The following is a 113722-nucleotide window of genomic DNA, read 5'->3' on the forward strand; positions in this document are numbered from 1 at the left end:
TCGGACAGCTCGTACACCTGGTGCTCGATGCCGTACTCGGCGAGCGCCGCCAGGTTCGCCCCGAAGGTGTTGGTCTCGACGCAGTCCACACCCACCGAGAAGTAGGCGTCGTGGACGGAGGCGACGATGTCGGGGCGCGTCAGGTTGAGGATCTCGTTGCAGCCCTCCAGGTTCCGGAAGTCGTCCATCGACGGGTCGGCCGCCTGGAGCATCGTGCCCATCGCTCCGTCGGCCACCACGACCCGTTTCGTGAACTCCTCCCGCAGGGACGGCCGGGCTGTACTCACGTGAGCCCCCTCAGATGCGTGACGAGCGTGGCCGTGCAGACCGTCCCGTACGTCGTCCGGATCCGGTCGAGGAGCGAGTCCCGGTGCAGCCGGTACTCCTGCGTCCCCACGTAGTCGAGGACGGTCGCGGCGACCGCGCAGCCCAGCTGCGCCGCGCACCGCTCCGGCACGCCCCACAGCCAGCCCGCGAGGAACCCGGCCCTGAAGGCGTCCCCGACGCCCGTCGGGTCGATGACGGCCGCGACCTGCACCGCCGGCACCGCGAGCGGCTCGCGGTCCTCACCCCGGATGCGGACGCCCGCCTCGCCGTGGGTGGTGACCCAGGTGCCGACCCTGCGCAGCACCTCGGCCTCCGACCAGCCGGACTTCTCCAGGAGCAGCGCCGTCTCGTACTCGTTGGTGAACAGGAACCGTGCCCCGTCCACCAGCTCCCGCACCTGCTCGCCGTCGAGCCGCGCCAACTGCTGCGACGGATCGGCGGCGAAGGGAATCCCGAGGTCACGGCAGGTGCGGGTGTGCCGCAGCATGGCCTCGGGGTCGTCCGGGGAGACCAGGACGAGTTCCAGCCGGCCGGTGCGCGCGACGACCTCCCGGAGGTCGATCTCGCGCGCCTCGGCCATCGCCCCCGCGTAGAAGGTGGCGATCTGGTTCTGGGCCCGGTCGGTCGTACAGACGAACCGGGCGGTGTGGAGCGACTCGCTGACGCGCACCGAGTCGGTGTCCACACCGTGGTCCTTCAGCCAGACCCGGTACGGCTCGAAGTCGGCGCCGACCGCGCCCACGAGGGCGGGACGCAGGCCGAGGACACCGAGTCCGAAGGCGATGTTCGCTGCCACTCCGCCACGCCTGACCTCCAGGTTGTCGGCGAGGAACGACAGGGAGACCTTGTCGAGCCGGTCGGCGAGCAGCTGCTCGCTGAACCAGCCGGGGAAGGTCATCAGATGGTCGGTCGCGATGGATCCCGTGACAGCGATACGCATGCCCTACGCCTCCACTGCCTTCTTCAGGGCCTCCACGCGGTCCGTGCGCTCCCAGGTGAACTCGGGGAGCTCGCGGCCGAAGTGGCCGTAGGCCGCCGTCTTCGCGTAGATGGGTCGCTTGAGGTCCAGGTCGCGGATGATCGCCGCGGGGCGCAGGTCGAAGACGCTCGACACGGCCTCCTGGATCCTCTCGTCCGGCAGGGTGCCCGTGCCGAAGGTCTCCACGAAGAGACCGACCGGCTCGGCCTTGCCGATCGCGTACGCCACCTGCACCTCACAGCGCTTGGCCAGGCCGGCCGCGACGACGTTCTTGGCGACCCAGCGCATCGCGTACGCCGCCGAGCGGTCCACCTTCGACGGGTCCTTGCCGGAGAAGGCACCGCCGCCGTGGCGGGCCATCCCGCCGTACGTGTCGATGATGATCTTCCGGCCGGTGAGTCCGGCGTCGCCCATGGGGCCGCCGACCTCGAAGCGCCCGGTGGGGTTCACCAGGAGCCGGTAGCCGTCGGACTCCAGGCTGACGCCCTCCTCGACGAGCTCCTTGAGGACGTGCTCGACGACGTACTCGCGCACGTCGGGGGTGAGCAGGCCCTCGACGGAGATGTCGGCGGCGTGCTGCGAGGAGACGACCACCGTGTCGAGGCGGACCGGGCGGTCCCCGTCGTACTCGATGGTGACCTGGGTCTTGCCGTCGGGCCGCAGGTACGGCACGGTGCCGTTCTTGCGGACCTCGGTCAGCCGGCGCGAGAGCCGGTGCGCCAGGGCGATCGGCAGCGGCATCAGCTCGGCCGTGTCGTCACAGGCGTAGCCGAACATCAGGCCCTGGTCGCCGGCGCCCTGGGCGGCGAGCTCGTCGCCCTCGCCCTCGACCCGGGACTCGTACGCCGTGTCGACGCCCTGCGCGATGTCCGGCGACTGGGCGCCGATGGACACCGAGACGCCGCAGGAGGCGCCGTCGAAGCCCTTCGCGGAGGAGTCGTAGCCGATGTCGAGGACGGCCTCGCGCACCAGCTTCGCTATCGGCGCGTACGCCGTGGTGGTGACCTCGCCGGCGATGTGCACGAGACCCGTGGTGATCAGGGTCTCCACCGCCACCCGCGAGGACGGGTCCTCCGTGAGCAGCGCGTCGAGGATGGTGTCGCTGATCCGGTCCGCGATCTTGTCGGGGTGTCCCTCGGTCACGGACTCCGAGGTGAAGAGGCGGCGGCTCATGCCTGGACCTCCGCCGGGGCCTTGAAGAAGTGCTGCTCGATGGCGCCGAGGGTACGGATGGACTCGACCTCGAGGGTCTCCATCTGGATGGCGGTTCCGCTCTCCTGCTCCAGGAGGAAGACGAACTCGACGAAGGACAGCGAGTCGATGAGCCGGTTCTCGATCAGGTCGAGGTCGGGCGCGATGTCGTCGCGCTCCGGGTGACGGTCGAGGATCCAGTTCTTCACCGTCTGCAGGCCGTCGGCCATGGTTGCTCTCCTTTAGCTGCTGCTAGCTACTGCTTCTGGACTGGGTACGTAAGGGGTGGGGGCGATGATCGGTGCGGCCACCGCCACCGCGTAGTCCACGTCATGACTGATGGACACGGTGATCTCGGTGATGCCGGACTCCGCAGCCATCTCGGCGGCCGAACCGTGCAGCTCGACGAGCGGCCAGCCGCCCTCCGAACGCCGCACGACGATCTCCGGCCACGGGAGGAACCTGCCCCTGACCCGTAAGGTCTTGAAGGCCGCCTCCTTGGCCGCGATCCGCCCGCACAGGCTCAGTACGTCGAGCCCCGAGGAGGTGCGGCAGTCGGCGAGCTCGCCGGAAGTGAGCATCCGCTCGAAGAACCGCTCCCCGTACTGGGCGAGGAGCCTGCGGACACGGTTGACGGACACGATGTCCATGCCGAGGTTCGCCCACCCCAGGCCGCCCGCCGGCGGGGCGGCGGGACGGGCCGGCACGTCAGATCACCGGCCCGGCCGCGCCACTCGCATCGGCCCGCAGGCGGGCGTTCGCGTCGAGCACCGCCCGGGTGGCGGACTCCCAGCTGCCGTGGCGCCGGGTCAGCGCCGACAGCCACCGTTCGAGGCCGAAGGCGACACAGCTGGTGAAGGCCGGTCCGCCGGACGACTCCAGGCTGATGTCGCAGCGGTCGCCGAAGAAGTTCCGGTGCGTGTTGACCGAGGCGATGGCCAGGTCCTCGTACAGGAACTCGTACTTCACCGGGGTGAGGCGCTGGAGGAGTGCCTTCGAGCCGCCCTTGTCGAAGAACGGGTCGCAGGCGGCCTCCTTGCGCAGCGGCAGGTCGAGAGCCGCGGCGAACCGCTGGATCCTGGCCTGGAAGTCCGCGAGATGCGTCTCGGCGTGCTCCCGCGTGCCGATGGCGACGACCTCCCGCATGCGGAAGCCGAGCTGGCGCCGCATCCCCTCGTAGTGGGTCTCCTTGCGGAAGCACCAGGAGCAGATCGTGACGAGGGTGTCGTCGGCGACCTGGGTGCCCTGGTGGTCGAGGTAGACGGCGTAGCAGGACGCCGAGGGCAGTCCGAGCGCGGCGGGTTCGAGTGCCTCGCTCGGGAAGCGGCCCGTGTCGGCGGAGAAGGGCGCGGTCTCCCGGCGCTCCAGGTCGAGCGGGGTGGCGACGACGGCCTGGTGCGGGAAGTTGTCGTAGTAGTCGAGCTTCGCCAGGTCAGCGGCCGGAAGCAGCGGGGGCATGGTCATCGGGCGTGCGCCGGCCGTCACCCCCCAGCTCTCGAAGGTGTCGTCGAGGAGCCGCAGCAGGCGGGTCCCCTCCGGGCCGAGCGAGGGCAGGCCCCTCGTCTCGCCCTGGGATTCCCCGCCGGTCGCGGGGGCCCCGGCTTGCGCGGGGGTCGTCACGGTCATGTCTCTTCACCTCTCGGGTGGGAGGTCTCGCGGGCGCGCTCAGACGACGGGCAGGGTGTCGTCGGCGAAGATCCCGGTCTTCAGGAAGAAGGCGAGCGGCTTGCGGATCGCCTTGCGCTCGTGGGGGCGGCGGCTCTCGTCGGCGACCAGCGCGTTGCGCAGGGCCAGCGGGTCGGGGATGCCGGCGTCGCGGTACACGTGGGGGTTGTAGAGCGAGTTGATGCTGTAGACGACGTACCGCTTGAGGTACGCCTCCACCTCACGGACCCGCTCGGCGCTCACGGCCTGGCACATCCGGCTGTACAGGAGGGAGACCAGCTCACGGCCGAAGGCGATGTGGCGGGACTCGTCCTGGTGGTGGATGCGGTTGACCTCGCGGATGGTGTGGCAGAGCGAGGTGTCCTTCGCCATCCGGGCGTTGTAGTGGTCGACGAGCTCCTCGAAGAAGAGGATGCGGGTGAAGACGAGGAAGTTCTCGACCTCGGGCTCCCAGGCCGCGTCGGCGCGCATCGCGGTGGAGCCGTAGATCTTGTTGCCGTAGCGGCGGCAGAACTCGGAGAAGAACCACATGTGTTCGTTCTCCTCACCGATGAAGTGGTGGAAGAAGTCCGAGGGAACCTCGAAGCCGGGCATGTGGATGCGGCCGACGACCTCGATGAGCAGCTCGCGGATGCCGTGCACATTGAGGCTGTAGAAGTTGACGGACTCCCACTTCGAGAGGCGCTGAAGCGTTTCCTCGCCGAGGGCGTCGTAGTGCTCGGTGCCGTAGACGGTGAGCAGCTCCGGCGTCATCCAGAAACGGTTCTCCTCCAGCGTCTCGGGCCACTGGAAGGTCTGGTACGGGTTGTAGTAGTCCTCGACGGAACGCTCGCTGAGCCGCTCCAGGACCTCCATGAACCGGTCGGTGACGGGCAGGGGGGCGGTCACGCCCATGATCAGGCTCCTCTTGGTCGGTTACGGGCGGACTTCGTAGACCGCGTTGACCGGGGTCTCCGTCGCGCGCCGCCAGCGGGTGAAGCCGGCCTCCTCCGCGATGGCCCGGAAGGCCTTCTCGCCGGAGTGGTTGCCGAGGGCGTGCGGGCCGCGCTGGGCGACGGCGACGGGCAGGCACATCACGGCGGACAGGGCCATGAACATGCGGGCGGCGGGCGTCTGGACGTCGATGTCCTGCGGGGACACGTTCGACTCGACGAGCATCCAGGTGCCGTCCGCGTCCAGGGACTTGTGGACGTGCTGCGCGGCGGCGACCGGGTCGCCCATGTCGTGCAGGGCGTTGAAGAAGCACACCAGGTCGTAGCCGGAGCCCGGGTAGTCGTCGGCCGAGGCCACCTCGAAGACGACCCGGTCGGAGAGACCGGCCTCCTCGGCGAGCTCCCGAGCGATCGAGATGGCCTCCTCCGAGTAGTCGAAGCCGTGGACGGTGGCCTGCGGGAAGGCCTTCGCGATGAGGAGCGTGGTGTGGCCCACACCGCAGCCGACGTCGGCGACCGTGCCGCCGTTCGCCAGCTTGTCGGTGACCTGGTGGAGGGAGGGCAGCCAGTCCGGGACGAGCTTGTGCTCGTACGTCGGCTGGAAGAAGGAGCCCATGCCGGTGTCGAGGGCAGCGTCGTGCTCGGCCCAGCCGACGCCGTCACCGGTGCGGTACGCCTCGACGAGCAGGTCCTCGGTGGCGTACAGCGCCTTGAGGGCGGTGAAGAACCCGGCGGCGTACGTGACGGCCTTCGGGTCGGCGAGCACCTCGACGTGGTCGGCGGGGAGCGTGTACGTACGGGAGCTGGGGTGCCGCTCGACGTACCCGGCGGAGAGCTGGGCGTGCAGCCACTCCTCGATGTACCGCTCGTTCGTGCCGGTCTCCGCCGCGAGCTGCCCCGCGGTGAGCGGGCCCTTCTCGGCCAGCGCCCTGTACAGGCCGAGGCGCTCGCCGAGGGCGACGGTCAGACCGCGGACGGCCGCGCCGGCGTCGGTGATGACCCTCTGGTGGAAGTCGTGGGCGCTCATGCCGCCGCCTCCTCGTGGTGGGTGGGGAGATCGCACGTGAACAGGAAGGAGCGGGGGACGCGCGGGACGGTCCTGGCCGGCACCGGGTAGGGCCAGCGGTCGAAGTCGGCGCCCGGCTCACCGGGCTGCTTCACCTCGCGTACGGCCCAGCCGCAATCGTCGAGCAGCGCCTCGGGCTCCTCGGTGCCGAAGAGCCACGGGTTGCCGTCCTCCTTGAGCGCGCTCATGAAGGTGCGGGCGAGCGGGTTGTCCAGGGCGGACTTCGAGATGACGTCGCCGAGCAGCACGGAGCCGGGAGCGGCGTGCGCGGAGAGCGTCGAGATGAGGGTCCGTACGGCCTGCTCGGGCAGGAAGAACAGCAGGCCCTCCACCACCCACAGGACGGGCTCCTCGCTCTTCCAGCCCGCCTCCTTGAGGGGGCCCGTCCAGTCCTGGGTCAGGTCGACGGGGACGGTGACCCGGGTCCGGCCGGCGGGCCGCGGCTCGTTCGCGAGCATCTCGGCCTTGGCCTCCAGGAGGGCCGGGCGGTCGAGCTCGTAGACGGTGACGCCGTCCGGCCAGGGCAGCCGGAAGAAGCGCGTGTCCATGCCGGCGGCGAGGAAGACGACCTGGCGGATGCCCCGCTCCTCCACGGCCTTGACGATGGCGCGGTCGAGGTAGGTGGTCCGGATGGCGAGGAACGGCACGATGCCGCCGCCGTCGTAGCGGTCGAGCAGCTCGAAGCCGATCGCGTCGGCGACGGTGCGCGCGTAGGGATCGGCGAACAGCCGGTCCTCGCGCTCGGTCTCCAGGGCGCGCGCGGCGGCGGTCCACTGGGCGGTGCGGGATACGGCCTCCACAGGAGGTCCCCCTTCAGTTGGTTTTTTTCCGTTGATACGGACGGCCGTGCTCAGGGGCCTGACGAAGGACGGCTCGTCAGGCGCTCATGGCCGGGACACAGGTCTTGGCCGGTCGCGCACACGCGACGGGGTCCTCGGCCGCGGGCATCGACGACAGATGGTCGGCCTCGGAGTCGGCGGGGCGCCGGCGGAAGATGCTGTGCAGGATCATGCTGAACACGGCCGTCCCGTCGGCGGCCACCAGGGTGCACCGCGGTTTGACGGTGCCGGTGGCGGGATTGAACGGCGACGGGGTGGAGCCGAGGATCTCGACGCGTGCGGTGAGGACGTCACCCGGGCGGACGGGCCGCAGGTAGCGGACCTCGTCGATGCCGGGCGAGCCCATACAGGCGCTGTAGGCGAGCAGTCCGTCGACGTAGCGGCGCATGAACATCGCCTGGGTGTGGAACCCGCTCGCGATCAGGCCGCGGAACTGCGACTGCTCCGCGAGCTCGGGGTCCGTGTGGAAGGGCTGCGGGTCGAAGCGCCTGCCGAACTCCAGCACCTCCTCCGTCGTGACGGTGACGGTGCCCAGCTCGTGGACGTCGCCGGGCCGGAAGTCCTCGAAGTAGCGCATCGCGCGCCCCCCTTGACCTAGGAGTGGTCTTTCCCTGGCGACATCCAATCTACGAATTGACCATTTATTTTGTCAACCCAAAAGAAGCCCCGACTACCGTGGAGGGAGGGCCTGTTCGACGTCGCACCAGAGGTCCTCGGCGTCCTCGATGCCCACGGACATCCGCACCAGGCCCGGCGCTATCCCGGCGGCGGCGAGCGCGGCCCCGTCCAGCTCGCGGTGCGAGGTCGACGCGGGGTGCGTCACGAGCGTCTCCACACCGCCGAGGGAGAGCGCGAGCCGGGCGAGCCGTACGCGCTCGACGAAGGCCCGGCCGGCCTCCCGGCCGCCCGTGAGCTCGAAGGAGAGCAGCCCGCCGCCGCCCGCCAGCACCTTCCGCGCGACGGCGTACGAGGGGTGGCCGGCGAGCCAGGGGTAGTGGACGGCCGTGACGCCCGGGTGGCCCGCGAGCCGCTCGGCGAGGACGGCGGCGTTGGCGCAGTGCTCCCGCATCCGCAGCGGCAGGGTGGTGATCCCGCGCAGGGTCAGCCAGGCCGCGAACGGGTCGGCGCAGGCGCCGAGTTCGACCGTGCGGGGCCACACCCGCCGGCGCAGGGCGTCGTCCGCGAAGACGGCGGCGCCGCCGAGGACGTCCGAGTGCCCGGAGAGGTACTTGGTGGTCGAGTGGACGACGATGTCGGCGCCGTGCTCCAGGGGGCGGCACAGGACGGGCGAGGCGAGCGAGTTGTCGACGACGCTCGTCACCCCGAGCGCGCGGGCGGCGGCGAGGAGCCCCGGCAGGTCCGGGACCTGCCCGGTGGGGTTGGCGATGGTCTCCAGGACGAGGAGCCGGGTGGCGGGGTGCACGGCGGCGGCCTCGAACTCGGCGGGGTCGTCGCCCGATATCCGTACGACCTCGATCCCGTACCGCTCGGCCAGGTCCCCCAGGACGGCGTGCGTACCCCCGTACAGACAGCGCTGGGCCACCACCCGGTCGCCGGGCCGCAGGAGCGCGAGCAGCACCCCGCTGATGGCCCCCATGCCCGAGGCGAAGGCGATGGCACCCACGCCTTGTTCGAGCCCGGCGAGGGTCTGCTCCAGGGCCCGTACGGTCGGATTGCCGCGGCGGCTGTAGACGTACCGCCCGTCGGGCCCCGCCATCGCGTCGGCGAGCTCGTCGGCGGAGTCGAAGGCGAAGGCGGAGGACTGCACGAGAGGAACGGAGAGCGGCCAACTGCCTGCCTCGAAGGGCTCGTTGACGACATGGACGGCGCGGGTGTTCAGCTCCATGATCTTCCTTTCCGGATACGGGAAAGGGGCCGCCCGAAGTCCGGTGACGGACATCGGGCGGCCCCTTCGGGGCGGTTCAGGCAGAGACCTTCGCGGCCTCGGGGGCGGGGGCGGCCGCTCCGGCCACCGCCTTGTCGCTCTTCATGACGAGCAGGGTGATCACACCGCCGAGGGCGGCGACGATCGCGGCGCCGATGAAGGCGGCCGAGAAGCCGTCCGTCAGCTTCGGCAGGTTGCCGAGCTGGTCGGCGCCCTGGGACATGGCGACGGCGGTCAGCGCGGCGAGACCGAGCGCGGAGCCCACGTTGTAGGTGGTGTTGACGATGCCGGAGGCGAGACCGGCCTGCTCCTGCGGGGCGCCGGACATGGCCGCGATCATCGCCGGGATGTAGGCGAGGGACATGCCGAGCGCGGCGACGAGCGAGGCCGGCAGGACGTCGACCAGGAAGGAACCGGTCGGCGGGACGGCCGCCAGCCAGACCAGACCGGCCGCGAGGACCAGCAGACCGCCGGCGATGAGCGGCTTGGCCCCGACCTTCATCATGAGCCGGGCGGTGATGGCCGTCATGAAGATCATGAGGAGCACGGTCATCGGGAGCAGCGCGGCACCGGACTCGAAGGCACCGAAGCCGAGGACCTGCTGCAGGTACAGGTTGAGGAAGTACCACATCGGGATCCACGCGGCACCGAGCAGCGTCATCGCCAGGTTCGCCGAGCCGAGGCGCGGGACCCGCCAGACGCTGAGCGGCATGAGCGGCTCGCTGATGCTCTTCTGGATGACGATGAAGAGGCCGAGGAGGACGGCGGCGCCGATCAGCTGGAGGATCGTGCCGGTGGAGCCCCAGCCGACCTCGGGGGCACGGACCACGGCGAAGACGGCGAGGGCGAGGCCGGCGGTGACGGCGGCGGCGCCGAGGACGTCGACCGAGCCGCGGCGGGACTCGACGTTCGGGAGCAGCTTGGTGGCGGCGAGGGTGGCGAGGCCGATCGGGATGTAGATGATGAAGACCCACTGCCAGCTCATCCACTCGGTGAAGACACCACCGAGGAAGACGCCCGCGGTACCACCGGCGGGGGCGGCGGCGCCGTAGAGCGCCATCGCCTTGCCGAGCTCCTTCGGGTCGTGCATGAAGAGCATCATCAGCAGGGTCATCGCGGAGGGCGCGATGAGCGCACCGCCGACGCCCTGGACGGCGCGGCCGACGATCTCGACCCAGGCGGTCTGCGCGGCGGCGGCCACGACGGAGCCGGCGATCATCACGGCCCAGCCGGTGACGAAGATCTTGCGGGCTCCGACGAGGTCGGAGAGGCGTCCGCCGAGGAGCAGCAGACCACCGAAGACGATCACGTAGGCGTTGAAGATCCACGAGAGCTCGCTCTGCGTGAAGCCCAGGTCCTTCTGCATCTCGGGGAGTGCGACCCCGATGATCGAGGTGTCCATGATGACCATGAACTGTGCGGCGGCGAGCACGACAAGTGCCCACCAGCGCCGGGGATTGACGGTTGACATTGCCCTGACCCTTCGCTCGCGATGAACCCCGAGGCGGACCCGGGGGATACCCCTGGGGGGTACCTTCGCGGAGCACCGTAGCATACCCTTGGGGGGTATGTAAGGGAGAGATGAGTGCGGATGGGAAGCGGGGCTTCCGCCGGGCTCGGGGCGGGGCTGCGACCGGCTTGAGCGCGGGCCCGGGGCGGGGCTGCGACCGGCTTCTGCGCGGGCCGAGCCCGGGGCCGGAGCCCCCTCCGCCCCGCCCGGGAGCCGCCTGAGCCCCGCCCTCGCCCGGACCGGCGGGCAGAATGCCCCCATGACCGCCGAGGAAGAGCGCGAGCACGAGCCCACCGTCAGGGACGAGCACGACCGGGACCTGCTCAAGCGCTGGAACGCCACCCTGCTCGCCGCCCGCGCCGGCCGCGAGGGACCCGACCCCGCCCCGTACGGCCGGAACCTGCTGTCCCGCTGGTCCGAGCCGCAGCGCCGCTACCACACGGTCGACCACCTCCGGGCGGTCCTCGACCGCATCGACGAACTGGCCGACCAGGGCGGCGAGGGCGGGGAGTTGGAGCTCGTACGACTGGCGGCCTGGTTCCACGACGCGGTCTACCGACCGGACCGCTCGGAGAACGAGGAGCGGTCGGCGCTCCTCGCCGAGAAGGCCCTCACCGAAGCCGGACTCACCCCCCACGAGGTCGCCGAGGTGGCCCGCCTGGTCCGCCTCACGACCACCCACGACCCCGACCCCGGCGACCTGAACGGCGAGACGCTCTGCGACGCCGACCTCGCCATCCTCGCAACCCGGCCCGATACCTACAGGGGGTATGCGGAGGCGGTCCGCGAGGAGTACGCCTTCGTCCCCGACCCCGCCTTCCGCGAGGGCCGCGCCGCGGTCCTCCGCCAGCTCCTCGGCCTCCCCCGACTCTTCCGCACGCCGTACGGGGCGGCGGCCTGGGAGGAGGAGGCGCGGGAGAACCTGGAACGGGAACTCAAGGAATTGACGGACATGTCCGGCACCGGACGACCCGACGCCGACGCCAAACCGTGACGAGAAATAACCCCCTCCGCCGGTAAGATCATTTCGTTTATCCATATCGACGCGAGAGACGCCAGGAAAGCACATGAAACTGCGAAAGGCCCTTCCGATCGCCGCCGTTCTGCCGGCGCTCCTCGCGATATCCGCGTGCAGCGGCGAATCGGGGGATTCCGGCGACAAGAAGCCGAAGGCGAGCGCGAAGAGCACCCCCGGCTCGACGGACGCGGACGCCAAGGCGGCCGCCGAAGCCGAGCGCATCGGCGCGATGGCCCCGCAGAACCTCGAAAAGGCCACGCTCACCGGGACGAAGAACGGCTTCGAGGCCAAGAAGGTCGCCACGGCGGACGTCGAGGCCGGCCGCGACCTGAAGGCCGACAAGGCCGAATGCCAGCCGATCGCGAGCCTCGCCGGCGGCTTCACCCACATTCCCGCGGTGAGCGTGCAGCACCGCTCGCTCGACCCCGTCGAGGCGAAGAACGCCACCGTCGGATCGATGTGGCTGGCCTCCCACTCGGAGAGCAACGCCAAGAAGGTCATGACCGACCTGCGGAACTCCCTCAAGGAATGCCCCGGCGGCTTCAAGACCCTCGGCCTCACCTACAAGGCGGTCGAGCCGGTCACGGCACCCGCCCTGGGAGACGAGTCCCTCGGCTACCGCATCACGAACGTCGTCGGCAAGCAGAGCGTCACCATGACGTACACGGTGGTCCGCGAGAACGGCGTGGTGGCCGCCTTCTACGGCGTGAACATGCTGACCCCGCAGAAGAGCGCGATCCCGGAGACGATCGTGAAGGCGCAGCTGGAACTCCTGGGCTGACCGCTCACGCTTTTTCTTACCTTCATGTGCGCGAAACGCTCGTACGCAAAACGCCCGGCCGGGAAATTCCCGGCCGGGCGTTTTCTGTGTGACGAACGGTCAGCCGATCGTCCCCGATTCCGCCGGGAAGTCCGGCGGCCAGGGCTCACGCGGGTCGTACAGCGACTGCCGCCCGCCCATCAGCTCGTACTCCGCCTCCCGCCAGCTCGGGTTGCCGCCGACGACGAAGCTGTCGCCGTCGCGCTCCAGCATCCAGGTGAAGGCGGCGTCCTCTGCCGGAATGCCGTGCCGTTCGTGGAGCACGGCGAACTCGTCGGCGGTCGCCCGCCGGATGTGGACCCCGTTCTCGTAGTGGGGCTTGAGGAACATCAGTTCCACATGCCCGATATAGACCTCGACCATCGTCGTGGTCCGGTCCGCGAGCGTGGGCTCACTGGTCAGAAAGAGCTGGCGGTGCGAGGGGTTGAACCCGCTCACTCTGAAGAACCGGCCCTCTCGGACGAAATCTGTCATGCCTTCCATCTTCTCAGAATTCCTCGGGCACGAGCGATCCGTCGGGGTAGGTGAAGCGCTTCGGGTAGACACGCTCGTACGCCCCCTTCTCGGGGTTGTACATGTGCCACTCGATGGACTTCCAGGTGCGCTGCTCCCGCCGGACGGCCGTACGGAGTTTGATCATCTCCCATGCGGTTCCGTGGCCCGAGGACTGGATCACGGACCAGGAGCTGTTCTGGATCGTCTCCCCTCGCGCCAGGAGCATGCTCAGTGCCTCGTCGGCGTTCTTGGCACCGACGACACCGTCCAGGGACACCGAGAGCCGCACGTTGGGGTTGCCCACCGCTCGCTCCACGCCCACCGTCCACAGGGCGCGAACCCCCATTCCCATGCTCTCCGGCATTTCGATGGCGTACACCTTGTGGTTGAAGGTGTTCCCGCCGATGGAGTTGGCCAGGTTGTTCGAGCCGGGCTTGGTGGCACCGCCGTTGACACCGAGGACGATGTGATCGCCGTCCTTGACGAGGTCCTTGAGGACCGCCGTGCACTGCTTGACGACATCGTCGTTGGCCGCCGCGACGGAGAACGACGCGACCTTGAAGGTCGCGGTGTCCGCCGCCTCGCACGCCGTGCCGATCTTGCGGAAGATGCGGCTGATGATGCCCTGGACGACGGCCTCGGACAGACCGATGGTGCGGAGCGCCCTGAAGGCGTCCATGAACCCGATGCCCGTCTTGACGGCGGCGTCCATCGCCATCACGCCGGCCTTCGCCGACCGGAAGATCACGCCCCCCACGAACCAGCTGGCCGCCCAGGCACAGTCGCCCCAGCTGCCACCGGAGACGCCCGGTGTGATCAGCTTCGCGCAGCCGATGAAGTCGCCGAGCAGGACGTCGATCGGGTCGATGCCCGAGTTGAACTGGGTCATCGTCAGCGTGACGGTGAGCGTCTTCGTCTCGGGCTTCTCGGACACCTCGCGGCCGAGGAAGACCGTCTCCGCGGTCGGGCAGCTGCCCGAGCTCGTGTACGACTCCGACGGCACCATGCACATGAACACGTCGACGTGCGACTTGTACGTGACGTCGGACGTGATCGTGCAGTCGCCGACGTGGTAGATCGGGTTGCAGTTGTCCTTCTTGACGTTCTGCGGTTCGCCGATGTACTCGATGTGGTCGAGAACCGCCCACACGTCACTGATCCCGGTGGTGACACCCTGCGAGATCTGTTCGCTGCTGCCGCCCTTCTCCGTGCGGTCAGCGGCGTCCTGGGCCTCGTTCGCCGCGTCCCACGCACCGGCGGCGGCCTTCTCCGCCGCCGTCGCGTCGGTCTCCGCCTGGGTGGCGGTGGCACGGGCGCTCGCGGCGTCCTTCTCGGCCTGGGTGGCCACGGCACGGGCGTTGGCGGCGTCCTTCTCCGCCTCGGTCGCCGCCGCGTCCGCCGCGTTGGCGTCCGCCTGCGCGTCCATCGCCGCGAACGACGCCGCCATCGCGTCGTTGCCGGCCGACTGCGCGTAGCCGTCGGCACGGTTCGCCGACGCCTGCGCCTCCTTGGCGTCCTTCGCGGCCTGGGTGGCCGACGCCTGGGCCCGCTCGTACGCCTTGGCGGCGCGGAGCGCGTCGTTCGCCGCGGCCGACGCCGCCTGCGCCGCGAGCTTCATGTCCGCTGCGGCCTGCGCCGCGAGGGCCTGGGCCTCCGCGGAGAACGCCTGGGCCATGTTCGCGGTGGCGGCTGCCGCCGCCGCCTGCTGCTGCGAGATCGTCAGGGACTGCTGTCCCGTCAGGACCGCGAAGGCGGCCGAGCTGTCGAGCTCCTGGAACGGCCCGCCGAGCGAGATCGCCTCGTTGGCCGGCTTGATCACCGCCGCTGCGGAGTCACGGGCCGCGAGCGAGGACCGTACGGCCGCGAGGGCCTTGCCTGCCGTGGTCGCCGCCCAGGCGGCGGTCTGCAGCGCCTCGGAACGGGCGGCAGCCGCCTCCGTCTTGGCGACCTTGGCCGCCGCGGTGGCCTTCTCGGACTGCTCCTTGGCGCCCTTGGCGTCGGCCGCCGCCGCCACGGAGGCGTCGATGGCCTCGGCCGCCGCGGCGTGCGCCGCCGCCGCTGAACCGGCCGCCACCAGGTACGAGGACCAGGCGCTGTCCGCCGCCGCCTTGGCGCGGGACGCGGAGCCCTGCGCCTTGGTGGCCGCGTCACGGGCGTTGACGGCGGCGGCCGTGGCCGCGTTCGCCGACGCGCGCGCGTTGGTCGCCGCCGTGGTCGCCGTGTTCGCGGCGGCACGGGCGTCGGTGGCCGCGGCACGGGATGCCTCGGCCGCGTCGGTACCCTCGTCGGCGGCGGCGTTGGCCTCCAGGGCCTCCGCCTTCGCGTTCAGCGAATCCCGCCGCTGTTCGGCCTCCAGGGCCCTGTCGCGGGCGGCGACCGCGTCGCGTTCCGCCTGCTCGGCGTCGCCCCTGCGGGCCGACGCCGTGGCGCCCGCCGCCTCGGCCGACGTACGGGACTCACTGGCGATCCGGCCCTGGGCGACGGCATCGGCCTCGTGGCCCTTTGCCTTGTCGCGCTCCCTCTCGGCGGTGGCCCGGTGGGCCGCCGCGTTGGCGCGCTCCAGCTCCGCGATGGCGCGCTGCTCCTGCGCGTTCGCCGCGGCCTGACGGGCCTGCTCCTCCTCCGCGAGAGCGGTTTCCTTGGCCTTCTTCGCGATGGCGGCGTTGTTCGCGGCCGAGACCGCGTAGGCCTCCGCGCTGTCCGCCGCGGCCTTCGCCTGCGCGGCGGCCTCCTGGGCGGCGATGCGGCGGAACTCGGTGTTCACCGCGTGCGCCTCGGTCTTCGCGAGGGCGAGCAGCGCCTCCGACGTCGACACCGTGGCGTTCGCCGCGTGCAGCGCCGTCTCGGTCGCCTTCGAGGCGGCCGTGGCGGCCGCGCCCGAGGCACGGGCGACCTGCACCGACTGCTGGGCGTACATCAGACCACGGCCGCGCGGCACCTCGGCGGCGTCCGCGATCGTCCACGCCTGCTGCTGGGCGGTCACCGCGCGCTGGGACGCGGCGGTGGCCAGGGCGGCCTGCTCCTTGGACTTGGTGAGGAGTGCCTGGACCTTGCCCCGGGCGTTCGCGAGGTCCGTCTTCGCCTTGTCGAAGAGGGCCTGCTTCGGCTTGAGGATGTGGTCCGGGTCCCGCTCCAGCTCGTCGTGCCAGTACTTCTGCCAGCGCAGGACCTGGTCCGCGCGCCACGCCTGGCCGATGGCCTCGATCATGGCGGCGGTGGCGGTCCGGGTCGCCGCGGCCGCGTCGGCCTCGGCCTGCATGATGACGGCGCGCGGGGCGGCCTGACCGGCGTACTCCGTCTCCCATTCGGCCGAGGCCTGCGAGACGGCTTCACTCAGGGCGTTGCGCGGGTCGACCGGGTCGGCGTGGTTGCACGTGGCCCAGGCCTGCTTGAGGTTCTCGACCTCGACGCGGAACTCGGCGGTGCCTTCCGTGACCTTCCTCGCGGGGAAGCCGCCGTGCCGCAGATAGGTGGAGATGTCCGCGGAGGTGGTGCCGCCCCAGTAACGGGTGTTGTTGACGTTGGAGTCCCGCAGCATGAAGTCCGCGGCCCAGTCGTGCCAGTCGTCCTTGCCGCGGTTCTGCTCGGTGATCTGGCGGGCCTTGCTGATCGCCCCGGGGCTCGCGTTGGTGTGCGCGTCCCAGCCGATGCGGTCGGCCATCTTCGCCTGCGTGGCGTAGGTGTACGCGCTGATGTCGGCGCTGAACTGCGGCGCGTGCAGCGTGATCCCGTCGTCGAACGAGCTCATCGCGTACGGCTTGTTGGCGTCCTCCAGGATCGCCTTCTGGGCCGCGAACGCGTCCAGGTAGGCGTAACCCGCCTCGCGGTCCTGGTCGCTCGCCTGCCCGAGCGGCATGAAGCCGATCCAGCCGCGGTCGCCGATGACGGCGTCCAGGCCGGCGTTTCCGCCGGTCAGGCCCTGGATGGCGACGGCCTTCGTCTTGGCGCCGCCCGCGTGCAGGGCGACTCCGGCGAGGCACCGGTTGAGGCGCGGGGTGGAGCGGACGTCACTGATGACGGCGGCCAGCTCGTTGAGCCTGCGCAGGGCGTTGTCGGCGTCGATGAAGATCGTCCGCATGCCGTCGGCGACCTTCTCGATCGCCGTGGCGAGCGCGGGCATGCGGCCCACGATCACGGAGGACGAGGGGACGTCGACGAGCGTCCAGAGGCAGTCCTCGACGTCGTAACCGGCGAGGCACTCCTTGACCCCGGCGGGGTCGAGCTGCTCGAAGAGGATCTTCCCGCCGTTGGCGGTGGCCCACTCGACGACGTTCACGGAGACGGCCGCGAGGCCCTTCCGGTAGTCGTCGACACAGGTCTGACCACAGGCGTCGAGGAGGATCTGCTCCTCGCGCTGTCCGAGCGCGGGCCAGTTGTTAGCGCCGCCCTTGATGGGCGTGGTGCCCTCGGCGAGCGCCTCCTGGTGCGCGGCCTCGTTCTTCTCGCGCTGCTCCTGCTCGGCCCTCTTCGCGGCCTCCTCGGCGGCGGAGCTGTTCCCCTCCGCGTCGCCGGCCTTGGTCTCGGCGTCCTTGGCCTCCTGCTCCGCCTCGGCCGCCTTGCGGGCGGCCTCCGCGGCGGCCCCGGCGGACCGGCCGGCCTTCTCGTTCGCCTCGGCGGCGTGCCGCTCGGCGTCGGTCGCCTCGCGGTCGGCCTCGACGGCCGTGCTGCTCGTCTCGTCGGCGGTGAGACGGGCGCTCGCGGCGTCGTTCCCGGCCTGCTGGGCATGGCCGGAGGCGGCGTCGGACGCCGCCTTCGCGCCCTTCTGGGCTTCGGTGGCCTCGGTCGAGGACGCCTGGGCGCGGGTCACGGCCTCGACGGCGCGCACCGAGTCGGCTGCCGCGCGTGCGGCGGCCTCGGCGGCGAGCTTGGCGTCACCGGTGGCCTGCGCGGCGGTCTGCTGCGCGGACTCCGCGGCGGCGGCGGCCTCGGCGGCCTTCGCCTCGGCGGCGGCCGCCTGCTGTTCGGCGAGCGTCTTCGACGACTGGCCGACGAGCACGGCGAACGCGGCCGCGCTGTCCTTCTCCTGGAACGGCGTACCGATGGAGATGGCGTCTCCGGCGGCGGCGACGGCGGCCGTGGCGCTGTCACGGGCGGCGAGCGCGGCCTGACCGGCGGCGTAGGCACGGCCCACGACGACCCCGGCCGACTTCACGGCCTCGGCTGCGCTGATGCCCGCGGCGATCGACTCCTGCTCGGCCTTCTTGGCGAGCGTGGTGGCGTTCGCCGACGCCGTGGCGGCGTTGTCCGCGCGGATCGCCGCGTCCTGGGACGCGTCGAGCGCGGTGGCCGCTGCGGCGTGCGCGGTGGAGGCCGCACCGAGGGAGGTGCGGTACGCCGACCAGGCGCTGCTCGCGCTCGCCTGGGCGCGCTCCGCGGCGCCCTCCGCCGTGGTGGCGGCGGACCGCGCCGAGACGGCGGCGGTGGTCGCCTGGTCCGCGGCGGCCTGAGCGGCGGTCGCGGCCTGCGCGGCCTCGGTCGCGGCAGTACGGGCGTTGGTGGCGGCCGTACGCGTCTCGGCGGCGGCCTCCATGCCATCGGCGGCGACGGCCGCGGCTTCGAGGGCGGCGGCGCGGGCCGCGGTGGCCTGCTTCGCCCGGAGGGCGGCGACGGCCTTCTCGCGCGCGGTCTGCGCGGCCTTCGCCTTCTCGTCGGCGACCTTGCGCTTCGCGGTGGCGTCGGCCGTCGACGTCGACGCGGCCGTGTCGGCGGCCTGCGCGGCCGTCTGCTGGGTGGTCGCCCGCTCCTCGGCCTCCTTGGCCTTGGCGCGCTCGGTGGCGGCCTTGGCCCGGGAGGCGACGGCGGTGGCCTGCTCCGCCTCGGCCTTGGCGCGCTCGGCGGCGGCGGTCGCGGCGGCGGTCTTCGCCTTGTCGCGCTTCTGCTCCGCCGTCGTCTGCGCGGTCTTGGCCGTGGCGGCGCTCTCGGCGGCGGCCGTGGCATTGGCCTCGGCGCTGTCGGCGGCGGCCTTCGCCTGGGCGGCGGCCTCCTCGGCGGCGACCCGGCGGAACTCCGTGTTGATCGCGTGCGACTCGGTCTGCGCCTTGGCGAGCAGCGCGTCACTGGTGGCGATCGTCGCGTTGGCGGCGGCGAGCGCGGTCTCCGTGGCCTTCGCGGCGGCCTCGGCTGCGGCGGCGGAGGCGCGGGCGACCTGCACGGACTGCTGCGCGTACATCAGACCCCGGCCGCGCGGCACGTGGGTCGCGTCGGCGACGGCCCAGGCCTCCTGCTGCGCGGTCGCCGCGGTCTGGGCGGCGGCGGCGGCCTTGGCCGCCTGTCCCTTGGCCGAGGCGACGAGTGACGTGGCGTTGGTACGGGCCTGGGCCAGGTCGGCCGTGGCCTTGTCGTAGAACGCCTGGTCCGGCTTCTCGAAGATCGTGTCCGGGTCGTTGGCGAGGTGGTCCTGCCAGTACTTGCGCCAGGTCAGGATCTGGTCGGCGAACCACGCCTGGGCGATGGCCTGGACCATCTGGTCGGTGGCCGTACGGGCCGCCGTGGAGGCCTCGGCCTCCGCCTTGATGATCGTGGCGCGCTGGACGGCCTGTCCGGCGTACTCCTGCTCCCACTCGAGCATCGCGCTCATGACGGGCTCGTTGAGCGTGCGGCGCGGGTCGACCGGGTTCTGCCAGTCGCACGCGGCCCAGGCCTGCTTGAGGTCCTCGACCTCGACGCGGTATCCGGCGGAGTCCTTGGCGGGCGCCTCCTTCGCGAAGCCGCCGCGCCGCAGATAGCTCGCGACGTCGCTGGAGGTCGTACCGCCGAAGTAGTCCCAGCCGACCTCGCCGTCCTTGAGCATGCCGTCGGCGGCCCAGTCGTGCCAGTCGTCCTGGCCGCGGTTCTCCTCGGTGACGGCCTTGGCACGGGCGACGGCCTCGGGGCTGGCCTTGCTGTGCTCGTCCTTGCCGAGGCGCCAGGCGAGCTCGGTCTGGGTGACGAGGGCGAAGCGGGTGACGTCCTCGCCGAAGCTCGGCGCGTGCCACTCCATGTCGTCGCTGGCCCACGCCGATTCGCGGTAGGGCTTGTTGGCGTCGTCGAGGGCGGTGGTACGTGCCGTCGCCACGTCGGCGTAGGCGCCGGCCGCCTCCTTGTCGGCGTCGGCGGCCTGGCCGAGGGGGCCGTAGCCGATCCAGCCTCGGTGCCCGACGGTGTCGCGGAGCTGCTGTTCGGTGCCGGTCAGGCCCTCGATGGCCTTGGCCTTCATCAGGGGGCCGCCGACGTGCAGCGCCACACCGGTCAGACAGCGGTCGAGCCGCCGGTCCTGGCCGATGCTGTTGCGGTCGTAGCCGGTGTCCTCTTCGGGCACGGTGTCGGCGGCGGCCGGCACGGCCTGGATGAGTCCGGTCAGTACGGCGGAGGCGGTGACGAGTGCCGTGACGCTGATGGCTCTGGCCACGGCGAACCGCAGGCGACGCCGGCGTCTGCCGACGTCTCTGGGCAATGACATGTGTCTGCCTTGCAATCTCTCGATCGTCTCGGCAGCACCCTGCATGGGCATGACAGGCGACGGCTCGCCGTCCGTGGTGTCGTTCCCCTCGGCGCGGCAACTGCCGGAGCGCTCATCTCACACCACGAGCCGACGCTGCCGCTTACGCCGTGAGGATGTCACGCGGGACTCCGCACGTGAAGATCAAATAATCTTCACCAAGGCCCCACGGAAGACCAGCGCGGGGCAAAGCGATCTCCGGGTTGATCATCTTGTTACCCGGCGTAAGAGCCCGCGGTGCGAGCCCCCGCCCCAAGAGCCCCCGCCGTACGAGCCCCCGGCGCAAGAGCGCCCCGCCGTAAGAGCCCCCGGCGGCCACAGACGCGGAACGCCCGGCCGGAAGGCTCCCGGCCGGGCGTTCTCGTGCGACGGATCAGTCACCGAGGAACTGCAGGTATCCGCTTCGCCGGTGGACCCAGTCCACGGCCGTCCTCAAGCGTTGCAGGACGGGCGTCATCTGCTCCTGGGGAATGCCTTCCATCTCGTTCAGCAGCTGATACGCCTGCTTGGAGTTGAAGATCGTCTCCCGGTACTCGCTGACTCCCCAGCGCACGGCGGTCTCCGGCGCCTCGCAGCAGAACCTGAACAGGCTCCGCTCCTCGTCGTCGTCGATCACCGTCTGGATTTCCTTGCCGCCGTCGAGTACGCGTACCGCGATGCCCATCGTTCACGAGCTCCTGTCAGGGTTTGGCTACGGGGTACATGGTGATCGCGTCTCCTTCGACGGACACGACGAGCTCCACCCACGCGGTGGGCGTGTCGGTCCTGTCGCGGTTCGACCTGCCGACGGTTCCGAGTCCGGGGTTGAAGACACACTTGCGGTACAGCGGCTGCGAAGCCGGCAGCCAGGGATCGCACTTGTGCTCCGCCAGGTCGAAGATCTTCTGCAGCATGTTGTCGGTGGTGTTGGCCTTCCAGATCCCCTTGTCCTTCTCGGTCTTCTTGCCACCGTCGAAGTGGTAGTCCCTGATCTCGTCGAAGAACCACTTGCCGGCCATCACCTTCCGGCACATCTTCCCCGGGTTGACCTTCTCCCAGCCGCCCGGGTCCTCCTCCTGCTGGTGCGGAGGCATCCAGTCGTCCCAGTCCGTGGGGTCGACGGCCGGCGGCTGCGGGGACTCGTCGTACTCGTCCCAGCCGTGGTAGCTGCCCGAGGAGGAGGACGAAGAGGCGCTGAACGACGCCGTCGTGAACGACGTCCCGCTGGACGAGGCCGTGGTGAACGACGCCGTGCTGACGAACGAGGCACCCGAGGACCCGCTCTTGGGCTGCGGAACCAGGCAGGAAGGAAGGCTCTTGGCCTTCTTCATGAGGGCGTTGTACTTGGCGAGCAGCTTCTGGGCGCGCTTGGACTGCTCGAAGAAGCCGTAGAGCGCGTTGCCGATCCGGTAGAGGGCCTTCGCCACCGCGGGGATCTTCAGGACGGGGACGAGATGCGCCGCCACGTCGAGGATGGCCCACATGCAGGCCTCGAAGTCCCAGGTGGACAGGCACTCCTTGATGTTGGCCAGGCCGAACAGCTCAAGCAGGATCGCTCCGCCGTTGGCCTTGACCCACTCGATGATGTCGCCGGACGCCAGGTCCCTGGCCGCCTTGTAGTCGTCGACGCAGGTCTGACCGCACAGCTGCCTCAGCAGCTCCTCGTCGTCGACGCCAAGCTGTGGCCCGTCGTACAGGGAACCCGCTTCGACGTGGGCGGCCTGCTGCTCCAGGACCCGCTGGCGATACGCCTCCTCCGCCCGCGTGGCGGCGTCGTCGGCCTCCTTCGCGAGCGCCTGCGCGTTCGCCGCGGAGGTCTCGGACGCGTCGGCGTCGCTCTCGGCCCGGGTGGCCGTGGTGCGCGCCCTCGCGGCATCGTTCTCCGCCGTGGTCGCCGCCGCACGAGCACTGGCGGCATCCTTCTCCGCTTCCGTGGCCGCGCTGTCGGCCGCGTTCGCCTCACCCATCGCCGCGTTGGCGGCGGTCGTCGCGGCGAGGGCGTCGGACCCCGCCTGCAGGGCGTAGCCGTCGGCCCGCTTGGCGGCGGCCAGAGCGGCCTTGGCCGCCTTCTCCGCCTCCACCGCGGCGGCCTGGGCGCGCTTCACGGCGTTCGCCGCGCGCTCGGCGTCCTTGGCCGCCGCCGCTGCCGCCTGGGCGGCCAGCTTGTCGTCGGCCGCCGCCTGATCGGCGAGGCGCTGAGCCTCCGCCGCGTACACGGCCGCCTGGGTCGCCTTGGCCTCGGCGGCCTTCGCCTGCTGCTCCGAGAGAGTCAGCGCGCTCTGGCCGGTGAGTACCGCGAAGCCCGCCGACGCGTCGGTCTCCTGGTAAGGAGAACCCATCGCGATGGCCTCCTTCGCCGGCTTGACCGCCTGCGTCGCGGTGTCCCGCGCAGCGCTCGCCGCCTGGGCGACGGCGTAGGCGTACCCAGCCGTCTTCGCCGCCCACTGAGCGGTCAGGAGCGCCTCGCTGTGCGCGACTGCCGCCTCCTGCTTGGCGACGACCGCCGCGGCCGACGCCTTCCTCGACTCGGCCTCGGCGTTCCGCGCGTTCTGCGCGGCCGCCTCTGAGGCGTCGATCGCCGTCGCGGCGGCCGCGTGGGCCGCCGCCGCCGAACCGAGCGCGGTCGAGTACGCCGCCCAGGCGCCGTCGGCGGCGGCCTCGGAGCGATGGGCGGCCGCCTTGGACTTCGTCGCGGCAGCCCGGGAGTTGACGGCTGCCGTGCCCGCCTCGTCGGCCGCGGCGCGCGCGTTGGTGGCCGCGGTGGTCGCCGTGTTCGCGGCCGCGCGGGCCTCATTCGCCGCCGCCCGGGTCTCGGTGGCGGCTTCGGTGCCCTCGGCCGCCCTGGCGGCCGTCTCGGTGGCCGCGGCCCTCGACTCCGCCGCCCGCTGCTCGCGCTCGGCGACGACGGCCCGGTTCCGCGCGAGCCTCGCCTCCTCCTCCGCTTCCGCCGCCTCGTCCCGCTTGGACCCGGCCGTCTCGCCCGCGGCGTCCGCCGTGGCACCGGCGGAACTCGCCTTGCCCTGCTCCTCCACCGCACGGGCCTCGGCCGCTGAGGCCTTGTCCCGCTCGCGCTCCGCGGTCGCCCGGTGCGCGGCCGCGTTGGCACGCTCCAGCTCCGCCTCGGCACGCTTGGCCTGCGCCGTGGCGGCCGCGGCCTTGGCCTCCTGCTCCTCCCTCTCCGCGGTGGCCCGGGCCTCCTGGGCGATCTTGAGGTTCGCCTCGGCCTCGGCCGCCTGCCTGTCCGCGCTGTCCGCTGCGGCCTTCGCCTGGGCGGCGGCCTCCTGGGCGGCGATGCGGCGGAACTCGGTGTTCACCGCGTGCGCCTGGGTCTGCGCCAGGGCCAGCAGCGTCTGGGACGTCGAGACCGTGGCGTTCGCCGCGTTCAGAGCCGTCTCGGTCGCCTTCGCGGCGGCCGTGGCGGCCGCGCCGGAGGCGCGGGCGACCTGGACCGACTGCTGGGCGTACATCAGACCCCGGCCGCGCGGCACCTCGGAGGCGTCCGCGATCGTCCAGGCGTCCTGCTGGGCGGTCACCGCGCGCTGGGACGCGGCGGAGGCGAGGGCGGCCTGCTCCTTCGCCTTGGTGACCAGCGCCTCGACCTTGCCCCGGGCCTTGGTGAGGTCCGTCTTCGCCTGGTCGAACAGGGCCTGCTTCGGCTTGAAGAGGTGGTTCGGATCGCGTGCGAGCTGGTCGTGCCAGTACTTCTGCCAGAGCAGGATCTGCTCCGCGAGCCACGCCTGACCGATGGCCTCGATCATGTGGTCGGTGGCGGCCTTCGTCGCCGCTGCGGCGTCGGCCTCGGCCCGCATGATGAGGCCGCGCTGCGTGTTCTGGCCCGCGTACTCCGACTCCCACTCGGCCGAGGCCCGGGAGACGACGTCACTCAGGGCGTTGCGCGGATCGACCGGGTCACCGTGGTTGCACGTCGCCCACGCCTGCTTGAGGTTCTCGACCTCGACGCGGAACGCGGCCGTACCTTCGGTGACCTTCTTGGCGGGGAAACCGCCGTGCCGCAGGTACGTCGCGATGTCCGCCGACGTGGTGCCGCCCCAGAACATGCTGTTGGTCGTACTGGCGTCGCGCAGCATGGAGTCCGCCGCGGAGTCGTGCCAGTCGTCCTTGCCACGGTTCTGGTCGGTGACGGCCTTCGCCCGGGCGAGCGCCTCCGCGCTGGGGTTGGTGTGCCCGTCCCAGCCGAGACGCGCGGACAGCTTCGGCTGCGTGGCGTGCGTGAACGCCATGATCTCCGCGCCGAACTCCGGCGCGTGCAGCGTGATCTGCTCGCTGAACGAGCTCATCGCGTACGGCTCGTTGGCGTCCTCCAGGACGGCCTTGCGGGCCGCGATGGCGTCCACGTACTCGTAGGCGGCGTTCTTGTCCTGGGAGTTGGCCTGCCCCAGGGGCATCAGCTGGATCCACGTGAGGTCGCCGATGACCGCGTGCAGCTGCGCGTCGGTCCCGGTCAGGCCCTCGATGGCCTTGGCCTTCGTCCTGGCACCGCCCGCGTGCAGGGCGACACCGGTGATGCAGCGCTCCAGGCGCGGGGTGGAGCGGACGCCGCTGATGACGGCCGCGAGCTCGTTGAGCCTGCGCAGCGCGTTGTCGGCAGCGTCGAAGATCGTCCGCATGCCGTCGGAGACCTTCTCGATCGCCACGGCGAGCGCGGGGACACGTCCCACGATCACAGCGGACGACGGGATGTCGACGAGGGCCCAGAGGCAGTCGTCCACGTCGGACGACGCCAGGCATCCCTTGACCTTGGCGGGGTCGAGCTGCTCGAAGAGGATCTGCCCGCCGTTGGCGGTCGCCCACTCGACGACGTTCACGGAGACGGCCGCGAGGCCCTTCCGGTAGTCGTCGACACAGGTCTGACCACACGCGCCGAGCAGGATCTGCTCCTCGCGGTCACCGAGCGCGGGCCAGTTGGAGGCGCCACCCTTGATGGGCACGTTGTCTTCCAGCAGGGCTTCCTGGTGCGCGGCCTCGTTCTTCTCGCGCTGCTCCTGCTCGATCTTCTTGGCGGCCTCCTCGGCGGCCGAGCTGTCGCCCTCCGCGTCGGACGCCTTGTCCTCCGCGTTCTTGGCGTCCTTCTCCGAGTCGGCCGCCTTGCGAGCGGCCTCCTCGGCGGCTTCGGCGGACCGGCCGGCCTTCTCGTTCGCCTCGGCGGCGTGCCGCTCGGCGGCCGTGGCCTCACGCTCGGCCTCGGCGGCGATGCCGCTCACCGCACCGGCGGTGGTACGAGCGCTGAGGGCGTCGTTCCCGGCCTGCTCGGCGTGGCCGGCGGCGGCGTCGGACGCGTCCTTCGCGCCCTTCCTCGCGGCGGCCGCGTCGGTCGCGGCCCCCCGGGCGCGGCTCAGGGCCTCGACGGCGCGCACCGAATCGGTGGCGGCGCGTGCGGCCGCCTCGGCGGCGAGCTTCGCGTCGCCGGTGGCCTGCGCGGCGGTCTGCTGCGCCGACTCGGCGGCCCGGTCGGCCTCGGCCGCCTTGGCCTCGGCCGCGGCGGCCTGCTGCTCGGCGGCGGTCTTCGACGACTGGCCGACGAGGACGGCGAACGCGGCCGCGCTGTCCTTCTCCTGGTACGGCGTACCGATGGCGACAGCCTCGGCCGCGGCGGTGATCGCCGCCGTGGAGGCGTCCCGGGCCGCGAGTGCGGCCTGGGCGGCGGCGTGGGCGCGGCCGACGACGGTCGCGGCCGACTTCACGGCCTCGTCCGCACCGGTTCCGGCGGCGACCGACTCCTGCTGGGCCTTCTTGGCGAGCTCGGTGGCGTTCTCGGAGGCCGTCGCCGCGTTGTCGGCACGGATCGCCGCGTCCTGCGACGCGTCCAGGGCGGTGGCCGCGGCGGCGTGCGCCGTGGAAGCCGCGCCCTGGGAGGCGTAGAAAGCGGCCCAGGCCGTGTCGGCGTTGGCCTCGGCGCGCTCGGCGGCACCCTCCGCCGTGGTCGCGGCAGTGCGTGCCGAGACTGCGGCGGCGGTGGCCTGGTCGGCGGCGGTCTGGGCGGCGGTGGCGGCCTGGACGGCCTGGTTCGCGGCCGTACGGGCCGTGGTGGCCGCCGCCCGCGTCTCGGCGGCGGCGGCGCTGCCCTCGGCGGCGGTGGCCGCGGCTTCGAGCGCGGCGGCGCGGGCCGCGGTGGCCTGCTTCGCCCGGAGCGCGGCGACCGCCCGCTCCCGCACGGTCTGCGCGGCCTTCGCCTTCTCGTCGGCGACCTTCCGCTTCGCCGTCGCGTCGGCTGTCGCCGCTCCGGCAGCCGTACCCGCGCTCGTGGCGGTGGTCTGCTGGGTGGCGGCCCGCTCCTCGGCCTCCTTGGCCTTGGTCCGCTCGGCGGCGGCCTTCGCCCGGGAGGCGACGGCTGTGGCCTGCTCCGCCTGCGCCTTGGCACGTTCGGAAGCAGCCGTGGCGGCGGCGGTCGCGGCCTTGTCGCGCTTCTGCTCTGCCGTCGTCCGCGCGGCCTTCGCGGTCGCGGCGCTCTCGGCGGCGGCCGTGGCGTTGGCCTCGGCGCTGTCGGCGGCGGCCTTCGCCTGGGCGGCGGCCTCCTCGGCGGCGACCCGGCGGAACTCCGTGTCGATGGCGAGCGATTGCGTCTGCGCCTTCGCGAGGAGCGCGGCGCTGGTGTCGACGGTGGCGTTGGCGGAGGCGAGCGCGGTCTCGGTCGCCTTCGTCGCGGCGGCGGCAGCGGCGGCGGAGGCACGGACCACCTGCACGGACTGCTGCGCGTACATCAGGCCACGGCCGCGCGGCACATGGGCTGCGTCGGCGACGGCCCAGGCCTCCTGCTGGGCGGTCACGGCCGACTGGGCCGCGGTCGCCGCCTTGGCCGACTGGGCCTTCGCCGAGGTGACGAGCGCGGCGACGTTGTCCCGGTAGTGGGCGAGGTTCGCGTCGGACTTGGCGAACTCGGCCTCGTCGGGCTCGTCGCTGTAGTAGCCGGGGTACTTCGCGATGATGTCGCGCCAGTGCTTCTGCCACTTCAGGATCTGGTCGGCGAGCCAGGCCTGTCCGAGGGCCTCGATGAGGTCGTCGGTGGCCTCGCGGGTCGCCGCCGAGGCGTCGGCCTCCGCGCGCACGATGGTGGCGCGCTGGCCGGCCTGACCGGCGTACTCCAGCTCCCATTCCAGCATCGCGGTCATGAGCGGCTGGTTGAGCTTGCGGGAGGGATCCCACGGGTTCTGGTAGTCGCAGGCGGCCCAGGCCTGCTTGATGTCCTCGATCTCGACCCGGTACTCGGGCGAGTCCTCGGCGGGCTCCACGGACGGGAAGCCACCGCGCTTCAGGTAGGCCGCGATGTCGCTGGAGGTCGGGGAGGAGTAGCGGAGCAGGGAGTTCGCGGCCCAGTCGTGGAGCGCGTCCTTGCCCTTGTTCTCCTCGGCGAGGACCCTCACGCGCTCCAGCGCCTCGGCGCTGGGCTTGCTGGTCTCGATCTGGCCCACGCGGTAGCCGAGATCGATCTGCGTGGTCGTGGTGAAATGCGTGACCTCCGCACCGAACTTCGGCGCGTACCAGGTCAGGCCGGCGCTGCTTCCCGCGGACAGGTAGTAGGACCGGTTGGTGGTGCCGAGCGCGTCATTGCGCTCGGTGACCATGTTGCGGTAGACGTACGCCGCATCCTTGTCGGCCTTGGAGGCTTCGACCAGCGGGTTGACGTAGAACCATTCCTTGCCCACGGCGATGTCTCTGAGCTGCTGCTCCGTGCCGGTCAGGCCCTCGATGGCCTTGGCCTTCGCGAGCGGACCGCCGACGTGCAGCGCCAGGCCGGCGATGCAGCGGTCGCGCCGCCGGTCGCTGCCGATGGTGTTTTGGTACTGGGTGAGGTCGTCCGTCTCGGGTTCGGTCTCGGCCATGGCGGGCGAGGCCTGGATCAGGCCGAGGAGTACGGCGGAGGCCGTCACGAGGGCGGTGGTAGCGGTCCCCTTGGTCAGGGCGGACCGTATGCGACGCCGGCGTCTGCCGGCGTCTCTGAGCAATGACATGTTCTGCCTTGCAATCTCGCGATCGTCCGGCAGCACACGCTGAACATGGGCATGACACAGTCGACGGTTCGCCGACCAGACAGAGTTCCCCCTCGGTACGACAGCACCGGCATGCTCGCCCCCCACGAACCCGGCGCTGCCGCTTACTCCACGACTGTGTCATGTCCGACGCCACACGTGAAGATCAAATAATCTCCACCAAGGGCACACAATCGCCCACCGAGGGACAAGGCGCCTCGCTGATTGATCACGTTGTTACCGGCCGTTATAAGGCCTGGACCACGCGCTGTCCCGCATGCCGAGATCCCCCGCGAACCGGGAATGACAGGCACAAACACCAGGTTGACGCATGTCATGCCGCCTTCCTCCGCCGAGCCCACGACACCCGCCCCCGAGCCCTCCGCACCCCCCGCCCCCGGCACCCGCATGCCCCTGGCCGTCTACATCCTCGGCCTCTCCGTCTTCGCGCTCGGCACGAGCGAGTTCATGCTGTCCGGGCTGCTTCCGCCCATCGCGGAGGACATGAACGTCTCCATCCCCCGCGCCGGCCTCCTCATCTCGGCCTTCGCGATCGGCATGGTCGTCGGCGCCCCGCTGCTCGCGGTGGCCACCCTCAGGCTCCCCCGCAAGACCACCCTGATCGCCCTCATCACCGTCTTCGGCCTCGGCCAGATAGCCGGTGCCCTGGCCCCCAACTACGCGATCCTCTTCGCCTCCCGCGTCATCAGCGCCCTCGCCTGCGCGGGCTTCTGGGCGGTCGGCGCGGCGGTCGCCATCGCGATGGTCCCGGTCGGCTCACGGGCCAGGGCGATGGCCGTCATGATCGGCGGTCTGTCCATCGCCAACGTCCTCGGCGTCCCCGCCGGCGCGTTCCTGGGCGAGCACCTCGGCTGGCGTTCCGCGTTCTGGGCGGTCGGCGCGGCCTCCGCCATCGCGCTCGTCGGCGTGGTGACCCGCATCCCGCGCATCCCCCTCCCCGAGACGAAGCCCCGCCTGAAGCGGGAGATCGCGATCTACCGCGACCGGCAGGTCCTCCTCTCCGTCGTCGTCACGGCGCTCGCGGCCGGCGGCGTCTTCTGCGCCTTCTCCTACCTCGCCCCGCTCCTCACCGACGTCTCCGGCCTCGACAAGGGCTGGGTCTCCGGCGTCCTCGGGCTCTTCGGCATCGGCGCCGTCGTCGGCACGACGATCGGCGGCCGCGTCGCCGACGCCCACCTCTTCGGGGTGATGCTCACCGGCATCGCCGCCTCCACCGTCTTCCTGGTGGCCCTGGCCCTCTTCGCGACGAGCCCGGCCGCGACCGTCGTCCTCACGTTCCTCCTCGGCGTCTCCGCGTTCTACACGGCCCCGGCCCTCAACGCCCGCATGTTCAACGTCGCGGGCGCCGCGCCCACCCTCGCCGGAGCCACCACCACCGCCGCCTTCAACCTCGGCAACACGGGCGGCCCCTGGCTCGGCGGCACGGTCATCGACGCCGGCCTCGGCTTCGCCTCCACGGCCTGGGCGGGCGCGGCGATGACCGCCCTTGGCCTCGGGACGGCGGCGGTGGCGCTGAAGCTCCACAGGTCCCCGTCCCGCGTGGTGACGTCCGGTGCGCCACAGGCCGAGAAGACCGTGTCGGCCCGCTGACGACGAGGGAACGGACCGCCCGGGACGCCCGACGCCTTCGAGGCCCCGAAACTCGCTTCGTACGGTGTCGTCACCGGCGTACCGTGACGCCGTGACGACACGGATGATCATCCTCAACGGCGGCTCCAGCGCGGGGAAGTCCGGGATCGTACGGTGCCTCCAGGCCGTACTGCCGGACCCCTGGCTGGCGTTCGGAGTCGACTCGCTCATCGACGCGATGCCCCGGAGGATGCAGAGCGCCGACGGGGGCATCGAGTTCGACGCCGACGGCGGGGTGAACATCGGAGCCGACTTCCGCGCCCTGGAAGGCGCCTGGGCCCGGGGCGTCGTCGCCATGGCCCGCGCCGGCGCCCGGATCATCATCGACGACGTCTTCCTGGGCGGGGCCGCCGCCCAGGAACGCTGGCGGAACGTCACCGGCGACCTCGACGTGCTCTGGGTCGGCGTCCGCTGCGACAGCGCCGTCGCCGAGGGCCGCGAGGTCGCACGCGGCGACCGGGTCGCCGGAATGGCCGCGAAGCAGGCGGACATCGTGCACCAGGGCGTCGTCTACGACGTGGAGGTCGACACCACGCACACCGAGTCGCTGGAATGCGCGCGTACGATCGCCGCCCACGTCACAGCTTCCGGCTAGGCCGAGGTCAGGTCCCGCATCAGGCGCGTCATCAGCGGCGACGGCTCGACGTCCAACTCCTGTCGCAGCAGCCGCTGATACTCCTTGTACCGCTTCACCGCGCATGCCGTATTGCCCTCGGCGATGTGGATCTCTATGAGAATGCGGTGCGCCGTCTCCCGGATCGGGTCGATCTGAGTGGCGGTCAGCGCCGTCTGGACCGCCGCCAGATACGCGCCGTCCCGCCGCAGCCGCTGCGCCAGGCTCTCCAGCGCGTGCAGCCGCACCTGGTCCCAGCGCTCCCGCTCCAGGACCAGCCACTCGTCCACCCAGGAGGGCAGCAGCTCCTCACCCAGCTTCGCCACCAGCGGCTCCGGGTCGGCGGGCGGCGCGGCGTCCGCCACCGCTCCCCGCGCCAGGGCCCGTACGGTGTGCAGGTCGACCTCGACGACCGGGGCCAGCCGCAGCCTGTGGTCCACACACTCCACCGCGGTCACGGAACCCGCCCGCCGGCCGTGGCACAGCGCGGTCCTGAGGTTCGCCGAAGCCCTGCTGGGGCTGCAGTCGGGCCAGAGTCGCTCGGCTGCCACACCCCGGTGCACACCGCCGGCCGCGTGCACGGCGAGAAGCGCCAACAGGCGCTGCGCCCCTGAAGGGAGAGGGATGCGGCATCCGGCGTATGAGAGCTCGAAAGCACCGAGCAGTTCGAGGTATACGCCGTTCGATGACACATCCCTCACTGTGCAACCGGCCGGTGGATCACGCATCCGCGCATCCGCCCGCGCCGTACGGGCCCACCGTGCCGCCCCGGACCTCCCCGTAACGGATCGGAGCGCGGCCGGGCCCGCCGCGCGCCCGGTCTGACCGGCGGCCAAACGGCCCGGGGGGCACCCCGGCAACGAACCGGAAACGCTCCGGCGACGCCGCTTGCACATTCCGGGTGACGAAGCACCGACGGCGGCACTCCAGGGTCGGATCCGGAAGCCTTTCCGCACGTGGTGCCCACGGGCACGGAAAGCAGGTCCGAGATGAAGCCTCGGGCAGTCCTGGGAGAACTCCGCTCTCGGCCCGACGAGCCGTTCGGCGATCCGCGGGTGTGCGTGGCCATGCTCGACGGCCCCGTCGACCTCTCCCACCCCTGCTTCGCCGGCGCGGATCTTACGCGCCTGGACACACTGGTGCAGGAGCCCGCGGGCTCCGGCCCCATGTCCCTGCACGGCACCCACGTCGCCAGCCTGCTGTTCGGCATGCCCGGCAGCCCCGTCACCGGGCTCGCCCCGCGCTCCCGCGGTCTGATCCTCCCCGTCTTCCGCGACGGCGGAGACGGCCGGGTGCCCCAGATGGACCTGGCCCGCGCCATCGAGCGGGCGGTCGAGGAAGGCGCGCACGTCATCAACATCAGCGGCGGCGAACGGACCGACGCCAGCCAGGCCGACGCCCTCCTCGAACGGGCCCTGCGGCTCTGCGAGGACCGGGGAGTCCTGGTCGTCGCCGCCGTCGGCAACGACGGGGCCGACGCCCACCAGGTCCCGGCCGCCGTTCCCTCCGTCCTGGCCGTCGGCGCCGCCGCGGCGGACGGTTCCCCGCTCGACATCAGCAACTGGGGCGCCGACTACCGCACCCACGGCGTCCTCGCCCCCGGACAGGACATCGAGGGCGCCGCGCCCGGCGGCGGGCTCGCCACCCTCACCGGGAGCAGCTTCGCCACCCCGCTCGTGGCCGGCACCGCGGCGCTGCTCGTCGCGGCGCAGCTGGCCGGCGGCGGGGCGGCGGACCCGAAGGCCGCGGGGCAGGTACTGCTCGCGACCGCCACAGCCCCCGACTGTGGCGACCCGGACGCCCCGACCTGCCGCCGCGGGCTCGGCGGCAGCCTGGACGCCGTCCGGGCCCTCGCCCCCGCCACCAGGAAAGAGGAGACAGCCGTGACCACTCCCGCAGCCGCCCCCACGCCGTCCGAGGCCCCGGCACCCCAGGTCGCCCCGGCCGCGTACCCGCCGTACGGGACACCAGCGGCCCCCGCACCCGCCCAGCCCACGGCCCCCGCGCCGGCGGCCTCTCCGGTACCGGCGGGCATCACCGCCGACGGCGGCGCGCCGCCCCCGGTGCCGCCCGCCCCGACGACACAGCCCGCGGCCCAGGCGCCGCCCCCGCCGACGGCGGCACCGACGGCCCCGGCCCAGACCGCCCAAGCGCCGGTCCAGGCGGCCCCAGCTCCCGTGCAGGCGGCCCCGGTCCAAGCGGCTCCCGTCCAGGCCGCTCCGGCCCCGGCCGCTCCCGTCCAGGCCGCGCAGGCTGCGCCGCAGGCCGCCCCGGCCCAAGCCGCTCCCGCCTCCGCAGCCCCGGCCCCGGCCCCGGCCGCTCCTGCCTCCGCACCGAGTGCCACTGCGCCCCCGATGCACGCCTCTTACACCTCAATGAGCGCCGGAGTGCGCCCCTCGTGCGGCTGCGGCGGCGATCCTGCCGCCTGCGCCTGCGGCGGTGCCGGCGGCGGCTCCCCCCGTCAGTTGATCTACGCCATCGGCGCCATCGGCTTCGACTACCCGACCGAGGCACGCCGGGACAGCTTCCGGCAGCAGATGCCGTACTTCGCCGCGGAGGTCGACGGCAAGCCGGTCGAGCAGGCGCCGGACCCGTACAGCCCCCGCCAGCTCCGCGACTACCTCGCGAGCGCCCCATGGGCCTCCGACAAGCTCACCTGGACCCTCACCATGGACGGCGCCACCGTGTACGCGCTGGAGGCCGAACCCTCCGCGGGCATGGACTGGAGCGAGCCGCTCGTCCCCCCGGAGGAGGTCGCGAGCAAGCACAAGAGCGCGGGCCGGATCGCCATCGAGCAGGGCAGGACGGACGCCGACCTGTTCCGCCTGTTCGCCAACCCGCCCGTATCGACGGTCTACCGCGTCTTCCGTGACGCCATCTGGGGCCAGGCCCTCAACCCGGACGACGCGAAGGAACGCGACGGGTACATCTCCCGCGTCTCCGTGCCCGGCGTCCTCACCGGCCGCACCACGCGCCTCTACTCCGGTCAGATCGTGCCGGTGGTCGAGGTCAAGAGCCGGGGCCTGTACACGTGGAACGAAGCCGCTCTCGTCGACTCCGTCTTCACCCAGGTCAAGAAGGACGCCGAGATCCAGACACCCGAGGACAAGACGAAGCAGAGCAAGGTACAGCTCCGCGACGAGGCCGACCTGAAGCTGACGATCCGGTCCCTCCTCGACAAGATCTACTACCAGTTCCGCAACCTCGGCCAGACGTCCGCCGACCGCGCACTCAACTACATGGGCACCAACGCCTTCCTGTTCGGCGACAAGATCGCGGAAGGCCTGCTGTCCGCGAGCAAGGTGCCGGGCTCCACCAAGAACCTGTACGCGCTCGACACCATCACCGTCACCAAGAGCCCGTACTGCAGGGTCGGTTCGGACTGCCAGGACGTGACCGTGACCTTCTACGACCCGGAGGACGAACGCAGGTCCCGGCTCTCGTACCTGTTCACCATCGACGTGAGCGACGAGCTGCCGGTCACCCTCGCCCCGGTCCACACGTTCCTCGGCTCCTTCTGAAGCCCCACGGCCCGAAGTACCGCCGACCAGCGAGAGGAGACACCGCCATGGACACCCGACGCAACCGCCCGGGAGCCATGCCGCTCCAGGCCCGCCCCGTCCACCGCGACAGGCCCGAGACCGGAGCCCGTGACGCCCGTACCGGCGTCGTGGCCGCCATGTCCTCCTGCGCCACCATGACCGGCCCGGCCAGGCAGATGTGCTACGCCCAGTACGGCGTGGCCGGCTGACCGGAGCCTTCGAGAAAGGACACGATCATGTTCGACGAGACCCACACCACCCCCGAGACCGGCGGCGAGACGCCGCGCCGGTCCACCGCCGGACAGCTCCGGCTCCAGCTCCCCCAGCAGTCCGCACCCGTCCAGCGCGGCAAGCACCCCGAGGGTGGCGACACCTCCGGCGGCGCGGCGGCCAGCGGCCTGCTCGGCAGCCTGCTCGGCGACATCCTGCCGTTCTGAGGACCTCCCGCACCTCAGCGGAGGACCTCTCGCCCGCAGTAGGAGACGATAGGAAAGGAGAGCACCATGTTCGAAGAGACACAGGCAAGGGACGGCGGCGCCACCACGCCCCGCCGGTCCACCGCCGGACAGCTCCGGCTCCAGCTCCCCCAGCAGTCCGCGCCCGTCGAGCGCGGCAAGCACCCCGAGGGTGGGGACACCTCCGGCGGCGCGGCGGCCAGCGGGTTCCTGGGCAGCATTCTCAGCGAGATCCTGCCGATCTGAGTTCTGAGTCACCCAGCGGGACCGGTGCCGGGGCACGTACCCGGCACGGTCCCGCCCGATCCGAGGAAGCACCATGCGACTCGATCTGCCGAAGCTGGCACCGGCGGTGGACCGGCGGGTGCCCTACCCGCCGTACCGCATCGTCGTCACTTTCGTGGACGTCAACAAGGTGGAGCAGCGCGTGCACGTCCAGCCGCGGGGCAACTTCGGGAGTCTGCCCGGGGCCCCTGCGCCGCTCGTGCACAGCTACGACCGCGGTTGGCAGTGCGCCCCCACGTCGTGCCGGTGGACCGGCGTCCTGTGAGGGACGGGGGAAAGGAAAGGGGACGGTCCACCCCACCGGCGGACCGTCCCCGCGGGAAGGAGCCAAGACCGCCATGGCCGCAGTGACATCGGCCGTCTCCTGGCCGAACGACAAGACGTACCTCTTCCACGCCGACGACACCTACGACCGGTACGACTCGGTCACCGGCGTACGCGAGGACTCCGGGCTGCCCCTCTCCAACTGGCCGGGCCTCCCCCGCTCCCCCGACGCCTTCGTCTGGTGGGGTGCGGGCAAGGCGTACGCCTTCCTGGGGAGCACCTACGTCCGCTACGACAACCCGACCGACGACAGCGCCGACGGCGTGGAGGCCGCGTACCTGCCGCCCCACTTCACCCTCGAACAGGGCTGGCCGGGACTGCCCACCGGAGCAGGCGGCGGCGTCGACTGGCGTACCGGCGTCGACGCGGCCGTGAACTGGGGAAACGGCAAGGTGTACCTCTTCAAGGGCGGCTCGTACGTCCGGTACGACATGACCGCGGACCGTGTCGACCCCGGCTACCCCCGCACCATCGCGGGCAACTGGACGGGGCTCTTCCCCGGCGGCGTGCACGCCGCCGCGTACCCGGGCGGCCGGTTCGCCTACTTCTTCCGCGGCGACCAGTTCCAGCGCTTCGACGTGGATGCCGACCAAGTGGACGCGAGTGGTCCCACGGACGCCTCCTTCCGTCTCCAGCCCACCCCGTCCGGGGCCGTGGCCCCGGCCCGCGTGCTGACTCCGGCGCAGGCGAACCACCTCATGGCCGACCTGATCCGACGCGGCAAACTGACCTTGAAAAGCCCGGCGTTCGTCGACGGGCCGACCGGGATCGTGGCACCGACGCCCGCGCAGCGGGTCGTGGTGAGCCCCCCGACGTTCGGCGGCATCCGCTATACGAACCAGATCGCCCCGACGTCCACGATCATCGACAACCTCGACCAGCGCATGCTGATCGCGCTGTACCGCCTCACCCGCTGGATCAACTCCTCGGCGCCCGACGTCGCCGAACTCCTCCACCTCGGCATCGGCCACGGCGGACCGAACCCGAAGGACTGCCACAACCAGGGCCGCGCGCTCGATCTCTCGGGCATCACGGGGCAGTCGGACGGGACCGCGTTCACCCGGTCGGTGAAGAAGGACTGGGGCAACCTGCCGCGCCCGCCCGGCGTCAAGGTCCGCATCGACCCCGCCGTGGACCCGCTCGGGTACGGGCTCTTCACGACCGTCTTCCGGTTCGGCACGTTCGAGTGCGAGGCGACGGCGATCGGCCGGGCCAACAAGTGGCCCATGCCGGAGCTCGGCGGCACCGGCTTCGTGATCTACCCGGACTACGCCCCGGACGCCGCCCCCGGCACCGAGAACGCCAAGCTCCGCGCCGCCCACCAGGACCACTTCCACCTGCAGATCGGCGTCACCAGGCTGCCCTGAGACCCGGCGCCCCGAGACCCCGGCGCCCGAGGGGCGTCAGGCGACCGGCCGGCCCTTCGGCCGCCGCAGTCCCGCCGCCGTGAGGCGCCGGAGCAGCTCCTTGGAGCCGACCTCGACCGCACCGCCCGTGACGGCGTCCGCGTACCGGTCGGAGGGGATGTCGTAGTGGTCGCGCTCGAAGGCGCGGGGCGGGGCGCCGATCGAGGCGGCGAAGGCGTGCAGCTCCTCGAAGGAGACGTCGCTGACCAGGTGGGACCACATGCGGCCGTGCCCCGGCCAGGTCGGCGGGTCGATGTAGAGGGTCACGCCCTGACCGCCTTCGCCCCGTGCCGTCCGCTCACGTCGTGCCGTCCGTTCATGTCAGGCCCCCCACCCGCGCGACCACGACCCCCTGCTTGCCGCAGACCCAGTGCGGGTCGGGACCCAGCTCGGGCTCCACGTCCAGGGCGTGCGGGTCGCCCGAGGCGCAGACCGGGCAGATCGGCCAGCGGCCGTACCGTTCGAGCAGGGCGTCCTGGACGTCCTGGGCGACGAGACCGGCGACGTACGTCACGCCCTCGGGCCACTGCTCGACCCACCAGCGGCGGTGGGTCACCGCGTCCTCCACCATCGACACGACCTCGGCGGCGGCGACCTCCCGGGCCGCCAGGTCGGCCAGTACCAGCGCGCGAGCGGCGTGCAGCGCCTGCTCCACGGGGTCGATGTCGTCCATGGACTCATTGTCACCCGAGGTGCGCCCACCACGCGAAAAGGGCGAAGGCCCCGCCCGGAGCCCGGACCGACCGGGAGGGACCGACGGGGTCTTGTCGGCCCCACCCTCCGAAAGTATCTTTCACATGTGACCAATGATGTGAAGGAAAGTTTCACGAGCGACGCGCCGCCCGCGCCCGCCGCCCTCGCGGCCAAGGTGCGGACCCTCGCGCCGTCCATGACCCGCTCCATGCAGCGGGTCGCCGAGGCCGTCGCCGGAGACCCGGCCGGCTGCGCCGCGCTCACGGTCACCGGCCTGGCCGAGCTCACCGGCACCAGCGAGGCGACCGTCGTCCGCACCGCGCGCCTCCTCGGCTACCCCGGCTACCGCGACCTGCGACTCGCCCTCGCCGGGCTCGCCGCGCAGCAGCAGTCCGGCCGCGCGCCCGCCGTCACCGCCGACATCGCCGTCGACGACCCGATCGCCGACGTCGTCGCCAAGCTCGCCTACGACGAGCAGCAGACCCTCGCCGACACCGCCGCCGGACTCGACACCGTCCAGCTCGGCGCCGCCGTCGCCGCCCTCGCCACCGCCCGCCGCATCGACATCTACGGCATCGGCGCCTCCGGGCTCGTCGCCCAGGACCTCGGCCAGAAACTCCTCCGCATCGGCCTCATCGCCCACGCCCACAGCGACCCGCACCTCGCCGTCACCAACGCCGTCCAGCTCCGCTCGGGCGACGTGGCCATCGCCATCACCCACTCCGGCTCCACCGGGGACGTCATAGAACCACTGCGGGTCGCCTTCGACCACGGCGCCACCACGGTCGCGATCACCGGCCGCCCGGACGGGCCCGTCACGCAGTACGCCGACCACGTACTGACCACCTCCACGGCCCGCGAGAGCGAACTGCGCCCGGCGGCCATGTCGTCCCGTACGAGTCAACTCCTCGTCGTGGACTGCCTGTTCACCTGCGTCACCCAGCGTACGTACGAGACGGCGGCCCCCGCCCTCGCCGCCTCGTACGAAGCCCTCGCCCACCGCCACGCGCCCCGCACCCGCTGACGACGACAGCAAGAACGCCGACCCCGGCGCACGACCACGCATCGAAAGAGCCGCACGTGTCTGCTACCTACTCCGAACTCCGCGCCCAGCTGGCCACCCTCACCACCGAGGCCTTCCGCCCCGAACTCGCCGACATCGACCGGCTGCCGACCGCCGAGATCGCCGCGCTCATGAACGGCGAGGACCGGACCGTCCCCGCCGCCGTCGCCCGGCAGCTCCCCGCCATCGCCGCCGCGATCGACGCCACCGCCGAGCGCATGGCCCGCGGCGGACGCCTCCTCTACCTGGGCGCCGGCACCGCGGGACGGCTCGGCGTCCTCGACGCCAGCGAGTGCCCGCCCACCTTCAACACCGACCCGTCCCAGGTCGTCGGCCTCATCGCGGGCGGCCCCTCCGCCATGGTCAAGGCCGTCGAGGGCGCGGAGGACTCGAAGGAACTCGCCGCCGAGGACCTCACCGCGCTCGGCGTCACCGCCGACGACACCGTCGTCGGCATCTCCGCCTCCGGCCGTACCCCGTACGCCATCGGCGCCGTCGAGCACGCCCGCGCGCTCGGCGCCCTCACCATCGGCCTGTCCTGCAACGCGGACAGCGCGCTCGCCGCCGCCGCGGAGCACGGCATCGAGGTCGTCACGGGACCGGAGCTGCTCACCGGCTCGACCCGGCTCAAGGCGGGCACCGCCCAGAAACTCGTCCTCAACATGATCTCGACGATCACGATGATCCGGCTCGGCAAGACGTACGGGAACCTGATGGTCGACGTCCGCGCCTCCAACGACAAGCTCCAGGCCCGCTCGCGGCGGATCGTCGCCCTGGCCACCGGAGCGCCCGACGAGCAGATCGAGAGCGCGCTCGCCGCAGCCGACGGCGAGGTGAAGAACGCGATCCTCATGATCCTCGCCGACGTCGACGCCCCGACGGCCGCCGAACGGCTGACCACCTCCCGGGGCCGCCTGCGCGCGGCACTGCACCCGAAGACCGACTGAGCACCACCGACGCTCAGGGACCCACCGACGCTCACCGGCAGAGGACGTCCCCGTCCGGCCGTACGCCCTCCTTCAGGAAGCGGGTCACCGCCCGGTCCCCGCACGCGTTGCCGTTGCCGAGGTAGACGGCGTGACCGCCCCTGTCGACGGAGACGAGCCGGGCCCGCTCGCCGAGCGCCTCCCGCATCCGCAGCCCCTCGGCGTACGGCGTCGCCGGGTCGCGGAGGCTCTGGATCATCAGGACGTTGGACGGGCCTTCGTCGGTGATGCGGGTCGGCTTCTCCACCGCGCCGCCCTTCCAGAAGGCGCACGGCGTGATGTTCGCCGGCATCCCCGCCGTCAGCGGGTGACGGGCCCGGTCGGCCGCGACGGCCCGCTCGTACGCGGGGACGGAGGCGGGCCAGTCCACGTCGTTGCAGATCACGCCGACGCTCACCGTCGCCGCCTCGTCGGGCATCGGCCCGGTCAGCTCGGGCGGCAGCACCGGCACGCCCGCCGGGTCGAGGGCCTGCGACAGCAGACGGGCGAAGGACGCGAAGGACGCGTCGGAGTACAGCGCCTGCTGGAGGGCCTGGCGCAGGACCGTGCCCGTCAGCGGGACGCCGGGGGTCGCCGACGGGCGCGGCGCGCGGTCGAGCCGGGCCGCGAGGGACAGGAACAACGGCCTGACGTCCTGCGGGCGTTCCGCGAGCCGCAGCGCGGCGGGGCGGGCCGGGTCCGAGGCCCAGGCCGCGAAGTCGGGGAAGCGGTCCTCGGCGCCGCGCGCCATGTTCTCCAGCCAGCCCTGGGCCACGCGCTCCGGGTCGGGGTCGGCGCTGCTGTCGAGGACCCAGCGGTCGGTGCGCCCGGGGAACTTCTGCGCGTACACCGCCGCCACGTACGTCCCGTACGACACGCTCCACGCCGACAGCTTCCGCTCGCCGAGCGCCTGCCGCAGCCGGTCCAGGTCCCGCGCCTGGTTGGCCGTCGTCAGGCCGCGCAGCATCGCGCCGCCGTTGCGCCCGCACGCCTCCGCCATCCGGCGCGCCCGGGTCACGTTCTCCCCGGTGCCGCCGTCCGCGGCGGGCCAGGACCTCAGGGTCACCAGGCGCCGGTCGCCCTCGGCGAGCCCGCACCGCGCCTTCGCGGAACCGCCGACCCCGCGCGGGTCGAAGGCCACCAGGTGGTACGCCCCGTCCATCTCCGCCGCGAGCGCGGCCCCCTTCTGCGCGAGCCGCTGCACACCGGAACTCCCGGGCCCGCCGGGGATCACCATCAGCGTCCCGCGCCGCGCCCTGGACCCCTCGGCGGGCAGCCGGGAGACGGCGAGGCCGATCTGCTCGCCGTGGGGGTCGGCGTAGTCGAGGGGTACGGAGAGGGTGGCGCACCGCTGCCCGGGCAGCGGCTTCACGGCGGGGTCGCAGTCGCCCCACTCCAGACCGGCCGCGACGGCGGGGGCCGCGCCTCCGCCGGTGAGGGCGACGCCGGCGACGGCGGCGGCCGAGAGGACGAGCAGCAGGGCCTTGCGTCCACGGTTCGTTGTCATGCGGACAGCCTCCCGAACGGGCCGCCGCCACCCCATCCGGCAGGCACGCGGGTCGGGGGTGGGGCCAACCCCCATGCGGCTGATCGAGTTCCAGGACGGCGAGGGCCTGACAGCGGGAAGGCCACCGGCCGGAACACCCTGAGGGAACGCCGGAGGGCCCGGCCGTGACGGCCGGGCCCCCGGGGTGCGTCAGGCGTCAGTACAGCCCCTTGAAGGTGCTCCAGCCGCTCGCGCCGATCTGCGCCCGCGTGGCGTACGCACCCGTGCCCGTGCCGCTGTGCCGCCACAGCTTCCCGGTCGTGTCCCGCGCGACGAGATCCGCGCGGCCGTCGCCCGAGAGGTCGCCGACGCCCACGAGCGAGGAGTACCCGCCCCAGCCGCCGCCGACCTTCACGCGCGCGGTGACACCGCCGGTCGCGGTGCCGTAGTACCGCCACAGCACACCGGCCGCGTCCACGCCGAGCAGATCGCCGCGCCCGTCGCCGTTGAGGTCACCGGCGCCGACGATCCTCTTGTACAGCTTCCAGTTGCTGCCGATCTTCACGCGGGCCTTGACCCGGTGGTCGGCCGTGCCGCCGTAAAAATACATGTCGCCCGTCGAGGTCTGGCGGGCGATCAGGTCCGCGTACCCGTCACCGTTGACGTCACCCGGCGAGGTCAGCACGTCGTACTGGCCCCAGCCCGAGCCGACGAGCGTGTACGGAGAGGAGGCCGAGACCACCTTGCCGCACCCGGGCCGGTAGGCACGGAGCTGGTCACCGACGCGGACGTACACGTCGGCGCAGCGGTCGCCGTTCAGGTCGCCCATCGGCACGAGCACGGAGGTCGTCGCGAACTTCGTCCCCGTCCCGGCGATCCGCGCCGACACCGCGCCCGTACCGGTCCCCCGGTACATCGACACGAGGCCGGCCGTGTCCATCACCAGCAGATCACCGAAACCGTCGTCCCCGGCGAGATCGCGCCGCACGGCGGCCGCACCGGTCACGGAGAGCGCGCCGGAGGCGGTCAGGTCGGCCCCCTGCCCGTCGGCGGGCTTCACGGTCAGCGCCCAGGTGTGGGCCCCGTTGGCGACGAACCTGCCGGCGGCGTCCTTGCCGTCCCAGACGGGGGCGACGACGCCACGGCCCGTACCGGTGAGGGTGCGGACCGTCCTGCCGGTCGCCTTGTTCCTGAGCGCGAGCGACCAGAGGCCGGGCTTCGACAGCGTCCAACGCGGCTTCCAGGACGCGGACTTCACGTTCACCGACGTCGGCACTGCCGCGTCGAGGGCGGTCAGGCGGCTGGTGACACCGCCGAGACCGACGACGCGGATCGCCTGCCGGGAGTCGATGAAGGCGACGGCCCCGCCGAACCGGTCGATCGTCCAGCCCTGGCCGAAGTTGGGCACATCGCGTGCGACCTTTCCGACGGTACGCACGACGGGCGCGCCGGAGCGGACATCGATCACGCTCAACGGGTCGCCGTCGTTGCCGGTCTCGGTGTAGGCGAGGAAGCCGTCACCCAAGTGCGGCCGGGCGTACGGAGACAGCTGGAGGCGGACCGAGCTCTTCTTGTCCCGGTCGTACACGACAGCGGACGTGTTGTCGCCGCAGCGGGCGTAGATCCACTTGCCGGCGACGTCGAAGTCGAAGGTGCCGCAGTCGGTCCCGAGGTCCACCGTCGCGACGGTGGACCCGGTGCGCAGGTCGACCGCGGTGACGGTGTCGTTCGCCGTGGACGCCGTCCAGAGCCATGTGCCCCACAGGGCTTGGTTCGTGGTGCCGGAGACCGAGAGGACCTTGCCGGTCTCGATGTCCGCGACGACCGACTTGGTCTCGTAGTTCTCGTAGGCGAGGAAGTGCACATAGCGTCCGGCAGCGCTCATGAAGCGACCCGACGTGAGCTTGCGCGTGGTGTCAAGGGTGATCTTGCGGGTGGTCGCACCGGGCCCTGCGGTGGCCACGTACACCGTCGGCACGCAGTACGAGCAGGGCGGATTCCCCCGGGACGGCGGGAGGTCGTCCGCCCCGAGGGTGACGAGGCGGCCGTCTCCGGTGTCGGCCCAGCGGGCCCCGACGTACGACAGGCCGACCGGCTCGGCGCACGGCGAGGTGCCGGCGGAGGTCACGGCACAGCTCCAGACAGGGGTGGCCGTGCGCGGCTCGGTGAGGGACAGGTCGTACCCCTGGAGGGTGCGGTAGCCGTCCTCGTGCTCGGTCGTGACCCGGCCGTTCGTCATGGTCAGGCCGGTCCGCCGGACCGGCTGGGGCGGGGTGCTCAGGACCTGGCCGGTGACCGGCACGCCGGCGGCGTCCAGGGTGACGCGCCGTACACCCCAGTGGGTGGAGTCGGTGCCGCCCACGACGTACAGGGCGCCGTCCGAACCGGCCCTGAGGTCGGTGTCGGAGGCGGCGAAGACGCCCAGGTCACGGGTCGCGCCGCTGGTGAGCGAGGTGGCCTTGAGCGGACGGGACACGTGCAGGTCGTTGTAGTGGCCGACGATCCAGTCGCCGAGGAGGGCGAGGCGGCCGTCGAGACCGTGGGCGGAGTTCGGCAGCTTGACGGTCGTGCCGGGGCCCGCCGGGGTGGCACGGGGGACGACGAGCGCCTCCATCGTGCCGTACTCGCTGTAGACGGCGACGCGGTCGTCGCTGAGCGCTGCCTTCGGGTAGGCGGGGAGGCCGGGGCCGGCGGGCAGCGGGACGAGGACGCCGGTGGCGAAGTCGACCAGGCCGGCGGCCCGCACGCCGTCCGCCCGCGTGTAGCGGACGACAGCGCCCTCGGTGTCGAAGGCCAGGACCTCGGGACGGCCGGTGATCCGCTCGGTCGTGGTGACGTCGGCGTCCGCCGGTGCGCCACCTCCGAGGCCGAGGAGATGTAGGGTCACGGCGCCTTCGGCGTCCGCGCTGGAGCTGAGCAGCCGGTCCGTGCCGAAGGCCCGGAGCCAGGTGTGTCCCTCGGGACGCACGCGCGTGAGGGTCGTGCCGGTGGTCCAGTCGTGGACAGAGGCTTCGTCCGCGTCGCCGTGATAGCCGACGCACCCGAACCTGTCTCCGTGGAAGACCATCCTGTCGGTCGAGTCGCAGGCGTTGTGGGTGGCCACCCGCCCGTCCGTGAGGCTCTGCCAGCGCAGTCCCACGGCGGGGTCGGAGGTCTGGAGGCCCGTACCCGCGCCGAAGAGGGACTGGGGCGGTGGGCTGATGCTCGGCGGCGCGGCGATCGTCACCTCGTACGGCGAGGTGGAGGCGACGGCCGGGGCGGTCGTGAGGGCCGTGAGGCCGGTGATGCCGAGGGCCGCGCTCAGCGCGAGCGCGACAGCTCTTCGGACGGACAAGTACGTGTCCCCTCGTACGGGCGTGCGGCGGGTACGACGAGGGAGGGCGGGCGCGACAGGCAGGGCGGCAGGACGCGGAGTCGGCCGCGTCGGCCGGAGGCCGGCGGGACCCCCCCTGTCGGCAGCTGGATCGTACATTCACGCGATTCGCCGCGCCAGAAAATCGCGTCGCGGGCGGGGCCCGGGAAGGCCCCTCACCGGGCCTGGGGGCCGCCTTCCCACGTCCCGGACACCTGGTTCGACCTTCGGGGCCCGCCCCCAGGTCCGCAGGCCGTCCACCACCCCCAGAGCGATCCCGTACACCGCCTCTGACCTGGGCCTATACCCCAACTACCCTTATTCTTAGGGGACTCGAAGGGGAGAACCACAGTGAATCAGACCAACGGCCGCACCATCCGCACCGTCGACGACGTCCTCACCCTCCTCGACGGCCTCTTCGCCGCCCCCGGCGCCGACCGGTGGACCGAGGGCGGGGCCGACTGGTGGGACGGGTTCTACGCCGACCGGGACAGGCCCGTGCCGTTCTTCGTCGCCAAGCCGGACGAGAACCTCGTGTCGTACGTCGAGCGGGGCCTGCTCCCGGCCGGTGGCGGGCGGGTTCTCGACCTCGGCTGCGGGCCCGGCCGGAACAGCCTCTACCTCGCGTCGCTCGGCCACGACGTGGACGCCGTCGACCTCTCCCCCACCGCGATCCGCTGGGCCGGGGAACGGGCCCGGGACGCGGGCCTCGCCGGGAACATCCGGTTCACCTGCGGCGACGCCTTCCGGGGCGCCGTGCCGGACGGCCCGTACGACCTGGTCTACGACTCCGGCTGCTTCCACCACCTGCCCCCGCACCGCCGCGTCAGCCACCTCGCTCTCCTGGACCGCGTCCTCGCCCCCGGCGGCCACTTCGCGCTCACCGCGTTCGCGGCCGGCGAGGGCGGCATGGGCTCGGAGCTGCCGGACGCCGACCTCTACCGGAAGGGACATCTGGAGGGCGGGCTCGCGTACACCGACACCTCCCTCCGCGCGATCTTCGCCGACCTGACGGAGATCGAGCTGCGCCGCATGCGCGCCGAACCCGCCGACTCCCCCGCCTTCGGCGAACCCTTCCTCTGGACGGCCCTCTTCCACCGCCAGTGACCGGCCGAGGAGGCGAGCTCACATGCCCTTCACGTGCTCCGCCAGCCGGTCGTACTGCTCCCGCACCCCCGCCTCCATCCCCGCCGCCAGCGCCTGGTCCCTGATCTCGTTCGACGGCCAGAAGGACGTGCTGGTCAGAGCCGTGCCGCCGTCCGGGGTGGCGTCGAAGGTCAGGGTCACCCGGACCGGGCCCGCGTCCGGCATCTGCTCGAAGACCTCCGTGTAGTCGAGCCGCTCCACCGGGACGACGTCCTCGTACGTCCCCGAGAAGACGATCTCCTGCCCGTCGGGGGCGCGCTGGCCCCAGCGCCAGGTGCCGCCGGCCCGGAGGTCGATGTCGACGACCGTCGTGGTCAGGCCGGACACCCCGTACCACTCCCGTACGTGCCCGGGGACCGTCCACGCCTCCCAGACCCGGGCCGGCGGGGCGTCGAAGGTGCGGGTGATGACCATTTCGCGGTCGGCCGGTGTCGTCAGGAGGGTGACCATCGCCGTATCCCTTCACGGAGGGGCGATTCCAGGAGGGGGTGATTCCAGGATCACCCCGGCATCCGCGTAAAGCGAGTGAACACGTTCAAGTGCTGGGCGCTATGGTGCTCCCACGCGGCCGCCCCATTCCATCGCGCGCGCCGCCGTTCCGACCTGTGGGGGGTCCCTTTGCCGCGCTCAACGCGCAGGCTTCCGCACGCCTTCGTCCGTGCGGCCGCCGTCTTCGCTCTCTCGGCGGGCGTCATCGTGCCCGCCGTCGTCCACGCCCCGGCCGCGCACGCGGACTGGCAGGGCACGTCCGGCACCACGCTGGACGACGGACGCTACCGCCTGGCGCTGCCCGCCAGCGCCCTCTGGATCAAGGTCAGCGTGCTGGCCTCCACCGCCCCGGACGCCGCCGTCCTCGCCTCCACGGAGGCACTCACCTCGGACAACTACAGCAGTTGGACGACCGACGCGCCGATCGCCCTCCCCGAGGGCACCGCGCTCGGCGACTACCCGGTCCGGGTCGACTACCGGCTGCCCGGCGAGACCACCAAGCAGTGGACCGGCGGCACCTACGGCCACCGGCAGCACATCGGCGTCACCGGCCTGTCCTGGAACCGCCGCACCACCAGCTACGACCAGCGGCAGGCCGTGCTCTCCGGCACGACCACCCTGTGGAACCCGGCCACCGGCGCCCGCACCACCGCCCCCGAGGGCACGAAGGTGCAGGTGCAGCTGGACCTGTACGACGGCGACTCCCGTACCACCACCGCCACGGCCATCACCCGCGCCGACGGCACCTTCTCCCTGCCGGTGACGCCGAACGCCACGGTCAACAGCGGATCCGCGACCGTGGTCACCACCGGCACCGCCGACGACCCGGACGCCCCGGCCACCGTCCCGCACCTGGGCATCGAGGCGCTCGCCTACCGGATCAGCGCCGACGTGAACAAGTACCGCGTCCTCGCCGGTACGACCGTGCAGGTCACCGGCCACGTGGAGCGGTACACGGCCGGAGGCTGGAAGCCCTTCGCCGGCGCCCCCGTCGTCGCGACCGGCAGCGAGCCGGGCTACTACGACCGGACGGCCGTGAACGTGATCGGCGGCGCCACCTCCTCGGCGACCGGCACCTTCTCCTTCGCCGCGCGGGCGCAGTACAGCACCAGCGACGTCTTCACGTCCCTGCGGCCCTCGGTGTACTACCAGGACGGCCGCGCGTACGACCGGAGCGACATCGCCGTCCCGCAGCAGTTCTCGTACGCCCAGTACACGCTCACCCTCGACGAGTACGGGAACGTCGCCGCCAAGGGCATGGTCGGCACCAGCTACAACTGCGGCGACGGCCAGCCGGTGCAGCTCCAGGCCTCCGTCGACGGCGGACGCACCTGGCGCGTCCTGCGCTACGGAGGCACCGACTCCTCCTGCGCGTACAACCTGACCGCCCGGGTCGGCTTCGAGACCGCCCTGTACCGCGTCCACCACCCCGAGACGAACGAGTTCGTCTCCAAGACCGCCACGGCCCTGAAGCGGACCCGTCTGCACACCCGCTTCTCCGCCTTCACCATCAGCCCCACCCGGCCCGTGGTGAATGGGAAGATGACCGTCTCCGGCACCGTCCAGCGCATGGTCGGCGGCGTCTGGAAGCCGCTCGCCGGCGCCAAGCTGACCCTGGTCTACAAGCCCAGGGGCGAGAACCAGTGGTACTGGGTGAACCAGGGCGTCACCACCAACAGCTACGGCAACTTCAGCTACCGCGCCACCGCCTACGGAGACGGCTCCTGGGCCCTCTACCTCAACTCGACGGGCACCTACTACTACAGCGAGACGAATGCGAAGTACATCGATGCGCGCTGACCTCCGCCTCCCCCTGACGGCGGTCCTCACCGCCGCGGCCCTGGCCGTCACGACCGCGCCCGCCCAGGCCGACGGGACCGCGGCCGCCGACACGCCCGTCGGCATCGGCCGGGCCGTCACGGACGACACCCAGCGCGGCACCTTCCGGGTGACAGCGTGGACCGACGCGGCGCAGGCCAAGGTCACCGCCGTCTCGGCCCGGATCCGGCAGGGCGACACCGTCCTCGCCGACATCCCGGCGCTCACCCCGGCGCCCTCCTGGGACCCGGCACTCGTGAACACGTTCGTGCTGCCCGACGCGGCCACGCTGAGGCTCGCCGAGGACGGCGGCAGCATCCCGGCCCTCGGCACGTACGCCATCGACGTCACCGCCACCGACTCGCTCGGCAACAAGGAGACCCGCACCGACGCCGGACAGCTCGACTTCCGGCTGCGCCCGGAAGTCTCCGTCTTCACCCTCGGCAAGCCCACCTACGCCGACCGCAACGCCCGCCCCGCGGGCACGCTCGTCGGCATCCAGCCCGGCTCGGGCGACGTGGTGCCGCTCGCCGGCGAGACGGTCTCCATCCAGCGGATCGCCCCGGTGAAGACCCCCGCCCAGGAGGTGTTCACGGACGGTTCCGGCGGCTTCGCCGGGGCCCCGTACCCGATCACCACCACCGAGGAGTTCGACCACGGGAGCACCTTCGTGGCGACGTTCACGGGGGACTCCGCCGAGGTCCACGGCAGCACTCGGCAGTACCGCCAGGTCCACGAGTGGATCCCGCGCAAGGTGCTCGTCACGGCCGCGTCCGACAAGAGGCGGGCACTCAACGGCGAGACCGTCACGATCAGCGGCCGGATGACCGACCCGGCGGCCGGGAACGCGCCGGTCCCGAACCACCCGGTCCGGGTGCGCCTCGGCGCCCCCCGGTACGGCATCGGCACGCCCGTCACCGTCCTCACGGGTGCGGACGGCCGGTACGTCGCGCGGCTCGTCGCCGCCTCGGGCAGGGAGGCGGGCGGCTGGACGGTCGACTCCCCCGACCGCTACCTGAGCTACGACCCCGTCTACGGGGCGCTCGCCATCCCCGTGGAGTCGCGTACCGACCTCACCTCCGTCGGCCTCTCCGCCGACGGCCGGGTCACGGTCTCCGGCACCTTCCGGGCCACGTACGAGAAGGACTACTTCCCGGCGACGCAGTACATCCTGCTCGAGCAGTCCGTCAGCGGCGGCTGGAAGCGGATCGCCACGGCGAGCGTGAACTCCGCCTACTACAACGAGTTCACGCTCTCGGCCGCGAGCCGGGGCGGCTGGTACCGCGTCCGGCACCTGACCACCGACCACTTCGCCGAGTCCGGCTCCGGCTCGTTCCGGCTCGTCCGCAACGACACCCGGATCGTCTCCCTGAACGCGGGCCCCGAGCCGGTCGTCAAGGGTGGGTACGTGACCGTCACCGGCGGGCTCCAGCACTACTGGGACGGGGCCTGGCGGGCGTACGGGAACGTCCCGGTCGTCGTGCAGTTCCAGCAGCGGGGCAGCACGACCTGGAAGCAGGTCGCGGCCGGCAGGACCGCCGCGAACGGCAAGGTCTCGCTCCGGGCGAAGGCCACCGCGGACGGCTCCTGGCGCATCCGCCACTACGGCGACCTCCGGCACTTCAGCACCCTGGCCTCGGCCGGCGGCGACTACGTCGACGTGCGCTGATCACTCTTCCGGCCACCCTTCCGGACAACGCCCGAGGGCGGCACCCCCTGGTGGGGGTGCCGCCCTCGTTCCGTTCTTCGCGTGCTGCGACGAACCACCGATCCCGGAGGATCAGAAGTCCATGTCACCGCCCGGCATGCCGCCGCCGGCCGGCGCGGACGCCTTCTCCGGCTTGTCGGCGATGACGGCCTCGGTGGTGAGGAACAGCGCGGCGATCGACGCGGCGTTCTGCAGCGCGGAGCGCGTGACCTTCGCCGGGTCGATGATGCCCTCGGCGATGAGGTCGACGTACTCGTTGGTCGCGGCGTTCAGGCCGTGGCCGACGGGCAGGTTGCGGACCTTCTCCGCCACGACGCCGCCCTCGAGGCCGGCGTTGATCGCGATCTGCTTCAGCGGGGCCTCGAGGGCCAGCTTCACGATGTTCGCGCCCGTGGCCTCGTCACCCGCGAGGTCGGCCTCGAGCTTCTCGAAGACCGAGGAGGCCTGGAGCAGGGCCACGCCACCGCCGGCGACGATGCCCTCCTCGACGGCCGCCTTCGCGTTGCGAACGGCGTCCTCGATGCGGTGCTTGCGCTCCTTGAGCTCGACCTCGGTGGCGGCACCGGCCTTGATGACCGCGACACCGCCGGCGAGCTTCGCCAGGCGCTCCTGCAGCTTCTCGCGGTCGTAGTCGCTGTCCGAGTTCTCGATCTCGGCGCGGATCTGGTTCACGCGACCGGCGACCTGCTCGCTGTCACCGGCACCGTCGACGATGGTGGTCTCGTCCTTGGTGATGACGACCTTGCGGGCGCGGCCCAGCAGGTCGAGGCCCGCGTTCTCCAGCTTCAGGCCGACCTCCTCGGAGATGACCGTGCCGCCGGTGAGGATGGCGATGTCGTTCAGCATGGCCTTGCGACGGTCGCCGAAGCCCGGGGCCTTCACCGCGACGGACTTGAAGGTGCCGCGGATCTTGTTGACGACCAGGGTCGACAGGGCCTCGCCCTCGACGTCCTCGGCGATGATCAGCAGCGGCTTGCCCGACTGCATGACCTTCTCCAGGAGCGGGAGCAGGTCCTTCACGGAGGAGATCTTGGAGTTGACGATCAGGAGGTACGGGTCGTCGAGCGACGCCTCCATACGCTCCATGTCGGTGGCGAAGTACGCCGAGATGTAGCCCTTGTCGAAGCGCATGCCCTCGGTGAGCTCGAGCTCGAGACCGAAGGTCTGCGACTCCTCGACGGTGATGACGCCTTCCTTGCCGACCTTGTCCATCGCCTCGGCGATGAGCTCGCCGATCTGGGTGTCGGCGGCGGAGATGGAGGCCGTCGAAGCGATCTGCTCCTTGGTCTCGACATCCTTCGCCTGCTCGAGGAGGGCGCCGGAGACGGCCTCGACGGCCTTCTCGATGCCGCGCTTGAGGGCCATCGGGTTGGCACCGGCGGCGACGTTGCGGAGGCCCTCGCGGACGAGCGCCTGGGCGAGCACGGTGGCGGTGGTCGTACCGTCGCCGGCGACGTCGTCCGTCTTCTTGGCGACTTCCTTGACCAGCTCGGCGCCGATCTTCTCGTACGGGTCCTCGAGCTCGATCTCCTTGGCGATGGAGACACCATCGTTGGTGATCGTGGGGGCGCCCCACTTCTTCTCGAGGACGACGTTGCGGCCCTTGGGGCCGAGGGTGACCTTGACGGCGTCAGCGAGCTGGTTCATGCCGCGCTCGAGACCGCGCCGGGCCTCCTCGTCGAACGCGATGATCTTGGCCATGTGAAGTGGTCCTCCCGGACATGGGGTGGATAACGCTCCAGGACCGCGCCGACGCCCGCGACGGACGGCCTCCGCAACTCCGCGTGGTTCCTTGCCCCACCCGGCCGGCGGCCTCGTCGTGCTCGATCCTCGTAGCACTCTCACCTTCCGAGTGCTAACGCCAATGATTAGCACTCGACCCATGCGAGTGCAAGCGACTCTCGATGATCGGGACGATGAGCGGGGCGCGGACCGAGTGACGTCCGAGCGCGGACCGAGCGGCTCCGGAAGGCGGACCGGACCGCGTCGGAACGCACGAGGGGCCCGCATCCCTCAGGGATGCGGGCCCCTCGACGGCGTTGCGTCGGTGGCCGATCGCGCCGCGCTCAGACGGCGAGCTTGACCATGTCCGCCTGCGGACCCTTCTGGCCCTGCGAGATCTCGAACTCGACTCGCTGTCCCTCTTCGAGGCTGCGGTAGCCATCCATCTGGATCGCGCTGTAGTGGACGAAAACATCCGCACCACCGTCGACCGCGATGAAGCCGTAGCCCTTCTCCGCGTTGAACCACTTGACGGTGCCCTGAGCCATGCCTAACTCCCCTATTACTGGCCCTTGCGCGGGACCGCACTTCGCGGACCCGGGTCAGACCCTGCGCCGGAACGCGTCGACCGCGGCTGAATGTATCTGCCCAACTGCCCTCTGCAACAGGTCATTCGAGCGAGAATTCTGGGCGCCGGAGAAAGGCGAATTGGGGATAATCCCCTGGATGACGGGGCAAGTCGGGCCCGGCAAAGCGCGCAGAAGGTACACAACACGCACGCACTTTGGCTGCTTCTTGTCGCGCGGCGACGCATTCTCATATGCGCCCGGCATGAGCAGCGGAGGGGACTTCCCCAACTCTACCGCGCTCAACCATACAGAATTACCCCTTCCGCTTTATGGCGCGGAAGGGGCAATTCAAGAAAGACGGGGCAGCTGGGACGACTCGGTCCCCGACGATCAGCCTCCGGCGACGGCCGGGATGATCGACACGCCGGCGCCGGCCGGGGTGGCCGTCTCCAGGCCCTGCTCGAAGCGCACGTCGTCGTCGTTCACGTAGACGTTGACGAAGCGGCGCAGCTTGCCCTGGTCGTCCAGGACGCGGGCGGCGATGCCCGTGTGGTTCTTCTCCAGGTCCGCGATGACCTCGGCGAGGGTCGCGCCCTCGGCCTGGACCTCGGACTGCCCGCCCGTGTAGGTGCGGAGGATGGTGGGGATGCGGACGTTCACGGCCATGTCTTCTTAACCTTTCAGAGCGCCAGGCCGGCGTCGCGGAACGCGTCCAGGCTCGGGCGGATGGTGACGGTCGCCTGAGAGGTGTCGGCCACCGCGTCCAGGGTCTTGAGTCCGTCGCCGGTGTTGAGGACGACGGTGGTGAGGTTCGGGTCGATCAGACCGTTCTCGATGAGCTTCTTCGCGACGCCGACGGTCACGCCGCCCGCGGTCTCGGCGAAGATGCCCTCGGTCCGCGCGAGGAGCTTGATCGCGTCCACGACCTGCTCGTCGTTGACGTCCTCCACGGCGCCGCCCGTCCGGCGGGCGATGTCGAGGACGTACGGGCCGTCGGCCGGGTTGCCGATCGCGAGCGACTTGGCGATCGTGTTCGGCTTCTGGGGGCGTACGACGTCGTGGCCGGCCTTGTAGGCGACGGAGACCGGGGAGCAGCCCTCGGCCTGGGCGCCGAAGATCTTGTACGGCCTGTCCTCGACGAGGCCCAGCTTGATGAGCTCCTGCAGGCCCTTGTCGATCTTCGTCAGCTGCGAACCGGAGGCGATCGGGATGACGAGCTGGTCGGGGATGACCCAGCCGAGCTGCTCGCAGATCTCGTACGCCAGCGTCTTGGAGCCCTCGCCGTAGTAGGGGCGGAGGTTGACGTTGACGAAGCCCCAGCCCTCGCCGAGCGGGTCGCCGATGAGCTCCGAGCAGAAGCGGTTGACGTCGTCGTAGTTGCCCTCGATGGCGACGAGGTCACCGCCGTAGACACCGGCCATGACGACCTTGCCCTGCTCCAGGTCGTGCGGGATGAACACGCAGGAGCGGAAGCCGGCGCGGGCGGCGGCGGCGCCGACGGCGCCGGCCAGGTTGCCGGTGGAGGAGCAGGAGAGGGTGGTGAAGCCGAAGGCGCGGGCGGCCTCGATGGCCTGGGCGACGACCCGGTCCTTGAAGGAGTGGGTCGGGTTGCCCGAGTCGTCCTTGATGAAGAACTTCCCGGGGGCGACACCGAGCTCGCGGCCGAGGTTGTCGGCCTGGACGAGCTTGGTCCAGCCCGGGTTCAGGTTCGGCTTGTCGGCGACGTCGGCGGGGACGGGCAGCAGGGGGGCGTAGCGCCAGATGTTGGCGGGGCCGGCCTCGATCTGCTTGCGCAGTGCCTCGGGGTCGCCGGTGGGGAGCTCGTACGCGACTTCGAGAGGTCCGAAGCAGAGTTCGCAGGCGAAGATCGGACCGAGTGCGAAGACTTCACCGCATTCGCGACAGGAAAGCCCGGACGCGGGACCGAGGTCGACGGTGGTGGCGGTGGTGTCGGTCTGTACAGCCATGGAGGCGAGGCCCTTTCTCCTCATCTTTCCCATGACGAATTTTTCGCCATGAGACGGATTTGGCACCTTCCCTAGCCGGTGGCCTCGCTGGAGGACGAGTTCCGACTGGAGGGTTGCCGGGGCTTCAACGGGCCGTTTCCCTCTGCCCCTCTGGATGAGCGGTATTCGATTGTGAAGCGCGGTGAAGTTCCTTGCGGACTTCGTTCCTGCGCTCCGGCGCGGGCGGCACCCCGACGTGCATCGGGCATCCGCGTTGTTCAAGACTGTAACCGAAGGCCCCGACGCTCGGACCGGCCGTCCGAACCGCGAGATGGAGATCACCACGTGCTGGAAGAGGTGGAGCGCTGGCTGGACCGGCGGTCCTGGTCGGTGGAGGACCGGCCGCTGGAGCGGATCCTCGCCGCGAAGCGTGCGACGAGGGTCAGCGTGGTGCTGCCCGCGCTGAACGAGGAGGCGACGGTCGGGGACATCGTCTCCGTGATCCGGCGCGAGCTGATGAGCGAGTCGGTGCCGCTCGTCGACGAGCTGGTGGTGATCGACTCGGGCTCCACGGACCGCACGGCGGAGGTGGCCGCGGCGGCCGGGGCGCGGGTGGTGGCACGGGACGCGATACTCCCCCGGATACCGGCGGTGCCGGGCAAGGGCGAGGTCCTGTGGCGGTCGCTGATGGTGACGAGCGGTGACGTGGTCTGCTTCGTGGACGCGGACCTGAGGGACTTCTCGGCGGACTTCGTGACGGGGATCGTGGGCCCGCTGCTCACCGACCCGGACGTCGACTTCGTGAAGGCGATGTACGACCGGCCCTTCGGGGACACTCCTGGTCAGGGCGGCAGGGTGACGGAACTGGTGGCCCGTCCCCTCCTCAACCTGCACTGGCCGCAGCTGGCCGGTTTCGTGCAGCCGCTTGGCGGTGAGTACGCGGCGCGGCGCTCGCTGCTCGAACGGCTGCCGTTCCCGGTCGGTTACGGAGTGGAGCTGGGGCTGCTCGTGGACGCCCTGCACACGGTGGGCCTCGACGCGCTCGCACAGGTGGACGTGGGCGTGCGCAAGCACCGGCACCAGGACGGGCAGGCGCTCGGCCGGATGGCGGCGGCGATCTACCGGACGGCGCAGCTGCGGCTTTCGCGCGGGCATCTGGTGCGGCCACTCCTGACGCAGTTCGAGCGGGGCGAGTCGGGGTTCACCCCGCGGACGTACGCGGTGGACACGGAGGAGCGGCCGCCGATGGCCGAGATCGCGGAGTACGCGCGCCGCCGCGTGGCGTAACGCCCCATGATGATCTGTTTTGCCTACATTTCCCTTTCATGGGCTTCAGATGTGTGGGCTTGAGACGGCATCACCCGGGCAGGGTGCTCGCGGCCATCGGGCTGATGGCGGGCTCGTTCGCGTCCGCCACGGCGGGAACGGCCGCGGCGGACGTGGTCGAGCCCTTCGGCAAGCGGTGGGAAGCGTCGCTGTACGGCGACTTCACCACGATCGGCACCACGGTCATGGGCTCCGAGCACGCCGATACGGCGGGCACCGGGGGCGCATACGGCTCACGCACCGGCCGCGTGGTGATCCCGGCGGGCGCCGAGGTCGCGTACGCCCGGCTCTTCTGGGGCGGCAACGACGGCACGTACACGGGCCCGGGCGGGGCGCCTCTCCGGCGCTGCGACCTCTCGGGCGCGGACGCCGCCCCGTCCCCCGGCGACCCCACGACGACCGCCCCGGTGATCCGGGTCGGCTCGGGTCCCGCGACCCCCGTCTCGATCGACAGCATGGTCGCCGACCCCGCCGACACCAGCGGCCCGCACTACTACACGGGCGAGTCCGACGTGACCGCCGCCTTCGCCGGCGTCTCGGGGACGGACGTCCCGGTGGCCGTCGACGGCCTCTGGGCGGCGCACGGCAGGGGCTGCGCGGCGGGCTGGTCCCTGACGGTCGTGCACAGGTTCCCCGGGCCTGACCCGGTCCGCGCCCCCGAACGCCGGAACGTCCAGGTCCACGGCGGCCACGTCCTCCAGCGCTCGACGTCCCCCGCCACCACGGTGACGGTCGGCGGCTTCCGGCGGGGTCCGGGCACGGTACGGGCGAGTGTGACCGCGTACGGGGGCGACCGGAACACCCCCGGGGACCGGCTCCTCGTCGACGGCAAGAACGTCACGGCGTCCGGCGCCGGCGACACCTTCGAGGTCCCCGCCGGCGCCCTCCCCCCGGGCGCGACCTCGGCGGACCTGACCTTCTCGACGAGCGGCGACACCTCCGTGCTGTCGGCCCTCGCCCTCTCCGTGCCGGTGCCCGCCCCGGAGACACCGCGCCCCCGGGAAACCCCGGTGACCGCCCCACCGAAACCGACGCCGACACCGACACCGCCGCCGCCGCCGACGCCGACGCCGACCCGAGCGGATCCCACGCCGACACCCACGCCCCCGGTGAACTCCGAAGCGGCCTTCCCCACGTTCCCCGCCTCCCCCGCGCCCCCGGCGCCCGGACCGCCCCGCGAAGGCGGCTCGATGGCCGAGACCGGCGGGAACGGCGAGCGGCTCTGGCTGCTTGGCGCCCTGGCACTCGCCCTCGCGGCGACGGGCCTGGTGGCGAAGGCGGCGATGCGCGGCAGACGCGACTGACGCGCGTGGCCCGCCCCGCCTGACCCATGGCTACGGGGCGTGGCCGGATCCCCCCGTCTCGTATACGTACGTTTGAGCGTTTACGGGACGGGCTAGGTTCGCCCCATGGCTACTGTGCTGGTCGCATCGAACCGGGGCCCCGTCTCGTACAAGCTCGGCGAGGGCGGTTCGCTCGACGCCCGCAGAGGCGGCGGCGGGCTCGTCTCCGGCCTGAGCGCCGTGTCCTCCCAGGACAGTCTGTGGGTGTGCGCGGCGCTCGGCGAGGGCGACCGGGAGGCGGTCAGGCGCGGGGTCGGCGAGCCGGGTGTACGGATGCTGGACATCGACCCGGACACGTACGCCGACGCGTACAACGGCATCGCGAACTCGGTGCTGTGGTTCCTCCACCACCACCTCTACGACATCCCGCGCGAGCCGGTCTTCGACGCGGAGTTCCGCCGCCGGTGGGGCGCGTACCGGGCGTACAACCGTGCCTTCGCGGAGGCGCTCGCGGCCGAGGCGGACGAGGGCGCGGCGGTCCTGGTGCAGGACTACCACCTGGCCCTGGTCCCGGGGCAGCTGCGGGAACTCCGCCCCGACCTGCGGATCGCCCACTTCACCCACACGCCGTGGGCGTCACCGGACTACCTGCGGATGCTCCCGGACGACATCCGCGAGGAACTGCTGTGGGGGATGCTCGGCGCCGACCGCCTGGGCTTCCACACGGAGGCGTGGGCCGCGTCGTTCCGGAGCTGCGCGGGCGCCGGAGGCGAGGGCGCGCGGGTCGCGGTGTACCCGCTGGGCGTCGACGCCGACGAGCTGCGGGCGCTCGCCCACCGGCCCGAGGTGGACGAACGGCTCGCGCGGCTCCGCGAGGAGGTCGGCGGCCGGAAGACCATCGTCCGGGTCGACCGCACGGAGCTGTCGAAGAACATCCTGCGCGGCCTGCTCGCCTACCGGGAGCTGCTCACGACCCACCCGGAGTGGCGCGACCGGGTCGTCCACCTGGCCTCGGCGTACCCGTCGCGCCAGGACCTGGAGTCGTACCGGACGTACACGGCCTCGGTGGCGGCCCTCGCGGACGAGATCAACGCCGAGTTCGGCACACCGGACTGGCGGCCGGTCCTGGTCTCCGTCCAGGACGACTTCCCCCGCTCCCTCGCCGCCTACCGCCTCGCGGACGTGGCCCTGGTCAACCCGGTGCGCGACGGCATGAACCTGGTCGCGAAGGAGATACCGGTGGTCTCGGAGGCGGGCTGCGCCCTGGTCCTCTCGACGGGCGCGGGCGCGTACGAGGAGCTGAAGGAGGACGCGCTCACGGTGAACCCGTACGACGTGTCGGAGACCGCCGAGGCCCTCCACACGGCCCTGTCGATGCCCCCGGCGGAACGAACGGACCGCACCAAACGCCTCGCGGCGGCCTCGACGTCCCTGCCCCCGCAGCGCTGGTTCCTCGACCAGCTGGAGGCGCTCAGGTCGTAGCGACCCGCTCCCTCCCCCACGTCGCCAGCGGTTCGAGGGCCTCGTTGAGGCGGATGCCGTCCTTCGTGAGGGCGTACTCCACGCGGGGCGGGACCTCGTCGTACGAGACGCGGTCCACGATGCCGTCCGCCTCCATCTCGCGGAGGTGGGAGGCGAGGACCTTCTCCGTGATGCCCGGGACCAGCCGGCGCAGTTCGCCGAAGCGGCGGTGCGGCTGCTCGTGGAGCGCCCAGAGGATGAGCACCTTCCACTTGCCGCCGATCACCTCCATCGCGGTGTCGATCCCGCAGACATGCCCGCCGTCCGCGCCCGGCCGGTTCAGCGTCGCCATGCGTCCCCCTCTGATCTGCTCGCTCACCCCAGGGTAACCACCCACTTCCAAGTGGGTACTTGAGCAGGTCAGAGGCGTGCAGCAGCCTGGTGGACATGACGCAGAACACCGCAGTGAAGTCCCCCGTCACCCTCCTCGGCCTCGGTGCGATGGGCACCGCCCTGGCCCGTACCTGGCTCGGCGCCGGTCACCCGCTCACCGTCTGGAACCGCACCCCGTCACGCGCCGACGCGCTCGTCTCCGAGGGCGCGAAGGCCGCGGACAGCGCGGCCGCCGCCGTCGCCGCGAGCCCGCTCGTCATCGTCTGCCTCCTCGACGACGCCTCGGTCGGCGCGGCCCTCGACGGTGTCGACCTGACCGGCAAGGACGTCGTCAACCTGACCACCACGACCCCCGCACAGGCCCGGGCCCGCGCCGCGTGGGCGGAGGAGCGGGGCGCCCGCTACCTGGACGGCGGGATCATGGCCGTACCGCCGATGGTCGGCGTCCCGGAGGCCGGCGGGTACGTCTTCTACAGCGGCTCGCGTGCGCTGTTCGAGCTCCACCGGGAGGCCCTGGCGGTGCCGGTCGGCACGGTCTACGTCGGTGAGGACGCCGGGTTCGCCGCGCTGCACGACGTGGCCCTGCTCAGCGCGATGTACGGCATGTTCGGGGGCGTCGCGCACGCCTTCGCCCTGATCCGCGGCGAGGACATCGACCCGGAGGCGTTCGCCCCGCTGCTCTCCGGCTGGATCGCGGCGATGGCGGGCCCCTCGGTGCTGCAGACCGCCGCCCAGCTGAAGAGCGGCGACTACACCACGGACGTGGTGTCCAACCTGGCGATGCAGGTGGCCGGCACGCCGACGTTCCTGGCCACGGCCGAGGGGCAGGGCGTCAGCCCGGAGCTGATCCAGCCGTACTTCGAGCTGATGCGCCGCCGGCTCGCGGTGGGCAGCGGCGAGGAGGACCTGACGGGCGTGGTGGACCTTCTGCGCCGGTGATCGGGTGGCCCTGCGAGCCGGCTGTGGTCCCCTCACCGGCTATCCGGAAATCCGTCACCGGTAATCGGTGCGACCCCCTCCTCCTGAGGGGCCCTCCCGTGTCAGACTCTGCGGCGATCGTTCCCCCAGGCGATCCGTTTCTCCCCATGAGGCACATGAGGCAAGCGGAAGGATCGCGACAGACGTGAAGAAGATTGTCGTGGGCATGACCCTCGGGTCGGCGCTCACCGCCCTTCTCGCCGCGGGGCTCACCCCCGCCACCGCACAGGAGGCCCCGGACTCCCCGGCCGGTGCCGCCGCGCACCGGCCGGACAACCGTCCGGGACCGCTCACCAAGCAGCGCACCGAGCTGCGCGAGAGGGCGATCGACCTGGTCGCCAAGGGCAAGGCCAAGGCGAACGCCGAGGGCGTCGTCGAGGTCGCGCCCGGCAAGTTCACCGAGATCGAGACCACCACCGCCGACCGCCAGGAGAAGATCTTCACGATCCTCTCCGAGTTCGGCACGGACGGCTCCGGCAAGTACGGCACCGTCCCCGGCCCCCTGCACAACGAGATAGCCCAGCCCGACCGGAGCGTGGACAACTCCAACGCCTGGACGGCCGATTTCAACAAGGCGTACTACGAGAACCTCTTCAACGGCCCCGGCGAGTCGATGAAGACGTACTACGAGAAGCTCTCGGGCGGCCGCTACTCGGTCACCAACACCGTCGAGGACTGGGTCAAGGTCCCCCACAACGCCTCCTTCTACGGCGACAACGCCGTCGAGGACAACGGCGGCTCGTGGGCCTTCGTCCAGGACACCGGCGACGCCTGGTGGAACGCCCAGCTCGCGGCCGGCAAGACCCCGGCCGAGATCGACGCGTACCTCGCCCAGTTCGACGTCTGGGACCGCAACGACTGGGACCACGACGGGAACTTCGACGAGGCCGACGGCTACATCGACCACTTCCAGGCCGTCCACGCCGGCATGGGCGAGGACGCCGGCGGCGGCGCGCAGGGCGAGGACGCCATCTGGTCGCACCGCTGGTACGTCAACGGCGACGACTACGGCCTGACGGGACCGGACGTCTCCGGCACCCAGAACAAGGCGGGCGGCGCCCGCATCGGCCAGTCCAAGTACTGGCTCGGCGACTACACCACCGAGGGCGAGAACGGCGGACTCGGCGTCTTCTGCCACGAGTTCGGCCATGACCTCGGCCTGCCGGACTACTACGACACCGACGGCGGCGAGAACTCCACCGCCTTCTGGACCCTGATGAGCTCCGGCTCCTGGCTGAGCCACGGCGCCGCCGCGAACGCGGGCATCGGCACCCACCCCGGCCTCATGGGCGCCGAGGAGAAGCTCTTCCTCGGCTGGCTCGACTACACCGACGCCCCGCTCGGCGCCACCGGCACGTACACCCTCAACCCGGCGCAGCTCCAGGTCACCGGCAAGGACCAGGCGGTCCGCGTCGCGCTCCCGGACAAGACGAGCAGCACCACCTACACCACCCCCACCTCCGGCACCCACGCCTGGTGGACCGGCTCGGCCGACGGCCTCAACCAGTCCCTCACCCGCTCCGTCCCGGCGGCCTCGCGCGTCACCGTCAAGGCGAGCGCCTGGTACGAGATCGAGGCCGACTTCGACTACCTCTTCGCCGAGTACTCCCTCGACGGCGGCGCCAACTGGGCCCGCGCGGGCGCGGCCGTCGACGGCTCGTCGGCCGGGAAGTGGACGACGCTGCGGTACGCGTACGACTCCGGCGGCAAGCCCTCCCTCTTCCGGTTCCGCTACCAGACCGACGGCGGCGTGCACTTCGCCGGCGCCTTCCTCGACGACATCACGCTGAGCTCGGGCGGTACGACCCTGGCCACCGACGACGTCGAGCAGGGCGCGGGCGCCTGGACCGCCACCGGCCGCTGGAACATCTCCACCGGCACCGAGACCGCCAACTACCCGCGCTACTACCTCCTGGAGAACCGCGAGTACGTCGGCTCCGACGCGCTCCTCGCCGAGGGCCCGTACCAGTTCAGCAAGCCCCTCACCGCCCCGGACTGGGTCGAGTACTTCCGCTACCAGAACGGCATGCTCGTCTGGTACGTCGACCGGTCCTTCGACGACAACAACGTCAGCGCCCACCCGGGCGGCGGCCAGGCCATGGCCGTCGACGCCCGCCCGGCCCCGTTCCGGTACGCCGACGGGACCGCGCCCAGCAACCGGCGCCAGCCCTTCGACGCGACCTTCGGCCTTGAGGCGACGGACGCCACCTGCCTCCACAAGGAGGTCCTGGTGGGCAAGGGCAACAGCCAGACCGTCGAGACGCGGGCGGCCTGCGCCCCCTCCGTCCCGGGCATCCCGGTCTTCGACGACACGGACCCGAACGCGTACTACGACACCTCGGCCCCGCAGGCCAGCGTGAAGGTCGCCGGCCACGGCGTCCGCGTCACGATCACCGGCGACGCCGGTGACGACCTGACGATCAGCGTGACGAACCCGGCCGCGCACTGATCAACCACTGCGGGGGCGGTACGGCGGGGCCTCAGGCCTCCCGTACCGCCCTCGCCAGTTCCGCCAGGAACGCGACGACGCCCGCCGGGCCCCGCACGGAGAGGTCCGCGCGGTCCGCGAGCTCCGGGACCTCCGTGGAGCCGCTGCACACGAGGAGGCCCGGCGTGCGGTCGGAGCGGAGCTTCTCGACGGCCGCGAAGGCGGGCAGGTCGCCCAGGTCGTCACCCGCGTAGAGCACGGACCCGGCACCCGCCTCCCGTACGTACGCGGCGAGCGCCACGCCCTTGTCCATGCCGGGGGGCCGCAGCTCCAGAACCATCCGGCCGGGTTCGAGGACGAGGCCGTGATGGGTGGCGAGGTCGCCGAGCGGGCCCTTGAGGGCCTCGAAGGCGGCCTCGGGATCGGTGGCGCGGCGGGTGTGGACGGCGACCGCGCGGCCCTTCTCCTCGATCCAGACGCCGGGCCAGGCCCCGGCCCGGTCCAGGAAGCCGGGGAGCTCGGCGCGCACGGAGGCGACGCCGGGGTGCGGGGCGGCGGCCTGGACGGTGCCGGTGACGGCGTCCCAGCGTTCGGCGCCGTAGTGGCCGAGGACCACAAGACGCTCGAGGCCCGGCACTCCGGCGAAGCCGCCGTAGCGGACGGCGACCCCGGCGGGGCGACCGGTCACGACGGCCACGGAGGCGACCTCGGGGGCGAGGGCGGCGAGCGCGGCGACGGCGCCGGGGTGCGCGCGGGCCTGTTCGGGGTCGGGGACGATCTCGGCGAGGGTGCCGTCGAAGTCGAGGGCGACGACGGCCTTCTCGGGCCGCGCGAGCAGCGCGGCCAGACCGTCGCGGCCGGCGGACGTGGTCGGGTGCGGGAGGCTGGTGACCATGTTCCCGACCCTACCGAGGTCGGCCGTGCGCGTCAGCGGGGCCGCCGGGACGGGTGCCTACCGCCGCCTCTGCTTCTCCTCCCGGACCCGCCGCAGCCGGTTGACGGTCACCGGGTCGTGGGCGAGGGCCCTCGGGTCGTCCAGGAGGGCGTTGAGCAGCTGGTAGTAGCGGGTCGGCGAGAGCCCGAGCCGTTCGCGGACGGCCCGCTCCTTGGCTCCTGGCCCGGGCCAGGAGCGGCGTTCGACGGCGAGAAGGGCCCGCTCGCGCGCGCCGAGCCCGCTCTCGTCGTCGTCCACCGCTTCCGGGTCTTCGGTCATACGACCCAACTTATTACTCGGCGGCCTCCGCCGCCGTCGCCACCCGGCCTATGGAGCCGAGGACCTCGGCGGGGCGCCCGTCCGGCGTGACGGCCTTGCCGATGTTCTGCTTGACGCTCTCGCTGACCTTGGCCCAGGACGTCTTGCCGACGGGCGGGAGCTGGCTGTCCGGGAGCGTCTTGAGGAAGACGCGCAGGTCGGCGTGTTCCGGTTCGGTCTCCATGCGGGTGGAGGCGCTGACGGTGACCGGCAGGAGGTCGTTGTCGCCGGCGAACTTCAGGACGTTCTCGTCGCTGAAGACGAAGTTGAGGAAGTCGCCGATCTCCTTGCGGTGACCGTTCTGCTTGAAGCCCATGATCCAGTCGGCGACGCCCATCGCGGTCCTCGGCGGGCCGTCGACGCCGGGCAGCGGGATCTGTCCGACCTTGACGCCCTTCTTGGCGGCCTCCTGGAGGAGCGAGGGGTGGCCGTTGAGCATGCCGACCTCGCCGTTCGCGAAGGCGGCGAAGGCGGCCTTGCGGTTGAGCTTGCCGGGGGCGACGGGCCCGGTGAGGCCCTTGCCGACCAGGTTCTCCTTGAGCCATTCGAAGGTCTTGACGTTGGCGTCGGAGTCGATGGCGTACCGGTCGATGCCGTCGGTCCAGCCACCGCCGCCGCTGAGCAGCCACATCAGGGCCTCGGCCTGGGCCTCCTCGGGGCCGAGCGGCAGCGCGAACGGGGTGCGGACACCGTTGTCCTTCAGCTTCGCGGCGGCGTCGGCGAGCTCCTTCCAGGTGGTGGGGGGCTCGACGTCGGCGTCCTCGAAGAGCGCCTTGTTGTAGAAGAGGGGCCGGGTGGAGGCCACGAAGGGCAGGCCGTACTGGGTGCGCTTGTGCTCGCCCGCGGCGACGAGCGGGGCGAGGAAGTTGGCCTGGACGGGTATGGAGAGCATCTCGTCGGCGGCGTAGAGCTCGCCGGCGGCCGCGTAGTCGGCGTAGGCGCCGATCTGCGCGATGTCGGGCGCCTGGTCGGCCTCGACCATCTCGGCGACCTTGCGGTCGACGTCGTCCCAGGACTCGATCCGCACCTCGACCTTGACGCCGGGGTGCTCGGCCTCGAAGGCGGCGACGAGGTCGGTCCAGTACTTCTTGGTGGTGTCGCCGCCGGTGAGGTCGTAGTCGGCGGCGACCAGTCTGAGGGTCACATCGCCGGAGTCGCCTCCCAGGGAGCCGCAGCCGGCGACCGTGGCGGTCAGTCCGAGTGCGGCGGCGGCCGCGGTCAGTCCAAGGAATCGTCGCCGCTCCACGGCTTCATCCACCTTTTGCTCGTCGTTGAGCTGCTTCGAGCCCGTTGTTCGCTCTGCGCAGGGGGGTAAGTCTCTCCCGCGCGCGAGTATGAGGTCTACACCAGTCGGGTATCACTTGCGCAACGCGGGGCGGGACCGCGGCGCGGGCGGGGACCATGACCGCATGACGGGACCCGCATTTGTATCCGTACGCAACAATCCTCGGCAGTGGACTAGACCTTTTGGGTCCCCGCGCGACACACTGTCCCCCGTGAGACACGTCATCGCCCTGGATGTGGGCGGCACCGGCATGAAAGCCGCCCTCGTCGGGGCGGACGGCACCCTGCTCCACGAGGCCCGCCGCGCCACCGGACGCGACCGCGGCCCCGAGGCGGTCGTGGAGACGATCCTCGGCTTCGCCGAAGACCTCCGCACCCTCGGCCAGGAGCGGTACGGAGAGCCCGCCGCGGCCGCCGGAGTCGCCGTCCCCGGCATCGTCGACGCCGAGAACGGCATCGCCGTCTACGCCGCCAACCTCGGCTGGCGCGACGTCCCCCTGCGCGCGCTCCTCAGCGAACGCCTCGACGGCATCCCCGTCGCCCTCGGCCACGACGTCCGCACCGGCGGCCTCGCCGAAGGCCGCATCGGCGCGGGCAACGGCGCCGACCGCTTCCTGTTCGTCCCCCTCGGCACCGGCATCGCCGGCGCCATCGGCATCGGCGACCGCATCGAGGCCGGCGCCCACGGCTACGCGGGCGAGATCGGCCACATCGTCGTCCGCCCCGGCGGTACGGAGTGCGGCTGCGGCCAGCGCGGCTGCCTGGAGCGGTACGCCTCCGCGTCCGCCGTCTCCCAGGCCTGGGCCGGGGCCAGCGGCGACCCGGAGGCCGACGCGGCCGACTGCGCCAAGGCCGTCGCGTCCGGCGACCCCACGGCCGTCCACGTCTGGCAGCAGGCGGTCGACGCCCTCGCCGACGGCCTGGTCACCGCGCTCACCCTGCTGGACCCGCGCACCCTCATCATCGGTGGCGGACTCGCCGAGGCGGGGGAAACCTTGTTCACACCACTCCGGGCCGCGGTGGAGGAGCGAGTCACGTTCCAGAAGCTGCCCGCCATCGTCCCGGCGGCCCTCGGGGACACCGCCGGATGCCTGGGCGCGGGCCTGCTCGCCTGGGACCTGCTCGCCGACCAGCACCCCACCGACCCGGAGGTTTCCGCCTGATGGCCGATCACAAGGTTCTCGCCGGCGCACACGTCGTGCTGCCCACCGGAATCGTCGAGAACGGACGCGTGATCGTCGACGGCGGACGCATCGCGGGGGCCTCCCCGGAGGGCGCCCCCACCCTGGACCTGACCGGCCACTGGCTCGTCCCCGGCTTCGTCGACATGCACAACCACGGCGGCGGCGGCGCCTCCTTCACCTCCGGCACCGTCGACGAGGTCCTCAAGGGCGTCCACACCCACCGCCTGCACGGCACCACCACCGTCGTCGCCTCCTTCGTCACCGGCGAGATGGACTTCCTCAGCCGGCGCGCCGGGCTGCTCTCCGAGCTCGCCGAACAGGGCGAGATCGCCGGCCTCCACTTCGAGGGCCCGTTCATCTCCCCCTGCCGCAAGGGCGCCCACGACGAGACGCTGCTCCGCGACCCCGACCCGGCCGAGGTCCGCAAGCTGATCGACGCCGCGCGCGGCCAGGCCAAGATGGTCACCCTCGCGACCGAGCTGCCCGGCGGCATCGACTCCGTACGCCTGCTCGCCGAGCACGGCGTGATCGCCGCCATCGGCCACACCGACGCGACGTACGAGCAGACCGTCGAGGCCATCGACGCGGGAGCCACCGTCGCCACCCACCTCTACAACGCGATGCCTGGCCTCGGCCACCGCGCCCCCGGCCCCATCGCCGCCCTCCTGGAGGACGAGCGGATCACCGTCGAGCTCATCAACGACGGCACCCACCTCCACCCCGCCGCCCTGGAGCTCGCCTTCCACCACGCGGGCCCCGAGCGCGTCGCCCTCATCACCGACGCCATGGACGCCGCCGGCTTCGGCGACGGCCGGTACATGCTCGGCCCCCTGGAGGTCGAGGTGAAGGACAGCGTCGCCCGTCTCGTCGAGGGCGGCTCCATCGCCGGCTCCACCCTCACCCTGGACCGCGCCTTCAGGCGCGCCGCCACGATCGACAGGCTGCCCGTCGAGGCGATCGTCCAGGCCATCTCCGCCAACCCGGCCCGCCTGCTCGGGGTGTACGACCGCGTCGGCTCCCTGGAGCCCGGCAAGGACGCCGACATCGTCGTCCTCGACGCCGGGTTCGACGTCAAGGGCGTCATGCGCAAGGGCGAGTGGATCGTCGATCCGGCGGTGGCCACGGCCGCCTGATCAGGAGTCATGCGGCGAGGGCGGTCGGCCGGGGGTCTGGGCCAACCGCCTTTCGTTTGGCATGATCGGTGCCCGTCGGAGCATGCGTTCCGCAGGACTTCACGCGGAGTACGGAGTACGGGGGTGGACAGGTGATCCTCACGGTCACCCTCAACACGGCACTGGACCTGACGTACCGGGTCCCCGCCCTCACCCCGCACACCACCCACCGGGTCACCCAGGTCATCGAACGCCCCGGCGGCAAGGGGCTCAACGTGGCCCGCGTCCTCGCCGCCCTCGGGTACGAGACCGTCGCCACGGGCTTCGCGGGCGGCGCGACGGGCAGCGTGCTGCGGGAGCGACTCGCGGAGCACTCGACGGTCCGCGACGAACTCATCGAGACGGCGGGCCCCACCCGCCGCACCGTCGCCGTCGCCGACACGGCGAGCGGCGACACCACGCAGCTCAACGAACCCGGCCCGACCGTCACCGCCGACGAGTGGGCCGCCTTCCGCACCCGCTTCGCCGGGCTCCTCGCCGGGGCCCGGGCGGTCGCCCTCTGCGGCAGCCTCCCGCCGGGCATCCACGTGGGCGCGTACGCGGATCTCGTCCGCCTGTCCAGAACGGCCGGAGTCCCCGTCCTCCTCGACACCGGCGGCGAACCCCTCCGCCGGGGCATCGCCGCGCGCCCGGACCTGGTCAAACCCAACGCCGACGAACTCGCCCGGCTCACCGGCTCCCGCGACCCCCTGCGCGCGACCCGCGAGGCACGGGGCCGGGGCGCCCGCACGGTCGTCGCTTCCCTGGGCCCCGAGGGCCTGCTCGCCACCGGCCCGGAAGGCCTGTGGCGCGCGACCCCACCGGCCCCCGTCCGGGGCAACCCCACAGGCGCGGGCGACTCCGTCGTCGCGGCCCTCCTCTCGGGCCTGGTCGACAACACCCCCTGGCCCGACCGCCTCGCCCACGCGGTAGCCCTGTCGGCGGCGACGGTGCTCTCCCCGGTGGCCGGGGAGTTCGACGCGCAGGCTTACGAGGAGCTGCTGCCGCGGGTGAAGGTCACGGAGGAACCGGACCGGGCGTGAGTGCGAGCCCTGGCCGGCCCTCGGACAGGCCCTACGAGGCCGGGGTGACTTCCAGCCAGTCGAGCAGCACGTCGCACTGGTTGCCGGTCTCGCACGAGATCTTGAGCTCGTTCTCGCCCTTCTGGAGGTTCACCGGCGCCCAGGTGGTCTGCCAGTTCTTCTCCAGGTTCGGGTCCGTGGAGTGGATGAAGTTCTTCAGTCCCAGCGGCAGGGAGTTCGCCTTGCCGTTGACCGTCAGGGTCGCGTTGGCGTCGACAGCCGGGATGGCGTAGCGCACGGTCAGGCGGTACTCGCCGCCCTCCGGCATGTTCGCCTTCCAGGTCACCGACGAGCCGACCTGGTTGAAGCCCGCGACATACGTGCCGTCCGGGCCCTGGGCGCCCTTCACGTCCTTGGCGAGGCCGGCGGTCCCGCCCAGCTTCAGCGTCGCCGCGTCCTGCTTCGGCAGCTCGACCGGCGTCTCGTCGGCGCTCGGCTCGGTGCTGGGCTCCTCGGAGGGCTTCACGGGGGCGGTCGCGGTGGTACCGCCACCGGCCTGGCCGCCCTTGTCGTCCTCGTTGCCGTTGTTGCTGATCACCGCCGCCGCGATGCCGACCACGACGACCGCCACGACCGCGACCGCGCCGATCAGGAGCCCCTTGGTGTTGGGGCCGCGGCCGGAGCCGCCGTGCTGCTGGTGCGGCGGGGTCGGCCGGGTCGGCGGACCGCCGTAGGTCTCGGGCGCGGCGTACTGCGCCTGCGGCTGGCCGTACGGACCCTGCTGCTGCGGCGGCACGTAGGGCTGCTGGTGCCCCTGGGGCTGCCCGCCGTACTGGCGGCGGTCGCCGACCGTTCTGACCTGGTTGTACGAGGTCCGGGGCACGCCGGGCTGAGGGGCCGCGGGGCCCGGGTAGCCGTAGCCGCCGCCCTGCGGGGGCTGGGCACCCGCTGCCTGACCGTCCTCGTACAGGTAGCCGAACGGGTCGTCGTTCTCGGGCTTGTTCGCGCCGTCGTTACCGGCAGCCATCCGGGTTCCTCTCCATGCTCGCCAGCCGTCGCCGACCGGCCGAGCCTACCCCGAACGGACCAGCCCCCGAAGCGGGCCCGGGGGTGTCGAGCGCCTCAGCCGGCGCGCCGCTGGAGCTTTGCGCGGGAGCGTTTCTCCACGTACATCCGCTGGTCGGCGGAGTTCAGGACCTCTTCCACGGTCATCCCGCATTCGGCCCAGCCGATGCCGAAACTCGCGCCGACGCGGACCGCCCGGCCGTCCACCCGGATCGGCGGAATGATCGCGTTCCGGAGGCGTACGGCCAGGTCGGCGGCGTCGGCCGCACCGAGGCCGTCGGCGAGGACGACGAACTCGTCACCGCCGAGCCGGGCGACGGTGTCCCCGTCGCGCACGCCGGTGGTGAGCCTGCGGGCGACCTCGATGAGGACGGCGTCCCCGGTGTGGTGGCCGAAGCGGTCGTTGATCGACTTGAAGCCGTCGAGGTCGCAGAAGAGGACGGCGAGTCCCTTGGTGCCGTCGTCGAGGTCGGCGCTCGAAGGGGCGACGCTGTGGACGTGGTGGTCATAGGGACCGGTGCCGGCCGCCGGCTCGAAACCGAAGCCGTGCTCGTGTTCGTGCTCGTACGCCACCTCGTAGCCGGAGTGGCCCGAGTGGCCGGAGGGGCCGGCCTGGCCCGCCTGACCGGCGTGGGCGGCGACGGCGGTGTCGTAGCCGCCGTCACGCCCCGAGTCGTAGCCCCCGTACCCGCCGACCTGCTCGGCCGCGGCGTGCGCCGCCGGGCGCTCGCAGATCCGGGCGGAGAGCCGGGAACGCAGCTCGGCGCTGTTCGGGAGGCCGGTGAGGGCGTCGTGCGAGGCACGGTGGGCGAGCTGGAGCTCGTGGCGCTTGCGCTCCTCGATGTCCTCGACGTGGGTGAGGAGGAAGCGGGGACCGTCGGCGGTGTCGGCGACGACCGAGTTGCGGAGGGACACCCATACATACGTGCCGTCGCGCCTGCCGAGCCGCAGCTCGGCCCGGCCGCCCTCGGCGGAGGTCCGGAGCAGGGTCCCTATGTCCTCGGGGTGGACGAGGTCGGCGAAGGAGTAGCGCCGCATGGCGGAGGCGGGCCGGCCGAGGAGCCGGCACAGGGCGTCGTTGGTACGGAGCAGCCGGCCGTGCTGGTCGCCGCCCATCTCGGCGATGGCCATGCCGGAGGGCGCGTACTCGAAGGCCTGCCGGAAGGACTCCTCGCTGGCGCGGAGGGCCTGCTGCTCCCGCTCAAGACGGACGAGGGCCCGCTGCATGTTGGAGCGCAGCCGGGCGTTGCTGATGGCGATGGCGGACTGGGAGGCGTACATCTGGAGCGCCTCCTGGCCCCAGGGGCCGGGGTGCCGGCCGTTGCGCGGGCGGTCGACGGATATGACGCCGAGCAGCTCACGGCCGGAGCCGGAGGCATACATGGGGGCGTAGAGGCGGTCGTGCGGGTGCCACTCGTCCTCGAAGCGGGGCGCGGGGCCGTCGGTGTGCCACTGGGGGACGTCGTCCTCCATGAGCACCCAGCCCTCGGTGTGCGAGATGAACCGCAGGTCGCCCCAGGCGTCCGCCATGGCGAGGCGCCGCTCCCAGGAGGCGCGGGAGCCGACCCGGCCGGTGATCAGGGCCTCGGCGGCGGAGCTTCCGGCGAAGGCGGCGACGACGAGGTCACCGTCGGGGCGTACGAGGTTGACACAGGCCAGCTCGTAGTTGAGACCGGCGACCACACCGTCGGCGACGGTCTGCAGGGTGTCCGCCAGGCTGCGCGCAGTATTGAGGTCCGCCACGACCTGATGCAGCTGCCGCAGGGTCGAGAGACGGACGTACGGCTCCGACTCGGTCTCCATCGCTCGCTCTCCCCGAGACCTCGACAGCAACTCCAGGGTTCTCATCGGCTTCGTGTGCACTGTCCCCGCCACTGAATCACAGCGAGCTGCGTAGCCGGTACACAGGGTCAGCAAATACTCGCCTCTGTGACTCAAGTCACAGAAGATCATGGCGGGTCCCGCGAACCCTCCCGGGAGGCGGCCCGCATATGCCGGGACGGGTCCGGACAGGTCCTAGGACCCACGGGGGTGACCGGCTGGTCCCCCGGCCCGATGCGGCGCCCGGAGTCCCCGGACTAGCGTGCGGGTGTGCTGCAGAAGAGTCCCGCCTCGCCCCCCGTGCCCGATCTGGCCATCCCTCATGCTGAGGGGGTGAGCAATGACGAGTTCCGGGCGGCGATGTCCCGCCTCGCGGCGGGCGTGGTCCTCGTGACCGCGCACGACCCCGACGAAGGCCCGCGCGGTGAGGACGTCGGCATGACCGCCACCGCCTTCGTGTCGGTCTCCCTCGAACCGCCCCTGGTCCTGGTGAGCCTCCGCAACGGCTCCCGCATGGACGACCTGCTCACCGACGTCCCCGTCTGGGCGGTGTCGATCCTCTCCGAGAACCAGCGGCACATCGCCGGGCGCTTCGCGATGAAGAACCGCGTCAGCGACCGGCTCCTCTTCGCCGACCTGCCGTACACCCGCGGCGAGGAGAGCGGCGCCCCCCTGATGGGCGGCGCGCTGGCGACCCTGGAGTGCCGGACGGAGAGCCGCGTCGTCGCCGGCGACCACACGCTCGTCGTGGGCCGGGTCCTGACGGTCGCCGGCGTGGCGGCGAAGGGCGGACCGCTGACGTACTACCAGGGGAAGTACCGGAACCTGTCCTGATCGGAGCCCGTCCTGATCGGGCCCCGCTCAGCCCCAGTCGCCCGACCGGCGGGTGCGCTTCGTCTCCGAGCGCTGCTTCTTCTCCCGCAGCCGGCGCTCGTTGATACCGCGGGGGATCTTCGTCGCCCTGCGGGGCTTCGGCGGCGGGGCCGTCGCCTCGGCGAGGAGGGCGGCAAGGCGGACCGCCGCCGTCTCGCGGTTGCGCCACTGGGAGCGGTGCTCCGACGCGCGGACCGCCACGACCCCGTTGACCAGCCGCCCGGCCAGACGCTCCAGGGCACGGGCCTTCCACACCTCGGGCAGCGACTCCGTGGCCGCGAGGTCGAAGCGGAGCTCGACCTGTGAGTCGCTGGTGTTCACATGCTGTCCGCCCGGACCCGACGAACGCGAGAAACGCCACTGGAGCTCGGCCTCGGGGAGCGAGACGGAGCCGCGGATGGGATACGGACCGGACATGCCCCCCATGTTCCCCGGATGAGGCCATCGGAGTCATCCTGTTTTCGACCCGAAGCCTTCGGGAACCGCTGGAGCCGCGCACGCGTTCCTCCAGGCGACGACACACCGATGAAAGGGACTTTCCATGGCTGTGAGCCTGTCCAAGGGCGGCAACGTCTCTCTGACCAAGGAGGCCCCGGGCCTCACCGCTGTCACCGTGGGCCTCGGCTGGGACGTCCGCACGACCACCGGCACCGACTTCGACCTCGACGCCTCCGCGATCGGCGTGGACGGGGCCGGGAAGGTCGCGTCCGACGCGCACTTCGTCTTCTTCAACAACAAGGCGACGCCGGACCAGACCATCGTCCACACCGGTGACAACCGCACCGGCGAGGGCGGCGGCGACGACGAGCAGATCAACGTCAACCTCGCGGGCCTCCCGGCGAACGTCGACAAGATCGTCTTCCCCGTCTCCATCTACGACGCGGTGAACCGCTCGCAGAACTTCGGCCAGGTGCGCAACGCGTACATCCGCATCCTCAACCAGGCCGGCGGCGCCGAGATCGCCCGCTACGACCTCTCCGAGGACGCCGCCGTCGAGACCGCCATGGTCTTCGGCGAGCTCTACCGCAGCGGCGCCGAGTGGAAGTTCCGCGCCGTCGGCCAGGGCTACGCCTCGGGCCTCGAGGGCATCGCCCGCGACTTCGGCGTCAACCTCTGACATACGCGCGTGCCGACACGGTAGAGCCCCGGCCGGGATCCCGGCCGGGGCTCTACCGTTGCCGCGTGATCGTCGAAACCCTTACGCCCAAGGCCCTGGAGGGCGGTGCGGCCCTGCCGGGCCCGCTGCTCACCGAACTCACCGCGCTCTACGCGTCCGACGAGGAGTTCCAGCAGCTCAGCGGCGACTTCCCGGACCCGTCCGGCATCCGGCCCGACCGGATCGCGGCGGCGCTCGCCGACGAACTGGCCGAGCCCACCGCCGAGGTGCTCCTCGCCCGCTCCGAGGGCCGGCTCGTCGCGGTCGCCGTGACCCTCGGCCGCCACCCCGACCCGGCGGAGCCCGAACCGTGGCTCGGGCTGCTCCTGGTCCACGCGGACGAGCGGCGCGCGGGCCACGGCCGCCGGCTCGCCGCGTACGTCGAGGACCGCTTCCGCGCCGAGGGCCGCACCGGCCTCCGCCTCGCCGTCCTGGAGGACAACCCGAAGGCGCTGGCCTTCTGGACCTCCCTCGGTTACGAGGAGACCGACCGCCGCCGCGACCGCACCCACGGCCGCCCGTGCGTGGTCATGCGCAAGAGCCTGGGCGCGTGACACGAAAGCGGCGGAGCCTGGGCCCCTGACGTCCGCCCTACGGCCCGTCCGGCCTTCCCTCGCCGTACAGCCACGCCGTCCACAGCCCGTCCAGGTCCCTCCCGGTCACGGTCTCCGCGTAGGCGGTGAAGTCGGCCGTGGAGGCGTTGGCGTGACGGTACGTCGCGGGCCAGCCGCGCAGGATCTCGCCGAAGGCCTTGTCCCCGACGGTCTCGCGCAGCTTGTGGAGGACCATCGCGCCCCGCTGGTACACGGGCGGGTCGAAGAGGTTCTCCGCGGTGGGCGGGGCGGCCGGCGGGAAGGCCCAGTTGGCGTCCTCGGCGAAGGCCCGCTCGAAGCTCGTCCGCGCCGGGACGTGCCCGTACTCCTCCGCGTACAGCCACTCCGCGTACGTCGCGAACCCCTCGTTCAGCCACAGGTCCCGCCAGGTCGCGGGTGAGACGGAGTTGCCGAACCACTGGTGGGCCAGCTCGTGGACGAGGGTCGTCCGGTCGAAGGAGGCGGCGGGGAAGACGGGCCGGGTCTGGGTCTCCAGGGCGTAGGCGAGGGTCCCGTCCTCGGTGACGATCGCCCCGGCGGCCGAGAAGGGGTACGGGCCGAAGCGCCGGACCTGCCGGGCGAGGATCTGCGGGATCTCGCCCCGGAGGGCGGCGCTGTCCGCCGCGACCGACGGATCGGCCGCGGTCAGGACCGGCACGGAGCCCAGGGCGGTCGCCGTCTCCGTCCGGTACCGGCCGATCGCGACCGTCGCCAGATAGCTCGCCATCGGCTCGGCCGCGCGCCACACCGTGGTGACACGCCCGTCGGCCGCCGTCCCGCGGGAGGTCCTGACCCCGTTGGAGACGGCCTCGTGACCGGCCGGGACGGTCAGGGTGATGTCGTACGCGGCCTTGTCGGAGGGGTGGTGGTTGCCGGGGAACCAGGTCATGGAGCCCGCCGGTTCGCCGACCGCGACGGCCCCGTCGTCGGTGCGCAGCCAGCCCTCCCGCGTGCCGTCGGCGTCGGTGACCGGCTCGGGCACGCCCGCGTACGTGACGGTGACCCGGAACTCCACGCCCTCGCGGAGGTCCTCGTGCGGCCGGAGCGTCAGCTCGTTCCCCGCCCGGTTGAACGCGGCGGGCTTCCCGTCGACGGACGCCCCGCCGACCGTGAGACCGGCCAGGTCCAGGTTGAAGGCGCTGAGGTCCTTGTCGGCGCGTGCGGTGATCTCGGCGGTGCCGTCGAGCCGCCCGGTCCCCGGGTCGTACGCGAGGTCGAGTGCGTACCGCCGCACGTCGTAGCCGCCGTTGCCGAGCTTCGGGAAGTACGGGTCGCGCAGTCCGGCGGCCCCGGGGGTCCCCCGGACGCCGCCGATGGCCCCGGTGCAGCCGCCCGCGAGCAGCGCGAGGGCGGTGAGTGCGGCGGCCAGGGCCGCGGCCGCTCGGGGCCTGCTGTGGTTCACGTACTGATCCTAAGCAGGGCGGTCACGGAAAAAGGCGACGGCGCCCGGCGGGGGATCCGGGCGCCGTCGCGGGCTGTGGGGTCGGGCCTGTGAGGTCGTGCGGGGTCGGAGGCTCAGTTGCCGAGGGAGGCGACGCCCGCCTGGGCGAACTTCTCGTCGAGGTCGCCGGAGGGGGCTCCGGCGACACCGATGCCGGCGATGGGGGCGCCCTTGGCGGTGACGGGGGCGCCGCCGCCGAGGAAGAGGGTGCCGGGGATGTCCTTGAGGGTGGGGGCGTTGGCGAGGCGCTTGACGAGCTCGGAGGTCGGGGCGTTCCAGGAGACGGCGGTGTACGCCTTCTTGACGGCCGACTCGTAGGACTGCGGGCCCGCGCCGTCGCCGCGGAGGGTGACGATCGTGTTGCCGTTGCGGTCGACGACGGCGACGGAGACGCGCTGGTTCTCCTTCTCGGCGGCGTCCAGGGTCGCCTGCGCGGCCTTCGTGGCGGCCTCGATCGTCAGGTGCGTCGACTGCCGCAGGTTGTCGTTGCCGGCGTCGGCGCGGACCACGGCGGCGGGGGCGGCGGCCGGGGCGGAGGCGTTCGCGGAGACCGCGCCGAAGGTACCGGCGGCGATGACGGCGGCGGCGGTGGCACCGAAGAGGATCTTCTTCATGAGGAACTCCGTGAGGTGAGGTGGACGAGACAGCGGGAGGAGGTCGGCCGAGCGGCGGGGCTCCGGGGCGGCGTGCCGCTCCTTCACTCCCTCGCTCCGCAATCCATCCTGTGGCCGAACCCCCGGCCGTCCGGTCCACGGTCCGGCTGCCCTCCTCGCGCACACTGGAGGACGGCCGGGTCAGCCGATCGGCTGATGCCGTCGTGGCCCCTCCGGGCCAGGATGGACTGATATCCCCAGGTCAGAAGGGAAGGAAGGCGGGAACGTGACACGGCCGACGCACACCGGACCCCGGGCGGAGAACGTCACCGTGACGCTCCCGACGGGGACCGACCAGGACCCCGACGCCCCCTGGCTCGCGCGGGTCATGCACATCGCCTTCTTCCTCCTCCTCGGCGCCTCCCTCGCCCGCTTCCTCCTCCGCCACCCCTGGGAGGACCGCAGTCCCTGGATCGTCGCCCTCTCCGGCGCCCTCGCCTCCCTCTACCTCCTCGGCCCCGTCGTCGGCACCCGTGCCGCGCCCCGCCGGATCGCCTGGCTGAGCACGGTCGTCGCGGTCTGGATCCTGCTCGTCGTCCTCGCGCCCAGCTTCGCCTGGTGCGCGGTGCCACTCTTCTACACGGGCCTGCGCACCCTCCCGGCCCGCGCCGCGCTCGGCCTGGTCACGCTGCTCACGGTGTTCGTGGTGTTCGCGCAGGTGCAGCTGGCGCACGGCGGCTGGGACCCGAACCTGATCGTCGCGCCGCCGGCCGTCGCCGCCATCGCCACCGGCGTCTTCGTGTACTCCGACCGGCAGGCGGCCCGCCAGCGGGCCCTCATCGACGACCTGATCCGCACCCGGCGCGAACTGGCCGCGATCGAGCGCCGCGAGGGCACGCTCGCCGAGCGCCAGCGGCTCTCCATGGAGATCCACGACAGCCTGGCGCAGGGCCTGTCGAGCCAGCAGATGCTGCTCCAGGCGGCCGACCGCACCTGGGACAGCGACCCGGCGACCGCCCGCCGTCACGTCCGTACCGCCGAGTCCATCGCCGAACGGAACCTCGCCGAGGCCCGCCGTTTCGTGCACGACCTCGCGCCCGCCGACCTCGCCGAGGGCGGCGGCCTCGAAGAGGCCCTGCGCGGCCTCGCCACCCGCGAGTCGGCGGCCTTCCGCGTCGACGGGGCGGCGGTGCCGCTGCCCGAACGGGTGCAGTCGGCGCTCCTCCGCATCGCGCAGGGCGCCCTCGCCAACATCCGCGAGCACGCCGCCGCCGACTCCGCCGCCCTGACCCTGACGTACCTCGACGACCAGGTGGTCCTGGACATCGCCGACGACGGCCGCGGCTTCGACCCGGTCGAGAAGCCCGGCGGGGTGCGCGGCCACGGACTGCCCGCGATGCGGGTGCGCGCCCAGCAGCTCGGCGGCACCCTGACCGTCGAGTCCGCCCCGGGCGAGGGCACGGTGCTCTCGGCCGCGATCCCGCTCTCCCTGGAGTCGTGATGTCCGTACGGATCCTGCTCTGCGACGACCACGTCGTCGTCCGCGCCGGCCTGCTCGCCCTCCTCGGCAGCACCCCCGACATCGAGGTGGTCGGCGAGGCGGGCAGCGGTGAGGAGGCCGGCGCCATGGCGGCGAAGCTGAAGCCCGACGTCGTCCTGATGGACCTCCAGCTCGGGGCGGGCATCGACGGCGTCGAGGCGACCCGCAGGATCGCGCCCACCGGCGTCCACGTCCTCGTCCTCACCACGTACGACACGGACGCCGACATCACCCGGGCGATCGAGGCGGGCGCCACCGGCTACCTCCTGAAGGCCGAGCGGCCCGAGGAGCTGTTCGCCGCCATCCACGCGGCCGCGCAGGGCCGCACCGCCCTCTCGCCGCCGGTCGCCAGCCGGGTCATGGACCGGATGCGGGGCGCGGCCGGGCCGAGCCTCACGGACCGGGAGCGGGACATCCTCGGCCAGCTCGGACGGGGCCTCGGCAACCGCGAGATCGCCCGGGCCCTGTTCATCAGCGAGGCGACGGTGAAGACGCACCTCGGCCGCATCTACGCGAAGCTCGGCGTCGACACGCGCGCGGGCGCGGTCGCGGTCGCCAAGGAGCGCCGACTGCTGCCCTAGGGCCTGTCTGACAGGCCCTGGAGGGTGTCCTGTCGATCAGGCCGGGCTCGCGCGGCCGCCCGCTGCTACTGTGCGCTACTGCCTGACCGCACGGTGTCATGCAAACGGTTCTCAGTGGGAGCGCACGTGAAGCTCGCGATCGTCGGCGGCGGACCCGCCGGCCTCTACCTCTCCATCCTGCTGAAGCGGCAGGACCCGGCCCACGACATCACCGTGTACGAGCGGAACCCCGCGGGCTCCACGTACGGCTGGGGCGTGACCTACTGGGCCGGGCTCCTCGACAAGCTGCGCGCGGGCGACCCCGAGTCCGCGGCGGCGGTCGCCGAGGCCTCCGTCACCTGGACCGACGGGGTCGCCATCGTCCGCGACGAGCGGACCGTCCACCGCGGCGACGCCGGCTTCGGCATCGGGCGGCGGCGGATGCTCGCGCTGCTCGCCGACCGGGCCGTGGAACTCGGCGTACGGGTCGAGTTCGAGCACGACATCCCCGGCGCGGACGCGCCCGAACTGGCCGGCGCGGACCTGGTCGTCGCCGCCGACGGCGTCCACAGCGTCCTCCGCGAGGCGCACGCCGGCCACTTCGGCAGCGAGTTCACCGGCGGCCGCAACCCGTACATCTGGCTCGGCACCACCAAGGTCTTCGACTCCTTCAGCTTCGCCTTCAAGGAGACCGAGCACGGCTGGATCTGGTGCTACGCCTACGGGTTCAGCGGCGAGCGCTCCACCTGTGTCGTCGAGTGCTCCCCCGAGACCTGGACGGGCCTCGGCCTCGACACGCGCGGCGAGGCCGACAGCCTGCGCCTCCTGGAGAAGCTGTTCCACGACCTCCTCGACGGCCACGAGCTCATCGGACGCGCGCAGACCGACGACACCGCCCGGTGGCTCACCTTCCGCACCCTCACCAACCGCGTCTGGCACCGCGGCAACCTCGTCCTCCTCGGCGACGCCGCCCACACCACCCACTACTCGATCGGCGCGGGCACCACCCTGGCCCTGGAGGACGCGCTCGCCCTCGCGGACGCCCTGCGCTCCTCCGCCGACCTCGACACGGCCCTCACCACGTACGGGAAGCGGCGCCGCGCCGAACTCGTCTCCGCGCAGAGCGCGGCCCGCTACAGCGCCCAGTGGTACGAGAACCTCCCCCGCTACATGGCCCTGGAGCCGGCCATGATGTTCGCGCTCCTCGGCCAGCGCCACTCGCCGCTGCTCCCCCACGTCCCGCCGCAGCTGTACTACCGGATCGACCGCGCCGCCGAACAGCTGGAGCCACTGCGCCGCCTCAAGCGCTGGCTGGGCCCCCGGGTCGCCCGCGCGGTCCACGGCCGCCGCTGAACCGGGGGACGCACAGGTCCGCGGCCGCTGGTCCCCCCTCCCGCCGCGCTCACACGTCCCTGCGGTGGACCGCGACGAGGGCCACCGCCACCGCGCCGAGCGACCAGAGCGCGTACACCGTCCACGCCCCGCCCGTCGTCCACGGGTGGTCGACCGGCACCGGCGAGTCCCCCACCTCCGTCAGCCGTTTCCACGCGCCCTGCGGCAGGGCGTGCAGAAAGGTCGCCGACCAGCGGCTGCGGCCGTCGACGAGCGCGGGCAGCAGGAGCAGGACACCGGTCAGGGCGACGATCGTCGTCGCCGTGTGCCGGAGCAGTGCCCCGAGGCCGAAGCCGACGAGCGCGCACACGGGCGCGAGCAGCGCGGAGGCGGCGACGGCCGCCGCCGCACCCGGGTAGCCGATCGACATGCCCACGTCCCGGCCGGACAGCACCGCCTGGGTGGCGGCGAAGGACACCCCGGCGACGAGAGCCCCGTACACGAGCATGACGCCCGCGAGGACCAGCGTCTTCGCCGCCGTCACGGCCCGCCGGTCGGGGACGGCGGCGAAGGTCGTACGGATCTGCCCGGTGCCGTACTCGCCGACGATCACGAGCGCGCCGACGGCACCGGTCGTGAGCATGAACACCATGGCCCCGCCGAGCGTGAAGGCGTCCCGCATCGCCCAGATGGGGACGAAGAGTTCGCGGATGCCCTCGGAGTAGTGCGGGTAGTTCCGGTGGTCGGCGAAGGCCGCGTTGAGGTTGATGCCGAGGACGGCGACCGCGCCGACGCCGAACGCCCAGGGCGTGGAGCGCAGCGACCACAGCTTCATCCACTCGCCGGCGAGGAGATCACGGAAGCGGGCGTTCACCGGTTTCCGCCCTTCTTCTGGTACTCGACGCTGTCGGCGGTCAGTTCCATGAACGCGTCCTCCAAGGACGAGCCCCGCGAGGCGAGTTCGGCGAGCGGGGTGCCGTGCCGGAAGGCGAGCACCCCGATCCGGTCCGCCGCCATCCCGGTCACGGTGAACGACCCGTCCCTCTCCTCCGGGGACTTCACGGCCGCCCCGGCGCGGACCAGGGCGTCGGCGAGACCCGGTCCCGCGGCCGCGTCGGCGGTCCGTACGGTCACACCGCGGCGGGTGCCGCGCGCGGCGAAGTCCGACAGGCTCTCGGCGGCGATCAGCCGGCCCCTGCCGATGACCACGAGGTCGTCGGCGGTGTGCTCCATCTCGCTCATCAGGTGGCTGGAGACGAACACCGTGCGCCCTTCGCCGGCGAGGCGCCGGAACAGCCCCCGCGCCCACAGCACACCCTCCGGGTCCAGGCCGTTGACCGGCTCGTCGAAGAGCAGCACGGGCGGGTCGCCGAGCAGGGCGGCGGCGATCCCGAGCCGCTGCTTCATGCCGAGGGAGTAGCCGCCGATCCGGCGGCGGGCCGCCTCGCCGAGACCCACCTCGTCGAGGACCTCGCCGACGCGGCGGCGCGGGATGCCGTTGGTGCGGGCGAGCGCGGCCAGATGCCCCTCGGCGGTCCGGCCGCCGTGCACGTCGTGCGCGTCGAGCAGCGCCCCGACGTGCCGAAGCCCCCGGGACAGCTCCCGGAACCGCAGCCCACCGACGGTCGCGCTCCCGGAGGTCGGCTCGTTGAGCCCGAGGATCAGTCGCAGGGTCGTGGACTTCCCGGCCCCGTTGGGCCCGAGAAACCCGGTCACCCGCCCGGCCCGGACGGTGAAGCTGAGCCGGTCGACGGCGAGCCGAGCACGACCGGCACGGACGCGGCCGGGCAGAGCCGTACCACCCGGCCTCCTTCCCTCCGCTCCGAAGGAGCCGCCTCGGCCATAACGTTTGGTCAATTCGTGGACTTCGATCACCCGGCCCACGCTGCCGGGACGGCACACCCCCCGGCATCGGCCCGCCGGTCACAAACCAGCAGGTGACGGTGGCCCGCGGGCGTACGCCCGGAGGCCGATGCCCGACCGTCCGTCCCGCGCCTACGCTCGGCGCATGCCCGCCACCACCGACCCGTCGACCACCGGCCCGTCACTCACCCGCCGACCGCCGACCGGCACCCCCGTGGCCACCCGGCCGTCCGGCGGGCGCGCCGCCCCGGTCCTGGCCTGGTGCGCGGCCGCCGCGCACCCCTTCGTCCTCTTCACGGGTGTGCAGGCGGGCCCGTACCGCTCCACGGAGCTGCGGCTCCTCCTCACCGCCGTCGGCGTGGGTCTGCTGCTGCCCCTCGTCCGGCGCAGGCCCGAGGTGGCTCTCGGGCTGCTCCTCGTCGGCCTGTTCGCCGCGTCGACGACCCGTCCGTCCGCCGACCTGCTCTATCTCCCGCTCCTCGCGGCCGACGCCTGCGTCGGGTGGCTGGCGGCCCACCGTCCGCTCAGGGCCGTGCTGCCCGCCGCCATGGTGACGCTCACCGTGCAGATCGGTTCGGCGCTGTACACGACCTCCGGCCAGGACGTCTTCGTCTCCACGGTCGTCGCCCTGACGCTCGCGCTGCTCACCGCCGGGCTGCTCGGTCATTCCTCCCGCGAGCGGCGCACGCACGTGGCGGAGCTGCGCGCCAGGACCGCGGCCGAGGCCGTCACCGCCGAACGGCTGCGGATCGCCCGCGAGCTGCACGACGTGATCGCGCACAGCATCGGCGTCATCGCCATCCAGGCGGGCGTCGGCCGCCGGGTCATCGAGACCCAGCCCGCCGAGGCCCGGAACGCGCTCGCCACCATCGAGACCACCAGCCGCGAGACCCTCGCCGGACTGCGCCGCACCCTGGGCACGCTGCGGGCCTCGGCCCACGACGCCCGGGGGCACGCGCCCGCCCCGCGAGAACCGGCGCCGGGTCTCGCGGACCTGGACCGCCTCACCGCGTCGACGGCGGACGCGGGCGTACGGGTCGAGGTGCGGCGCCTCGGGGACCCCGACCGGTCGCTTCCGCCGGAGGTCGACCTGGCCGCGTACCGGATCGTCCAGGAGTCGCTGACCAACGTCGTACGCCACGCGGGCGCGTCCACCTGCCGGGTGACCGTGGACCGGGGCGAGGACACGCTGCTGATCGAGATCACGGACGACGGCGACGGCAGCGGCAGCGGTGACGGCGACGGCCCTGGGAACTCCCCCGCCGGAACCGGCTACGGGTACGGGTACGGGTACGGGTACGGCATCCTCGGCATGAGCGAGCGGGCGGCACTCCTCGGCGGCCGCTTCTCCGCGGGCCCGCGCCCCGGCGGCGGCTTCCACGTGTCGGCCGAACTGCCGCTCGCGGTCCCGGTGCCCCGCCCGCTCCAGGAAGGAACCCCCGCCTCATGAGCGACCGGGTCCACGTCCTCCTCGTCGACGACCAGCCGCTGGTACGGGCGGGCCTGCGCGTCCTGATGGCGGACAGCCCCGACCTCGCCGTGGTCGGCGAGGCGGGCACGGGTGCCGAGGCGGTACGGCTCGCGCGCGACCTGCGGCCCGACGTGATCGTGATGGACGTGCGGATGCCCGGCATGGACGGCATCGAGGCCACCCGGATCGTCACGGCGGACCCCGAAGCGCCCCGGGTCCTCATCCTCACCACCTTCGACGACGACGAGTACGTGTACGGCGCGCTCCGCTCCGGGGCGAGCGGCTTCCTGGTCAAGGACATGGCCCTGGACGACATCCTCGCGGCGATCCGGGTGGTCGCCGCCGGGGACGCCCTGATCGCGCCGGGCGTGACCCGCCGCCTGATCGAGGAGTTCGCGGCCCGCCCCGAGCCCGGCCCCGCGGCTCTCCCGCCGCGCGCCCTCGCCGGGGTCACCGCGCGGGAGCGGGAGGTACTCGTCCTCGTCGGCCGCGGCCTGTCCAACGGCGAGATCGCGGAACGGCTCCACATCAGCGCCGCCACGGCGAAGGCGCATGTGGCGCGGCTCTTCACCAAGCTGGACGCCCGCGACCGGGTGCAGCTGGTGATCCTCGCGTACGAGGCGGGCCTGGCGCCGTGACACCATCGGTTCCGTGCTCGACATCGGCTACTCCCTCTCCCGTCGCTTCCCCGACCCGCCGCAGACCGACTACCGCCACGCGGACGTCCACGCCCTGCGTCACGACCTGTTCTGCGGGGACGTGTACCTCGCCGACACCAAGACGGACCGCGAGGTGTCCACAGCCTGGGGATGGGTGCCGGTGCTCGACTTCGCCTGGGCCCTGTGCGACATCGTCGAGCAGCTCGACCAGGACCCGCGCGGCAACCGCGCCTCCCAGCCGCAGTACGCGGAGCTCGACTTCACCGAGTCCTCGGACCGCATGCTCTTCGAGCGCCGCTTCGGCTGGGTGGACGTCGAGGCCGACTGGATGCCGGGCGACGAACCGCCGCTCACCTTCAACCACAAGGTGCTGCGCCGCGAGGCCCGCGACTTCCTGCACGACCTGATCGCCGACCTCACGGACATGCACGAGGGCCTCGCCGACAACCCGGCCATCTGGTCCCTCCAGGCCCGCTTCCCCCGCCTGCCGTAAGGGCGCGTCCGACGGAACCGGGCCCGAGCGGGCCACGGCGAGGCCCCGCACCGCACACGCCGCCCCCCGCCCCGGCCGATGCCCCGCCGGACAGACCCGAGGCCCCGCCCCACCCGTCACTCCCCCACCGTCACTCCTCCACCCGCACCCCCAGCCGCGCCGCGAGCACCGGCGCCAGGTCGAGGAGCTGCGCCGTCGAGATCACGGCCCCCGCCAGCGACTCGACCCCCCGCTCGATCTCCAGGCGCTGCACCCCCCGCAGGTCCACGTCCTTGAGCCGCGCCCCGGTGAAGTCGACCCCCGTCAGGACGCAGTCCACGAACTCCACCCGTTCGAGCACCGCGCCCCCGAAGTCCGGCTCGCTCAGCACGCACCCCTCGAACACGACGTCCTTCAGCTTCGCCGCCCGCAGGTTCAGATAGTCGCTCTTGCCTCCCCGCACCACGACTCTCTCCAGAACCGCCCCGTGCAGCTGCGTCCCGCCGAGCCGCGCGTCCACGACCTCCACGTCCCGCAGCTGCGCCCCCGCCAGGACCGTCCCCACCCCCCGTACGCCCGTCAGCACCGAGTCCAGGAACCGGGCCCCCGACAGCCGCGTCTCGTCGAGCCGGCAGTCGCTCAGCGCGCAGTCGAGGAACCGCGCCCCCTCCCCCGACTGCCCCGTCAGGTCGAGCCCCGCCAGTTCGAACCCGTCGTAGTCCCCGTCCGCCTCAAGCCCGCCCTCGTACGCCTCCAGAGGAGGAAGCCGCACCTCCGGCCGCCGCGCCCCCGCCACCGCCGCCTTCTTCGTCCCGTTCCGATTCCGCGTCGTCGCCATGACCCCCATCGTGACGTACGCCACTGACAACGCCCCCGATGTCACGAACAAGGCCCCGCCGCCCGTCGCACCTCAGCATCCGAGACGAGGGAGACGGACATGCGGAAGCTCACCATCATCGGCGGCGGCTTCGCCGGACTGACCGCGGCCATCACCGCCGCCGAAGCCGGCACCAGGGTCACCCTGCACGAGGCCCACCGGACTCCGGGCGGCCGCGCCCGCACGGCGGAGGGCCCGTACCGCACCAACGAGGGCCCGCACGCGATCTACAGCGGCGGCCCCCACTGGACCTGGCTCAAGCAGCGCGGTCTCCTCGGCCCGCTCGCCCCGCTGCCCGCCGCCGAGGGCCTCCGGTTCCGCTTCCACCGCGCCGGCGCCCTGCGCCGCACCCCGCCGCTCGGCATGCTGCGCCACTCCCTCCGTACCGCCGGAACGGCCCCCGTGGACGTCGACTTCCGCACCTGGGCCACCAGCGTCGCGGGCGAGCGGGTGGCGCGCGAGGCCGCTTCGTACGCCGGGGTCGCGCTCTTCCACCACGACCCCGGCGCGCTCTCCGCCCGCTTCGTGCAGGAACGGCTGCACCGGGCCGCCGCCCTGCCGCCCGAGGCCCACTACGTGCGGGGCGGCTGGGGACAGCTGATCGAGCGGATGCTCGACCGCGCCTGGGAGATGGGCGTACGGATCGAGATGTCGTCGCGCGTCGAAAGCCTCCCGGCCGGCGAGGGACCGGTGATCGTCGCCACCGCACTGCCCGCCGCCGCCCGGCTGCTCGGCGACCCGTCGCTGACCTGGGAGAGCGGCCGCACGGTCCTGCTCGACCTGGCGCTGCGCGGCCGGAAGGGGGACCCGTTCGTGATCTCCGACCTCGACGCGCCCGGCTGGATCGAGCGGTTCACGGCCCAGGACCCCTCGCTCGCCCCGGCCGGACAGCAGCTGATCCAGGCCCAGCTGCCCATCGCCCCGGGCGAGGGCAAGGCGGACGGCATCGCCCACGCCGAACGCCTCCTCGACCTCGGCTTCCCCGGCTGGCGCGAGCGGACGGTGTGGCGGCAGGAGGCCGTGTCCCAGGGACGTACGGGAGCGGTCGACCGGCCCGGCACGACCTGGCGCGACCGCCCGGCCGTCGACCGGGGCGACGGCGTGTATCTGGTGGGGGACCAGGTGGCGGCGCCGGGCGTGCTGTCGGAGGTGTCGTTCACGAGCGCGGTCGAGGCGGTGTCCCTGGCGCTGCGCGCGGAGCACCTCGGCCCCGGCCGCCACCCCCTTGACCTCAAGCGCGCTTGAGGTCAGAGGCTTTCCCCTGCACCACCACTCACGCTCCACCGACGACAGGGGAACCGTCATGCACGCCATCCGCCTCCACGCCTTCGGCCCCGCCGAGAACCTCACGTACGAGGAGACGCCCGACCCCGCACCGGGCCCCGGCCAGGTCCGCGTCCGGGTCGCGGCGGCCGGCGTGCACCTCCTCGACACCGCGCTCCGCCAGGGGATGACCGGCCCCTTCCCGGCGCCCGCCGCGCTCCCCACCATCCCCGGCCGCGAGGTCGCCGGCACCGTCGACGCCCTCGGCGAGGGCACCGACCCGGCGTGGCTCGGCCGCCGGGTCGTCGCCCACCTCGGCATGGCGCCCGGCGGATACGCCGAACTCGCCGTCACCGACGCCGCCCGCCTCCACGCCCTGCCCGACCACCTGGGCGAGGCGGAGGCCGTCGCCATGATCGGCACGGGCCGCACCACCCTGGGCATCCTTCAGTTCACCGCACTCGGCCCCGACTCGATCGCGATCGTCCCGGCCGCCGCCGGAGGCATCGGCACCCTGCTCGTGCAGTACGCCAAGAACGCCGGCGCCACCGTCATCGGCCTCGCCGGCGGCCCCGCGAAGGTCGCCCTCGTCCAGGCCAACGGCGCCGATCTCGCCGTCGACTACAAGGAACCCGACTGGGCCGAGAAGGTCCGCGCGTACCTGGGCGGACGCACCGCCACCGTCGTCTTCGACTCGGTCGGCGGCGACACCGGCCGCACCGCCGTCGGCCTCCTCGGCGAGGGCGGTCAGCACCTCGTCTTCGGCTGGTCCGGCGCGGGTCTCGACGCCGGCGCGCTCACGTACACACCGGAGGAGCTCGCCGCCCGCGGCATCACCTCGGAGTCCGTGCTCGGCCCCGTCATGATCCAGAAGGCGGGCGGCGACGTCCGCAACCTCGAACTCGCCGCCCTGGAGGCGGCGACCACCGGCACCCTCCGCCCGGCGGTCCACCGCTTCCCCCTCGCGGAGGCGGCGGCCGCCCACCGCGCCCTGGAGACCAGGGGCACGACGGGCAAGGTGGTCCTGGTGCCGTGATGCGTGACCCGCGGCGGGTCAGAAGGGGAGTCAGACCCCGACCACGTCCCAGGAGTGCGCCTTGAACTCCTTCAGGAAGTCGGGGTGGTCCTCCCACATCCGGGCGATGGAACGCAGCACGTCCCAGTTCTGTTCGAGCGCCTGGTCCACGACCTGCCGCAGCTCCGGCGCCGACTCCCGCTTCTCCACGAGGCCGTTGACGGCCGCCGCGGCCTGCACGGTGTAGCGCGTGGCACGCAGGGCCCGGGAGGTGTCGTCCATCCCGAACCCGTGGTCACTGCCGTTCGCCGGGTCGAAGAGCGGGGTCAGCCGCGCCTCGATGAAGGCGGTGATCCGCTGGAACCGCTGCTCGATATCCGTAGGCACGCGCGTACCCCTGTCCCTGTCCATGTCCGTATCCATGCGCCCTTCCTACACCCCGCCCCCGCCGAGCTCGGCCAGCGCCCCGTCCGTCAGGCGGTAGACCGTCCACTCGTCCTGCGGGCGGGCGCCGAGGGACTCGTAGAAGGCGATGGACGGCTCGTTCCAGTCGAGTACGGACCACTCCAGACGCTCGTAGCCCCGCTCCACGCAGATCCGGGCCAGTTCGCGCAGCAGCGCCTTGCCGTGACCGCCGCCCCGGGCCTCCGGACGGACGTACAGGTCCTCCAGGTAGATGCCGTGCACCCCGCGCCACGTCGAGAAGTTGAGGAACCAGAGCGCGAAGCCGACGGCCTCGCCGGTCTCGTCCGTGGCGAGGTGCGCGAAGGCGGCGGGCCGCTCGCCGAAGAGGGCCTCGTGGAGCTGCTCGGGGGTCGTACGGACCTCGTCGAGGGCCTTCTCGTACTCCGCGAGGTCGCGGATCAGGGCGTGGATGACGGGGACGTCGGCGGGAGTGGCTGTACGGATCATGGGCCCCAGCCTGCCGGGGAGGACCCCTTCCTGGGAAGCGAAATCCGCCGCACCGACCATCCCCTCCCCTGAGGCGGCCGGCTTCATGACCTGCCCTTCAGCAGGATCCGGACGACCGCCGTCCGCTCCTCGTCGAGAAGCTGCGTCTTCAGCGCGGCGGGAGTGCCGTCCGCGACCCCCAGCTCCCCGGGCACATGAACCATCCTCCGAGCCCAGGGGGCCGTATCCAGGGGAGCGAGGCCCCGGGTAACGTCCCGCCCACGCACCCGGAAGAGGGATACACATGAGTACGGTCAACGGCGGCATCTCGTTCTGGTACGCGCAGGACGGCGCTCCCGCTCCCCGCGAACCGCTCCCCGGCGACACCACCGCCGACGTCTGCGTCGTCGGCGGCGGCTACACCGGCCTGTGGACCGCCTACTACCTCAAGAAGGCCGTCCCCTTCCTCAACATCACCGTCCTGGAGGCGAAGTTCTGCGGGTACGGCGCCTCCGGGCGCAACGGCGGCTGGCTCTACAACGGCATCGCCGGACGCGACCGCTACGCGAAGCTGCACGGCCACGAGGCCGCCGTCCGCCTCCAGCAGGCCATGAACGCCACCGTCGGCGAGGTCGTCGACGTCTGCGAGCAGGAGAAGATAGACGCCGACATCCACCGGGGCGGCGTCCTCGAAGTGGCCCTCTCCCCCGCGCAGCTGGCCCGCCTGAAGGACTTCCACGCCACCGAGATCGCCTTCGGCGAGACCGACCGCGCCCTGTACGGGGCCCGCGAGACCTCCGACCGCATCCGCGTCACCGGCGCCGTCGGCTCCTCCTGGACCCCGCACGGCGCCCGCCTGCACCCCGTGAAGCTGGTCAAGGGCCTCGCGGCCGCGGTGGAGGCGCTCGGCGTCACGATCCACGAGTCGACGCCGGTCACCGAGATCAAGCCGAAGCACGCCGTCACCCCGTACGGCACGGTCCGCGCCCCGTACGTGCTGCGCTGCACCGAGGGCTTCACCGCCTCCCTCGCGGGCCAGCGCCGCACCTGGCTCCCCATGAACTCCTCGATGATCGCCACCGAGCCGCTTGACGACGCCCAGTGGGAGTCCATCGGCTGGGACGGCCGGGAGACCCTCGGCGACATGGCCCACGCGTACATGTACGCCCAGCGGACCGCCGACGGCCGGATTGCGCTCGGCGGCCGGGGGGTCCCGTACCGCTTCGGCTCGAAGACGGACAACGACGGCCGCACCCAGCCGCAGACGATCGACGCCCTCCGCGACATCCTGGTCCGCTTCTTCCCGCAGCTGGCGGGGGTACGGGTGGACCACGCCTGGTCCGGTGTCCTCGGCGTCCCGCGCGACTGGTGCGCCACGGTCACCCTGGACCGCTCGACGGGCCTCGGCTGGGCGGGCGGCTACGTCGGCTCGGGCGTCGCCACGGCCAACCTCGCGGCCCGCACCCTGCGCGACCTCATCAAGGAGGACTCGGGACAGTCGGGCCCCACCGACCTCACGGCCCTCCCATGGGTGAACCACAGGGTCCGCAAGTGGGAACCGGAGCCGCTGCGCTGGCTCGGGGTCCAGACGATGTACGCGGCGTTCAGGGGAGCGGACCACCGCGAGTCGACGGGCCACACGGCGGCGACGGACCGGGTGGCGGTCATGGCGAACCGCCTGAGCGGCCGCTGACGGGGGGCGGGGGAGGGCGCGAGACGCCCCCTCCCCCTTCCAGCCCCCTCCCGACTCACTCCACCTGGATGCCGAAGTCCCCGACGAGCTCCTCGAGCCCGCCCCGGTACCCCTTCCCGCCGAGGACGAAGTCCCAGTCGCCCCCGGCCCGCCGCCGGAAGGAGCCGAGGACGAGCGCGGTCTCGCCGGGCCGCCCGTCCGAGACGACGAGCCGGTCGAGTTCGCCACCGGAGTCGTCCCGCAGCCGGATGCCGGCGTCCGTGAACCCGCCCAGGTCGGCGTCGGGATTCACCTCGGGATCGACCGCGGCGACGAGCACCAGGCGGTCGGCGCTCGCGGGCAGGGCGTCGAACCCGACGCGTACCGCGGCCCGGTCGCCGGGCGCGGCGGAGACCATGGACACCGAACCGTCGGGTGTGGACGGGTTGTTGAAGAAGACGAACCACTCGTCGCCGAGGACGCGGTTGCCCGCGCAGACGAGCGCGCACACGTCGAGCGCGGCGGTGCCGGACCACACCATGCCGAGCAGGTTGAAGTCGGCGTCGGCCTCGACGGGGGTGTCCACGACGGCGGCCGGCGGCGTCCCGGGCCCCAACCGGCCCCGGAGGCCGTGCTGGTGGAGCAAGTCGACGAGCTCGGTCCCGGAGATGAGCGTCAGGGGCTTGCCGTTGGCGAAGGTGTACGAGCCGGGCCCGAACCTGGAGGTGGTGACGAGGACGCCCTTGTTCGCGCCGGCGCCTTGCACGGTCCCGAAGAGGTCGCGTACGGCCGACGGGGGAACGGTGTTCCGGTACCGCTTGACCTGGACGAGGATCGACCCGCCGCTGATGGGGTCGGGGTCGAGGGCTTCGACGTCCACGCCGCCGTCGTTGGACCGGACCGTGGTGACGGCCTGGAGCCCACGGGCCCGGAAGAGCTGGGCGACGAGCCCTTCGAAGGCGATGGGGTCCATGGCGAGCAGATCGGGCTCCTCGCCGTCGCCCTGCACGACGACGTCGGACCCCACCTGTTCGGGATTCATCAGCGGTGCGACGGCGACCCGCTCGTCGGGCTTGGCGGAGAGCCGTCCGGAGAGGGCGCCGGTCAGGCACTCGACGGCGGCGACGAGCTCCAGGTTGAGCCGGTCGAAGAGGCCCCGTTCGACGACGACGGAGGCCAGGCAGATCCGCGCCGCGAGGCCGGTGGCGGGATCGACGCCGTCGACGTAGCCGTTGAGGGCGACCCGCTCAAGGACACCGAAGCGGTCCGCCGCGAACAGCTCGCGCACGGCGAGCAGGACGCTCTGGGCGAGCACGTCGCGGTAGAGGGCCCGCCGCTGCGTGACGGGCCGGGGGACTTCCTTCTCCTGGTCGGTACTGGGCAGGTACTTGACGCCCTTGGCCTCGGGCACGACGTCGAAGCCGGGGAGACCCCAGTCGAGAACGAGCCCGCGGCCGCCGCGCTCGTAGGCGGCGGACACCTCGCGGGGAAATCCCTCGGGCCAGGCCGTGGAGGCGAAGAGGACGGCGGAGAAGTAGTCGACGACGGTCTCGGGCTCCCCGGCCCCGAGGGCTTCGACGGTCCCGGCGACACCACTGTTGTGGCTACGTATCTCGGCACGCCGAGCGGCGGCCCAGACGTCGTACTCCCGTCGGTACGCGGCCAGTTGGTCGACCCGTCGCGCCTCGGCGGCCTGGGCGGCGTACCAGTCCCGCTCGAACCGCGCTCGCGCGTCCCGCTCGGCCTGCGCCCGCCCGGAAGCCGTCCACGCCGACCCCTGCGGCTGGTAGAACCGCTGGTCGGGCATGGCGACGGGCGTACCGAGGGGCCCGGGCGAGAACGGCTCGACGTCCTCCTCGCGCCGCAGGGACTCCACACTGAAGGCGGGACCCCGGCACCCGGCCACGAGGAGCGACTCGAGCAGGGCGACCCGCTGATCGAGCTCGTGGGTCCGCCGCAAGGCGTCGGCTTCCCGCTGCTGCCGATAGGCGGCCCGCTGCTCCCGCTGTGTCCGGGCCACGTCCCGCTCATACGCCCGCTGCGCCCGCTCGGCATCCCGCCGCTGCCGCAGCACCGCCTGCTGCTGCCCCTCCCGCTGCCGCTGCGCCACCCGCTGCTGCTCGGCCCAGACCCCGATCAGCCCACCGGAACGCCGACTCATCCCCCACACCCCTCCCGCACAACACCCCAGTCACCCGAACCCCCGCTACGAACAAGTGTCCCGGACCGAACCACCCCAGAACACCGAAACCCAGGACTCCGCGAGGCCGTTCGGCGCGCATCGGCTCATGTCAGAAGCCGGGGCTGCCCTGGCACTGCTCGTACGGGCAGTCGTCGTCCCGCCGGTGCATCCGCCGAAGATCCTGCAGAGCGGCGACGGGGAACGGATGCAGCATCCACTTCTCCCGGTAGCCGTCCTCGCCATGAACCCCCAGTACGGCCTCGGCGGCTTCCATCACCACGTGCCCCAGTTACCGACCAGAGGTCATCAACGACTGCCTCGCCGGCTCCGGCCTGGCCCTGGACAGTTGACCGACGGTGCCAACCACATTGAGCGGCGCGGCTTCCGACCTTCTGAGGCTGCGACCGGGACGTCGAGGCGTGCATTGCCCATCAGTCAGGCGTTTAGCGTCGTCTGAAAACCCCTTGCTCCCCGCTCCGCCTCCTTGGTGGGATGCAGAGGCTTCGACGGCGGGAGGGAACGGCTTGACGGTGTTCGGGTGTGCGGGCTGCGGTGCGGTCCTGACGGCGGCGGTGTCGGAAGTGGCGTTGCCGATTCACCTGGCTGACACCCACTGGGAGAAGCTGCACCCGCCACTGCTGGTATCCGGGTCCTACGCCGTCGACCCCGCACCGTACGGGCCGCCATGGCGGCAGTGGGACGAGGTCGGGGCGTGCGAGGCAAGGGAGCGGGGGCGCTTCGCGCCGTTCGGCGCGCTGTCCGATGGGCCGTCGGACACCATCCTCCTCGCGCCCGGCGACATGCGTGGCACTGGGCTGATCCTCGAGCGGGCCGGGGGCTACTGCATGGGGATCGACGGGCGGGACGGGCCGAACCTTGCGTGCCTGGGCTGCGATCTGCCGGTCGGCACGAGGATGGACGACTGCGGGTGCTGGCAGGTCGTCCGGCTCATCCCGCAGGCGGTGGTGCGGCTGCCCGGGCCGCCGGAGCAGCCCGTCATGGAGTGGTCGGAGCTGCTGGCCACCGGCGCGCTGTGGCACCGGCTGAGCGAGTTCCGGGACATCCCGGCGGGCGTGGCTCTCGCCCAGGTGGTGGTGGCTGCCCGGGGCGAGCCGGTCGAGGTGGCGCCCGGGCCGGTCGCCGAGCTCCTCGGCCGTGTACTCGACGCGCTGCTGCCCGCCGGGGAAGGCGCGCAGCGACTGGACCTGGCGGGACCGGGGTTCGGCGAGCCGGCCGCCGACCTGGTGCTGGTGCCGGTCCATCCACAGACCGGAGAAATATGGCAGCCACGCACCGGGGCTGTGCCTGTGCCCATGGACGCCGCACTCTGGGCCGAACTCGCCTTCCCACCCCACCGGACCCGGCTGCCGGTGGTCGGAGGACTGCCGGCGGGTGTGGAGCGGGACGATCCGCTGCCGCCACACCGGTGGTACCCGTTCCGGCCGTCCACGGAAGCGTTCCGGTACACGCTCGCGCGGATGCCTGCCGTCGAGGAACCGTGGCTGCGGGCGATCTACGACCGAGGATGCTGACGCGTCAGAGGTAGTGCGGGCCCAGAGGTTGGATTCGACGTATACAGCGCAGCCAGGGACTGAGTCGCAGCTGGAACCAGGACGCCCTCTGATCACACATGGCTGACCGACATCACACATTCAACTTCAGTAGCCGTCTTTGGGATGCGCGTATGGGCCGCAGTCGACAGCGCTCGTCGCTACGCGTGCCATGTGACGGTTACCGTGCTTGAAGGCCTGCTTCTGCTGCCCATCAACCCGAGCCGTCAGGCGTGCGGACGGCGGCCGGGCTGGAGCGGGGCGCAGACAGGAGCGCAGGCCCGGACGCCGGGCCGCGCGCGCCGCGGCGGGTGCCTTGACGAGGCAGAGACACCTGTGACAACTCCAGGGCTCTGTGGGCCTATGGGCTCTGCCACTGATCTTGCGATGGTGAGACGCCTACGGGATGTACGAGCTACGGCTTAGGGTCAGGGCCATGGAGTCCACGACCCCGCCCCCCATACCGACCCAGACCCTCCGCAGGCCGGGGCAGAGCATAGTTTTGTTCACGGCGGGGAGTGTTTTTGCGCTGCTGAGCGCCGGGATACTGATCAGCGGGGAGGTCGCCGCCGATCCTGTAGGCGTGGTCATCTACACCGTGCTTCTCGCAGGCGGTGTCTGGATGGCGTTCCGCAGCTGTGTCATGGGAGTGCGGCTCGACTCCACGGGTCTCACCGAACGTGGCCTGGGACGCTCGAAAGTCGTTCCGTGGTGCGTCATCAGCTCGGTCGACACCGGTGACGGCCCTGGCTTGGCCCCGGCTGGGGCTCCCAAATTGATCCTCAAGAACGATGAGCACCTAGGACTCGGCGCCCTCGCCTCGTACTCCAGTCGTGCGGTCGACGCCGACTTCGCTTTGATCAAGTCCCTGCACACCAGCCACGTCGCCCGCTGCCCCAACTGCGCGTGATTCCCGCCCCGGGGTCGTCGGCTCGCAGGCGTCTCGTCGTGGTCGGTGCGCAAAGATCCCTGGCAGCCGCCGGATGGCGTGCGTGAGCCGGTTCGGTGGCAGAGCGGGGAGAGAAGCCCATGAACCGCCCGGCGCCTTGGATCCGGGATGTGCTCTCTGAGCCGGTGAGTGCCTGACGCGCTGGCGCCCGGCACCAGAGGAAGCCCTGATCCTCCTCGACCTCTCCGCCCACCACTGCCACCTGTCCTCCATGGACGACGCCGCCTACCTCGACCACCGGTCCTTCGTGCGCGTCAGCGAGGCGCTCGGCCTCCGGCTCATCCGCCTTCGCGATGCCCGGCACGGCGGCGCCACGCTCCTCACCACCTCCGACGTCCCGCCCCGCGTCGCGCTTGGAGATCCTCGGCCCAGTCGATGACGGCGCTCTCTGTCGTAGGTGCCTGACAGGATCCCGAACGTGATAGCCATCGAAGATCTCGTTCCCCGCGTAGCGGCGAAGGCCAAGGCCACGTCTACGGCCTTGCCTCCCGCCGCCACTGCCGAGGAGGTTGCCGAGGCGGAGGTAGTTCTCGGCTTCGCCCTCCCGCCCCTGCTGGCGAGCCTGTACCGGGAGGTGGCCAACGGTGGCTACGGCCCCGATTACCAGCTTCTTCCGCTGGTCGGGCCAGGGCGTACGGCGCTGAGCGAGTACCAGTCCGAACGATCCGCCTCGGCCGAGGACGAGGCACCGTACTGGCCGGCGGGTGTGCTGCCGATCCTCGACTGGGGCTGCGCCATGTACGCCGCGGTGGACTGCCTCAGCGAGACCGCCACGGTCCTCCTCTTCGACCCGAACGCCATGACGGACGACGGAGCCGCCGCCTGGTTCGTCGACGCCGGGAGTCTGGTCGAGTGGCTCGAAACCTGGCTCGCAGGAACAGGCTGGTACCGGGAGGACGCCGACGAGTACGAAGACGTGGCAGAGCCGACCCCGTGGGAAATGGCCGCCTCCCGGATCGCAGAGTGAACGAACCGCGGGCTGGCCGCTGAGCTCAGTCGGTGCAGCGGCGCCTCACATGACGGCGTCCAAGGCCCGACCGTCCCTGACCACCCCCGTTGATGTCACCCGTAGATGTCAAAGACCCCCAACCATGATCGGTTGGGGGTCTTCGACGTTCCTACCTGGAGCCCCCTGTCGGGTTCGAACCGACGACCCCCGCTTTACAAGAGCGGTGCTCTGGCCAGCTGAGCTAAGGAGGCAGCGAGTGCAGTGTATCCAACGCCGTCCCGGTGGCGGTCGGAAATCTCGTGGGCCTCGGACTGCTGACAGATCCCGCATCGCCAGGTAGCGTCGCCTGGAGTTCACCTCGGTGGACTAGACCTCCATCCTTCCTTTACTCGGATCGTCCGGCACGTTCCTGCCGGTGAAGGGACACATCACCATGGCTTCCGTCACTTTCGACAAGGCGACCCGGGTGTACCCCGGTGCCACCAAGCCCTCCGTCGACCAGCTCGACATCGAGATCGCCGACGGCGAGTTCCTCGTCCTCGTCGGGCCCTCCGGCTGTGGCAAGTCGACCTCCCTGCGCATGCTCGCGGGTCTCGAGGACGTCAACGCCGGCTCCATCCGCATCGGTGACCGCGACGTCACGCACCTGCCGCCCAAGGACCGGGACATCGCCATGGTGTTCCAGAACTACGCGCTGTACCCGCACATGAGCGTCGCCGACAACATGGGCTTCGCGCTCAAGATCGCCGGCGTCAACAAGTCGGAGATCCGCACCAAGGTCGAAGAGGCCGCGAAGATCCTCGACCTCACCGAGTACCTGGACCGGAAGCCGAAGGCGCTCTCCGGTGGTCAGCGTCAGCGTGTGGCCATGGGCCGTGCCATCGTGCGTGAGCCGCAGGTCTTCCTCATGGACGAGCCGCTGTCGAACCTCGACGCCAAGCTGCGTGTGTCCACCCGTACGCAGATCGCCGGTCTGCAGCGCCGTCTCGGCATCACGACCGTGTACGTCACGCACGACCAGACCGAGGCCCTCACCATGGGCGACCGCGTCGCGGTCCTCAAGGACGGTCTGCTCCAGCAGGTCGACTCGCCGCGCAACATGTACGACCGGCCCGCCAACCTCTTCGTCGCCGGCTTCATCGGCTCCCCGGCCATGAACCTGATCGAGGTCCCGATCGTCGACGGCGGCGTGAAGTTCGGCAACAGCATCGTCCCCGTCTCCCGCGAGGCGATCGCCGCCGCGTCCGCCAAGGGCGACACCACCGTCACCGTCGGCGTCCGCCCCGAGCACTTCGACGTGCAGGGCCCCACCGGCAAGGACGGCCTCGCCGTCACCGTCAACGTCGTCGAGGAGCTCGGCTCCGACGGCTTCGTGTACGGCTCCACCCGCGTCGGCGGCGAGGACAAGGACCTGGTCGTCCGCGTCGGCGGCCGTGACGTCCCGGCCAAGGGCACCACGCTGCACGTCGTGCCGCGCGCCGACGAGCTCCACGTCTTCTCGACCTCCACGGGCGCGCGCCTCAGCGACTGACCCGTCGGTCTCGACGACCTCTTCCCGGCCCCGTGTCCCCCGTGGACACGGGGCCGTTGGTTCATGTGGCGGCCGCCGGGTGGTTTACCCGGCGAAACCCCGACAAGTCCCGGCGTTCAGGGCCCGTCGCCACCTCCGGCGTCAACACGGGATTCGAAAAGCCGCGTCGAACCATCCCCCGTGAGGGTGACTAAATGTCGCCATATCACTACTGGCCGCTACGCTCGCCTGCGTGACGCACACTGCCCGCCGAATCGGCCGCTCTCTCGCCCTCGTCCTGCCCGTCGTCCTGGTGCTCTCGGGAACGCTCGCGGTGTCCGCCGTTCCGTGGGCCGGCAAGGACGCCGGAACCCAGCTCACGGCGGCCTCCTCCGAGGTCTCCGTCCGCGCCAAGTCCCGTGCCCCGCAGGACGTCCTGCGGGACCAGCTCCTCGCCGAGCTCCAGGAGAAGGACCCCGGCACGGCCCTCACCCACCTCCAGCGCGAGGTGGAGAACCGTCCCTCCCTCGCCAAGCACTGCATGTCCATCGCCCGCTCCCTCGGCCGCGCCGCCGTCGAGCAGTACGGCCCGACCCGGGCCCAGTCCTTCTCCCGGCCGGTCTGCGACACCTCGTACGCGACCGGCGTGATGCGGGCGAGCTGAACAGCCGGACACTGAGCGCCGTCGCGCGTCCGGACCTCTGCCGTACGGGGCGCCTATCGTTCCCCGTATGCACACCACTCCGACGCAGGCCGTGGTCCTGGCGGGCGGCCAGGGCTCACGGCTCCGCCCGTACACCGACGACCGCCCCAAGCCGATGGTCGAGATCCCGGGAACCGGGACCCCGATCATCGGCCATCAGCTTTCCTGGCTGGCCGCCGAGGGCGTGACCGACGCCGTCGTGTCCTGCGGCCATCTCGCCGAGGTGCTCCAGGAGTGGCTGGACAGTGCCGACCTGCCCCTCAAGGTGACGACGGTCGTGGAGACCGAGCCACTGGGCCGCGGCGGCGGCCTGAAGTACGCCGCCGCGCGCCTGCCCGCGCCGGACCAGCCCTGGTACGCCACCAACGGCGACATCTGGACCCGTTTCTCGCTGCGCGAGATGGCCGCCTTCCACGCGGAGCGCGACGCCCTCGCCACGCTGGCCCTGGCCCGTCCCCGCATCCCGTGGGGCGCCGTCGAGACCGACACCTTCGGGCACATCACCGACTTCATCGAGTCCCCGCCGTCACCGTTCCTGATCAACGCCGGCGTGTACGTCTTCTCCGCGGCCTTCACGGAGCTCCTCCCCGACCTGGGCGACCACGAGCGGACCACGTTCCCCCGGCTCGCCCGAGAGCGGCGTCTGGCGGGCTTCCCGCTCCCCCAGGGCGCGTACTGGAGAGCCATCGACACCGCCAAGGACCTGACGGAGGCCGCGAAGGAGCTGGCCGGCCAGCGGGGCTAGGCCTGTCAGACAGGCCCTAGGGCAACGGAAAGGGCGGCACCGCGTGAAGCGGTGCCGCCCTTTCCGTATCGCGTACGGGCCTTGTCAGCCCAGCAGGCCGCCGATCGGGTTCCTCGCACCGCCCGACGTCGAGCTGCTCTCGGACGGGGTCCCCGTCGAGCCGGTCGAGCCGCCGGTGGAGCCGCCGCTCGTCGTGCCGCCGGTGGTGGTCGGGGTGTCGCTGGTGGTCGGCGGGGGCTCCGGCTCGGAGCGCGTGGGCGTACGGCTGCCGGTGCCGGCGCCCTGGGTGGCGGTCGGGCGCTGCTCCTGGGTGCGGGGGGCCTCCGGGGTCGTCTCGGTGGGCCGGCTCGCCTCCTGGGTCTCCTCGCGCTCGGCCGGGGCCTCGCTGGTCGCGGTCGGCTCGGGCGCGGTGGACCCGGCCTCGGAGGGAGTGCGGCGCGTCGGCTCCGTGGGGAGGGGCCGTCCCGGCAGGTGGTTGATCGGGTCGTCGTTGGGGCCGGGGACCGTGATCATCTCGGTGGAGCGGACGGCGCCGCCGAGCACGGAGCCGATGAGGAGGGTGAGGCCGACGACGAAGGAGGCGAGGAGGGTGCTGCGGCGCATGACGCGGCGTCGGAGATCCCAGAGGTCGGCGCGCGGGCCGAGGGTGCGCCAGGCCTCTCCGGCGAGGCGGCCGTCGAGGGAGTAGACGGGCGCTCCGGCGATGATCAGCGGGGACCAGGCGGCCAGGTAGATGATGTCGGCCGAGTCGTAGACCGGGACGGTCTTCCAGCTGACGGTCAGGAGCAGCGCGGCCGAGAGCAGGGCGCCGACGACGGCGGCGGCCCGCTGCCAGAGTCCGAGGACGGTGAGGACACCGACGACGACCTGGAGGAAGGCGATGGTGAGTCCGGCGCCGACGGGGTGCTGGAGGGCGAAGTCGCGGAGGGGTTCGGCGAGGCCCCAGGGGTGGAGGGAGTTGAGCCACTTCACCATGGAGCCGCGCTCGCCGCCGTCGAAGTAGACGGGGTCGCAGAGCTTGCCCATGCCCGCGTAGACGGAGATGAGGCCGAGGAAGACGCGGAGCGGGAGAAGGACGACGCCGAGGTTCATCCGGCGGCCGGGATAGTAGGCGTGCCGGACGGCGGCGTCCTGCCCGTGGCGCTGCGCGGGCCGGTCGTGCGCGGCGTCGTCCTCGTACGGTTCGGGTCCGTCCGTCTCGGGCCGGAGCTCGTACAGCTCGTCGTACGCGCCCTCGGCGCGGCGCATCGGCGGCAGCAGCGGCGGCGCGGAGCCGGCGGGCACCACCGGGGTGGGCCTGGTGTCGTCGATGCGCGGGATGGCCTGGGTGGCGCCCGCGTCGAGTCCGGGGTGGCCGATGCCGGGCTCCAGGGTGGAGACGGAGGACTCGCGGACGGCCTGGAGGAGGCCGGTCGCGCCCGGTGAGGACTTTCCGGTCCATACGACGGGACGGCGGCGCGGGCCGCCCGCTCCGGCCCCGGCCCCGGAGAGGGCTGCGGTGCGGGCGCCGGCGCCGAACTTCGGCTGCGGGGCGGGCGCGAGCCGCACACGGAAGCTGGCGTGGTTCACGATCACCTGGGCGGGATCGGAATCCACCTTGACCATGCTCAACGCGGGCTGATCGTCGAACCCCGGCCGGGGCGTTCTGGTGTCCACACTCATCTAACCGAGTGATCTGGGTTTAGGACACTGCCTTGACGGCTCGCAAATGTCCGAGACCCGTCAAGATCACGCCATGGCCGGGGCCGGGGGTACTACAGCGACGTGCCCATCCGGCGGCGGGCCGCCTCGTAGAGCACGACACCGGCGGCGACACCGGCGTTGAGCGACTCGGCGCCGCCCGGCATCGGGATGCGGACGAGGAAGTCGCAGGTCTCGCCGACGAGCCGGGAGAGACCCTTGCCCTCGGAGCCGACGACGATGACGACAGGACCGGACAGCGCCTCGAGCTCGTGGACCTCGTGGTCGCCGTCGGCGGCGAGGCCGACGACCGCGAGACCGGCCTTCTGGTACGCCTCCAGGCAGCGCGTCAGGTTGGTGGCGCGGGCGACCGGCGTACGGGCGGCGGTGCCGGCCGAGGTCTTCCAGGCACCGGCCGTCATACCGGCGGCGCGGCGCTCGGGGACGACGACGCCGTGGCCGCCGAAGGCCGCGACGGAGCGGACGACGGCGCCGAGGTTCCGCGGGTCGGTGATGCCGTCGAGGGCGACGATCAGCGGTTCCTCGTGGTGGTCGTAGGCCGTCGCGGCGAGGTCCTCGGGGTGCGCGTACTCGTACGGCGGGACCTGGAGGACGAGACCCTGGTGGTTCAGGTTGTTCGTCATCCGGTCGAGCTCGGGGCGCGGCGCCTCCATGATGTGGATGTTGCCGCGGCCGGTGGCGAGGTTCAGGGCCTCGCGCACGCGCTCGTCGTTGTCGATGAACTGCTGCACGTAGAGGGTCGAGGCGGGCACGCCGTCGCGCAGGGCCTCGAAGACCGGGTTGCGGCCGACGACCATCTCGGACTGGCCCTTGCCGCCGCGGCGGACGACGGGCTTGCGCTTGGCCACGTTCCGGGCCATCGCGTTGGAGACGCGGAACGCCTTGTGGCCCTTGCGGTTCTCGGCCTTGGGCGTCGGACCCTTGCCTTCGAGGCCCTTGCGCCGCTGGCCACCGCTGCCGATCGTCGCACCCTTCTTGTTGGACGTGCGACGGTTCCTGCGCTGGCTGTTCCCGGCCATGACTACTCTCATCCTCGGTATTGCGTACGCAGGCCTCATCGGCACACGTACAAGGTCTGTAACTGAAGTGTGCCGCCCGGAGCCCCGAGCGGCACGTCTTCTAACGGTTGCCCAGCGTCCAGCGGGGGCCGTCGGGGCTGTCCTCGATGGTGAGTCCGGACTGGTTGAGCTGGTCGCGGATCGCGTCCGCGGTCGCCCAGTCCTTGCGCTCGCGGGCCGACTCGCGCTGCTGGAGCACGAGCCGTACGAGGGTGTCGACGGCGCCGTGGAGCTCTTCGCCGCCACCGGTCTCCTCGGCCCAGTGCGGGTCGAGCGGGTCCAGGCCGAGGACGCCGAGCATGGCCCGGACCTCGGCGAGGCGGGCGATGGCCTCGTCCTTGTCGTCCGCGGCGAGGGCGCTGTTGCCCTGGCGGACGGTGGTGTGGATGATCGCGAGCGCGTGCGGCACGCCCAGGTCGTCGTCCATCGCCTCGGCGAAGGCCGGCGGCACTTCGGCGGCGGGGGCGACCGCCGTCCCGGCCTTCTCCGTGGCGCGCTGGACGAAGCCCTCGATGCGGGCGAACGCCGACTCGGCCTCGCGCAGGGACTCCTCGCTGTACTCGATCATCGAGCGGTAGTGAGGGGTGCCCAGGTAGTAGCGGAGGACGATGGGCCGCCAGTTCTTCACCATCTCGGACACCAGCACGCTGTTGCCGAGCGACTTCGACATCTTCTCGCCGCTCATGGTGACCCAGGCGTTGTGCACCCAGTACGAGGCGAAGTCGTCGCCGAAGGCCTTGGCCTGGGCGATCTCGTTCTCGTGGTGCGGGAAGATCAGGTCGAGGCCGCCGCCGTGGATGTCGAAGGCGGAGCCGAGGTACTTGTGGGCCATGGCCGAGCACTCCAGGTGCCAGCCGGGGCGGCCGCGGCCCCACGGGGTCTCCCAGTCGGGCTCGCCCGGCTTGGTCGCCTTCCACATCGCGAAGTCGCGCGGGTCGCGCTTGCCGGTGATGCCGTCCTCGGAGGGCTGGCGGAGGTCGTCGATGTCCTGGTTGGACAGCTCCAGGTACCCCGGGAAGGAGCGCACGTCGAAGTAGACGCTGCCGTCCGCCTCGTAGGCGTGGCCGCGCTCGATCAGAGCCCGCATCATCTCGATCATCTCGGGGACGTGACCGGTGGCGCGGGGCTCGTAGGTCGGCGGGAGGCAGCCGAGGGCGTCGTAGCCGTCGTTGAAGGCGCGCTCGTTCTCGTAACCGATGGACCACCAGGGGCGGCCCTGGTCCGCGCCCTTCGCGATGATCTTGTCGTCGATGTCGGTGACGTTGCGGATGAACGTGACGTCGTAGCCGCGGTACGCGAACCAGCGGCGCATGATGTCGAAGTTCAGCCCCGACCGGATGTGGCCGATGTGCGGGGCCGCCTGCACGGTGGCACCACAGAGGTAGATCGAGACGCAGCCCGGCGTGAGCGGGGTGAAGTCACGGATCTGCCGGGCGCTGGTGTCGTACAGGCGAATGGTCACCACTCCAGGGTAGTGGGCGTGTGGTAGTGCCCCGCGACCTGTTCAGCTATCGCGGGGCACGTTTTTCACGGCCTCCGCGGCGATACGGGGTAGACGAGCGCCGTCGCGAGCGCCGCGAGGCCCTCGGCGCGGCCCGTGAGGCCGAGTCCGTCCGTCGTGGTGCCGGAGACGGAGACCGGGGCGCCGGCCGCCTCGCTCAGTGCCTTCTGCGCCTCGTCGCGCCGCTTGCCGACCTTGGGGCGGACGCCGACGACCTGGACGGCGATGTTGCCGATCTCGTACCCCTCGGCGCGGACGATCCGGGCGGCCTCGGCGAGCAGCGTGACGCCGGAGGCGCCGGACCACTCGGGGCGCGAGGTGCCGAAGTGGGCGCCGAGGTCGCCGATGCCGGCGGCGGAGAACAGCGCGTCACAGGCCGCGTGGGCGGCGACGTCACCGTCGGAGTGCCCGGCGAGGCCGTACTCCTCACCGTCCCAGAGGAGACCCGCGCACCAGAGTTCGCGGCCCTTCTCGAAGGCGTGGACGTCGGTGCCGATGCCGACGAGCGGGATCGGGGGGAGGTCAGAAGCCATCGTTGGCCCTCCTGCGGGCGAGTACGGCCTCGGCGAGGACGAGGTCGAGGGGGCGGGTCACCTTGAAGGCCTCTTCGTGGCCGGGCACGACGACGACGGGCGCGCCGAGCCGCTCGACCATGCCGGCGTCGTCGGTGGCGCCCTCGCCGGTGAGGGCGATGGTGGCGTGGGCGTTGACCAGGGTGTCGTGGTCGAAGCCCTGCGGGGTCTGGACGGCGCGGAGCCGGGCCCGGACGGGGGTGGCGACGACCTGCTCGGGGTCGCCCGGCCTCCCAGCCGGTTCGACCTCCTTGACGGTGTCGGCGAGGGGCAGCGCGGGGACGACGGCCACGGCCCCGTCCCGTACGGCCTCGATGACGGCGTCCACGGTGTCGACGGGCACGAGCGGGCGGGCCGCGTCGTGGACGAGGACGGTGGTGACGCCTTCGGGGAGCGCTTCGAGCCCGAGGCGTACGGACTCCTGGCGGGTCTCGCCACCGGGCACGACGAGGTAGTCGGTGCGCTCGGGGAGGGCGTGGGCGTCGAGGAGGTTCTTGACCTCGGCGGCGCCGTCGGGGGGTGCGACCACGACGACGAGCGAGACCGCGCGGGAGGCGGCCATCGCGCGGACGGCGTGGATCAGCATGGGCGTGCCGTTCAGCGCGCGCAGCGCCTTGGGGGCGCCCGGCCCGAGGCGTACGCCCCGGCCGGCCGCCGGGATCACCACGGCGGTACGAGGAGGACGCGCTTCGTCTGACATCGGTTGCACTCCGGCAGGTTTGTTTCCGCGGCCGACATGGGTATGGCCTCAACCGTGCCGGACGCTCCGCCTTGACCGGGCCCTTTCCGTGACGACGGTCGAGGCGTGCCGCCCGAGCACAGGGGTTCGGACGTTACAGGGGGTGCGGTTTCTTTCTCGGTGATACGCGCATGTGACCGGTCACCCTGTGCGTACGGCCACGCGTACGCTCCGCAGGCGTACGCGAACATGCCGCAGCGCCCGGCGGCAGCACTGTGTGGATCACAGCACGCCAACGGGCACCGCGGCATCGCTTCACTTGGGAACGCGCTCGGATGTCGTCAGAGCACGCTCAGGACGCGAGGACCTCGTCGAGGAGAGCCTCGGCCTTGTCCTCGTTCGTGTTCTCCGCGAGGGCCAGCTCGCTGACCAGGATCTGCCGTGCCTTGGCGAGCATGCGCTTCTCACCTGCGGAGAGACCCCGCTCGCGCTCGCGCCGCCACAGGTCGCGGACTACTTCGGCGACCTTGATGACATCGCCGGAGGCGAGCTTCTCGAGATTTGCCTTGTAGCGCCGGGACCAGTTCGTCGGCTCTTCGGCGTACGGCGCGCGCAGCACCTCGAAGACCCGGTCCAGTCCATCCTGACCGACCACGTCGCGAACACCGACGAACTCCGCATTGTCCGCCGGTACACGCACTGTCAGGTCGCCCTGCGCGACCTTGAGCACCAAGTAGGTCTTGTCCACGCCTTTGATCTGGCGAGTTTCGATGGCCTCGATCAGCGCGGCCCCGTGATGGGGATAGACCACGGTGTCGCCAACCTTGAACGTCATGTGACAGGTACCCCTTCCGTGGCTATCCAGGGTAACACGGATACGGCTTCTTCTGAATGGCGTTTTCGCAGGTCAGGGCATATCTCGGGGCTTGACAACAGCGACAGGGACGTGCTGCGGAGGGCTTCCGGAAGGCGGTATTCGCAGGTCGGAGTGGTTGTGCGGACGGAGAGAAACGCGCACGTTACACCTACCCGGGCCCCCTCCAGAGAGGGACGATGACCCGATTTGTCGGGTTCGAAGCGGCCTCCTTCGTCTACTCCGTTCGAGGATCGTTCACCCGTACGGATGCATCACGGGGTGATTCCGTAATTGATCAGCCGACACGGGTGCGGGATTTTTCGGAGGTACGGCTCCGGGGAATGCGGGGCGGCCCTCGAATTGATCAAGGCGGTTATGTGAACAACGGGTCAATGGGTCGTGATCCGGCCACACCGGCCGACTCGCGGGGAGCCGGCGCCGGGGCCGCTCCCGACCGCCCGCGGCGGCACCCGGGGGCGGCCGCGGCCGGTTAGGGGCGGGTCGGGTGCGGGACGGAGAGTGCGGCTCGGTAACCTAAGCGCGCTGACGCACCTTTAGTTAACCCTCGGCTCCGAAGCTGTCCGTAGCTCCGAAGCCTGTCCGAGCCTGATCCGAACGTCCTAGGAGATGCCGCCGCCGTGAGCCGCAGCCTTCGACGCGGCGCCCTCGCCGCCACCGCCATCGTGTTCTCCATCGCCACGCTGTCCGCCTGTGGGGCGGGCAACGACGCGCAGACGCTCGGTGTCCGGCCGGACAACGCCGCCGTCACGGTGGACGACGTCAAGATCCAGAACGCGCTCGTCATCACCCAGCCCGAGGCCGCCTCCAAGGGCCCGGCCGTCGTCTCCGCCACCGTCTTCAACAACGGGGACGCGCCGCAGACCCTGGAGGCCATCAGCCTGCCGGGCAGCAACGCCACCGTGAAGCTGAAGGCGGCCCAGGGCACCGGCCCGATCACCGTCCCGGCCAACGGCTCCGTCGTCATCGGCGGCGCGGGCAACGCCTCCGCCGTCATCGAGAACGGCAACGAGGCCACCCGCGACGGCGACGCCCAGAAGGTCACGTTCAAGCTCAGCAAGACCGGCGACGTGAGCCTGAGCGCCTTCGTCGTCCCGGCGACCAGCTACTTCAAGGGCTTCGGCCCCGAGGTCGTCCCCGCTCCCCCGGGCTCCTCGCCCACCGCCTCCGCGACGCCCTCGGGCGAGGCGGAGCACGGCGCGGAGCACGGCGCCGAGCCCTCGGGCGACGCGAGCCACGCGGCCGGTCACTGACGCGAGCAGAGCGGTACGTGCGAAGGGGCGCCCCCGGCCGGGGGCGCCCCTTCGACGTATGACTCCGGACCTGTTTACGGCTCGAACTTGTAGCCCAGGCCGCGGACCGTCACCAGGTAGCGCGGCGCGCCCGGGTCCGGTTCGATCTTCGCTCGCAGGCGCTTCACGTGGACGTCGAGGGTCTTGGTGTCGCCGACGTAGTCCGCGCCCCACACCCGGTCGATCAGCTGCATGCGGGTCAGGACACGGCCCGCGTTGCGCAGCAGCATCTCCAGGAGGTCGAACTCCTTCAGCGGCAGGTCGACCTTGCCGCCCGAGACCGTCACCACGTGGCGGTCGACGTCCATACGGACCGGGCCGGCCTCCAGGGCCGCCGGGGTGACCTCCTCCGGCTCGCCGCGGCGGCGCAGGACCGCGCGGATGCGGGCGACCAGCTCCCGCGAGGAGAAGGGCTTCGTCACGTAGTCGTCGGCTCCTATTTCCAGGCCGACGACCTTGTCGATCTCGCTGTCCTTGGCGGTCACCATGATCACCGGGACGTTCGAGCGGCCGCGCAGCTGCCGGCACACCTCAGTACCGGGCAGCCCGGGAAGCATCAGGTCGAGGAGGACGAGGTCGGCCCCGTTGCGCTCGAACTCGTCGAGACCGTCGGGCCCGGTCGCCGCTACGGCGACTTCGAAGCCCTCCTTGCGAAGCATGTACGACAGGGCGTCGCTGAAGGATTCCTCATCCTCGACGACGAGCACTCGGGTCACGGAAGGACCTCCGGGGCAGGAAGCGGTTCGGTCATGAGATCAGGGGTGGGGGAAGAGGCGGACCGGCGGTCCCGTGCGGCGCCCGCCTCGGGCAGCCGCAGGGTGAAGGTGGAGCCCTGACCCTCGGTGCTCCAGACGGTGACCTCGCCGCCGTGCGAGGCGGCCACGTGCTTGACGATGGCCAGGCCGAGCCCCGTACCGCCGGTGGCACGGGAGCGGGCGGGGTCGACGCGGTAGAAGCGCTCGAAGACGCGCTCCTTGTCCTTGTCGGGGATGCCGATGCCCTGGTCGGTGACGGCTATCTCGATCAGGTCGCCGGCGGGTGCGGCGACGCGGCGGGCGGCGATGCCCACCCGCGTACGGGCCGGTGAGTAGTTGACCGCGTTCTCGACGAGGTTGCCGAGGGCGGCGGCGAGCTGGCCGCGGCTCCCCCAGACCCGCAGGTCGGCCTCGCCTCCCGAGACCATGGTGATCTGCTTGGTGGAGGCGGTGTGCCGGGAGCGGTCGATCGCCTCGGCGACGAGTTCGTCCACGGACACGGGCTCGGAGTCCTCCAGCGGGTCGTCGTTCTGCACGCGGGAGAGGTCGATGAGCTCCTGTACGAGGTTGGTGAGGCGGGTGGCCTCTATCTGCATGCGGCCGGCGAAGCGGGTGACCGCCTCGGGGTCGTCCGAGGCGTCCATGACCGCCTCGGAGAGCAGGGACAGGGCGCCCGTCGGGGTCTTGAGCTCATGGCTCACGTTGGCGACGAAGTCGCGCCGTACCGCTTCGATACGGCGGGCCTCGGTGAGGTCCTCGACCAGGAGCAGGACGAGGCGCGAGCCCAGCGGGGCGACCCGGGCGGAGACGGCGAGGGCCTCGCCGCGTCCGGTGCCGCGCCGCGCCAGATCGAGCTCGACCTGCCGTATCTCCCCGTCGCGGCGGGTGTCGCGGGCCATGTTGAGCATGGGCTCGACGGCCAGCTTCCCGCCCCGGACCAGCCCGAGCGCGTACGCCGCCGAGCTGGCCTTCACCACGGAGTCGCTCTCGTCGAGGACGACCGCGGAGGAGCGCAGCACGGACAGCACGGTGTCGACGCCGGGCGGGAGCACGGCGTCGGTGTGCAGGGAGGTACGGGTGGGTCGCGCCTGGTCGCGTTCGCTCCAGCGGAACGCCAGCATGGCGATCACGCCGGTGCACACGCCGGCGATCGCGGCCAATGCGGCCACTGCCGCGTTCACGTCCATGCCTCAAGGTTATGCGGGCTCGGGGACACTCTCCCAGCCGTCCGAGTGGCTCCTCGAACACTCGTCGCTCAGAGTTCACTGTGAAGACGGGACCGGTTCATTTGCCCCGGACGGGACGGTGGCGCGTGTGGCCCAGAGTTCACCTGGAGGAAAGTGATGGTTCATGTGTGGGGGTGGAGCCGGACGCGTAGGGGGCCGAACGTGGGAGCGTGGGGGTCCGAGCCCCACCCCGGACCCCGGAGCTTTGCGTAGAGAGGGACATCCATGCGGGACGCGTACCACGAGGAACTCGACTCGATCGGCGAGAGCCTGGTCGAGATGGCCCGACTCGTCGGGTCGGCGGTCGGGCGCGCCACGACGGCGATGCTCGACGCGGATCTGAAGCTCGCGGAGAGTGTGATCGCGGCGGACCAGAAGGTCGACGACCTCCAGCACGATCTGGAGGCGCGTGCGATCGCGCTGCTCGCGCGCCAGCAGCCGGTGGCGACGGATCTGCGGATAGTGGTCACGTCGCTGCGCATGAGCGCCGACCTGGAGCGCTCGGGCGACCTGGCGCAGCACGTGGCGAAGCTGGCGCGGCTGCGGTTCCCGGAGTCGGCGGTGCCGCGGGACCTGCACGCGACCATCCTGGAGATGGGGCAGCTGGCGCAGCGCCTGATGGCGAAGGCGGCGGAGGTCATCATCACGAAGGACGTCGATCTGGCGCTCCAGCTGGAGCAGGACGACGACGAGATGGACCTGCTGCACCGGACGCTCTTCCAGCACCTGATCGACGACCGGTGGAAGCACGGCATCGAGACGGCGGTGGACGTGACGCTGCTCGGCCGGTACTACGAGCGGTTCGCCGACCACGCGGTGTCGGTGGCGAAGCGCGTCGTGTACCTGGTGACGGGCGAGCACGCGGACGAGCTGCAGGCGTCGGACGCGCCGGTGGAGGGCGCGTAGGGGCGTCGGGGGGGCGCGGGCGCCGATGCGCCGTTGATGCGCCGTGCCGAGTGGGCATCCAATGGGGGGAGGCGACGCGCGCCTCGAAAGGGAGGGACCCCATGGCCGAATCCCCGATGACGACGACCGAATCAGGCGCGGAGGCGCCGCGCGAGACGGTGTTCCTGCCGGTACTGGGAGCCTGCGGCTGCGGCTCGGGCTGCGGCTGCGGCTGCCAGTCGGGCGCTCCGTGCCAGTGCGGCGGCTGATCGGGCTGACGTGCGAGGGGGGGTGGGGCGCGGCGAGATCGGCGCGCCCCACCCCTCTGCCGTACGTCTCCCTCGGGTCTTGCTCAGATGTCGAGGACGCCGACGGTCTGGTCGCCGCTGACCTCGCCGGTCGTACGGAAGCCGAGCCGGCGGTAGAACTCGCCGGGGCCGTTCTCGCCGGGCTCCCACGTCACGTACAGCTGCCGGGTTCCGCGCCGCCGGAGCTCTTCGCGTACGGCTTCGACGGCGAACCGTCCGTATCCCTTGCCCTGGGCTTCGGCGGAGATGTTGAGCCGCCAGAGCCCGCTGCGCCGGTCGCCGGGGGACTTCTTCTCGTTCCAGGGGAGGTCGAGGAAGGCCATCAGGAAGCCGACGAGCTCGTCTCCGTCGAAGACGAGCCGTGGCCAGGCGGCCTCCCCGAAGGCGTACGCCTCGGCGAGGGAGCGCACGACGGGGGCGACGTTGCGCTCCTGGTGGGGATGGACGCGCAGGGCGAGGGCGGCGTCGACGTTGGCCGGGGTGACCGGCTCCAGACGGAGTGAGGGGCTGTGGGGCGTACTCATGGCCTGGACGGTAACGACTCCGCGCGCGGAACGCCGGTGATTATCGGGCTAGGGGGGCGAGACACCCCCTAGCCCATGAGCATGACGGAGCGGAGCTTGAGGCGGTCGGAGGCCGGGCGGCCGTGGGGGCGGAGGGTCCAGGAGTCGCCCGTGCAGTCGGGTTCGGTGAAGACCATCGCGTACTCGTCGGTGTCGTTGTGCGGCGCGAACGCGGGCGCGGAGGAGCCCGGGTCGGCGGCCTCGGGGATCGTGACGCACTCGCGGCTCGCGGGGTCGTGCAGGGTGACGGCCTGCGGGTACCCGTCCATACCGACGAACCGGTAGCTGAAGTCGCCGGTGGCGGCGTGGGCGGGGGCGGCCAGGGTGGCGGTGAGCGCGAGGGCGCCGCAGACGGCGGCGACGGTGTGCCGGAGACGCACGGGGGTTCTCGATTCATGTGAGGGGATCAGTTCCACCCGCACCACTAACCGCCCCGCACCACCGCCACACGAAGCCCCGCCGCCGGAAGGTTTCCCCCTCACCCGTCCGGCCCCATGTACGCCTCGAAGCCCCTGCCGGTGGAGATTCCACCGGCAGGGGCTTCGACGAGATGCGAGGCCTTCAGGCCTTGAGGGTGCGTCAGGGTTACTTCTTCTTGCCCTGGTTCTTCACGGCCTCGATGGCCGCGGCGGCCGCGTCCGGGTCGAGGTAGGTGCCGCCCGGGTTGAGGGGCTTGAAGTTCTCGTCCAGTTCGTAGGTCAGCGGGATGCCCGTCGGGATGTTCAGGCCCGCGATGTCGGCGTCCGAGATGCCGTCCAGGTGCTTCACCAGGGCGCGGAGGCTGTTGCCGTGGGCGGCGACGAGGACCGTGCGGCCGGTGAGGAGGTCCGGGACGATGGAGTCGTACCAGTACGGGAGCATCCGCTCGACGACGTCCTTCAGGCACTCGGTCCGCGGGCGCAGCTCCGGCGGGATCGTCGCGTAACGGGCGTCGTGCGCCTGGGAGTACTCGCTGTCGTCGGAGAGCGCCGGCGGCGGGGTGTCGTAGGAGCGGCGCCACAGCATGAACTGCTCCTCGCCGAACTCGGCGAGCGTCTGGGCCTTGTCCTTGCCCTGGAGGGCGCCGTAGTGGCGCTCGTTCAGGCGCCAGGAGCGGTGGACCGGGATCCAGTGGCGGTCCGCGGACTCGAGCGCGAGCTGCGCCGTGCGGATGGCGCGCTTCTGGAGGGAGGTGTGCAGCACGTCGGGCAGCAGGCCGGCGTCCTTGAGCAGCTCGCCGCCGCGCGTCGCCTCCTTCTCGCCCTTGGCGGTGAGGTTCACGTCCACCCAACCGGTGAACAGATTCTTCTCGTTCCACTCGCTCTCGCCGTGGCGGAGGAGGATCAGCTTGTACGGTGCGTCGGCCATGCGTACGAGCCTAATCGACCGCTGACGATTGACGCGCGTCGTCAATTCGCTGGCGTCCGACGTATGAGATCCGTAAGTTACGAGAGCCGGAAGCAGGGCTTACGTACAGCAGGGGGCGGCCACACATGTCCATCGACTCGCTCAGACGATCAGCGCGTGCGACGGTCTCCGGCCTCCCGCCGGGTTTCTGGTGGCTCTGGCTGTCGACCCTGGTCAACCGGACCGGGGCCTTCGTCCTCACCTTCCTCTCCCTCTACCTGACCGTCGAGCTCGGGCACTCCGCCTGGTTCGCCGGACTCGTCGTCGCCCTCCACGGCCTCGGCGGCGTCGCCGGTTCGCCGCTCGGCGGCGCGCTCACCGACCGCTGGGGCCGGCGCCCCACCATGGTCACCATGCACCTCGCGGCCGCCGCCTCCGCCGCCGCCCTCGCCGTCGTCACCAGCGCCTGGGCCATCGCGACGGTCGTCCTCCTCATGGGCGTCGCCATGCAGGCCGTCCGGCCGTCCATCAACGCCACCATCGCCGACATGGTCCCCGCCCACGACGTGCGCCGGGCCTACGCCCTCAACTACTGGGCCCTCAACCTCGGCTTCGCCATCGCCTCCATCGGCGGCGGCGCCGCGATCTTCCTCGGCTACCGCACCCTCTTCGTCGTCGACGCCGTCGCCACCGTCCTGTGCGCCGTCATCGTCTTCCTCCGGCTCCCCGAGACCCGGCCCGAGGCCCGCACCGACACGAGCGGCGCGCCCGTCGTCGAGGACAAGGTCAGCATGCTGACCGTGCTGCGCGACGCGCCCTTCCGGACCCTCGTCCTGCTCAACCTGCTCGTCTGCCTCGTCTTCACCGCCCCCTGGATCGGCCTGCCCCTCACCATGGCGGACCAGGGCCTCTCCCCTTCGTCGTACGGCGTCGTCATCGCCGTCAACGGCATCGTGATCGTCGGCTTCCAGCTGCTCGTCAACAAGCTGACCGACAAGCGCTCGCCGGTCCTCCTGCTGAGCCTCTCCTCCCTCCTCTTCGCCTTCGGCACCGGCGCCACCGCCCTCGCCGGCTCCTCCGTGGCCTTCGCCGTGACCGTGGTCGTCTGGACCGTCGGCGAGATGATCCACGTCCCGACGAACGCCGCCGCCACCGCCCGCCTCGCCCCCGAGCACGCCCGGGGCCGCTACCAGGGCGTGATGGGCATGTCCTGGGCCGTCGCCGGCTTCGTCGCCCCGATCGGCGCCGGTGCGATCGTCGACGGTCCCGGCCCGGACGTCCTGTGGGCGGCGACGGCCGCGATCGGCGTCCTCGCCGCTGTCGGCTACCTCACCCGGCTGCGGAAGGCCCTGGCCGAGGACACCGGGAGCGACAGCCGCCCCGACGACGACGGCCACGCCGACGCCGACGCCGACAGCGACGGCGGCGATGCCGCGGAGCCCGCCGCCCCGGTGAAGTCCGCCGGCGTCTGACCCCGTCCCCTCACTCCGTACCCCCGGCCGCCCACCCGGCCAGGGCGAACCCGCTCCCGTCCCTGCGCACTTCGGCGGCACCCGCCCCGCCGAAGTGCGCGGGCACGACCAGCTCGCGCGCGTCGGCGGCCCGTTCGAGGACGCGGCGGCGGCTGACCGCCGCCCCGTCCGCGTCCAGGCAGAAGCAGCTGCCGCAGGCGGGGTCGAGGATCTGTACGGGGCTGTGCAGCAGGTCCCCGACGAAGACCGCCCGGTCACCGCCGGACGCGAGCCGCAGGACGGCGGAACCGGGGGTGTGGCCGGGCGCGGGCTCCAGGAGAAGGTTCTCGTCGATGCGGTGGGACCCGTCCCACAGCACCATCCGCCCCTCGCGGTGCACGGGTGCCACGCTGTCCTCGTAGACGAGCCGGTCCTCCTCGTTCCGTCCTTCGCCGTACGCGTTGCGCGGACCGAAGTGGAAGTCGTCGGCGGCCGCGAGCAGGTACTGGGCGTTCGGGAACGTCGGAACCCACTCCCCGTCCACCGCGTGCGTGTTCCAGCCGACGTGATCGGCGTGCAGATGCGTGTTGACGACCACGTCGACGTCCCCGGGACGGATGCCCGCCCGCTCCAGACGGCCGAGGAAGTCCCCCCGCCGGTGGTGGAAGTGCGGCGAGAGGGGTCGCTCGCGTCCGTCGCCCACCCCGGTGTCCACGAGGACCGTCCGGCCCGCGCTGCGCAGCACCCACGTCTGCAGCGCCATCACCGCCGCACCGCTCGCCGGGTCCCAGTGGTCCGGGGCGAGCCAGTCCTCGTTGTCCTCCCACAGCGCGGCTCCGGCCGCCGGTACGAGGTCGCGGGCGGGAGCGAACTGCCCCTGCCACTCGACGATACGGATGATCTCGACGTCTCCCAGCACGATGCGCTGCGCGCTCTCCCTGTCCATACCGCCGAGCCTAGGAAGCGTGCGTGAGCGCCTCAATGCGCGGACTGCTCCTCTGGATACGCGTACGTCTCATCGCGGTGGGGCTGCGGGATACGCTGACGCGATGGACGTGGTGAGCGACGCGATCTCGGCCGTCCGGGCCGGACGGCCCTCCTCGGAGCGGGTGCGGATCGGGGGGAGTTGGTGCGCGCGCCTTGCCCCGTACGACGGCGCGGGTTTCCACGTCGTCCTCGAGGGTGACTGCTGGCTGCTGCCCGACGGCGGTGAGCCGGTCGCGCTCGGCCCGGGGGACGCGGTCCTGCTCCCGCACGGTACGGGTCATGTCATCGCCGACTCGCCGGCCGACGCGGCGGCGGTGCGGCGGGCGGTGCCGTTCGAGCGGTGGAGGGAGGGCCCCCCATCGGCGCCGCTGGTCCCGTCAGCCCCGCCCTCCCCGCTGGTCCCACCCGCCCCCGATTCCCCCGTCCGTCAGGTCGAGATGCTCTGCGGCAAGTACCGGCTCGACCGCAGCCACGAGCACCCGCTCCTCGCGGAACTCCCGCCGCTCGTGCACCTTCCGAACCGGCCCGGTGGCGCTGCCGAGCTCAAGGCCGCCATCGGTCTCCTCGGCGGTGAGCTGTCCGAGCGGCGGCCCGGCTCCTGTGTCGCCCTGCCCAGCCTGCTCGATCTGCTGCTCGTCTACATGATCCGGGCCTGGCTGGCCGAGAGCACGGACGGGGCCTGGCCGGTGGTCCTCGGCGACCCGGTGACCGCCGTCGCGCTGCGCGCGCTGCACTCCGACCCGGCCGCCCCGTGGACCAACGACCGGCTCGCGGCGGAGGCCGGTGTCTCCAGGCCGACCCTCGCCCGCCGCTTCACCGCCCTGGTCGGCCGGCCCCCCATGGCGTACCTGACGTGGTGGCGCCTGACCCGGGCGGCGACGCTGCTCCGGGACACCGGGGACCCGCTGGAGGCCGTCGCCCGCCAGGTCGGTTACAGCACGCCGTACGCCCTCTCGCACGCGTTCCGCCGCGAGTTCGGCACCACGCCGGGCCGGTACAGGGCGGACCGGCGCGGTCACTCCTGACCGAGCGCCCGCTGCGCCTCGTACAGGTTCCGCGGCCGCACCGAACCCGGGCTTCCGTACGCCTCCACGCGCGCGTGGAGGTCGCCCATGAAGTCCGGGACGTCGGTCTGGTCGAACTCGCGGACCTCGCTGATGCCGACCGTCGCGCTGTACGGGGCGACGGTGTCGATCTTCACGAGGCCGGCCCGGCCGTTGGTCACCGTCACGTTCCAGTGGGCGAACCGGGCCCCGTAGAGCGGGCCCGCGGAGGCGTCGCCGCCGTGCCGGCCGTTGTTCTCGACGGTGATCTCGGTCCGTACGTTCGCGAAGGGCATGCCCCGGTGGGTGTCGAAGGTGCCCATCTCCATCACCCCGCGCGACCAGACGTTGTGACTGGACAGGCCCTCGACGTTGATGCCGTGGAGCTGGGTCCCGGCCGGGGCGGGGACGGTGCGGGCGGCGACGCGAAAGTCCTCGACCAGGTTGTCGTGCGCTCCCTCCCGGCAGTAGTACGGGTGGTGGGAGCCGCGGCCCTCGACCCGGGTGCGGCGCAGGGTGCAGGCGGAGGCGGCGACGAGCCCGAAGCCGTTGTCGACGTGCCGTACGACCACGTCCTCCGCCCAGCAGTCGTAC

At 72.0% G+C, this 113722-nt stretch carries 101 protein-coding genes, 1 tRNA gene and 1 riboswitch (1 of these 103 cut by a window edge); of the genes, 46 read left to right on the plus strand and 56 right to left on the minus strand.

Annotation, left to right across the window (positions count from 1 at the left end; genetic code table 11):
* The 12 genes from ACZ4VK_RS34015 to ACZ4VK_RS34070 all read right to left on the minus strand — a co-directional run.
* Positions 1–221 (minus strand): homocysteine S-methyltransferase family protein (locus ACZ4VK_RS34015; protein WP_468361230.1); only part of this gene is annotated, 221 nt, incomplete at its 3' end.
* A 62-nt stretch (positions 222–283) separates the two neighbouring features.
* Positions 284–1267, minus strand: coding sequence for a carbohydrate kinase family protein (locus tag ACZ4VK_RS34020; RefSeq protein ID WP_468360920.1), 984 nt, complete (start codon positions 1265–1267; stop codon positions 284–286).
* A gap of 3 nt (positions 1268–1270) precedes the next feature.
* Positions 1271–2479 carry a methionine adenosyltransferase gene (gene metK, locus ACZ4VK_RS34025; RefSeq protein WP_468360923.1) on the minus strand — a complete coding sequence of 403 codons (1209 nt, stop codon included), beginning with the start codon at positions 2477–2479 and terminating at the stop codon, positions 1271–1273.
* Positions 2476–2727, minus strand: a complete 252-nt coding sequence (locus ACZ4VK_RS34030) for an acyl carrier protein (RefSeq protein ID WP_015035276.1) — start codon at positions 2725–2727, stop codon at positions 2476–2478. Before ACZ4VK_RS34030 ends, metK begins: the two co-directional genes overlap by 4 nt.
* Positions 2728–2739: 12 nt before the next feature.
* Positions 2740–3204 (minus strand): holo-ACP synthase, encoded by a 465-nt coding sequence (acpS, locus tag ACZ4VK_RS34035; RefSeq protein WP_468360926.1) that lies wholly within the window; start codon positions 3202–3204, stop codon positions 2740–2742.
* Between the two features lies 1 nt (position 3205).
* Positions 3206–4123, minus strand: a complete 918-nt coding sequence (locus ACZ4VK_RS34040; protein ID WP_468360929.1) for a class-II aminoacyl-tRNA synthetase family protein — start codon at positions 4121–4123, stop codon at positions 3206–3208.
* 39 nt (positions 4124–4162) lie between these two features.
* The gene (locus ACZ4VK_RS34045) at positions 4163–5056 is read right to left on the minus strand and encodes a diiron oxygenase (protein WP_468360932.1); all 894 of its coding nucleotides are present in this window, start codon (positions 5054–5056) and stop codon (positions 4163–4165) included.
* Between the two features lie 21 nt (positions 5057–5077).
* Positions 5078–6121: a class I SAM-dependent methyltransferase gene (locus ACZ4VK_RS34050; RefSeq protein WP_468360935.1), complete on the minus strand. Its 1044-nt coding sequence runs from the start codon at positions 6119–6121 to the stop codon at positions 5078–5080.
* A complete protein-coding gene (locus ACZ4VK_RS34055) occupies positions 6118–6960 on the minus strand; it encodes a class I SAM-dependent methyltransferase (protein WP_468360938.1) in 843 nt (280 codons plus the stop codon). Before ACZ4VK_RS34055 ends, ACZ4VK_RS34050 begins: the two co-directional genes overlap by 4 nt.
* Before the next feature lie 76 nt (positions 6961–7036).
* Positions 7037–7576, minus strand: a complete 540-nt coding sequence (locus ACZ4VK_RS34060; RefSeq protein WP_468360941.1) for a MaoC family dehydratase — start codon at positions 7574–7576, stop codon at positions 7037–7039.
* Positions 7577–7669: 93 nt separating this feature from the next.
* Positions 7670–8845 (minus strand): trans-sulfuration enzyme family protein, encoded by a 1176-nt coding sequence (locus ACZ4VK_RS34065; RefSeq protein ID WP_468360944.1) that lies wholly within the window; start codon positions 8843–8845, stop codon positions 7670–7672.
* A 76-nt stretch (positions 8846–8921) separates the two neighbouring features.
* A complete protein-coding gene (locus tag ACZ4VK_RS34070) occupies positions 8922–10355 on the minus strand; it encodes an MFS transporter (RefSeq protein WP_468360947.1) in 1434 nt (477 codons plus the stop codon).
* Positions 10356–10653: 298 nt separating this feature from the next.
* On the opposite strand from ACZ4VK_RS34070, the gene ACZ4VK_RS34075 reads away from it, so the two are divergent.
* Positions 10654–11388: an HD domain-containing protein gene (locus ACZ4VK_RS34075; protein WP_468360950.1), complete on the plus strand. Its 735-nt coding sequence runs from the start codon at positions 10654–10656 to the stop codon at positions 11386–11388.
* A 73-nt stretch (positions 11389–11461) separates the two neighbouring features.
* A complete protein-coding gene (locus ACZ4VK_RS34080; protein WP_468360953.1) occupies positions 11462–12193 on the plus strand; it encodes a hypothetical protein in 732 nt (243 codons plus the stop codon).
* A 99-nt stretch (positions 12194–12292) separates the two neighbouring features.
* On the opposite strand, the gene ACZ4VK_RS34085 is transcribed toward ACZ4VK_RS34080, so the two are convergent.
* The 4 genes from ACZ4VK_RS34085 to ACZ4VK_RS34100 form a co-directional block, all read right to left on the minus strand.
* Positions 12293–12706, minus strand: coding sequence for a hypothetical protein (locus ACZ4VK_RS34085; protein WP_468360956.1), 414 nt, complete (start codon positions 12704–12706; stop codon positions 12293–12295).
* 13 nt (positions 12707–12719) lie between these two features.
* The gene (locus ACZ4VK_RS34090; RefSeq protein ID WP_468360959.1) at positions 12720–20165 is read right to left on the minus strand and encodes a polymorphic toxin type 27 domain-containing protein; all 7446 of its coding nucleotides are present in this window, start codon (positions 20163–20165) and stop codon (positions 12720–12722) included.
* A 412-nt stretch (positions 20166–20577) separates the two neighbouring features.
* Positions 20578–20868 carry a hypothetical protein gene (locus ACZ4VK_RS34095; protein ID WP_468360962.1) on the minus strand — a complete coding sequence of 97 codons (291 nt, stop codon included), beginning with the start codon at positions 20866–20868 and terminating at the stop codon, positions 20578–20580.
* Positions 20869–20884: 16 nt separating this feature from the next.
* Positions 20885–28069: a polymorphic toxin type 27 domain-containing protein gene (locus ACZ4VK_RS34100; RefSeq protein ID WP_468360965.1), complete on the minus strand. Its 7185-nt coding sequence runs from the start codon at positions 28067–28069 to the stop codon at positions 20885–20887.
* 507 nt (positions 28070–28576) lie between these two features.
* Here ACZ4VK_RS34100 and ACZ4VK_RS34105 point away from each other — a divergent pair.
* Positions 28577–29779 (plus strand): Cmx/CmrA family chloramphenicol efflux MFS transporter, encoded by a 1203-nt coding sequence (locus ACZ4VK_RS34105; RefSeq protein WP_468361233.1) that lies wholly within the window; start codon positions 28577–28579, stop codon positions 29777–29779.
* Between the two features lie 103 nt (positions 29780–29882).
* Positions 29883–30413: a chloramphenicol phosphotransferase CPT gene (gene cpt, locus ACZ4VK_RS34110; RefSeq protein WP_468361236.1), complete on the plus strand. Its 531-nt coding sequence runs from the start codon at positions 29883–29885 to the stop codon at positions 30411–30413.
* Here the strand turns inward: cpt and ACZ4VK_RS34115 are convergent.
* A complete protein-coding gene (locus ACZ4VK_RS34115; protein ID WP_468360968.1) occupies positions 30410–30871 on the minus strand; it encodes an AfsR/SARP family transcriptional regulator in 462 nt (153 codons plus the stop codon). The two genes, cpt and ACZ4VK_RS34115, sit on opposite strands and share 4 nt — an antisense overlap.
* 549 nt (positions 30872–31420) lie before the next feature.
* Here ACZ4VK_RS34115 and ACZ4VK_RS34120 point away from each other — a divergent pair.
* The 6 genes from ACZ4VK_RS34120 (at position 31421) to ACZ4VK_RS34145 (ending at position 36404) form a co-directional block, all read left to right on the plus strand.
* Entirely contained in the window at positions 31421–33952 is a 2532-nt protein-coding gene (locus tag ACZ4VK_RS34120; protein ID WP_468360971.1) for a cyanobactin maturation protease PatG family protein, read from the plus strand.
* A 47-nt stretch (positions 33953–33999) separates the two neighbouring features.
* Complete coding sequence (locus tag ACZ4VK_RS34125; protein WP_468360974.1) at positions 34000–34182, plus strand: hypothetical protein; 183 nt, start codon at positions 34000–34002, stop codon at positions 34180–34182.
* A 27-nt stretch (positions 34183–34209) separates the two neighbouring features.
* The gene (locus ACZ4VK_RS34130; protein ID WP_468360977.1) at positions 34210–34410 is read left to right on the plus strand and encodes a hypothetical protein; all 201 of its coding nucleotides are present in this window, start codon (positions 34210–34212) and stop codon (positions 34408–34410) included.
* A 66-nt stretch (positions 34411–34476) separates the two neighbouring features.
* A complete protein-coding gene (locus tag ACZ4VK_RS34135; protein ID WP_468360980.1) occupies positions 34477–34674 on the plus strand; it encodes a hypothetical protein in 198 nt (65 codons plus the stop codon).
* Positions 34675–34747: 73 nt separating this feature from the next.
* Positions 34748–34978: a hypothetical protein gene (locus tag ACZ4VK_RS34140; protein ID WP_468360983.1), complete on the plus strand. Its 231-nt coding sequence runs from the start codon at positions 34748–34750 to the stop codon at positions 34976–34978.
* Between the two features lie 73 nt (positions 34979–35051).
* Positions 35052–36404, plus strand: a complete 1353-nt coding sequence (locus ACZ4VK_RS34145) for a hemopexin repeat-containing protein (protein WP_468360986.1) — start codon at positions 35052–35054, stop codon at positions 36402–36404.
* 36 nt (positions 36405–36440) lie between these two features.
* On the opposite strand, the gene ACZ4VK_RS34150 is transcribed toward ACZ4VK_RS34145, so the two are convergent.
* Together ACZ4VK_RS34150 and ACZ4VK_RS34155 are read right to left on the minus strand one after the other, a co-directional pair.
* Positions 36441–36710, minus strand: a complete 270-nt coding sequence (locus tag ACZ4VK_RS34150) for a DUF4031 domain-containing protein (protein ID WP_468360989.1) — start codon at positions 36708–36710, stop codon at positions 36441–36443.
* Positions 36711–36759: 49 nt separating this feature from the next.
* Entirely contained in the window at positions 36760–37116 is a 357-nt protein-coding gene (locus tag ACZ4VK_RS34155) for a hypothetical protein (RefSeq protein ID WP_468360992.1), read from the minus strand.
* A gap of 126 nt (positions 37117–37242) precedes the next feature.
* On the opposite strand from ACZ4VK_RS34155, the gene ACZ4VK_RS34160 reads away from it, so the two are divergent.
* Positions 37243–38160 (plus strand): MurR/RpiR family transcriptional regulator, encoded by a 918-nt coding sequence (locus ACZ4VK_RS34160; RefSeq protein WP_468360995.1) that lies wholly within the window; start codon positions 37243–37245, stop codon positions 38158–38160.
* A 56-nt stretch (positions 38161–38216) separates the two neighbouring features.
* Positions 38217–39146 (plus strand): N-acetylmuramic acid 6-phosphate etherase, encoded by a 930-nt coding sequence (murQ, locus tag ACZ4VK_RS34165; RefSeq protein WP_468360998.1) that lies wholly within the window; start codon positions 38217–38219, stop codon positions 39144–39146.
* A 31-nt stretch (positions 39147–39177) separates the two neighbouring features.
* Here murQ and ACZ4VK_RS34170 read toward each other — a convergent pair whose 3' ends face one another.
* On the minus strand, positions 39178–40671 hold the full coding sequence (locus ACZ4VK_RS34170) for an alpha/beta hydrolase (RefSeq protein ID WP_468361001.1): 1494 nt from the start codon (positions 40669–40671) through the stop codon (positions 39178–39180).
* Between the two features lie 196 nt (positions 40672–40867).
* The gene (locus tag ACZ4VK_RS34175) at positions 40868–43984 is read right to left on the minus strand and encodes an FG-GAP-like repeat-containing protein (RefSeq protein WP_468361004.1); all 3117 of its coding nucleotides are present in this window, start codon (positions 43982–43984) and stop codon (positions 40868–40870) included.
* Positions 43985–44353: 369 nt separating this feature from the next.
* On the opposite strand from ACZ4VK_RS34175, the gene ACZ4VK_RS34180 reads away from it, so the two are divergent.
* Positions 44354–45109 (plus strand): class I SAM-dependent methyltransferase, encoded by a 756-nt coding sequence (locus tag ACZ4VK_RS34180; protein ID WP_468361007.1) that lies wholly within the window; start codon positions 44354–44356, stop codon positions 45107–45109.
* Between the two features lie 18 nt (positions 45110–45127).
* Here the strand turns inward: ACZ4VK_RS34180 and ACZ4VK_RS34185 are convergent, their stop codons facing one another.
* The gene (locus ACZ4VK_RS34185; protein ID WP_468361010.1) at positions 45128–45598 is read right to left on the minus strand and encodes an SRPBCC domain-containing protein; all 471 of its coding nucleotides are present in this window, start codon (positions 45596–45598) and stop codon (positions 45128–45130) included.
* 168 nt (positions 45599–45766) lie between these two features.
* On the opposite strand from ACZ4VK_RS34185, the gene ACZ4VK_RS34190 reads away from it, so the two are divergent.
* Both ACZ4VK_RS34190 and ACZ4VK_RS34195 read left to right on the plus strand, forming a co-directional pair.
* On the plus strand, positions 45767–47437 hold the full coding sequence (locus tag ACZ4VK_RS34190; protein ID WP_468361013.1) for a hypothetical protein: 1671 nt from the start codon (positions 45767–45769) through the stop codon (positions 47435–47437).
* On the plus strand, positions 47427–49124 hold the full coding sequence (locus tag ACZ4VK_RS34195) for a hypothetical protein (protein WP_468361016.1): 1698 nt from the start codon (positions 47427–47429) through the stop codon (positions 49122–49124). The genes ACZ4VK_RS34190 and ACZ4VK_RS34195 overlap by 11 nt, the downstream gene beginning before the upstream one ends.
* Positions 49125–49235: 111 nt before the next feature.
* On the opposite strand, the gene groL is transcribed toward ACZ4VK_RS34195, so the two are convergent.
* The 4 genes from groL to thrC all read right to left on the minus strand — a co-directional run bounded on the left by groL (position 49236) and on the right by thrC (position 53454).
* Positions 49236–50864 (minus strand): chaperonin GroEL, encoded by a 1629-nt coding sequence (groL, locus tag ACZ4VK_RS34200; RefSeq protein ID WP_317597853.1) that lies wholly within the window; start codon positions 50862–50864, stop codon positions 49236–49238.
* 365 nt (positions 50865–51229) lie between these two features.
* Positions 51230–51433, minus strand: coding sequence for a cold-shock protein (locus ACZ4VK_RS34205; protein WP_015035246.1), 204 nt, complete (start codon positions 51431–51433; stop codon positions 51230–51232).
* Positions 51434–51844: 411 nt separating this feature from the next.
* Positions 51845–52120, minus strand: a complete 276-nt coding sequence (locus ACZ4VK_RS34210; RefSeq protein ID WP_055642141.1) for a MoaD/ThiS family protein — start codon at positions 52118–52120, stop codon at positions 51845–51847.
* Between the two features lie 14 nt (positions 52121–52134).
* On the minus strand, positions 52135–53454 hold the full coding sequence (thrC, locus tag ACZ4VK_RS34215; protein WP_468361021.1) for a threonine synthase: 1320 nt from the start codon (positions 53452–53454) through the stop codon (positions 52135–52137).
* Positions 53439–53582: riboswitch (SAM riboswitch) on the minus strand. It overlaps the preceding gene by 16 nt.
* Positions 53583–53745: 163 nt before the next feature.
* Between thrC and ACZ4VK_RS34220 the strand changes: the two genes are divergently transcribed.
* The 3 genes from ACZ4VK_RS34220 to ACZ4VK_RS34230 all read left to right on the plus strand — a co-directional run bounded on the left by ACZ4VK_RS34220 (position 53746) and on the right by ACZ4VK_RS34230 (position 57491).
* Entirely contained in the window at positions 53746–54687 is a 942-nt protein-coding gene (locus ACZ4VK_RS34220; RefSeq protein ID WP_468361024.1) for a glucosyl-3-phosphoglycerate synthase, read from the plus strand.
* A 53-nt stretch (positions 54688–54740) separates the two neighbouring features.
* Entirely contained in the window at positions 54741–56030 is a 1290-nt protein-coding gene (locus ACZ4VK_RS34225; protein WP_468361238.1) for a hypothetical protein, read from the plus strand.
* A gap of 105 nt (positions 56031–56135) precedes the next feature.
* Positions 56136–57491: an alpha,alpha-trehalose-phosphate synthase (UDP-forming) gene (locus ACZ4VK_RS34230; protein WP_468361028.1), complete on the plus strand. Its 1356-nt coding sequence runs from the start codon at positions 56136–56138 to the stop codon at positions 57489–57491.
* Here the strand turns inward: ACZ4VK_RS34230 and ACZ4VK_RS34235 are convergent.
* A complete protein-coding gene (locus ACZ4VK_RS34235; RefSeq protein ID WP_468361031.1) occupies positions 57481–57822 on the minus strand; it encodes a winged helix-turn-helix transcriptional regulator in 342 nt (113 codons plus the stop codon). The two genes, ACZ4VK_RS34230 and ACZ4VK_RS34235, sit on opposite strands and share 11 nt — an antisense overlap.
* 95 nt (positions 57823–57917) lie before the next feature.
* On the opposite strand from ACZ4VK_RS34235, the gene ACZ4VK_RS34240 reads away from it, so the two are divergent.
* The gene (locus ACZ4VK_RS34240; RefSeq protein WP_468361034.1) at positions 57918–58802 is read left to right on the plus strand and encodes an NAD(P)-dependent oxidoreductase; all 885 of its coding nucleotides are present in this window, start codon (positions 57918–57920) and stop codon (positions 58800–58802) included.
* Between the two features lie 184 nt (positions 58803–58986).
* A complete protein-coding gene (locus ACZ4VK_RS34245; protein ID WP_468361037.1) occupies positions 58987–61290 on the plus strand; it encodes an immune inhibitor A domain-containing protein in 2304 nt (767 codons plus the stop codon).
* Between the two features lie 31 nt (positions 61291–61321).
* Here the strand turns inward: ACZ4VK_RS34245 and otsB are convergent, their stop codons facing one another.
* The 3 genes from otsB to ACZ4VK_RS34260 are packed head-to-tail and all read right to left on the minus strand — an operon-like array spanning position 61322 to position 63779.
* Positions 61322–62164, minus strand: coding sequence for a trehalose-phosphatase (gene otsB / locus ACZ4VK_RS34250; RefSeq protein ID WP_468361040.1), 843 nt, complete (start codon positions 62162–62164; stop codon positions 61322–61324).
* A 57-nt stretch (positions 62165–62221) separates the two neighbouring features.
* Entirely contained in the window at positions 62222–62482 is a 261-nt protein-coding gene (locus ACZ4VK_RS34255) for a DUF3263 domain-containing protein (RefSeq protein WP_468361043.1), read from the minus strand.
* A 13-nt stretch (positions 62483–62495) separates the two neighbouring features.
* Positions 62496–63779 (minus strand): ABC transporter substrate-binding protein, encoded by a 1284-nt coding sequence (locus ACZ4VK_RS34260; RefSeq protein WP_468361046.1) that lies wholly within the window; start codon positions 63777–63779, stop codon positions 62496–62498.
* Positions 63780–64017: 238 nt separating this feature from the next.
* On the opposite strand from ACZ4VK_RS34260, the gene ACZ4VK_RS34265 reads away from it, so the two are divergent.
* From ACZ4VK_RS34265 to ACZ4VK_RS34275, 3 genes are all read left to right on the plus strand, one after another.
* On the plus strand, positions 64018–64968 hold the full coding sequence (locus ACZ4VK_RS34265; protein ID WP_468361050.1) for an ROK family protein: 951 nt from the start codon (positions 64018–64020) through the stop codon (positions 64966–64968).
* A complete protein-coding gene (gene nagA, locus ACZ4VK_RS34270; protein ID WP_468361053.1) occupies positions 64968–66122 on the plus strand; it encodes an N-acetylglucosamine-6-phosphate deacetylase in 1155 nt (384 codons plus the stop codon). The genes ACZ4VK_RS34265 and nagA overlap by 1 nt, the downstream gene beginning before the upstream one ends.
* Before the next feature lie 131 nt (positions 66123–66253).
* Entirely contained in the window at positions 66254–67183 is a 930-nt protein-coding gene (locus ACZ4VK_RS34275) for a 1-phosphofructokinase family hexose kinase (protein ID WP_468361056.1), read from the plus strand.
* 31 nt (positions 67184–67214) lie between these two features.
* Here ACZ4VK_RS34275 and ACZ4VK_RS34280 read toward each other — a convergent pair whose 3' ends face one another.
* Both ACZ4VK_RS34280 and cdgB read right to left on the minus strand, forming a co-directional pair.
* Positions 67215–68189 carry a CBM35 domain-containing protein gene (locus ACZ4VK_RS34280; protein ID WP_468361058.1) on the minus strand — a complete coding sequence of 325 codons (975 nt, stop codon included), beginning with the start codon at positions 68187–68189 and terminating at the stop codon, positions 67215–67217.
* A gap of 95 nt (positions 68190–68284) precedes the next feature.
* Positions 68285–70030, minus strand: coding sequence for a diguanylate cyclase CdgB (cdgB, locus tag ACZ4VK_RS34285; protein WP_468361061.1), 1746 nt, complete (start codon positions 70028–70030; stop codon positions 68285–68287).
* A 288-nt stretch (positions 70031–70318) separates the two neighbouring features.
* On the opposite strand from cdgB, the gene ACZ4VK_RS34290 reads away from it, so the two are divergent.
* On the plus strand, positions 70319–70882 hold the full coding sequence (locus tag ACZ4VK_RS34290) for a flavin reductase family protein (RefSeq protein WP_468361064.1): 564 nt from the start codon (positions 70319–70321) through the stop codon (positions 70880–70882).
* Between the two features lie 27 nt (positions 70883–70909).
* Here ACZ4VK_RS34290 and arfB read toward each other — a convergent pair whose 3' ends face one another.
* Positions 70910–71347 carry an alternative ribosome rescue aminoacyl-tRNA hydrolase ArfB gene (gene arfB / locus ACZ4VK_RS34295; protein WP_468361067.1) on the minus strand — a complete coding sequence of 146 codons (438 nt, stop codon included), beginning with the start codon at positions 71345–71347 and terminating at the stop codon, positions 70910–70912.
* A 115-nt stretch (positions 71348–71462) separates the two neighbouring features.
* Here arfB and ACZ4VK_RS34300 point away from each other — a divergent pair, with 115 nt between their 5' ends.
* Both ACZ4VK_RS34300 and ACZ4VK_RS34305 read left to right on the plus strand, forming a co-directional pair.
* On the plus strand, positions 71463–72038 hold the full coding sequence (locus ACZ4VK_RS34300; protein ID WP_468361070.1) for a TerD family protein: 576 nt from the start codon (positions 71463–71465) through the stop codon (positions 72036–72038).
* A 65-nt stretch (positions 72039–72103) separates the two neighbouring features.
* Entirely contained in the window at positions 72104–72631 is a 528-nt protein-coding gene (locus tag ACZ4VK_RS34305) for a GNAT family N-acetyltransferase (RefSeq protein WP_468361073.1), read from the plus strand.
* Between the two features lie 37 nt (positions 72632–72668).
* Here the strand turns inward: ACZ4VK_RS34305 and ACZ4VK_RS34310 are convergent, their stop codons facing one another.
* Together ACZ4VK_RS34310 and ACZ4VK_RS34315 are read right to left on the minus strand one after the other, a co-directional pair.
* Positions 72669–74072 (minus strand): M1 family metallopeptidase, encoded by a 1404-nt coding sequence (locus tag ACZ4VK_RS34310; protein WP_468361076.1) that lies wholly within the window; start codon positions 74070–74072, stop codon positions 72669–72671.
* A 113-nt stretch (positions 74073–74185) separates the two neighbouring features.
* Complete coding sequence (locus tag ACZ4VK_RS34315) at positions 74186–74725, minus strand: GlcG/HbpS family heme-binding protein (RefSeq protein ID WP_468361079.1); 540 nt, start codon at positions 74723–74725, stop codon at positions 74186–74188.
* Positions 74726–75092: 367 nt separating this feature from the next.
* On the opposite strand from ACZ4VK_RS34315, the gene ACZ4VK_RS34320 reads away from it, so the two are divergent.
* The 3 genes from ACZ4VK_RS34320 (at position 75093) to ACZ4VK_RS34330 (ending at position 78157) form a co-directional block, all read left to right on the plus strand.
* Positions 75093–76205: a sensor histidine kinase gene (locus ACZ4VK_RS34320; protein ID WP_468361241.1), complete on the plus strand. Its 1113-nt coding sequence runs from the start codon at positions 75093–75095 to the stop codon at positions 76203–76205.
* Positions 76205–76825: a response regulator gene (locus tag ACZ4VK_RS34325; protein WP_468361082.1), complete on the plus strand. Its 621-nt coding sequence runs from the start codon at positions 76205–76207 to the stop codon at positions 76823–76825. Before ACZ4VK_RS34320 ends, ACZ4VK_RS34325 begins: the two co-directional genes overlap by 1 nt.
* Positions 76826–76951: 126 nt before the next feature.
* Positions 76952–78157 carry an FAD-dependent monooxygenase gene (locus ACZ4VK_RS34330; RefSeq protein ID WP_468361085.1) on the plus strand — a complete coding sequence of 402 codons (1206 nt, stop codon included), beginning with the start codon at positions 76952–76954 and terminating at the stop codon, positions 78155–78157.
* 49 nt (positions 78158–78206) lie between these two features.
* Here the strand turns inward: ACZ4VK_RS34330 and ACZ4VK_RS34335 are convergent, their stop codons facing one another.
* The gene (locus ACZ4VK_RS34335; RefSeq protein ID WP_468361088.1) at positions 78207–79010 is read right to left on the minus strand and encodes an ABC transporter permease; all 804 of its coding nucleotides are present in this window, start codon (positions 79008–79010) and stop codon (positions 78207–78209) included.
* On the minus strand, positions 79007–80011 hold the full coding sequence (locus ACZ4VK_RS34340; RefSeq protein ID WP_468361091.1) for an ABC transporter ATP-binding protein: 1005 nt from the start codon (positions 80009–80011) through the stop codon (positions 79007–79009). Before ACZ4VK_RS34340 ends, ACZ4VK_RS34335 begins: the two co-directional genes overlap by 4 nt.
* 133 nt (positions 80012–80144) lie before the next feature.
* Here ACZ4VK_RS34340 and ACZ4VK_RS34345 point away from each other — a divergent pair, with 133 nt between their 5' ends.
* From ACZ4VK_RS34345 to ACZ4VK_RS34355, 3 genes are read left to right on the plus strand one after another with little or no spacing between them, the layout of a single operon-like run.
* A complete protein-coding gene (locus tag ACZ4VK_RS34345; RefSeq protein ID WP_468361094.1) occupies positions 80145–81449 on the plus strand; it encodes a sensor histidine kinase in 1305 nt (434 codons plus the stop codon).
* A complete protein-coding gene (locus ACZ4VK_RS34350; RefSeq protein WP_468361097.1) occupies positions 81446–82108 on the plus strand; it encodes a response regulator in 663 nt (220 codons plus the stop codon). The genes ACZ4VK_RS34345 and ACZ4VK_RS34350 overlap by 4 nt, the downstream gene beginning before the upstream one ends.
* A 13-nt stretch (positions 82109–82121) precedes the next feature.
* On the plus strand, positions 82122–82622 hold the full coding sequence (locus ACZ4VK_RS34355; RefSeq protein ID WP_468361100.1) for a hypothetical protein: 501 nt from the start codon (positions 82122–82124) through the stop codon (positions 82620–82622).
* Positions 82623–82752: 130 nt separating this feature from the next.
* Here the strand turns inward: ACZ4VK_RS34355 and ACZ4VK_RS34360 are convergent, their stop codons facing one another.
* Positions 82753–83439 (minus strand): pentapeptide repeat-containing protein, encoded by a 687-nt coding sequence (locus tag ACZ4VK_RS34360; RefSeq protein WP_468361103.1) that lies wholly within the window; start codon positions 83437–83439, stop codon positions 82753–82755.
* Positions 83440–83538: 99 nt separating this feature from the next.
* On the opposite strand from ACZ4VK_RS34360, the gene ACZ4VK_RS34365 reads away from it, so the two are divergent.
* Together ACZ4VK_RS34365 and ACZ4VK_RS34370 are read left to right on the plus strand one after the other, a co-directional pair.
* The gene (locus ACZ4VK_RS34365; protein WP_468361106.1) at positions 83539–84723 is read left to right on the plus strand and encodes an NAD(P)-binding protein; all 1185 of its coding nucleotides are present in this window, start codon (positions 83539–83541) and stop codon (positions 84721–84723) included.
* Positions 84724–84781: 58 nt separating this feature from the next.
* Positions 84782–85777 carry a zinc-binding dehydrogenase gene (locus ACZ4VK_RS34370; RefSeq protein ID WP_468361109.1) on the plus strand — a complete coding sequence of 332 codons (996 nt, stop codon included), beginning with the start codon at positions 84782–84784 and terminating at the stop codon, positions 85775–85777.
* Between the two features lie 30 nt (positions 85778–85807).
* Here ACZ4VK_RS34370 and ACZ4VK_RS34375 read toward each other — a convergent pair whose 3' ends face one another.
* Entirely contained in the window at positions 85808–86143 is a 336-nt protein-coding gene (locus ACZ4VK_RS34375; protein ID WP_468361112.1) for a hypothetical protein, read from the minus strand.
* Between the two features lie 45 nt (positions 86144–86188).
* On the minus strand, positions 86189–86668 hold the full coding sequence (locus ACZ4VK_RS34380; RefSeq protein ID WP_468361115.1) for a GNAT family N-acetyltransferase: 480 nt from the start codon (positions 86666–86668) through the stop codon (positions 86189–86191).
* Between the two features lie 283 nt (positions 86669–86951).
* Between ACZ4VK_RS34380 and ACZ4VK_RS34385 the strand changes: the two genes are divergently transcribed.
* Complete coding sequence (locus ACZ4VK_RS34385) at positions 86952–88340, plus strand: NAD(P)/FAD-dependent oxidoreductase (RefSeq protein WP_468361118.1); 1389 nt, start codon at positions 86952–86954, stop codon at positions 88338–88340.
* Between the two features lie 55 nt (positions 88341–88395).
* On the opposite strand, the gene ACZ4VK_RS34390 is transcribed toward ACZ4VK_RS34385, so the two are convergent.
* Positions 88396–90480, minus strand: coding sequence for a restriction endonuclease (locus ACZ4VK_RS34390; RefSeq protein WP_468361121.1), 2085 nt, complete (start codon positions 90478–90480; stop codon positions 88396–88398).
* Positions 90481–90610: 130 nt separating this feature from the next.
* Entirely contained in the window at positions 90611–90781 is a 171-nt protein-coding gene (locus ACZ4VK_RS34395; RefSeq protein WP_468361124.1) for a hypothetical protein, read from the minus strand.
* 301 nt (positions 90782–91082) lie between these two features.
* On the opposite strand from ACZ4VK_RS34395, the gene ACZ4VK_RS34400 reads away from it, so the two are divergent.
* The 4 genes from ACZ4VK_RS34400 (at position 91083) to ACZ4VK_RS34415 (ending at position 93967) form a co-directional block, all read left to right on the plus strand.
* Positions 91083–92033, plus strand: a complete 951-nt coding sequence (locus ACZ4VK_RS34400; protein WP_468361127.1) for a hypothetical protein — start codon at positions 91083–91085, stop codon at positions 92031–92033.
* Between the two features lie 454 nt (positions 92034–92487).
* A complete protein-coding gene (locus tag ACZ4VK_RS34405) occupies positions 92488–92961 on the plus strand; it encodes a hypothetical protein (RefSeq protein ID WP_468361130.1) in 474 nt (157 codons plus the stop codon).
* Positions 92962–93211: 250 nt separating this feature from the next.
* Positions 93212–93379 (plus strand): hypothetical protein, encoded by a 168-nt coding sequence (locus ACZ4VK_RS34410; RefSeq protein ID WP_468361133.1) that lies wholly within the window; start codon positions 93212–93214, stop codon positions 93377–93379.
* Between the two features lie 39 nt (positions 93380–93418).
* Positions 93419–93967: an SMI1/KNR4 family protein gene (locus tag ACZ4VK_RS34415; protein WP_468361136.1), complete on the plus strand. Its 549-nt coding sequence runs from the start codon at positions 93419–93421 to the stop codon at positions 93965–93967.
* A gap of 156 nt (positions 93968–94123) precedes the next feature.
* On the opposite strand, the gene ACZ4VK_RS34420 is transcribed toward ACZ4VK_RS34415, so the two are convergent.
* Positions 94124–94200, minus strand: a tRNA-Thr gene (locus ACZ4VK_RS34420).
* A 182-nt stretch (positions 94201–94382) separates the two neighbouring features.
* Between ACZ4VK_RS34420 and ACZ4VK_RS34425 the strand changes: the two genes are divergently transcribed.
* The 3 genes from ACZ4VK_RS34425 (at position 94383) to ACZ4VK_RS34435 (ending at position 96907) form a co-directional block, all read left to right on the plus strand.
* Positions 94383–95480, plus strand: coding sequence for an ABC transporter ATP-binding protein (locus tag ACZ4VK_RS34425; protein WP_468361139.1), 1098 nt, complete (start codon positions 94383–94385; stop codon positions 95478–95480).
* A gap of 232 nt (positions 95481–95712) precedes the next feature.
* Positions 95713–96123, plus strand: a complete 411-nt coding sequence (locus tag ACZ4VK_RS34430) for a hypothetical protein (RefSeq protein WP_468361142.1) — start codon at positions 95713–95715, stop codon at positions 96121–96123.
* 67 nt (positions 96124–96190) lie between these two features.
* On the plus strand, positions 96191–96907 hold the full coding sequence (locus ACZ4VK_RS34435; protein WP_468361145.1) for a nucleotidyltransferase family protein: 717 nt from the start codon (positions 96191–96193) through the stop codon (positions 96905–96907).
* 84 nt (positions 96908–96991) lie between these two features.
* Here the strand turns inward: ACZ4VK_RS34435 and ACZ4VK_RS34440 are convergent, their stop codons facing one another.
* From ACZ4VK_RS34440 to ACZ4VK_RS34465, 6 genes are all read right to left on the minus strand, one after another.
* Positions 96992–98569, minus strand: a complete 1578-nt coding sequence (locus tag ACZ4VK_RS34440; protein ID WP_468361148.1) for a DoxX family membrane protein — start codon at positions 98567–98569, stop codon at positions 96992–96994.
* Positions 98570–98661: 92 nt separating this feature from the next.
* A complete protein-coding gene (gene rlmB, locus ACZ4VK_RS34445; RefSeq protein WP_468361151.1) occupies positions 98662–99627 on the minus strand; it encodes a 23S rRNA (guanosine(2251)-2'-O)-methyltransferase RlmB in 966 nt (321 codons plus the stop codon).
* A 100-nt stretch (positions 99628–99727) separates the two neighbouring features.
* Positions 99728–101128, minus strand: coding sequence for a cysteine--tRNA ligase (cysS, locus tag ACZ4VK_RS34450; RefSeq protein ID WP_468361154.1), 1401 nt, complete (start codon positions 101126–101128; stop codon positions 99728–99730).
* Positions 101129–101193: 65 nt separating this feature from the next.
* The gene (gene ispF, locus ACZ4VK_RS34455; protein ID WP_468361157.1) at positions 101194–101700 is read right to left on the minus strand and encodes a 2-C-methyl-D-erythritol 2,4-cyclodiphosphate synthase; all 507 of its coding nucleotides are present in this window, start codon (positions 101698–101700) and stop codon (positions 101194–101196) included.
* Positions 101690–102439 carry a 2-C-methyl-D-erythritol 4-phosphate cytidylyltransferase gene (gene ispD, locus ACZ4VK_RS34460; RefSeq protein WP_468361160.1) on the minus strand — a complete coding sequence of 250 codons (750 nt, stop codon included), beginning with the start codon at positions 102437–102439 and terminating at the stop codon, positions 101690–101692. The genes ispF and ispD overlap by 11 nt, the downstream gene beginning before the upstream one ends.
* A 331-nt stretch (positions 102440–102770) precedes the next feature.
* Positions 102771–103253, minus strand: a complete 483-nt coding sequence (locus tag ACZ4VK_RS34465; RefSeq protein ID WP_003953493.1) for a CarD family transcriptional regulator — start codon at positions 103251–103253, stop codon at positions 102771–102773.
* 659 nt (positions 103254–103912) lie between these two features.
* Between ACZ4VK_RS34465 and ACZ4VK_RS34470 the strand changes: the two genes are divergently transcribed.
* On the plus strand, positions 103913–104545 hold the full coding sequence (locus ACZ4VK_RS34470; RefSeq protein ID WP_468361163.1) for a copper chaperone PCu(A)C domain-containing protein: 633 nt from the start codon (positions 103913–103915) through the stop codon (positions 104543–104545).
* A 74-nt stretch (positions 104546–104619) separates the two neighbouring features.
* On the opposite strand, the gene phoP is transcribed toward ACZ4VK_RS34470, so the two are convergent.
* Complete coding sequence (gene phoP, locus ACZ4VK_RS34475; RefSeq protein WP_465270246.1) at positions 104620–105291, minus strand: two-component system response regulator PhoP; 672 nt, start codon at positions 105289–105291, stop codon at positions 104620–104622.
* Positions 105292–105296: 5 nt separating this feature from the next.
* Positions 105297–106526 (minus strand): two-component system sensor histidine kinase PhoR, encoded by a 1230-nt coding sequence (gene phoR, locus ACZ4VK_RS34480; RefSeq protein WP_468361166.1) that lies wholly within the window; start codon positions 106524–106526, stop codon positions 105297–105299.
* Between the two features lie 264 nt (positions 106527–106790).
* Here phoR and phoU point away from each other — a divergent pair, with 264 nt between their 5' ends.
* Positions 106791–107471, plus strand: a complete 681-nt coding sequence (gene phoU, locus ACZ4VK_RS34485) for a phosphate signaling complex protein PhoU (RefSeq protein ID WP_384111601.1) — start codon at positions 106791–106793, stop codon at positions 107469–107471.
* Positions 107472–107802: 331 nt separating this feature from the next.
* On the opposite strand, the gene ACZ4VK_RS34490 is transcribed toward phoU, so the two are convergent.
* The 3 genes from ACZ4VK_RS34490 to ACZ4VK_RS34500 form a co-directional block, all read right to left on the minus strand.
* Positions 107803–108282, minus strand: a complete 480-nt coding sequence (locus tag ACZ4VK_RS34490; RefSeq protein WP_468361170.1) for a GNAT family N-acetyltransferase — start codon at positions 108280–108282, stop codon at positions 107803–107805.
* Between the two features lie 68 nt (positions 108283–108350).
* A complete protein-coding gene (locus tag ACZ4VK_RS34495) occupies positions 108351–108701 on the minus strand; it encodes a hypothetical protein (RefSeq protein WP_468361173.1) in 351 nt (116 codons plus the stop codon).
* Positions 108702–108906: 205 nt separating this feature from the next.
* Positions 108907–109668: a phosphoglyceromutase gene (locus ACZ4VK_RS34500; RefSeq protein WP_468361176.1), complete on the minus strand. Its 762-nt coding sequence runs from the start codon at positions 109666–109668 to the stop codon at positions 108907–108909.
* A 125-nt stretch (positions 109669–109793) separates the two neighbouring features.
* On the opposite strand from ACZ4VK_RS34500, the gene ACZ4VK_RS34505 reads away from it, so the two are divergent.
* A complete protein-coding gene (locus ACZ4VK_RS34505; protein WP_468361179.1) occupies positions 109794–111119 on the plus strand; it encodes an MDR family MFS transporter in 1326 nt (441 codons plus the stop codon).
* Positions 111120–111129: 10 nt separating this feature from the next.
* On the opposite strand, the gene ACZ4VK_RS34510 is transcribed toward ACZ4VK_RS34505, so the two are convergent.
* On the minus strand, positions 111130–112044 hold the full coding sequence (locus ACZ4VK_RS34510) for an MBL fold metallo-hydrolase (RefSeq protein WP_468361182.1): 915 nt from the start codon (positions 112042–112044) through the stop codon (positions 111130–111132).
* Positions 112045–112147: 103 nt separating this feature from the next.
* Here ACZ4VK_RS34510 and ACZ4VK_RS34515 point away from each other — a divergent pair, with 103 nt between their 5' ends.
* Positions 112148–113110, plus strand: a complete 963-nt coding sequence (locus ACZ4VK_RS34515) for an AraC family transcriptional regulator (protein ID WP_468361185.1) — start codon at positions 112148–112150, stop codon at positions 113108–113110.
* Here ACZ4VK_RS34515 and ACZ4VK_RS34520 read toward each other — a convergent pair.
* Positions 113101–113722, minus strand: partial view of a glycosyl hydrolase family 28-related protein gene (locus ACZ4VK_RS34520; protein WP_468361188.1) — the end only. 1061 nt of this gene lie beyond the right edge of the window; only the last 622 of its 1683 coding nucleotides appear in the window; its start codon lies off the right edge, out of view — the gene reads right to left on this strand; its stop codon occupies positions 113101–113103. The genes ACZ4VK_RS34515 and ACZ4VK_RS34520 overlap by 10 nt on opposite strands.

Source organism: Streptomyces sp. NPDC028711, assembly GCF_055565415.1.

Excerpts from the sequence above, each read along its gene's own strand:
- arfB (WP_468361067.1), bottom strand. The coding sequence starts at position 71,347 with ATGGGGGGCATGTCCGGTCCGTATCCCATCCGCGGCTCCGTCTCGCTC.
- ACZ4VK_RS34350 (WP_468361097.1), top strand. The coding sequence starts at position 81,446 with ATGAGCGACCGGGTCCACGTCCTCCTCGTCGACGACCAGCCGCTGGTA.
- ACZ4VK_RS34235 (WP_468361031.1), bottom strand. The coding sequence starts at position 57,822 with ATGGCGACGCTGAACCGGCCGGGCGCGGACGGCGGGCATGTCTGCGGG.
- ACZ4VK_RS34195 (WP_468361016.1), top strand. The coding sequence starts at position 47,427 with ATGCGCGCTGACCTCCGCCTCCCCCTGACGGCGGTCCTCACCGCCGCG.
- metK (WP_468360923.1), bottom strand. The coding sequence starts at position 2,479 with ATGAGCCGCCGCCTCTTCACCTCGGAGTCCGTGACCGAGGGACACCCC.
- ACZ4VK_RS34490 (WP_468361170.1), bottom strand. The coding sequence starts at position 108,282 with ATGAGTACGCCCCACAGCCCCTCACTCCGTCTGGAGCCGGTCACCCCG.
- ACZ4VK_RS34140 (WP_468360983.1), top strand. The coding sequence starts at position 34,748 with ATGCGACTCGATCTGCCGAAGCTGGCACCGGCGGTGGACCGGCGGGTG.
- ACZ4VK_RS34345 (WP_468361094.1), top strand. The coding sequence starts at position 80,145 with ATGCCCGCCACCACCGACCCGTCGACCACCGGCCCGTCACTCACCCGC.
- ispD (WP_468361160.1), bottom strand. The coding sequence starts at position 102,439 with ATGTCAGACGAAGCGCGTCCTCCTCGTACCGCCGTGGTGATCCCGGCG.
- ACZ4VK_RS34410 (WP_468361133.1), top strand. The coding sequence starts at position 93,212 with ATGGACGACGCCGCCTACCTCGACCACCGGTCCTTCGTGCGCGTCAGC.
- groL (WP_317597853.1), bottom strand. The coding sequence starts at position 50,864 with ATGGCCAAGATCATCGCGTTCGACGAGGAGGCCCGGCGCGGTCTCGAG.
- ACZ4VK_RS34425 (WP_468361139.1), top strand. The coding sequence starts at position 94,383 with ATGGCTTCCGTCACTTTCGACAAGGCGACCCGGGTGTACCCCGGTGCC.
- ACZ4VK_RS34465 (WP_003953493.1), bottom strand. The coding sequence starts at position 103,253 with ATGACGTTCAAGGTTGGCGACACCGTGGTCTATCCCCATCACGGGGCC.
- cpt (WP_468361236.1), top strand. The coding sequence starts at position 29,883 with ATGATCATCCTCAACGGCGGCTCCAGCGCGGGGAAGTCCGGGATCGTA.
- ACZ4VK_RS34095 (WP_468360962.1), bottom strand. The coding sequence starts at position 20,868 with ATGGGCATCGCGGTACGCGTACTCGACGGCGGCAAGGAAATCCAGACG.
- ACZ4VK_RS34030 (WP_015035276.1), bottom strand. The coding sequence starts at position 2,727 with ATGGCCGACGGCCTGCAGACGGTGAAGAACTGGATCCTCGACCGTCAC.
- ACZ4VK_RS34300 (WP_468361070.1), top strand. The coding sequence starts at position 71,463 with ATGGCTGTGAGCCTGTCCAAGGGCGGCAACGTCTCTCTGACCAAGGAG.
- ACZ4VK_RS34500 (WP_468361176.1), bottom strand. The coding sequence starts at position 109,668 with ATGGCCGACGCACCGTACAAGCTGATCCTCCTCCGCCACGGCGAGAGC.
- rlmB (WP_468361151.1), bottom strand. The coding sequence starts at position 99,627 with ATGGCCGGGAACAGCCAGCGCAGGAACCGTCGCACGTCCAACAAGAAG.
- ispF (WP_468361157.1), bottom strand. The coding sequence starts at position 101,700 with ATGGCTTCTGACCTCCCCCCGATCCCGCTCGTCGGCATCGGCACCGAC.
- ACZ4VK_RS34230 (WP_468361028.1), top strand. The coding sequence starts at position 56,136 with ATGGCTACTGTGCTGGTCGCATCGAACCGGGGCCCCGTCTCGTACAAG.
- ACZ4VK_RS34105 (WP_468361233.1), top strand. The coding sequence starts at position 28,577 with ATGCCCCTGGCCGTCTACATCCTCGGCCTCTCCGTCTTCGCGCTCGGC.
- ACZ4VK_RS34040 (WP_468360929.1), bottom strand. The coding sequence starts at position 4,123 with ATGACCGTGACGACCCCCGCGCAAGCCGGGGCCCCCGCGACCGGCGGG.
- ACZ4VK_RS34090 (WP_468360959.1), bottom strand. The coding sequence starts at position 20,165 with ATGTCATTGCCCAGAGACGTCGGCAGACGCCGGCGTCGCCTGCGGTTC.
- ACZ4VK_RS34365 (WP_468361106.1), top strand. The coding sequence starts at position 83,539 with ATGCGGAAGCTCACCATCATCGGCGGCGGCTTCGCCGGACTGACCGCG.
- ACZ4VK_RS34185 (WP_468361010.1), bottom strand. The coding sequence starts at position 45,598 with ATGGTCACCCTCCTGACGACACCGGCCGACCGCGAAATGGTCATCACC.
- ACZ4VK_RS34125 (WP_468360974.1), top strand. The coding sequence starts at position 34,000 with ATGGACACCCGACGCAACCGCCCGGGAGCCATGCCGCTCCAGGCCCGC.
- ACZ4VK_RS34130 (WP_468360977.1), top strand. The coding sequence starts at position 34,210 with ATGTTCGACGAGACCCACACCACCCCCGAGACCGGCGGCGAGACGCCG.
- ACZ4VK_RS34320 (WP_468361241.1), top strand. The coding sequence starts at position 75,093 with ATGCACATCGCCTTCTTCCTCCTCCTCGGCGCCTCCCTCGCCCGCTTC.
- ACZ4VK_RS34080 (WP_468360953.1), top strand. The coding sequence starts at position 11,462 with ATGAAACTGCGAAAGGCCCTTCCGATCGCCGCCGTTCTGCCGGCGCTC.
- phoU (WP_384111601.1), top strand. The coding sequence starts at position 106,791 with ATGCGGGACGCGTACCACGAGGAACTCGACTCGATCGGCGAGAGCCTG.
- ACZ4VK_RS34515 (WP_468361185.1), top strand. The coding sequence starts at position 112,148 with ATGGACGTGGTGAGCGACGCGATCTCGGCCGTCCGGGCCGGACGGCCC.
- otsB (WP_468361040.1), bottom strand. The coding sequence starts at position 62,164 with ATGGTCACCAGCCTCCCGCACCCGACCACGTCCGCCGGCCGCGACGGT.
- ACZ4VK_RS34170 (WP_468361001.1), bottom strand. The coding sequence starts at position 40,671 with ATGACAACGAACCGTGGACGCAAGGCCCTGCTGCTCGTCCTCTCGGCC.
- ACZ4VK_RS34505 (WP_468361179.1), top strand. The coding sequence starts at position 109,794 with ATGTCCATCGACTCGCTCAGACGATCAGCGCGTGCGACGGTCTCCGGC.
- ACZ4VK_RS34205 (WP_015035246.1), bottom strand. The coding sequence starts at position 51,433 with ATGGCTCAGGGCACCGTCAAGTGGTTCAACGCGGAGAAGGGCTACGGC.
- ACZ4VK_RS34255 (WP_468361043.1), bottom strand. The coding sequence starts at position 62,482 with ATGACCGAAGACCCGGAAGCGGTGGACGACGACGAGAGCGGGCTCGGC.
- ACZ4VK_RS34070 (WP_468360947.1), bottom strand. The coding sequence starts at position 10,355 with ATGTCAACCGTCAATCCCCGGCGCTGGTGGGCACTTGTCGTGCTCGCC.
- ACZ4VK_RS34370 (WP_468361109.1), top strand. The coding sequence starts at position 84,782 with ATGCACGCCATCCGCCTCCACGCCTTCGGCCCCGCCGAGAACCTCACG.
- ACZ4VK_RS34390 (WP_468361121.1), bottom strand. The coding sequence starts at position 90,480 with ATGAGTCGGCGTTCCGGTGGGCTGATCGGGGTCTGGGCCGAGCAGCAG.
- thrC (WP_468361021.1), bottom strand. The coding sequence starts at position 53,454 with ATGGGAAAGATGAGGAGAAAGGGCCTCGCCTCCATGGCTGTACAGACC.
- ACZ4VK_RS34120 (WP_468360971.1), top strand. The coding sequence starts at position 31,421 with ATGAAGCCTCGGGCAGTCCTGGGAGAACTCCGCTCTCGGCCCGACGAG.
- ACZ4VK_RS34050 (WP_468360935.1), bottom strand. The coding sequence starts at position 6,121 with ATGAGCGCCCACGACTTCCACCAGAGGGTCATCACCGACGCCGGCGCG.
- ACZ4VK_RS34155 (WP_468360992.1), bottom strand. The coding sequence starts at position 37,116 with ATGGACGACATCGACCCCGTGGAGCAGGCGCTGCACGCCGCTCGCGCG.
- phoR (WP_468361166.1), bottom strand. The coding sequence starts at position 106,526 with ATGGACGTGAACGCGGCAGTGGCCGCATTGGCCGCGATCGCCGGCGTG.
- ACZ4VK_RS34380 (WP_468361115.1), bottom strand. The coding sequence starts at position 86,668 with ATGATCCGTACAGCCACTCCCGCCGACGTCCCCGTCATCCACGCCCTG.
- ACZ4VK_RS34360 (WP_468361103.1), bottom strand. The coding sequence starts at position 83,439 with ATGGCGACGACGCGGAATCGGAACGGGACGAAGAAGGCGGCGGTGGCG.
- ACZ4VK_RS34405 (WP_468361130.1), top strand. The coding sequence starts at position 92,488 with ATGGAGTCCACGACCCCGCCCCCCATACCGACCCAGACCCTCCGCAGG.
- ACZ4VK_RS34145 (WP_468360986.1), top strand. The coding sequence starts at position 35,052 with ATGGCCGCAGTGACATCGGCCGTCTCCTGGCCGAACGACAAGACGTAC.
- ACZ4VK_RS34385 (WP_468361118.1), top strand. The coding sequence starts at position 86,952 with ATGAGTACGGTCAACGGCGGCATCTCGTTCTGGTACGCGCAGGACGGC.
- ACZ4VK_RS34210 (WP_055642141.1), bottom strand. The coding sequence starts at position 52,120 with ATGGCCGTGAACGTCCGCATCCCCACCATCCTCCGCACCTACACGGGC.
- ACZ4VK_RS34065 (WP_468360944.1), bottom strand. The coding sequence starts at position 8,845 with ATGGAGCTGAACACCCGCGCCGTCCATGTCGTCAACGAGCCCTTCGAG.
- ACZ4VK_RS34510 (WP_468361182.1), bottom strand. The coding sequence starts at position 112,044 with ATGGACAGGGAGAGCGCGCAGCGCATCGTGCTGGGAGACGTCGAGATC.
- ACZ4VK_RS34075 (WP_468360950.1), top strand. The coding sequence starts at position 10,654 with ATGACCGCCGAGGAAGAGCGCGAGCACGAGCCCACCGTCAGGGACGAG.
- ACZ4VK_RS34280 (WP_468361058.1), bottom strand. The coding sequence starts at position 68,189 with ATGGCTGCCGGTAACGACGGCGCGAACAAGCCCGAGAACGACGACCCG.
- ACZ4VK_RS34240 (WP_468361034.1), top strand. The coding sequence starts at position 57,918 with ATGACGCAGAACACCGCAGTGAAGTCCCCCGTCACCCTCCTCGGCCTC.
- nagA (WP_468361053.1), top strand. The coding sequence starts at position 64,968 with ATGGCCGATCACAAGGTTCTCGCCGGCGCACACGTCGTGCTGCCCACC.
- ACZ4VK_RS34045 (WP_468360932.1), bottom strand. The coding sequence starts at position 5,056 with ATGGGCGTGACCGCCCCCCTGCCCGTCACCGACCGGTTCATGGAGGTC.
- ACZ4VK_RS34085 (WP_468360956.1), bottom strand. The coding sequence starts at position 12,706 with ATGACAGATTTCGTCCGAGAGGGCCGGTTCTTCAGAGTGAGCGGGTTC.
- ACZ4VK_RS34020 (WP_468360920.1), bottom strand. The coding sequence starts at position 1,267 with ATGCGTATCGCTGTCACGGGATCCATCGCGACCGACCATCTGATGACC.
- ACZ4VK_RS34435 (WP_468361145.1), top strand. The coding sequence starts at position 96,191 with ATGCACACCACTCCGACGCAGGCCGTGGTCCTGGCGGGCGGCCAGGGC.
- ACZ4VK_RS34325 (WP_468361082.1), top strand. The coding sequence starts at position 76,205 with ATGTCCGTACGGATCCTGCTCTGCGACGACCACGTCGTCGTCCGCGCC.
- ACZ4VK_RS34315 (WP_468361079.1), bottom strand. The coding sequence starts at position 74,725 with ATGAAGAAGATCCTCTTCGGTGCCACCGCCGCCGCCGTCATCGCCGCC.
- cdgB (WP_468361061.1), bottom strand. The coding sequence starts at position 70,030 with ATGGAGACCGAGTCGGAGCCGTACGTCCGTCTCTCGACCCTGCGGCAG.
- ACZ4VK_RS34135 (WP_468360980.1), top strand. The coding sequence starts at position 34,477 with ATGTTCGAAGAGACACAGGCAAGGGACGGCGGCGCCACCACGCCCCGC.
- ACZ4VK_RS34440 (WP_468361148.1), bottom strand. The coding sequence starts at position 98,569 with ATGAGTGTGGACACCAGAACGCCCCGGCCGGGGTTCGACGATCAGCCC.
- ACZ4VK_RS34060 (WP_468360941.1), bottom strand. The coding sequence starts at position 7,576 with ATGCGCTACTTCGAGGACTTCCGGCCCGGCGACGTCCACGAGCTGGGC.